The sequence below is a fragment of the Streptomyces sp. NPDC060232 genome (assembly GCF_042726555.1).
Taxonomy (GTDB): Bacteria; Actinomycetota; Actinomycetes; order Streptomycetales; family Streptomycetaceae; genus Streptomyces.
The window spans coordinates 130,343-216,746 of sequence record NZ_JBHXAG010000014.1; the positions used below are offsets into that span (position 1 = coordinate 130,343).

The 86,404-nt window shown below is 72.5% G+C and carries 71 protein-coding genes; 48 read left to right on the plus strand and 23 right to left on the minus strand.

Annotation, left to right across the window (positions count from 1 at the left end; genetic code table 11):
• Together ACFWFZ_RS21435 and ACFWFZ_RS21440 are read right to left on the minus strand one after the other, a co-directional pair.
• Positions 1–2,389, minus strand: a 2,389-nt coding sequence (locus ACFWFZ_RS21435; RefSeq protein WP_387124380.1) for a glycosyl hydrolase, incomplete at its 3' end; no start/stop codon positions are given.
• A 339-nt stretch (positions 2,390–2,728) separates the two neighbouring features.
• Positions 2,729–3,406 (minus strand): ArsR/SmtB family transcription factor, encoded by a 678-nt coding sequence (locus tag ACFWFZ_RS21440; protein ID WP_387124381.1) that lies wholly within the window; start codon positions 3,404–3,406, stop codon positions 2,729–2,731.
• 80 nt (positions 3,407–3,486) lie between these two features.
• Between ACFWFZ_RS21440 and ACFWFZ_RS21445 the strand changes: the two genes are divergently transcribed.
• The gene (locus tag ACFWFZ_RS21445; RefSeq protein ID WP_387124382.1) at positions 3,487–4,881 is read left to right on the plus strand and encodes a rhodanese-like domain-containing protein; all 1,395 of its coding nucleotides are present in this window, start codon (positions 3,487–3,489) and stop codon (positions 4,879–4,881) included.
• Positions 4,878–6,155 carry an MFS transporter gene (locus ACFWFZ_RS21450; RefSeq protein WP_387124384.1) on the plus strand — a complete coding sequence of 426 codons (1,278 nt, stop codon included), beginning with the start codon at positions 4,878–4,880 and terminating at the stop codon, positions 6,153–6,155. The genes ACFWFZ_RS21445 and ACFWFZ_RS21450 overlap by 4 nt, the downstream gene beginning before the upstream one ends.
• Before the next feature lie 221 nt (positions 6,156–6,376).
• Here the strand turns inward: ACFWFZ_RS21450 and ACFWFZ_RS21455 are convergent, their stop codons facing one another.
• Positions 6,377–6,781 carry a DUF302 domain-containing protein gene (locus ACFWFZ_RS21455; RefSeq protein ID WP_387124385.1) on the minus strand — a complete coding sequence of 135 codons (405 nt, stop codon included), beginning with the start codon at positions 6,779–6,781 and terminating at the stop codon, positions 6,377–6,379.
• Positions 6,782–7,163: 382 nt separating this feature from the next.
• Here ACFWFZ_RS21455 and ACFWFZ_RS21460 point away from each other — a divergent pair, with 382 nt between their 5' ends.
• From ACFWFZ_RS21460 to ACFWFZ_RS21480, 5 genes are all read left to right on the plus strand, one after another.
• Entirely contained in the window at positions 7,164–7,490 is a 327-nt protein-coding gene (locus tag ACFWFZ_RS21460) for a rhodanese-like domain-containing protein (protein ID WP_387124386.1), read from the plus strand.
• Positions 7,491–7,590: 100 nt separating this feature from the next.
• Positions 7,591–8,979: a rhodanese-like domain-containing protein gene (locus ACFWFZ_RS21465; RefSeq protein ID WP_387124387.1), complete on the plus strand. Its 1,389-nt coding sequence runs from the start codon at positions 7,591–7,593 to the stop codon at positions 8,977–8,979.
• A 145-nt stretch (positions 8,980–9,124) separates the two neighbouring features.
• Positions 9,125–9,709, plus strand: a complete 585-nt coding sequence (locus tag ACFWFZ_RS21470) for a rhodanese-like domain-containing protein (RefSeq protein WP_387124388.1) — start codon at positions 9,125–9,127, stop codon at positions 9,707–9,709.
• On the plus strand, positions 9,706–10,602 hold the full coding sequence (locus ACFWFZ_RS21475; protein WP_387124389.1) for a sulfite exporter TauE/SafE family protein: 897 nt from the start codon (positions 9,706–9,708) through the stop codon (positions 10,600–10,602). The genes ACFWFZ_RS21470 and ACFWFZ_RS21475 overlap by 4 nt, the downstream gene beginning before the upstream one ends.
• Before the next feature lie 55 nt (positions 10,603–10,657).
• Positions 10,658–10,924, plus strand: coding sequence for a metal-sensitive transcriptional regulator (locus ACFWFZ_RS21480; protein WP_031004254.1), 267 nt, complete (start codon positions 10,658–10,660; stop codon positions 10,922–10,924).
• A gap of 307 nt (positions 10,925–11,231) precedes the next feature.
• On the opposite strand, the gene ACFWFZ_RS21485 is transcribed toward ACFWFZ_RS21480, so the two are convergent.
• Complete coding sequence (locus ACFWFZ_RS21485) at positions 11,232–11,663, minus strand: hypothetical protein (RefSeq protein ID WP_387124390.1); 432 nt, start codon at positions 11,661–11,663, stop codon at positions 11,232–11,234.
• Between the two features lie 263 nt (positions 11,664–11,926).
• On the opposite strand from ACFWFZ_RS21485, the gene ACFWFZ_RS21490 reads away from it, so the two are divergent.
• The 5 genes from ACFWFZ_RS21490 (at position 11,927) to ACFWFZ_RS21510 (ending at position 17,151) form a co-directional block, all read left to right on the plus strand.
• Positions 11,927–13,150, plus strand: coding sequence for an arginine deiminase (locus ACFWFZ_RS21490; protein WP_387124391.1), 1,224 nt, complete (start codon positions 11,927–11,929; stop codon positions 13,148–13,150).
• 82 nt (positions 13,151–13,232) lie between these two features.
• The gene (gene argF, locus ACFWFZ_RS21495) at positions 13,233–14,234 is read left to right on the plus strand and encodes an ornithine carbamoyltransferase (RefSeq protein WP_387124392.1); all 1,002 of its coding nucleotides are present in this window, start codon (positions 13,233–13,235) and stop codon (positions 14,232–14,234) included.
• Positions 14,235–14,265: 31 nt separating this feature from the next.
• Positions 14,266–15,219, plus strand: a complete 954-nt coding sequence (locus ACFWFZ_RS21500; protein ID WP_387124393.1) for a carbamate kinase — start codon at positions 14,266–14,268, stop codon at positions 15,217–15,219.
• Positions 15,216–16,763: a YfcC family protein gene (locus ACFWFZ_RS21505; protein ID WP_387124394.1), complete on the plus strand. Its 1,548-nt coding sequence runs from the start codon at positions 15,216–15,218 to the stop codon at positions 16,761–16,763. The genes ACFWFZ_RS21500 and ACFWFZ_RS21505 overlap by 4 nt, the downstream gene beginning before the upstream one ends.
• Before the next feature lie 193 nt (positions 16,764–16,956).
• Positions 16,957–17,151, plus strand: coding sequence for a hypothetical protein (locus tag ACFWFZ_RS21510; protein ID WP_387124395.1), 195 nt, complete (start codon positions 16,957–16,959; stop codon positions 17,149–17,151).
• A 299-nt stretch (positions 17,152–17,450) separates the two neighbouring features.
• Here ACFWFZ_RS21510 and ACFWFZ_RS21515 read toward each other — a convergent pair whose 3' ends face one another.
• Together ACFWFZ_RS21515 and ACFWFZ_RS21520 are read right to left on the minus strand one after the other, a co-directional pair.
• Positions 17,451–18,377, minus strand: a complete 927-nt coding sequence (locus ACFWFZ_RS21515) for a universal stress protein (protein WP_387124396.1) — start codon at positions 18,375–18,377, stop codon at positions 17,451–17,453.
• Between the two features lie 379 nt (positions 18,378–18,756).
• Positions 18,757–19,461 (minus strand): CBS domain-containing protein, encoded by a 705-nt coding sequence (locus ACFWFZ_RS21520; protein WP_387124397.1) that lies wholly within the window; start codon positions 19,459–19,461, stop codon positions 18,757–18,759.
• A 744-nt stretch (positions 19,462–20,205) separates the two neighbouring features.
• Between ACFWFZ_RS21520 and adhE the strand changes: the two genes are divergently transcribed.
• Positions 20,206–22,866: a bifunctional acetaldehyde-CoA/alcohol dehydrogenase gene (gene adhE, locus ACFWFZ_RS21525; RefSeq protein WP_387124398.1), complete on the plus strand. Its 2,661-nt coding sequence runs from the start codon at positions 20,206–20,208 to the stop codon at positions 22,864–22,866.
• A 95-nt stretch (positions 22,867–22,961) separates the two neighbouring features.
• Positions 22,962–24,659, plus strand: a complete 1,698-nt coding sequence (locus tag ACFWFZ_RS21530) for a GAF domain-containing protein (protein WP_387124399.1) — start codon at positions 22,962–22,964, stop codon at positions 24,657–24,659.
• Positions 24,660–24,743: 84 nt separating this feature from the next.
• Here the strand turns inward: ACFWFZ_RS21530 and ACFWFZ_RS21535 are convergent, their stop codons facing one another.
• On the minus strand, positions 24,744–25,232 hold the full coding sequence (locus ACFWFZ_RS21535; protein ID WP_387124452.1) for a pyridoxamine 5'-phosphate oxidase family protein: 489 nt from the start codon (positions 25,230–25,232) through the stop codon (positions 24,744–24,746).
• A gap of 151 nt (positions 25,233–25,383) precedes the next feature.
• Positions 25,384–25,710, minus strand: a complete 327-nt coding sequence (locus ACFWFZ_RS21540; RefSeq protein ID WP_387124400.1) for an STAS domain-containing protein — start codon at positions 25,708–25,710, stop codon at positions 25,384–25,386.
• A 386-nt stretch (positions 25,711–26,096) separates the two neighbouring features.
• Here ACFWFZ_RS21540 and ACFWFZ_RS21545 point away from each other — a divergent pair, with 386 nt between their 5' ends.
• Entirely contained in the window at positions 26,097–26,822 is a 726-nt protein-coding gene (locus ACFWFZ_RS21545) for a response regulator (RefSeq protein WP_387124401.1), read from the plus strand.
• 298 nt (positions 26,823–27,120) lie between these two features.
• On the opposite strand, the gene ACFWFZ_RS21550 is transcribed toward ACFWFZ_RS21545, so the two are convergent.
• Positions 27,121–27,993: a universal stress protein gene (locus ACFWFZ_RS21550; RefSeq protein WP_387124402.1), complete on the minus strand. Its 873-nt coding sequence runs from the start codon at positions 27,991–27,993 to the stop codon at positions 27,121–27,123.
• Positions 27,994–28,337: 344 nt separating this feature from the next.
• On the opposite strand from ACFWFZ_RS21550, the gene ACFWFZ_RS21555 reads away from it, so the two are divergent.
• The 4 genes from ACFWFZ_RS21555 to ACFWFZ_RS21570 all read left to right on the plus strand — a co-directional run bounded on the left by ACFWFZ_RS21555 (position 28,338) and on the right by ACFWFZ_RS21570 (position 33,349).
• Positions 28,338–29,210: a universal stress protein gene (locus ACFWFZ_RS21555; RefSeq protein WP_387124403.1), complete on the plus strand. Its 873-nt coding sequence runs from the start codon at positions 28,338–28,340 to the stop codon at positions 29,208–29,210.
• A 96-nt stretch (positions 29,211–29,306) separates the two neighbouring features.
• The gene (pflB, locus tag ACFWFZ_RS21560) at positions 29,307–31,574 is read left to right on the plus strand and encodes a formate C-acetyltransferase (RefSeq protein WP_387124404.1); all 2,268 of its coding nucleotides are present in this window, start codon (positions 29,307–29,309) and stop codon (positions 31,572–31,574) included.
• Complete coding sequence (pflA, locus tag ACFWFZ_RS21565; protein ID WP_387124405.1) at positions 31,571–32,299, plus strand: pyruvate formate-lyase-activating protein; 729 nt, start codon at positions 31,571–31,573, stop codon at positions 32,297–32,299. Before pflB ends, pflA begins: the two co-directional genes overlap by 4 nt.
• Positions 32,300–32,449: 150 nt before the next feature.
• On the plus strand, positions 32,450–33,349 hold the full coding sequence (locus ACFWFZ_RS21570; protein WP_387124406.1) for a universal stress protein: 900 nt from the start codon (positions 32,450–32,452) through the stop codon (positions 33,347–33,349).
• 148 nt (positions 33,350–33,497) lie between these two features.
• On the opposite strand, the gene ACFWFZ_RS21575 is transcribed toward ACFWFZ_RS21570, so the two are convergent.
• Complete coding sequence (locus ACFWFZ_RS21575) at positions 33,498–34,742, minus strand: cation:proton antiporter (protein WP_387124407.1); 1,245 nt, start codon at positions 34,740–34,742, stop codon at positions 33,498–33,500.
• Between the two features lie 4 nt (positions 34,743–34,746).
• The gene (locus ACFWFZ_RS21580; protein ID WP_387124408.1) at positions 34,747–35,226 is read right to left on the minus strand and encodes a cation:proton antiporter regulatory subunit; all 480 of its coding nucleotides are present in this window, start codon (positions 35,224–35,226) and stop codon (positions 34,747–34,749) included.
• A gap of 354 nt (positions 35,227–35,580) precedes the next feature.
• On the opposite strand from ACFWFZ_RS21580, the gene ACFWFZ_RS21585 reads away from it, so the two are divergent.
• The 6 genes from ACFWFZ_RS21585 to ACFWFZ_RS21610 all read left to right on the plus strand — a co-directional run bounded on the left by ACFWFZ_RS21585 (position 35,581) and on the right by ACFWFZ_RS21610 (position 47,611).
• Complete coding sequence (locus tag ACFWFZ_RS21585) at positions 35,581–36,489, plus strand: universal stress protein (protein WP_387124409.1); 909 nt, start codon at positions 35,581–35,583, stop codon at positions 36,487–36,489.
• Entirely contained in the window at positions 36,486–39,224 is a 2,739-nt protein-coding gene (locus ACFWFZ_RS21590; protein WP_387124410.1) for a cation-translocating P-type ATPase, read from the plus strand. The genes ACFWFZ_RS21585 and ACFWFZ_RS21590 overlap by 4 nt, the downstream gene beginning before the upstream one ends.
• Before the next feature lie 146 nt (positions 39,225–39,370).
• Positions 39,371–40,933, plus strand: coding sequence for a TIGR02677 family protein (locus ACFWFZ_RS21595; RefSeq protein WP_387124411.1), 1,563 nt, complete (start codon positions 39,371–39,373; stop codon positions 40,931–40,933).
• Positions 40,930–42,180, plus strand: coding sequence for a TIGR02678 family protein (locus ACFWFZ_RS21600; RefSeq protein WP_387124412.1), 1,251 nt, complete (start codon positions 40,930–40,932; stop codon positions 42,178–42,180). The genes ACFWFZ_RS21595 and ACFWFZ_RS21600 overlap by 4 nt, the downstream gene beginning before the upstream one ends.
• Positions 42,177–46,340: a TIGR02680 family protein gene (locus tag ACFWFZ_RS21605; RefSeq protein ID WP_387124413.1), complete on the plus strand. Its 4,164-nt coding sequence runs from the start codon at positions 42,177–42,179 to the stop codon at positions 46,338–46,340. The genes ACFWFZ_RS21600 and ACFWFZ_RS21605 overlap by 4 nt, the downstream gene beginning before the upstream one ends.
• The gene (locus ACFWFZ_RS21610) at positions 46,337–47,611 is read left to right on the plus strand and encodes a TIGR02679 family protein (RefSeq protein WP_387124414.1); all 1,275 of its coding nucleotides are present in this window, start codon (positions 46,337–46,339) and stop codon (positions 47,609–47,611) included. The genes ACFWFZ_RS21605 and ACFWFZ_RS21610 overlap by 4 nt, the downstream gene beginning before the upstream one ends.
• Before the next feature lie 183 nt (positions 47,612–47,794).
• On the opposite strand, the gene ACFWFZ_RS21615 is transcribed toward ACFWFZ_RS21610, so the two are convergent.
• Positions 47,795–48,058 (minus strand): hypothetical protein, encoded by a 264-nt coding sequence (locus ACFWFZ_RS21615; RefSeq protein ID WP_387124415.1) that lies wholly within the window; start codon positions 48,056–48,058, stop codon positions 47,795–47,797.
• A gap of 209 nt (positions 48,059–48,267) precedes the next feature.
• On the opposite strand from ACFWFZ_RS21615, the gene ACFWFZ_RS21620 reads away from it, so the two are divergent.
• The 3 genes from ACFWFZ_RS21620 to ACFWFZ_RS21630 all read left to right on the plus strand — a co-directional run bounded on the left by ACFWFZ_RS21620 (position 48,268) and on the right by ACFWFZ_RS21630 (position 51,063).
• Positions 48,268–48,777: a hypothetical protein gene (locus tag ACFWFZ_RS21620; RefSeq protein ID WP_387124416.1), complete on the plus strand. Its 510-nt coding sequence runs from the start codon at positions 48,268–48,270 to the stop codon at positions 48,775–48,777.
• Positions 48,778–48,844: 67 nt separating this feature from the next.
• Entirely contained in the window at positions 48,845–50,416 is a 1,572-nt protein-coding gene (locus ACFWFZ_RS21625; RefSeq protein WP_387124417.1) for an SPFH domain-containing protein, read from the plus strand.
• A 146-nt stretch (positions 50,417–50,562) separates the two neighbouring features.
• On the plus strand, positions 50,563–51,063 hold the full coding sequence (locus ACFWFZ_RS21630; protein ID WP_387124418.1) for a hypothetical protein: 501 nt from the start codon (positions 50,563–50,565) through the stop codon (positions 51,061–51,063).
• 65 nt (positions 51,064–51,128) lie between these two features.
• Here ACFWFZ_RS21630 and ACFWFZ_RS21635 read toward each other — a convergent pair whose 3' ends face one another.
• Entirely contained in the window at positions 51,129–51,584 is a 456-nt protein-coding gene (locus ACFWFZ_RS21635) for an Lrp/AsnC family transcriptional regulator (protein WP_030028234.1), read from the minus strand.
• 133 nt (positions 51,585–51,717) lie between these two features.
• Here ACFWFZ_RS21635 and ACFWFZ_RS21640 point away from each other — a divergent pair, with 133 nt between their 5' ends.
• Complete coding sequence (locus tag ACFWFZ_RS21640) at positions 51,718–52,719, plus strand: asparaginase (protein WP_387124419.1); 1,002 nt, start codon at positions 51,718–51,720, stop codon at positions 52,717–52,719.
• A 219-nt stretch (positions 52,720–52,938) separates the two neighbouring features.
• Here ACFWFZ_RS21640 and meaB read toward each other — a convergent pair whose 3' ends face one another.
• From meaB to ACFWFZ_RS21665, 5 genes are all read right to left on the minus strand, one after another.
• Positions 52,939–53,928: a methylmalonyl Co-A mutase-associated GTPase MeaB gene (gene meaB, locus ACFWFZ_RS21645; protein WP_387124420.1), complete on the minus strand. Its 990-nt coding sequence runs from the start codon at positions 53,926–53,928 to the stop codon at positions 52,939–52,941.
• Positions 53,929–53,938: 10 nt separating this feature from the next.
• Complete coding sequence (gene scpA / locus ACFWFZ_RS21650; protein ID WP_387124421.1) at positions 53,939–56,125, minus strand: methylmalonyl-CoA mutase; 2,187 nt, start codon at positions 56,123–56,125, stop codon at positions 53,939–53,941.
• The gene (locus tag ACFWFZ_RS21655; protein WP_387124422.1) at positions 56,122–57,987 is read right to left on the minus strand and encodes a methylmalonyl-CoA mutase family protein; all 1,866 of its coding nucleotides are present in this window, start codon (positions 57,985–57,987) and stop codon (positions 56,122–56,124) included. The genes scpA and ACFWFZ_RS21655 overlap by 4 nt, the downstream gene beginning before the upstream one ends.
• Positions 57,988–58,519: 532 nt before the next feature.
• Positions 58,520–59,440, minus strand: a complete 921-nt coding sequence (locus tag ACFWFZ_RS21660) for an NADP-dependent oxidoreductase (RefSeq protein WP_387124424.1) — start codon at positions 59,438–59,440, stop codon at positions 58,520–58,522.
• Between the two features lie 85 nt (positions 59,441–59,525).
• On the minus strand, positions 59,526–60,245 hold the full coding sequence (locus tag ACFWFZ_RS21665; protein ID WP_387124425.1) for a DUF2470 domain-containing protein: 720 nt from the start codon (positions 60,243–60,245) through the stop codon (positions 59,526–59,528).
• Between the two features lie 157 nt (positions 60,246–60,402).
• Between ACFWFZ_RS21665 and ACFWFZ_RS21670 the strand changes: the two genes are divergently transcribed.
• The 4 genes from ACFWFZ_RS21670 to ACFWFZ_RS21685 all read left to right on the plus strand — a co-directional run bounded on the left by ACFWFZ_RS21670 (position 60,403) and on the right by ACFWFZ_RS21685 (position 63,363).
• The gene (locus tag ACFWFZ_RS21670) at positions 60,403–60,798 is read left to right on the plus strand and encodes a cell division protein SepF (protein ID WP_030651331.1); all 396 of its coding nucleotides are present in this window, start codon (positions 60,403–60,405) and stop codon (positions 60,796–60,798) included.
• Positions 60,799–60,865: 67 nt separating this feature from the next.
• Positions 60,866–62,359, plus strand: a complete 1,494-nt coding sequence (locus ACFWFZ_RS21675) for an AAA family ATPase (RefSeq protein WP_387124426.1) — start codon at positions 60,866–60,868, stop codon at positions 62,357–62,359.
• Positions 62,356–62,754 carry a nucleotide pyrophosphohydrolase gene (locus ACFWFZ_RS21680; RefSeq protein WP_387124427.1) on the plus strand — a complete coding sequence of 133 codons (399 nt, stop codon included), beginning with the start codon at positions 62,356–62,358 and terminating at the stop codon, positions 62,752–62,754. Before ACFWFZ_RS21675 ends, ACFWFZ_RS21680 begins: the two co-directional genes overlap by 4 nt.
• Before the next feature lie 123 nt (positions 62,755–62,877).
• The gene (locus ACFWFZ_RS21685) at positions 62,878–63,363 is read left to right on the plus strand and encodes a DUF6099 family protein (RefSeq protein WP_387124428.1); all 486 of its coding nucleotides are present in this window, start codon (positions 62,878–62,880) and stop codon (positions 63,361–63,363) included.
• A 95-nt stretch (positions 63,364–63,458) separates the two neighbouring features.
• Here ACFWFZ_RS21685 and ACFWFZ_RS21690 read toward each other — a convergent pair whose 3' ends face one another.
• Positions 63,459–63,707, minus strand: coding sequence for a hypothetical protein (locus ACFWFZ_RS21690; protein WP_387124429.1), 249 nt, complete (start codon positions 63,705–63,707; stop codon positions 63,459–63,461).
• A 202-nt stretch (positions 63,708–63,909) separates the two neighbouring features.
• On the opposite strand from ACFWFZ_RS21690, the gene ACFWFZ_RS21695 reads away from it, so the two are divergent.
• The 5 genes from ACFWFZ_RS21695 (at position 63,910) to ACFWFZ_RS21715 (ending at position 68,798) form a co-directional block, all read left to right on the plus strand.
• Entirely contained in the window at positions 63,910–64,833 is a 924-nt protein-coding gene (locus ACFWFZ_RS21695; protein WP_387124430.1) for an LLM class F420-dependent oxidoreductase, read from the plus strand.
• Between the two features lie 15 nt (positions 64,834–64,848).
• Complete coding sequence (gene mmuM, locus ACFWFZ_RS21700) at positions 64,849–65,772, plus strand: homocysteine S-methyltransferase (protein ID WP_387124431.1); 924 nt, start codon at positions 64,849–64,851, stop codon at positions 65,770–65,772.
• Positions 65,773–66,173: 401 nt separating this feature from the next.
• Entirely contained in the window at positions 66,174–66,647 is a 474-nt protein-coding gene (locus ACFWFZ_RS21705; protein WP_387124432.1) for a hypothetical protein, read from the plus strand.
• A 17-nt stretch (positions 66,648–66,664) separates the two neighbouring features.
• Positions 66,665–67,291 carry a hypothetical protein gene (locus ACFWFZ_RS21710; RefSeq protein ID WP_387124433.1) on the plus strand — a complete coding sequence of 209 codons (627 nt, stop codon included), beginning with the start codon at positions 66,665–66,667 and terminating at the stop codon, positions 67,289–67,291.
• Positions 67,284–68,798, plus strand: a complete 1,515-nt coding sequence (locus ACFWFZ_RS21715; protein WP_387124434.1) for a hypothetical protein — start codon at positions 67,284–67,286, stop codon at positions 68,796–68,798. Before ACFWFZ_RS21710 ends, ACFWFZ_RS21715 begins: the two co-directional genes overlap by 8 nt.
• Here the strand turns inward: ACFWFZ_RS21715 and ACFWFZ_RS21720 are convergent.
• The gene (locus ACFWFZ_RS21720) at positions 68,735–69,802 is read right to left on the minus strand and encodes a hypothetical protein (RefSeq protein ID WP_387124435.1); all 1,068 of its coding nucleotides are present in this window, start codon (positions 69,800–69,802) and stop codon (positions 68,735–68,737) included. The genes ACFWFZ_RS21715 and ACFWFZ_RS21720 overlap by 64 nt on opposite strands.
• Before the next feature lie 158 nt (positions 69,803–69,960).
• Between ACFWFZ_RS21720 and ACFWFZ_RS21725 the strand changes: the two genes are divergently transcribed.
• Positions 69,961–70,608 carry a hypothetical protein gene (locus ACFWFZ_RS21725; RefSeq protein ID WP_387124436.1) on the plus strand — a complete coding sequence of 216 codons (648 nt, stop codon included), beginning with the start codon at positions 69,961–69,963 and terminating at the stop codon, positions 70,606–70,608.
• Here the strand turns inward: ACFWFZ_RS21725 and ACFWFZ_RS21730 are convergent.
• Positions 70,605–71,393 (minus strand): excalibur calcium-binding domain-containing protein, encoded by a 789-nt coding sequence (locus ACFWFZ_RS21730; RefSeq protein ID WP_387124437.1) that lies wholly within the window; start codon positions 71,391–71,393, stop codon positions 70,605–70,607. The genes ACFWFZ_RS21725 and ACFWFZ_RS21730 overlap by 4 nt on opposite strands.
• A gap of 124 nt (positions 71,394–71,517) precedes the next feature.
• On the opposite strand from ACFWFZ_RS21730, the gene ACFWFZ_RS21735 reads away from it, so the two are divergent.
• The 7 genes from ACFWFZ_RS21735 (at position 71,518) to ACFWFZ_RS21765 (ending at position 81,981) form a co-directional block, all read left to right on the plus strand.
• Positions 71,518–73,029 carry a 3' terminal RNA ribose 2'-O-methyltransferase Hen1 gene (locus tag ACFWFZ_RS21735; RefSeq protein ID WP_387124453.1) on the plus strand — a complete coding sequence of 504 codons (1,512 nt, stop codon included), beginning with the start codon at positions 71,518–71,520 and terminating at the stop codon, positions 73,027–73,029.
• Positions 73,026–75,608, plus strand: a complete 2,583-nt coding sequence (locus tag ACFWFZ_RS21740) for a polynucleotide kinase-phosphatase (protein WP_387124438.1) — start codon at positions 73,026–73,028, stop codon at positions 75,606–75,608. The genes ACFWFZ_RS21735 and ACFWFZ_RS21740 overlap by 4 nt, the downstream gene beginning before the upstream one ends.
• A 193-nt stretch (positions 75,609–75,801) precedes the next feature.
• A complete protein-coding gene (locus tag ACFWFZ_RS21745) occupies positions 75,802–76,314 on the plus strand; it encodes a hypothetical protein (protein WP_387124439.1) in 513 nt (170 codons plus the stop codon).
• A 46-nt stretch (positions 76,315–76,360) separates the two neighbouring features.
• A complete protein-coding gene (locus tag ACFWFZ_RS21750; RefSeq protein WP_387124440.1) occupies positions 76,361–77,587 on the plus strand; it encodes an arginine deiminase in 1,227 nt (408 codons plus the stop codon).
• A gap of 126 nt (positions 77,588–77,713) precedes the next feature.
• Entirely contained in the window at positions 77,714–78,733 is a 1,020-nt protein-coding gene (argF, locus tag ACFWFZ_RS21755) for an ornithine carbamoyltransferase (protein WP_387124441.1), read from the plus strand.
• Positions 78,734–78,893: 160 nt separating this feature from the next.
• The gene (locus tag ACFWFZ_RS21760) at positions 78,894–79,721 is read left to right on the plus strand and encodes an enoyl-CoA hydratase family protein (protein ID WP_030026980.1); all 828 of its coding nucleotides are present in this window, start codon (positions 78,894–78,896) and stop codon (positions 79,719–79,721) included.
• Between the two features lie 4 nt (positions 79,722–79,725).
• A complete protein-coding gene (locus tag ACFWFZ_RS21765) occupies positions 79,726–81,981 on the plus strand; it encodes a bifunctional salicylyl-CoA 5-hydroxylase/oxidoreductase (protein ID WP_387124442.1) in 2,256 nt (751 codons plus the stop codon).
• Positions 81,982–82,001: 20 nt separating this feature from the next.
• On the opposite strand, the gene ACFWFZ_RS21770 is transcribed toward ACFWFZ_RS21765, so the two are convergent.
• A complete protein-coding gene (locus tag ACFWFZ_RS21770; protein WP_387124443.1) occupies positions 82,002–82,814 on the minus strand; it encodes a PaaX family transcriptional regulator C-terminal domain-containing protein in 813 nt (270 codons plus the stop codon).
• 4 nt (positions 82,815–82,818) lie between these two features.
• On the minus strand, positions 82,819–84,477 hold the full coding sequence (locus ACFWFZ_RS21775) for an AMP-binding protein (protein WP_387124444.1): 1,659 nt from the start codon (positions 84,475–84,477) through the stop codon (positions 82,819–82,821).
• Positions 84,478–84,625: 148 nt separating this feature from the next.
• On the opposite strand from ACFWFZ_RS21775, the gene ACFWFZ_RS21780 reads away from it, so the two are divergent.
• Positions 84,626–85,801, plus strand: a complete 1,176-nt coding sequence (locus ACFWFZ_RS21780) for an acyl-CoA dehydrogenase family protein (RefSeq protein WP_387124445.1) — start codon at positions 84,626–84,628, stop codon at positions 85,799–85,801.
• Positions 85,798–86,196, plus strand: coding sequence for a RidA family protein (locus ACFWFZ_RS21785; protein WP_387124446.1), 399 nt, complete (start codon positions 85,798–85,800; stop codon positions 86,194–86,196). Before ACFWFZ_RS21780 ends, ACFWFZ_RS21785 begins: the two co-directional genes overlap by 4 nt.
• The last annotated feature ends 208 nt before the right edge of the window (positions 86,197–86,404 follow it).

Below are 86,404 nucleotides of genomic sequence, written 5' to 3' on the forward strand. Positions count from 1 at the left end.
GGTCGTCGGTCGCCGCGCTCCAGGTCAGCTCGACGGAGTCGTCGGTGACGTCACCGGCGACCGGGGTGCCGGGCGCGCTGGGCGCCTCGTCGCCGGGGGCGCCGCACGGGATGCCGAGTTCGGTGTCGTCGCCCGCTCCGGACGCGGTCGACTTCGCCGGGACGTTCAGTACGCCGCCGTCGGAGAAGAGGACCGAACACGCCTCGCCGGTGTAGTTGTGCGCGGCGTACGTCTTGGTGCCGCTCTTGTCGAAGGCGACGGCCGTCGGCGAGTTGGCCGTGACGGTCATGTCCGGCGATCCGATGGAGTTCATCGTGGCGACCCAGTGGTAGGTGTGGGCCTTGGTCTCGCCGGCCTCGGGGACGTAGCCGCCGTTCCACTGGTTCCAGTAGCTCATGGCCTTGGCCGGGTCGTAGAGGGCCTGGACCTGCCAGAAGATGTCCTTCCACTCGACGGCCGGGCCGCCGTTCTCCCGCTCCATCTCGGCCACGCTGCGGTTCAGCATGGCCTTCTCGCGGGCCAGGTGGAGCGAGCCGCCGGTCATGGGCAGGAAGTTGATGCCGTGGATCTCCTCGGGGTTGGCGGTCCACCAGGTCGCGTAGGCGCCGCCGCTGCTCCAGACCATGCCCACGACGTCGTGGGCGAATTCCTCGGGGTAGACCTGCTGATCGGCGTCGAACCAGTACTGCGCGATCGACTCCGACTCGGTCATCATCATGTAGACGCCCTGGTCACGCAGTGCCTTGTCACCCATGGCCGAGCCCCACATGATCAGGCCGGCGCTGAGGTTGATCGACTCCGAGGACGACTCCTGGTTGTTGCCGGCGGCGAACGCCTCGTGGCCGGCGGCCCAGCTGTGGCCGGCGTAGACGTCGAAGCCGCGCAGGAACGGGTACTTGCTGTCGTTCCTCGCCGGGTTGGCGGCGTCCTTGACGAGCTCCTTGACCATGCCGCCCCACTCGGAGTCGGCGGCCCACCGGGGGTCGTACTGCGCCACGACGGCCGCGGCCATCACGTAGTACGAGTAGTGGAAGTGGTGGTCGTTGAGCTCCTGGTCGCTCCCGTACGAGGCGGGGTACCCGATGAGGGTGCGCCAGTCCTTGTCGTAGGAGAACTCGGAAGGACCGCCGACCGTGAACCACTCCTCCATCCGGCCCTTGATCAAGCTCAGCAGCTTGTCGCGGCCGGCGGTGTCTGCGACCTGGTCCGCGAGCGGGACGAGCATGGCGAGCTTGCCCAGGGCCTTGCCGGTCCAGTAGGTGTCGACCGCGCCGCTGAAGGGGTCGCCCTGGGTCAGCACGTCGTCGATGTAGCCCTTGAGCTTCGCCTTGTCGACGCCCGCCGCGCTCGGCAGGCCGGGCAGCACGCCGTTCACCTTCTGGGTGGTCGTGAAGGACGTGCCCTCGCGGACCTTCATCGCACCGCGCGAGGAGACGTAGCGGTAGGCGGTCAGCGGGTCGCTGCTGTGCAGCCACTGGTGGCGGTAGAGCGCCTGGAAGGTGCCGGTCTCAGTCCCCTCCTTCGGCTCGGTGGTCAGCGAGTAGGTGGCCGTGACCTCGCCGTCGCCCTCTCTGTACTCCCAGTCCACCTTCGATCCGGTCACGAAGCTGAAGGCGTACTTCTTGAAGTCGGCCAGCGCTGCCTTGTCCGGGAGGACCGCCAGGGAGAAGTACTCCTTGGAGCCCAGGTCGGCCCGGATCTCGTTGCCGGAGACGGTCCAGTCGCTGCCGCTCGGGGCGAACAGCGCGTAGTCATGACCCGAGATGGTGACGCCGAGGACGTTGCCCTGGTCGGCGAAGACGGTCGGCGGAGCCGCCGCGCTGATCTGCGCCGCCCCTCCGGTGCCCTCCGCGTACACGTACGGCAGGCCGTGGCCAATGGTCGTCCGCAGACTGCGCGCACCGTCGTTCCAGTACGGGCTGACGGTCCAGTCGCTCCACCCGTCCGCCTTCGCGTCGGGCGAGTTGAGACCCGTGAGCCCCAGGGTCAGGTCGGCCTTGTGCGGGAACTCGTACTGGCGGCCGCCGCCCACGATCTGGTGCGTGGTCGGGTAGCCGACCTCCAGGCCACCGGAGACCGCCTTGTAGGTGAGGGGATGGCCGTACATGTTCTCCGACCACGGATTGCCGGAGAAGCGCTGGAAGGCCAGCGACGACCACCAGTCGTTCGTCGGGACGGGCACGTCCGCCATGGCGGGAGTGACCTTCGGCTTGACCGCCTGGCCACCGCTGTTCGACGGCCCCTGGCGGCCGGCAGGGCGAACGTCGCTGTAACTTCCCTTCCCCACCTCGATGGTGGCGGCCGAGGCGGCGCCGCTGCCCAGCGTACCCAGGGCGGTGGCGGCAAGAGCCGCTGTTGTCAGCAACGACAGGTTCCTTCGGGATTTCATGCACAGCCCCTTTGAGAGCGCTCTCAAGTCGCCGACAACGTAGGGCGGCTCCGTAGGGCGGTCAACACTTCGAGCCGAAATCCGTACGGGCCGCCGCGCCCCTTCAAGGCTTGAACGCTCCGCAGCGCGCGCCGGGGCTGTACGTGGGACGAGGGCCGGCCGGGCGGTACTGGAGAGCTCTGGCCCACCACGTGGAGTGCGCGCCGCGATCCTGGAGCCCGTCGAGAAGGGCCGCTGGTCGGCGCTGCGGGACGGGCGCGATGAACTGGCTTCCACGCTGTTCGCCGCCCTCACCGATACCGGCACCGTGTCCTCGGTGAAGGCTGTCGGGGACGTCGTTCACGCCGTCGCCCCGGCGTGCACGGGGAGGTCGGCCAGGCGCCATTCGAGCATGCCGTCGTTGAGCCGGACCGCCCGTCGGCCGTGGTCGGTGAGGAGGCGTACGGCGTCGTAGGCGAGTGCGCAGTATTCGCCGCGGCAGTAGACGACCACTTCGGTCGCCTCGGGAAGCTCGCCGATCCGGTCGGCCAGCTCGGCGACGGGGATGCCGAGCGCCCCGGGGATGTGTCCCGCGAGGTACTCCTCCAGCGGCCGGACGTCGAGCACGACCACGCCGCCGGCCTCGACACGGGCCAGGAGCTCCTCGTGGGTGACCTCGGCGGCGCCGTCCTCACCGAGGTAGGCGTCCCGCGCGGCGGGAACGGCGGCCTGATGGCGGTCGGCGACTTTGCGCAGCAGTGCGAAGAGCTGGGCGACGTCGTCGCCGGCGAGCCGGTAGTGGATCCGCACACCTTCACGGCGGGTGGCGACGAACCCGGCCTGCTTGAGGGTCTGCAGATGCGCCGACGCGGTGGTCAGGTTCAGTCCGGCCGCCTTCGCCAGGGCGTCCACGGTGCGCTCGCCCTGGGCGAGCAGATCGAGCAGTTCAAGGCGCTTGCCGCTGGCCAGCGCCTTGCCGCTGGCGGCGAACGCATCGTAGAGGGCGGCCTTCGTGCCGCTTGTGGTGGCATCCCGCATTGCATCCTCCAAATATCTATGGATTACTGTAGCTGATGGCGGGCGGCGGTGCTTCCCCGCCCGCAGCCCTGCTTCTTCTCATGAAGGACAGCACGATGGGTCTCCCCGAAGATCATCTGATTCCGCTCGTCGACGAAGGACTCGGCAACAGCGCCTACCTCGTCGACCTGGGCGACGGCCGCGCCCTCGCCGTCGATGCGAGCCGTGACCTGCGTGCCCTGAATGCCGCCGCCGAGCGGCGCGGCCTGATCGTCGCGTACGCCGCCGACACGCACCTGCACGCCGACTTCCTCTCCGGCGCGGTGCAGCTCGGCCACGACCACGGAGCCACGATCCTGGCCTCCGCCGCCGGCCACCGAGCCTTCGCTCACCGGGGCCTGGCCGAGGGCGACGAGGTCGACCTCGGCGGGCTCACGCTGCGGGCGCTCGCCACCCCCGGCCACACCGACGAGCACCTTTCGTTCCTGCTGCTGGACGGCCGCGCCGAACTGGGCGTCTTCACCGGTGGGTCACTGATCGTGAACTCCGCCGCCCGCACCGACCTCCTCGGCCCCGAGCGGACCGAGGAACTCGCCCGGGCCCAGTACCGGTCTCTGCGCCGGCTCACCGAACTGCCCGACAGCACCGCGGTGTGGCCCACGCACGGGGCCGGCTCCTTCTGCTCGGCCCCTCCGGGCAGTGAGCGCACCACCACCATCGGCGCCCAGAAGCGGGCCAATCCGCTGCTTGCCGCGCCCGACGAGGACACCTTCGTGTCGCAGCTGACCGCGAGCCTGGGCAGCTACCCCGCGTACTTCGACCGGCTCGGCGAGGCCAACCGCCGCGGGCCCGCCCTGGTCACCGGCACCCCGCTGCTGACCGAGCTCTCCGCCGGAGGAGTCCGCGCCCTCGTCGCGGACGGCGGCCACGTCGTCGACGTACGACCGGCTGCCGACTACGCCGCCGGCCACATACCCGGATCGCTCTCCATCCCCCTCCGGGGCCAGTTCGCCACCTGGCTCGGCTGGCTCCTGCCCGACACCGCCCCCCTCGTCTTCGTCACCGCCGACGGCCAGGACCCGGGCGAGATCGTCCGGCAGGCGTACAAGATCGGCTACGAGCGTCTCGCCGGCCGCCTCGACGGCGGTCTGCCCGCTTGGACCGCTGCCGGCCACCCGCTGGCCTCCACTGCCTTCGTCACCGCCGACCGTACGGACAGCCGTCCCTATGTCGACGTACGGCAGGAGTCGGAGTTCGCCACCGGGCACGTCCCCGGCGCGGTCAACATCGAGCTCGGCGGCCTCGCCCGCGCAGCCGCGGACGCCCCCGAGGGCGCGATCGTGGCCTGCGGGCACGGCGAGCGCGCCATGACCGCCGCCAGCCTCCTCGAACGCGCCGGCCACACCGACGTCGCCGTCCTCGACGGCGGACCGGCCGACTACGCCGCCGCCCACGGCGAGCAGCTCGTTCGGAGCCCGGAGGGCATCCGCTCGTGAAGACCCCCCGCGTCCCGGCCGCACCGACGCACGCCTCCAGCCGTCCGGTACGCCTCGGCCTGCGCGAGAACCGGCTCCAGTTCACCCTGCTGGTCATCGTCAACATCTGCGTCGGCGGCCTGGTCGGCCTGGAACGCACCACCGTCCCGCTCATCGGCTCCGAGACGTTCGGCCTCACCAGTGACCTGGCCGTCTTCTCCTTCATCATCGCCTTCGGCCTCACCAAGGCGTTCACCAACCTCGCCGCCGGAGCCCTGACCTCCCGCTTCCGCCGCAAGCAACTCCTCGTGGCGGGCTGGCTGATCGGCGTGCCCGTACCCTTCGCGCTCGCGTACGCGCCCTCGTGGGGCTGGATCGTCGCCGCCAACGTCCTGCTCGGCCTGAATCAGGGCCTGACCTGGTCGATGACCGTCAACATGAAGATCGACCTCGTCGGCCCCAGACAACGCGGCCTCGCCACCGGGCTGAACGAGGCCGCCGGCTACACCGCCGTCGGCGTCACCGCCCTGGTCACCGGCTACCTCGCCACGAGCTACGGCCTGCGCCCGGTCCCCGAGCTCATCGGCGTCGTCTTCGTCGTCGCCGGCCTCGCGCTGTCCCTCGTCGTCCGCGACACGGCGGCCCACGTGGCCCTCGAACTCGCCCACCACGCCAAGCCGGTCCCCAGCGGCGAGGACACCGGCCTGAAGGCCACCTTCGCCCGCACGTCCTGGCGTGACCGCTCCCTGCGCGGCACCAGCCAGGCCGGGCTGGTCAACAACCTCAACGACGGTCTCACCTGGGGTGTTTTCCCGCTCCTCTTCACCGAGTACGGCCTCGGGCTCGCCGCTGTCGGTCTGATCAAGGGCCTCTACCCGATCCTGTGGGGCATCGGCCAGATTCCCGCCGGCCACCTCGCCGACCGCATCGGACGCAAGCCGCTGATCGTCTACGGGATGCTCGTCCAGTCCGGCGGCTTCGTCCTCGCCCTCGCTCTCCTCGACCGTCCGCTGCTCGCCGGAGTCCTGTCCGCCGTCGTACTCGGCCTGGGTACCGCCATGGTCTATCCGGCCCTCATCGCGTCCGTCTCCGACCACGCCCACCCGGCCTGGCGGGCCAACGCCCTCGGGACGTACCGGTTCTGGCGGGACATCGGCTACGCCGCCGGAGCTCTCGTCGCCGGCATCCTCGCCGACCTCCTCGGCCTGAACGCCACCGTCATCGCCGCCGCCGTCCTGACCGCCGCCTCCGGACTCCTCGCCGCCCGTTGGATCACCGAGCACACGAGGCCCTGACCCCCTGACCACCCCGCCGGGTGGACGACGGGCGAGCCCGGCCGCAGGGTACGCAGGGCGGTGGTCGCGGCCTGGGCGCTCCCCCCGGCGCCGCTGTCTGTGGACTCGCGCTCCGCTCTCACCGTGAACGGGGGCGGACGGGGTGAACGCAGCGCGGGCGATACGCCCGTGGACGCTTCGGCGTCGCGGGCGGCGGTGAGCCAGTCATGGGCGGCGCGCACTCACGTCGAGCCCTCGCCTCCTGCAACGGTGGCGAGTGCGGCGTCAAGGCGGCGCGCCGCCTCGTCCGCGACGGGGGCCATGGCGTCGACGCCGGTGAGGGTGACCATGGTGGCGGGGTCGAGCGCCTGCACGATCACCCGGTCGCCATCGGTGCGGACCACGACGTTGCAGGGCAGCAGCAGCCCGATCGAGCGGTCGGCGTCCAGTGCCTGACGTGCGAGTGGGGGGTTGCACGCCCCGAGGATCAGGTAGGGCTCCATGTCGTGGCCGAGTTTCGCCTTGAGCGTGGCCTGGACGTCGATCTCGGTCAGGATGCCGAAGCCCTGGTCGGCGAGGGCGCGCCGGACGGTCTCCACCGTCTCGTCGAAGGTTCCGGCGACCTCGATGGTGCGGTCGTAGGGCATGTCTTCACCTCACTCTTCGGATGGCGACGGCCTCGGCATGCGGCCGCCCCGGTCGTCGTACTGCCGGTGGCGGTCGGCCCAGGGTGGGGCCGCGAACAGCATGATGTCGTGACGCATCCGTCCGGAGGCGGACGACAGGCGCTGGGAGACCGTTCGGCCCTTCGGTCCGACCCCGTGGTGACGCTCCGGGCGTCGGTTCCCCTCTCCTCCCGTGTACCCGGTGGGGTATATGGAGCTTCAGCAGGCCAAGGGTGGGATTGTTCCGCGGTCCCGGGTTCCCTCGGCTCTCGAATACCTGGGGGGGTATTTGACAGCGCTGGCGGGAGGCGTTTACCGTCGAAGACGTAATACCCAGGGGGGTATCTGGAGGTGGATCTCGCTCATGGCTCGTGAAGTGGACCTGGAGACCTTCGCCGCTGCCTGGAGTGCCGGCGCAGTGGTTGTCGACGTGCGGGAGCCGGAGGAGTACCGGGCGGCGCACGTGCCGGGTGCGCAGCTCGCCCCGTTGTCGACGCTGGCCGCCGCACTGCCCCGCATACCCAAGGGGCGAACGGTGTATGTGATCTGCGCCAGCGGCAACCGCAGCCAGTGGGCCGCGGACCGCCTAGCCGCCGCCGGGATGGACGCCCTTTCCGTCGCCGGTGGGACCCGGGGCTGGGCCGGCACGGGCCGCCCGGTCGCGACGGGGACCGCCCCCGGGGTGGTCTGACCTTCCCTCGTTCACACGCCCGCCCCTTCCGGGGACGGGCCGCCTTTTGACCTTTCGGATACCCCCCAGGGTATCCGTGTCATCGCCTACGGAGGTTTCCGTGTTCTTCGCCCAGTACTACCTCGACTGCCTCTCCCAGGCGTCGTACATGATCGCCGACGAGACGACCGGCCAGGCGGTGGTCGTCGACCCCCGCCGGGACATCTCGGAGTACCTGGCGGACGCCCAGGCCCGCGGCTTCACCGTGGTCGGCGTCATCAACACCCATTTCCACGCGGACTTCGTCGCGGGGCACCTGGAGGTGGCGGCCGAGACGGGCGCCTGGATCGGTTACGGCCGGCGCGCCGAGACGGAGTACCCGATCCGCAAGCTGGCGGAGGGGGAGACCATCCGTCTCGGTGACGTCACGCTGGAGATCATGGAGACGCCCGGGCACACCCCGGAGTCCGTCAGCGTGCTGGTGTACGAGCGCGGCGAGGACACCGTGCCGTACGGGGTGCTCACCGGAGACGCCCTGTTCATCGGGGACGTCGGCCGCCCTGACCTGCTCGCCTCCGTCGGCGTGACCGCCGAGGAGCTCGGCGCCATGCTGTACGACAGCGTGCAGAACAAGCTGATGGGCCTGCCGGACGGGGTGAGGGTCTTTCCCGCGCACGGTGCCGGGTCCGCCTGCGGCAAGAACCTGTCGACGGAGAAGCAGTCGACCATCGGCGAGCAGCGCGCGACCAACTACGCGTGCGCGCCCATGTCGCAGGACGACTTCGTGGCACTCGTGACCGCCGGCCAGTCCGCCGCCCCCGGCTACTTCGTCTACGACGCGATCCTCAACCGCCAGGAGCGCCCGCTGTTCGACCCGGCCGCCGCGCCGAGGCCGCTGACCGTCGAGGACTTCACCCGCCTGCGTGCGGCCGGTGCCGTGGTCGTCGACGCCCGCGATCCGCAGGAGTTCGCCGCCGGCCATCTGCGCGGCTCGGTGAACGTGCCGGCCGACGGCCGCTTCGCCGAGCAGGCCGGCACCGTCCTGCCCGCCGACGCCGACCTGCTGGTCGTCGCCCCGCAGAACCGCGAGGAGGAGATCGTCACCCGCCTGGCCCGGATCGGCTTCGACCGTGTGGCCGGCTACCTGCGCTCCCCGGACGACGCTCTGACCGCGCTGGCCGAAGAGGTCACGGCGGCCAGTCGCCTGACCGCCGCGCAGGTCCGTGCCGCACTGTCGGGCGACAACCCGCCGGTCGTCATCGACGTCCGCAACTGCGGTGAGCGCGGCGAGCACGGCTTCATCGACGGCGCTCTGCACATCGCGCTGGGCGAGCTGCCCCGTCGGCTCGACGAGATCCCGCGCGACCGGCCCCTGGTCCTGCACTGTGCGGGCGGCCATCGCTCCTCGATCGCCGCGAGCCTGCTGCGCCACCACGGCTTCACCGACGTCTCCGACATCCTCGGCGGCTACGCCGCCTGGGCCCTGTCGCACACCCCCGCCGCCGTCTGATCCGGCGGACCGCAGCGGCCGACGCACCCCCGACGGGGCCTCCCGCGCCCTGACGGGCCCCGCCGGGGGCGCCGGCCCTCCCTACCCCCACCTATACCCCACCCCGTATCCCCCTCTCGGGGTCATTCACCACGACGGAGTTCTCATGACGACCGACGCCTCCCGCGCCGCCAGCCTCACCCCCGCCACCCTCCAGCAGCTGATCAAGGACGCCCACGGCCCCCGGGTGCTGGACGTGCGGACCCCGGGCGAGTTCCGGACGGTCCACATTCCCGGTTCCTACAACGTCCCGCTGGACACCCTGCGCGAGCACCGCGCCGAACTCCTGACCCACCTCGACGAGGACGTGGTCCTCGTCTGCCGCTCCGGCGCCCGCGCCGCACAGGCCGAGCAGGCCCTCGCCGAGGCCGGCCTGCCCAACCTGCGCGTCCTGGACGGCGGCATGATGGCCTGGGAGGCCGCCGGGGCCCCGGTCAACCGGGGCGAGGCGCGCTGGGACATGGAGCGCCAGGTCCGCCTGGTCGCCGGATCGGTCGTCCTGGCCACCGGCCTCGTCGGCATCCTGGTGCCCGGGGCGCACCTGATCGGTACGGCGATCGGCGCCGGCCTGACGTACGCGGCGCTCAGCAACTCCTGCATGATGGGCGTCCTGCTGTCCAAGCTGCCCTACAACCGCGGCCCGCGCACCGACATCCGTACCGTCGTCGCCTCCCTGCGGGACCGCTCGTGATCACGCTCGTCCTCGCGGCATCCGTACTGATCGGCGTCAGCCTGGGCGTCCTGGGCGGCGGCGGCTCCATCCTGACCGTGCCGATCCTGGTCTACCTGGCCGGTCAGGACACCAAGGAGGCCATCGCGACCTCCCTGTTCGTCGTCGGCGTGACCAGCCTCGTCGGACTCCTCCCGCACGCCCGCGCCGGCCGGGTGCGCTGGCGCACCGGCCTGATCTTCGGCGCGGTCAGCATGGTCGGCGCCTACGGCGGCGGACGCCTCGCCGAGTACATCCCCGGCACCGTCCTGCTCGTCGCCTTCGCGCTCATGATGCTCGCCACCGCCTTCGCCATGCTCCGCAAGTCCCGCAAGGCGAAGGCGGTCAAGCCCGCCCACACCGAACTCCCCGTCAAGCACGTGATCGTCGAGGGCCTCGTCGTCGGCGCGGTCACCGGCCTGGTCGGCTCCGGCGGCGGATTCCTCGTCGTCCCCGCCCTCGCCCTGCTCGGCGGACTGCCCATGAGCGTCGCCGTCGGCACCTCGCTCCTGGTCATCGCGATGAAGTCCTTCTCCGGACTCGCCGGCCACCTCAACGGAGTCCAGATCGACTGGAGCCTGGCGCTGATGGTGACCGCCGCGGCCATCGTCGGCAGCCTGATCGGCAGCCGCTTCGCCGGACGCATCCCCCAGGACACCCTCCGCAAGGCCTTCGGCTGGTTCGTCGTCGTCATGGGCGTCTTCGTCCTCAGCCGGCAACTGCCCCACGCGATCTGGGCCAGCCCGCTCACCTGGACCGGCATCGGCCTCGCGGCAGCGACCGCACTGACCTGGGGCGCAGCGCGCGCACGCCGCCCACGGCCCGCCGCGGAGGCGCCTCAGGTAGGCTCCCGGGAATCAGCCGCCCACCCCTAGCGTTATACCCGCAGGGGTATTCTTGAGTCGTTGGTCGGTGAGAAGGAGGAACCCGGTGAAGGTGGAAGAAGAGGCGGCGACCGCGGTCCTCAACCGGCTGCGGCGCGCTCAAGGGCAGCTCGCGGGCGTCATCGCCATGATCGAGGCCGGCCGCGACTGCAAGGACGTCGTCACACAGCTCGCCGCCGTCTCCCGCGCCCTCGACCGGGCGGGCTTCAAGATCGTCGCGAGCGGTATGCGCCAGTGCCTCGCCGAGAGCGAGGAAGGCGCACCCCCGATGAGCGAGCAGGAACTGGAGAAGCTCTTCCTCACGCTCGCGTGAGGAACGACGGCGGCCGGCGGACACCCGCCGGCCGCCGTCGTGTCACGCCGCGGGCGGACGCGTGGGCCCCACCGGCGGCGATGGGGCCCACGCTCACGTCAGGCGCCGGTCAGGGGCGGCGTACGGTGAAAGCGCACCAGGCGGTCCACTCGGACTCGGTGTTCCCGTCCTTGACCCGCAAGCGCCAGCGGTACTCGCCGTCGGTGAGCTTGCCCTCGGGCACCTGGTAGGCGGCGTCGTGGCTGGTGTAACTGGTCAGCCGCTTGCGCGACGCGCATTGCTGTGTCTCTCTTCCAGCAGCGGACCGCTACTTGACGTAGAGGGTGTGGCCGGGCTCGGGCGGGGCGATCTGGATGCACTGGTACGAGGTCCAGCGGTGCTCGGCGATCAGGCGCCTGCCCTGGGCCTCGCAGCCGCCGAGGTTGCTCAGGTCCTCGTACTCGACCCCGTCGGGGGCCGTGTCGGCCTTGAGCCTGTTCGCGGTGACGTATCCGGCGGCCTGGCCGCCGGCCGTGACACCGTCGGTGCCGTCCCACCGGTAAGGAACACCGAGCCAGACCCGCCCGACCGCGTTCTCCGTGGCAGCGGCCGAGAAACTGGTGAACGTACGGCACTTGACGGGTGTGTTGGGGTCCTCGGTGGTCGCGGTCCACGTCACCTGGTCGGTGGCGGAACCAGTGCGCCGCTTCAGCAGCCAGCCAGCCAGCAGGGCAAGCGCCGCCGCCGCAAGCGTCACCACGACAGCCCGGACCCGCCGCAGGCCGTGCACTCCGTGCGCGTGTCCTTCCGCCAGGCACCCAGAGCCGAAGGGCCCTGCGTCCCGGCCGAACGGGCCCTCACCGCCGGGTACCACATGACCTGCCGCCGAGGACTGTTGCCGCCCGGTTCCGACGGGCGCCGGTGACAGGGTTCAAGTGTTCCCCCAAGCGCCGCGCAGACGCCGGGGAGCACGTCATGTGCCCTGCTTTCGCGGCACTTCGAAACCGACCTCACGGGGGGCCCATGTCTTTCCACGTCGACTCCGAGACCGGCCGGCTGAAGCAGGTCATCCTGCACCGGCCGGACCTGGAACTGAAGCGGCTCACTCCCACGAACAAGGACGCGCTCCTCTTCGACGACGTGCTGTGGGTCAAACGTGCCCGCGAGGAGCACGACGCCTTCGCCGACACGCTGCGCGACCGTGGAGTGCGTGTCCATCTCTTCGCGGACCTGCTGACCGAGACGCTGGCACTGCCCGCCGCTCGGCAACTGGTCATGGACCGGGTCTTCGACGAGCGGGAGTTCGGGGCTGCGTCCACCGACCGATTCCGTGCGTACTTCGACTCCCTGGAGCCGGCAGCACTCACCGCCTGCCTCATCGGCGGTGTCACCAAGGGCGAACTGCGCCAGCGCCTCGGGACCGTACCGAGTGTCCGTCTGCATGCCATGGCGCCGGACGACTTCCTGCTCGCGCCGTTGCCCAACCACCTGTTCACGCGCGACACGTCGTGCTGGGCGTACGACGGGGTGAGCATCAACCCGATGAGCAAGCGAGCCCGCCGCCGGGAGACGGTCCACTTCGAGGCCATCTACCGCCACCACCCCCTCTTCGACAAGGGCGAGTTCCACCGGTGGACCGGCGGCGAAGGGGCCTACCCCGCCACCATCGAGGGCGGTGACGTCCTGGTCATCGGCAACGGCGCCGTACTCGTCGGCATGAGTGAACGCACCACCGCGCAGGCCGTGGAGAACCTGGCGCTGCGGATGTTCGCCGCGGGCTCCGCCCGGCGGGTGGTGGCGGTCAACATGCCCAAGCGCCGCAGCTTCATGCACCTGGACACCGTGATGACGATGGTCAGCGGTGACACCTTCACCCGTTACGCCGGCCTGGGGATGCTGTCGGCCTCCACGATCGAACCCGGGAGGGGCGGGCAAGGGCTGAAGATCACGGACCACGAGCCCGAGTACATGGACCAGGCCATCGCGGACGCCCTGGAGCTGCCGTCCATCAACGTACTCACACCCAGCCAGGACGTGCGTTCCGCCGAGCGGGAGCAGTGGGACGACGGCTGCAACGTGCTGGCCGTGGAGCCCGGGGTGGTCGTCGCCTACGAGCGCAACGTCACCACCAACACCCACCTGCGTAAGAACGGGATCGAGGTCATCACCGTGCGCGGCAGCGAGCTCGGCCGGGGCCGTGGCGGTCCGCGGTGCATGAGCTGCCCGATCGAGCGAGAAGCCGCCTGACGTCCCCCGGCGTCCTGCCACGCCACCACGCCACCACGCCGCCCCTTTCACACCCCTGACACACGCACCCAGGAGTTCGAGCATGACCGTCGACCTGAGCCACCGCACCTTCCTCAAGGAACTCGACTTCACCCCGGAGGAGTTGCGCCACCTGCTGGAACTGTCCGCACGGATCAAGGCAGCCCGCCGCAGTGGATCCGAGGAGCAGCGGCTGCGCGGCAAGAACATCGCCGTCATCTTCGAGAAGACCTCGACCCGCACCCGCTGCGCCTTCGAAGTGGCCGCCCATCAGCAGGGCGCACACGTGACCTACCTCGATCCCGCCGGCTCACAGCTCGGCCACAAGGAATCGATCAAGGACACCGCCCGGGTCCTGGGCCGCTACTACGACGGCATCGAGTACCGGGGCAGCGACCAGCGCCTGGTGGAGGAGCTGGCCCAGTACGCCGGTGTGCCGGTGTGGAACGGTCTGACCGACCAGTGGCATCCCACCCAGTCGCTCGCCGACGTGCTCACCATGTGGGAACACACCGACAAGCCGCTCGACCAGGTGTCCTTCGCCTACCTGGGGGACGCCCGGAACAACGTCGGCAACTCGCTGCTGATCACCGCGGCGATGCTCGGCATGGACGTGCGGATGATCGGCCCCAGCTCCCTGCGCAACGCCCCTGACGTCGTCGACGAGGCACACAAGGCGGCGGCCGGCAGCGGTGCGCGGATCACGCTCACCGAGGACGTGGCCGAAGGCGTGGCCGGAGTCGACTTCGTCTACACCGACGTCTGGCTGTCGATGGGGGAGCCGCCCGAGCTGTGGGACGAGCGCATCGCCTTGCTCAAGCCCTACCAGGTGACCTCCGCCGTCCTTCAGGCGACCGGGAACCCGCGGGTGAAGTTCATGCACTGTCTGCCGGCCTTCCACAACAGCGACACCACCGTCGGCGCGAAGATCGCGGACCGCACCGGCATGACCGCGCTGGAAGTCACCGACGAGGTCTTCGAGTCCTCCCACTCCATCGTGTTCGACCAGGCGGAGAACCGGCTCCACACCATCAAGGCGGTCCTGGTCGCCACCCTCGCCGGCTGAACCCCGCCCGCCCCCTCCCTGGAGAACACTCATGCGTGTCGTCGTCGCCCTGGGCGGTAACGCCCTGCTCCGCCGCGAGGAGCGGCCGGACGCCGCCGTGCAGCTCGCCAACATCCGCGCTGCCGTGCAGGCCCTCGCCCCGCTCGCCCACGAGCACGAGCTGGTCATCACCCACGGCAACGGTCCCCAGGTCGGCATTCTCGCCCTGGAGAGCGCCGCCGACCGCTCCCTGAGCAGCCCCTACCCCTTCGACGTCCTGGGCGCGGAGACCCAGGGCATGATCGGCTACTGGCTTCTGCAGTCCCTGCAGAACGCACTGCCCGGCCGCCAGGTGTGCGCTCTCGTGAACCAGACCCTGGTCTCCGCCGCCGACCCCGCCTTCGCCGACCCGGCCAAGTTCGTCGGCCCCGTCTACGACCAGGAGGAAGCCGAACGCCTGGCCGCCGAGCGGGGCTGGACGGTCAAACAGGACGGCGCCCGCTGGCGGCGCGTCGTACCCTCACCCCGCCCCCAGCGGGTCGTGGAGACCGGCCTGATCCGGCTGCTGCTCGAATCGGGAGCGGTGGCCGTGTGCGCTGGAGGCGGCGGCGTACCGGTCATCCGGGACGAAGAAGGACTGCTGAGCGGCGTCGAAGCGGTGGTGGACAAGGACCTCACCGCCGCCCTCCTGGCCGAGGCACTGGACGCGGACGCCCTGCTGCTGCTCACCGACGTCCCCCACGTGTTCCTCCACTACGGCACCGGCGACGCCGAACCCGTCGGACGGACCACCCCCGCGGCGCTGCGCGCCCAGAACTTCCCGCCGGGATCGATGGGACCCAAGGTCGACGCCGTCTGCCGGTTCGTGGAACTCACCGGCGGCACGGCCGCCATCGGCGCCCTCCACGACGCCCGCGCCCTCCTCGACGGGACCGCCGGCACCGTCGTCACACCCACCGGCCGCGGCCTCGACGGCCGCTCCGACGGACCTGAGGACCTGACATGAGCCTTGGCACCACCCCCGCCACCCCCACAGCCCCTGAGCCCGCCGCTGAGCCCGCCGCTGACAAGGCCGGTACCGGGCCCACGAAGCGGCGCCGCTTGCCCTTCCCCTCGGCGTTCACCGTCCTGATAGGGGTCACCGTCGCGGTCTGGGCCCTGACCTTCGTGCTCCCGGCCGGCCGCTACGAGACCAAGGACGGCAGCCCCCTCCCCGGCACCTACCACTCCGTGGAGGTGACCTCCGGCTTCTGGGAGCGGCTGGGGGACCTGTTCCTCTCACCGGTGAACGGCCTGTACGGCGTCACCGACACCCAGAGCGGTCTCACCACGCCCGGCGGCACCGGGACCTTCGCGGGCGCCGCCGGTGTGTTCCTCTTCATCCTGGCCGTGGGCGCCTTCATCACCGTCACCATGCGCACCGGCGCCCTCACTGCCGGAGTGGCACGCCTTGCCCAACGCCTGCGCCACCACCGAGGGGTGCTGCTCGTCGTTCTGCTGGCGGTGTTCTCCCTCGGCGGCACCACCTACGGCATGGCGGAGGAAACCCTCGGCTTCTACGGGCTGATGATCCCCCTCATGCTCGGCCTGGGCTACGACCGCATGGTCGCCGCGACCGTCATCATGGTCGGTGCCGGTGTCGGAACCCTCGCCTCCACCGTGAACCCGTTCGCCACCGGAGTGGCCTCCGACAGCGCCGGCATCGGCACCGGAGACGGCATCCTGCTCCGCCTGGCGATGTGGGTCTGCCTGACGGCGCTGGCAGCCGCGTACGTGCTGCGCTACGCCCGCCGCATCACCGCCGACCCCACCCGCTCCCTGACCCCGCCCACCGAGGACGACCGCGGTGTCAAGGCCGAGGCGTGCGGCGAGGTGACGCTGACCAGGCGTCAGCGCACCGTCCTGGGCCTCTTCGCGGCCACGTTCCTCTTCATGATCTTCGCTGTGGTCCCCTGGTCCGATCTGCACATCACCTTCCTGCCCACACTCGGCTGGTACTTCCCCGAGCTCGCCGCCCTGTTCATCGTGGCCGCCATTGTCGTCGGGCTGATCGGAGGACTGAGGGAGAAGGGCACGGCGGAGGCCATCACCGTCGGCGCGGGGGACTTCATCGGCGCGGCGATGATCGTCATGCTGGCGCGCGGCGTCACCGTCATCATGAACAACGCCAGCGTCACCGACACCGTTCTCAACACCCTGCACAGTGCCGTATCGGGCACGTCGTCCGGCGTGTTCGCCGTCCTGATGTTCGGAGTGAACCTCCCCCTGGCGTTCTTCGTCCCCTCCTCCTCCGGACACGCGGCACTGGCCATGCCGATCCTCGCGCCGCTGGCCGACTTCGCCGGAGTCAGCCGGGCCCTGGTGGTCACCGCCTACCAGTCCGCCTCGGGATGGGTGAACCTCATCACCCCCACCTCCGCCGTCGTCATGGGCGGCCTCGCCCTGGCCAGGGTCCGCTACGACCAGTACCTGCGCTTCATGGCACCCCTCATGGGCATGCTGCTGGTGGCGGTCGCCGGCTTCCTGGCGCTCGGGGCGGCCGTGAGCTGAGTCCGGTTCTGATGTCCCGGGTCGGCGGACCGATGCACTCGGCCCGCCGGCCCACCCCTGTGTCTGCCGCGGTACGGGCCCCATGGCTCTGCCGGACGGGCCCATCAGGCCCCTGTGCACCACCCCGCTGCTCGGCGACAGTGTGATCCGGCAGGGGCAGGGTGCCCATCAGCCGCTCAGGGAGGTGGGCCCCATGCCCGGACTGCTGGCCATCGGAGCCGTCACATCGATCGGGCTCGGCGCGATCCTCGTGTTCGCCGTCGACTGGCAATGGGAGGGCGCTGACCGGCCCGTGGTGGGACTGATCATGATGGCGGTCGGCATGCTCGCCCTGGTCGCCGCCACCCACATGTACGGCCACGACTCACATTCCGGAAGGACGTCGTGAGTGCGCGGGCGCACACCGGCACCGTCCGTCCCCCGCGGAGGGCCCAGGGCGTCTGGCGGTAGGGGCACTTGCTCCGACGCCCCACGGCAGGACCGCTGTGGTGACAGCCTCGGTGCGTCGAGCGTTGTCCGCACCCGGCGATCCCAGCGATCCCGGCGGTCCCGGCGGTCTGTCAGGTGATGATGGTGTCGGCAAGCGTCTTGACGAAGCCGTAGGCGCCGTGCCGCTTGTCGGCCTCGGCCGTGTCGACCGCGCCCTCGCACAGGCCCCGGCAGGCTCATGCCGACCGCGAGTGGCGGTCAGAGGTGTCGCACCACCGCCACGGGCGCCGCGGCATGGTGCAGCACCGCACGCGTGACCGGGCCGATGTGCGTGCCGATCGCCGAGCGGCGTACACGCCGTCCCACGACCAGCAGCGAGGCGTCCTTCGAGGCGTCCACCAGGTGATCGGCCGCCCGGCCCACCACACACTGCTCCTTGACCTCGACCTCCGGGAACTTGCCCCGCCACGACCGCAGCACGTCGGTGAGCACGCTCGCTTCCCGCAGTCCCAGCGCGACGCCGTGTCCGGGATCGACGCCTTCGGGGTCGTGTCCGAACACGACCGGTGCGTCCCACCCGTGGACGACCCTCAGGGCAGCTCCGCGTGCGGCGGCGGCGGAGAAGGCGAACTCGATCAGCTCGTCACACGGCCGGGCGAGATCGAGCCCCAGCACCACGTCGAGGTACCGCGCCCGGCCGATCGGGCCGTCCCCGGGCTGCTTCTCGTCCTCGGCCCGCTCGCCGGCCCGCACGACGACGACCGGGCGCTCGGCGTGCGCGATGACGGGCAACGACACCGATCCGGCCAGGAAGCCACCCAGGGAACCCAGTCCTCGTGAACCGAGCACCAGGACCTCGGCCTTGTCGGCTGCGGAGAGCAGCACATCGACAGGACGGCCGCAGACCTGCTCGACGTCGATGTGGAGACCGGGGTGTCCCTCTCGCAGCCGCTCGGCCACGTCCAGCGGGACACGCTCGGCCTGGTTCCGCGTGACGGCCGTTTCAGCGGGAGCGTTGTCCGCGCCCGTGAACGGGGCGTGGACGAAGCCCGGTGACCACTCCTGCCAGGCATGGACGATGTGCAGGGACAGACCGCGCAGCCGCGCCTCTCGGGCAGCCCACTCCGCAGCTGCCTGCGACTCGGCCGAGCCGTCGACGGCGGCGATGACGGTACGCAGTGACATGGGATCCTCCGGGTAAGGGGTCGTGTTCGTCGGGGAAGCGGCCGAAGACCGAGGCGAGGGCCGGGCCTTCTGCCGCCGTGCGGCGTTCGCCGGCCGTCGGCATCCCGCGGCGGCCGGCTGCGGCAAGCCGAAAGCGGAGCTTGACAGCCCTCAGCCTGTCCGGCGCCGAGCGCTCCCGGCAGAGCCGACCGGGCCACCGCCGCGGGGCCACCGGTCCCCCCGCATCGCGTATCCGTCCGGGACGTACGGGGCGCCCGCAGAAGGCCGTTCGGCCAGGCTCGGAGCCGGGGACTGAAGCCGGGGACAAGGACAGAGCAGGCACGCCGAGAGCACGCACCGGACGCCGCTCCTGACGGGCAAACGTTGCCTGGCGCGGCAACTAGATCCGCGGGACACGCGAGGCGTCTCGCCTGTCGGCCGTCAGCCGGTTGACCACGCCGACGACGCCGTCGACCCGCCAGACGGCCCGCACCAGCGCCGCGGTGTCGATCTCCGGTCCGGCGACACCCTCGACGGTGACGATTCCCTCCCGGACATCGATGTGGAGCCTGCCGGCGTCGTGCGCGGGACCGTGGGGGCACACGACGCCGGTCACGGCCTCGTGGATCTCCTCGTCGGTGCGCAGGAAGACGCGCAGGAGGTCGCGGCGTGTGGTGATGCCGATGAGACGGTCCTCCTCGTCCACCACGGGCAGCCGGTCGATGTGGCGGCGTTCCATGATGCGCGCTGCGTCGACCACGCGCTGTTCGGGATGCACGGTGACCGCGGGACTGGACATCAGCCCGCCGGCCGTCAGGGCTGGTCCCTGGGTGGGGCGCGCGTGAGCGATCCGTCTCAGGGCTCGCAGCACGCGTTCCCGGCCGGATCCGGTCCGGCCGCGCGCCGCCTGCCGCCGGGTCAGGTCGGTCTGGGAGACCACGCCCATGACCTTGTCGTCATCGTCCACCACGGGCAGACCACTGATGTGGTGGGAAGCAAGCAGGCGGGCCAGCTCCTTGAAGGGAGTGTCGGGGTGCGCCTGGACCACTTCGCCGGTCATCACGTCGCCTACAGTCCGGTGCTCCACCACGGTCGTCATCTCCATTCGCCTGAGTAGCTCCTGACCGCCGCCCACGCCGTCACGGCCTTCGTCCCAGCAGTGAGGAAACGGGTCTCGGGGGGCGGGGATGCCGATCGCGGCCACCGTCGCGCCGGGCCGTGTGGCACCGCCCGGACGCCTCGACGCGGATGCGGACCTGCTCGGGCCCGGGCACGGGATCGGGACGTTCCCAGTGCTGTGTGCACCGCGCCGAACACCGAGACCCGGCACACCTTTCCGGCCACAGCACCTCACCAGCGGATCTCGCAGGGTCTCCAACCACTGCTGCCCTCATGGCTCGCTCCTCTTGTTCGTCGCTGCCTCCAGAGTGGTGCGAGGCGCTCGGAAGGGGCAGAACCGGTCAGGACCCGTATCGCGGGCCGTTCGGCCCGTGATCTGCCGGGCCCCTCGGCGTGCGGGAGACGAGGGCCCAACGGCCCTGTGACACCCCTGTTCGACTCCTGCCGCGGGGCAGGTGGGAGCCCGACGCCGGCGGCACCTGCATCGGTACCCCTTGAGAGGGCGGCGGAGACGACCGTACGTACGGCGATCAACGGCTTCGGGCGCATCGGGCGCAGCTGTCTGCGCTGCGGCAGGGCGCCAGGAGGATCCGGAGACCATCGGGTCCCTCCCCGGGACCTTCGGGACCTTCGCCACGGGCCTCTCCGGCGCAAGGCTGTAGCTGACACGACGAGCGGCCACCCGCCACCCCCGTGACCGGCCCAGCCACCCGCATCCAAGGAGCCATCCATGACTCAGGTGACCAGTGACCGCCGCGACACCTCCGACGAGGATGTCCCCTCCGACGCGCGGATCGCCGTGAACGGACTCGTCGACAACGCTTCCAAGGCGCTTGCCGACTTCGAGTACCTCACCCAGGAGCAGGTCGACCACATCGTCGCCAAGGCGTCCGTCGCCGCTCTGGACCAGCACACCGCCCTGGCACGCCTGGCGGTGGAGGAGACCGGACGCGGGGTGTTCGAGGACAAGGCGGCGAAGAACATGTTCGCCTGCGAGCACGTCACCCACGGCATGGCCCGGACCAAGACGGTCGGCGTCATCGCGCGTGACGACATCGAGGGCATCATCGAGATCGCCGAACCGGTCGGCGTGCTCTGCGCGATCACCCCTGTCACCAATCCGACGTCCACCACCGTCTTCAAGGCGCTGCTCGCGCTGAAGACGCGTAATCCGGTCGTCTTCGCCTTCCACCCCTCCGCGCAGACGTGCAGCGCCGAGGCCGCCCGCATCGTGCGGGACGCGGCCGTCGCCGCCGGCGCCCCCGAGCACTGCGTGCAGTGGATCGAGGCGCCTTCGATCGAGGCCACCGGCCTCCTCATGCGCCACCCGGGCGTGGCCCTGATCCTCGCGACCGGCGGGAACAGCATGGTCAAGGCCGCCTACTCGGCCGGCAAGCCCGCCGTCGGCGTCGGCGCCGGCAACGTCCCTGCCTATGTGCACCACAGCGCGGATCTGCGCCGGGCGGTCAACGACCTCGTCCTGTCCAAGTCCTTCGACAACGGCATGATCTGCGCCTCGGAACAGGCGGTCATCCTCGACACCGGCATCTACGAGCAGGCTTTGGCCGAGTTCCGGCGCCTGCACGCGTACGTCGCGACGGCCGAGGAGAAGCTGAAGCTGGAGACCTACCTCTTCCCGCCGGACCCGGCCGGCCGGCAAGGCCGCGTCAATCCGGCGGCGGTGGGCCGGAGCCCGGCCTGGATCGCCGAGCGGGCAGGGTTCGCGGTACCCGCCGGGACGTCGCTCATCCTGGCCGAAGCAAGCCGCGTCGGGCCCGACGAGCCGCTCACCCGGGAGAAGCTCTGCCCGGTGCTCACCGTCCTGCGGGCCGGCTCGACCGACGAAGGCTTCGACCTCGCGGCCGACATGGTCGCCTTCCACGGGCAGGGGCACAGCGCCGTCATCCACACGGGCGACCCGGCCCTCGCCGAGCGCTACGGCCGCCGTATGAAGACCGTGCGGGTCATCGTCAACTCGCCGTCCTCGCAGGGCGCGATCGGCGGTATCTACAATCGTCTGCTTCCCTCCCTCACCCTGGGCTGCGGCTCCTGGGGCAGCACGTCGGTCTCCGACAACGTCTCCACCGCCCAGCTGCTGAACATCAAGCGCGTCACCACGCGACAGAACAACCTGCAGTGGTTCAAGGTGCCGCCGAAGATCTACTTCGAGCCGCAGGCCATCCGCTACCTGACCGCGATGCCCGGCGTGAACCGCGTCACGGTGGTCACCGACGCCACCATGACCCGGCTCGGCTACGTCGACCGCGTCAGCCGCGTCCTGCAGCAGCGTGAACACCCCGTGACCATCCAGGTGATCGACGACGTCGAAGCCGAGCCGAGCATCGACTCCGTACGGCGCGGCGCCGCCCTCATGCGCGACTTCCGCCCGGACACCATCGTCGCGCTGGGCGGCGGATCACCCATGGACGCGGCGAAGGTGATGTGGCTGCTGTACGAGCAGCCCGAGGTCGACTTCTCCGACATGCGGCAGAAGTTCTCCGACATCCGCAAGCGGGCCTTCCGCTTCCCCGTGCTCGGCGAGCGGGCCCGCCTGGTCTGCGTGCCCACCACCTCGGGCACCGGCGCCGAGGTCACCCCGTTCGCGGTGATCTCCGACCCGGCGACCGGCAAGAAGTACCCGCTCGCCGACTACGCCCTCACCCCGAGCGTCGCCATCGTCGATCCCGTCCTGACCGCCGACCTGCCTTCCTCGCTCGCCGCCGACAGCGGCTTCGACGCCCTCACCCATGCCACCGAGGCATACGTGTCGGTCTACGCCAACGACTTCACCGACGGCCTGGCGCTGCACGCCATCAAGCTGATCTTCGAGAACCTCAAGGCCGCGGTCACCGGCCAGGACGCACAGCGAACCCCGGCCCGGGAGAAGATGCACAACGCGGGCACCATCGCCGGCATGGCCTTCGGCAACGCCTTCCTCGGCATCGTCCACGCCATGTCGCACACCCTGGGCGCCACCTTCCACATCGCCCACGGCCGGACGAACGCGATCCTCCTGCCCCACGTGATCCGCTACAACGGCACCGTTCCCGCCAAACCGACGGGCTGGCCCAAGTACGAGAGCTACCGGGCACCCGAGCGCTTCCAGGACATCGCCCGCGCCTTGGGCCTGCCCGCCTCCAGCCCCGCCGAAGGCGTCGCCTCCTACGCCGCCGCCGTGGAGCGCCTGCGCGACGCGGTCGGTATCGAGCCGTCCTTCCGCGCCCTCGGCATCGACGAGACGGCCTTCATCACGGCTCTTCCCGCGCAGGCGCTGAACGCCTACGAGGACCAGTGCGCCCCGGCCAACCCGCGCATGCCGATGCTCGACGACATGGAGGACATCATGCGCGCCGCCTACTACGCCGGTCCTCGGCCGCTGCCCTTGATCTGATCCTCCGGTCACCCGCACGGCCGTTAGGCTGTCCACAGTACGGGCGGGTGATCGACGGAGGAGGCCCAGTGGGCGTGGAGGAGCCGCTGTCGCGGATGCCCCAGATGAGGCTCGACGAGCTGCTGGAGGAACTGCAGGCGCGCATCAATGCCGCGCGCGGCACCCGGGACCGGGTGCACAGCCTTCTGGAGGCTGTCGTCTCGGTCGGCCGCGAGCTGGACCTCTCCCAGGTGCTGCGACGGATCGTGGAAGCCGCCGCGCTGCTTGTCGACGCCCAGTACGGGGCGCTCGGGGTGATCGGCCCCGACGGCCGGACCCTGTCGCAGTTCCTCACCGTCGGACTGACCGAGGAGGACATCGCCAGGATCGGGCCCCTGCCGGCCGGGCACGGCATCCTCGGCGAGCTCATCCGCAACCCCGAACCGCTTCGCCTGGCCGACCTGGGAGCCCATGATGCGTCCTACGGCTTCCCCCCTCACCACCCGCCCATGCGGACCTTCCTGGGCGTGCCCATCCGCATCCGCGACGAGGTCTTCGGCAACCTCTACCTGACGGACAAGCACGGAGGGCAGGACTTCGACGCCGAGGACGAGTCGGTGATCGCCACCCTGTCCGTCGCGGCCGGCGTCGCCATCGACAACGCCCGGCTCTACGAAGCCTCGCAGCGTCAGCAGCGCTGGCTGCAGGCGAACGCGGAGATCACCAACAGCCTGCTCTCCGGCAGCCCGCGCCTGGAGGTCCTGGAGCTGATCGCCCGTCGCGCCCAGGAGATCACGGGAGCAGCGCTCGCCGACGTGTCCGTGCCCGTGGCCGGGACGGACGACCTCGTCGTCGAGCTGGCCATAGGGGCCGACGGCGACACCCGTCGCGGCCTGGTGGTTTCGGTCGAAGGCACTCTTTCCGGCGCTGCCTACAAGACCGGCACGCCCGTGACCACCACCGACCTCGCCGAGGACGACCGCTACAGCGCCGGGCCCCGCCGCTTCGACGGCCTGGGCCCGGCGGCCGCTGTCCCCCTGGGCACCGCGGTCAAGGACACCCGGGGCGTGCTGCTGCTGGCCCGCCGCCAGGGAGAGCCGGTCTTCACCGAAGCCGAACTGGAGCCGCTGCTGGCCTTCGCCGGGCAGGCTGCGCTCGCCCTGGAGCTGGCCGAACGCCGCAGCGACGCGGAAACCCTCGCGCTCCTGGAGGACCGGGACCGCATTGCCCGCGATCTTCACGACCTGGCCATCCAGCGCCTGTTCGCGACCGGTATGACCCTGCAGAGCGCCGCACGGCTCGTGCAGCACGAGGGCGCCGCCGAACGGGTCTCGCGCGCGGTCGGGGACCTCGACGAAACCATCAAGATCATCCGTTCTACGATCTTCGGCCTGCGCGCCCGCGAGGAGGACACCGGGCCGAGTCTGCGGGCACGGGTCGCCCGCGCGGTGGGCGAGACGGCGACCACACTCGGTTTCCCGCCCCGGCTGAGCATGGAGGGCCTGCTGGACACCGACGTCCCCCCGCAGGTGGCCGATCACGTCATGGCGGCCCTGAGCGAAATGCTCAGCAACGCCGCCCGCCACGCACATGCCACCCGGGTCGAGGTCGCCCTGCAGGCCACCTCCGCCGAAGTCGTCCTGACCGTGACGGACAACGGCCGGGGCATTCCCGCCGACGGCAGGCGCAGCGGCCTGAGCAACCTCGAAGAGCGGGCCCGCAGCGTGGGCGGCGTCCTGGAGATCGGGTGCCCGCAGGAGGGCGGCAGTCGGCTGGTGTGGCGCGCGCCCCTCACCTCCGGCCCCGGCAGGTGACCGTCGGCTTCCCGGCCGGCGCACATCCGGTCCGCCCGGTGCAGGCCAGTGGCGGTGAAGCGGCATCCGCCGTCGCGGGCCCGGTCATCCGGAGCGACTGGCCTGCCCGCACACGGTGAGCTGAAAGCCCGTCACCAGGTCCGGCCGGATACGCAGCGCGGAGTTCATGGCGAGGTGTCGCACCCACGGGCGCAGACGGCCGGCGAAGCGCGCGAGTTCACTCTCGTCGGTGACCCGGTGGGCGTATCCGGTGACCACCACGCTCCAGCCGATGTGCGTATGCGGGTCGATGACGTCCGCCTCGTAGGCCACCACGACACCTGTGGCCTGGGTGGGCGTCACGATGGAAGCGAGCGTGGCGCCGTCGTGCAGCTGGACGATGATGTCCTCGCCGTCCATGTGGTGGTTGACCGGGCGGATGGCCGGCAGGGCCTGATGCGTGAAGACGATGCGCCCGAGCGACACGCTGCCGAGCAGCCGCAGCGCCTCGGCGCGGTCGAGCTGTCGCATCCGCCGGGGCCCCACCGCCTCACGGTGGTCGCCCACCGTGGTGTGCGTGGCTTCGTCCTTCATCATGCCAACCTTCTGCTCCAGCTCGGTCCTGGACGACGTCGCCGCCCGCAGTCAGCGTCTCCCGGGACACCCTCCCGCCAGTAGGGCCGAACGGACCTTTCCGGCCGTGCCGGGTTCCCGACATCACCGTTGGCCGGACCTCGCCGGTCGGTCAGGCGAAGGAGCAGGGTACGGCGCGGTCCGCACCCAAGGCGCGGATGACGCGAGCGGGGAGCCGCTGGATGCGGCACAGGCGCAAGCGCACACCGGCCGCCACGCACCGGCGGTGCATGCGCAGGAACAGCGCGACACCGGAACTGTCACAGAAGGTGACGTCCGCCAGGTCGAATAACAGGTCGCGCCCGGTCGCCCGTGTGAGGTCGGTCAGCGCCGGCTCGATGTGGGCGACCGTATGCACATCGAGTTCCCCGGCCAGGACGACTGCCGTCGTGCTGTGGTCCAGCGGGGTCGTGGTCAGGCTGATCTGTGGCGTCGTCATGGCGGCAAGCCCTGCTTTCCGGATCCAGGCGGTGTCCGGGGCCCTGATCGCCCCGGCTGTGCCGGCGCTGGAAGTCCACCAGATCGTGCGTGAGGGCAGAAGGCGCGGCGGGTCCCTGCCCGCAGGGCCGAAGGTCCCTCGCCGGTGAAGCCTCCTCGCCGCCAGTCGAACGCGTGACCGGACGTGAAGGGGTGGACGCCCGTGCGCCCGTCCCGAGGCCGTCGGCCACCACCGGGAGCGCGTGGGCCCCGCGGCCCCGGGTACCTGAGTCGCCGGGATCTGACGGGAGGATGAGGGCCATCCGGCCCTGGTGGGAGAGCCGGTGAGACGGCACGATGCGCAGTGATCCGCCTACGGCGGAGAACTCGGCGAACACGGAGTGTGCGATGACGGACAGCAGCGGCGGCCTCACCGAGAAGGAGCCGGTCAGGGTTTTCCTCCTCGACGACCATGAGGTGGTGCGCCGCGGTGTGCACGATCTGCTGGACGCCGAACCGGACCTGACCGTGGTCGGGGAGGCCGGCACGGCCGAGCAGGCGCTGGTCCGGGTGCCCGCACTGCGCCCGCAGGTCGCCGTTCTCGACGTGCGTCTGCCGGACGGGGACGGTGTGAGCGTGTGCCGGGAGCTCCGCTCGCGCATGCCCGACCTGGCCTGTCTGATGCTGACGTCGTTCGATGACGAGGAGGCGCTGCTCGACGCGATCATGGCCGGTGCGTCCGGCTACGTCCTCAAGCAGATCACGGGCACCGACCTGGTCACCGCCGTGCGTACGGTCGCCTCCGGCCAGTCCATGCTGGACCCCGGCGCCACGGCCCGGGTCATGGCCCGGCTTCGTGGCGGATCCCCCCAGGAGGAGCAGCGGCCGGGCCTGCCCGGATTGACCGAGCGGGAGCGCGAGATCCTCGCCCTGGTGGGGGAGGGGCTGACCAACCGGGAGATCGGCAAGCGGCTGTACCTGGCGGAGAAGACCGTCAAGAACAACATCTCCCGGCTGCTCGCCAAGCTGGGTGTCGAACGCCGGGTGCAGGCCGCCGTCATCGCCACCCAGGCACTGGCGGCCCAGGAGGACCAGGTCGCTGCGGCCGGGCGGGAAGGCCGCCCGCGAGGCTGACGCCGCTCCCACCCGCGGACGAGAACCGGTGGAACGGCTCCTGGGGGCAGGGGACCGCGGTGTCCTGGCCCCCTGCTGAGCTGGTTTCGCAGGTGGTCTCCGCCCTGGTCCGGGTCGGCTTCGACATGCCGGTCGGCGATGACGCCGACATCCCGGGGGTGTGACCCGGATGACCGGGGGCGCTTCGGTCCGTCGGCGGCCTCGGACGGGTTCACCTCGCCGGCCCGTGAACAGGCAGGCGGTGTCGCTCTCGTGGCGGGGACCGGCCAGGTGGCAAGCCCCCGCCGCGAGGAGGCTGTCAGTCGTGCGGTACGACAGCGACGGGGCAGCGGGCATGGTGCAGGGCGGCGTGGGCGACCGACCCGATGCGGGTACCGACGGGCGCGCTGCGCGTCCGTCGGCCGACCACGAGCAACTGCGCGTGCGACAGGGTGGACAGCAGCACCTGTCCCGCGCTGCCGATCTCGACGTGCTCGATCACCGGGACGTCGGGGAACCGTGTCCGCCACGGGGCGAGCGCCTGCGCCAGGGCCTTCTTCTCGAACGGCTCCAGCCCTCCGGCCTCGTCCACGAGGCGCATCGAGCCGGGGCTGTAGGCGTAGACCGGCGGCAGGGCCCAGGCCCGTACCGCACGCAGGGCGACGCCCCGTGCGGCCGCCTCCTCGAAGGCGAAGCCGAGCACCGCGTCGCTGTCCTGCGGTGCGCCCTGCTGGCCCACCACGATCTCGCCGCTCTCCGCCGGCGGGGCCTGACGGTCGCGGGCACGCACGGACACCACGGGTCGTTTCGCCGCAGCGATCACCTGCTGACCGTAGGAGCCGAGGAGGAAGCCGACGAACGCCCCGTGCCCCCGCGAACCAAGCACCAGCATCTCGGACGCTTCGGCCTCCTTCAGCAGTGTGGCGACCGCGGTGTCCTCGACCACTTCGGCGGTGACCGTGAGAGCCGGGTGACGGCCGCCGACGTGTGTCGCGGCTTCGCGGAGCACCGCGTGGGCGGACTCGGCCTGCGCCTGCCTGTCCTGGACGACGGGGACGTCCAGGGGCTGCCAGAGCCAGGCGTGCACGATACGCAGCGGCACCCCGCGCAGTTCGGCTTCGCGCGCCGCCCAGTCCGCCGCTGCGAGGCTCTCCGCGGACCCGTCCACTCCTACGGTGATGGCGCTGGTCATGAGGGTGCCTCCATACGGTTCGACGGGCATGGCCGCTTCGGCCGTGCTTCCTGTCCTCAGCCTCCGTGAAGAGGCGGCGGTCCGCCGAGGGCCTATCGGCCCTGTCTCCCGGCCATTCGGTCACGGCGTCGCGGCTGACCGGCCGGTGATGCGCGCCCGCGGAGGCCTCCTGGCCCACGACAGGGACCTCCGGCCCCCTGCGCGCGCCGTCCCGGCCGATCACTGTGGAGGGGCAGGCCCGCCCGGCAGCGCCCCCGAGTGCCGGACGGCACTCTCGGGGCCCCTGAGGTCAGCCTGTCCGTGCCGCATCCGGCCCTCTCGGCCGCCAGACCAACGGAGTCCCCATGTCCCGCACCGTCACCGTCGGCCTCGACGGTTCCCAGGAAAGCCTCACCGCCACACAGTGGGCCGCCCAGGAGGCACTGCGCCGCGCGGTGCCGCTGCGGCTGGTCCGGGCAGGGAGCAGCGACGAGGACCCGCGGACGCGTCTGGTCGACCCGGCGACGGCACGCGGATGGGGCGAGCGCACTCTCGCCACCGCCGAAAGCCGGCTGCGGCGCCGCCACCCGGGTCTGGACGTCGAGACGCAGTGGGTGGCCGACGACCCGGTGGACGTACTGTGCGCCGCCGCCGAGGAAGCGGAACTGCTGGTGCTCGGCTCCCGCGGTCTGGGCGGGCTGGCCGGCTTCCTCGCAGGATCGGTCTCGTTGGCCGTCCTGGCCCGCACACGACGGCCTGTCGTCCTCGTCCGGCCGCACGACCCCCTGGAGCCCGAGGAGGACCGTGCGGGCGGGGACGTGGTGATCGGTCTGGACGTGTCCGCCCCCGGCGACGAGGTGCTCGCCTTCGGCTTCGCCGCGGCCGACCGGTACGGCTGCGGCCTGCGCGTGGTCCACAGCTGGGCGGTCCCGGCGCTCTACGGACTCGACACGGGCGGCGTACTGCCGCTGCTCATGACGGAGGTCGCCGAAGACGCGCGACGGGCGCTCGACGAGGCGCTGGCTCCCTGGACCGAGAAGTTCCCGGGCGTACCGGTGGTGCGCGACTGCCGCCAGGGCCGCCCGGCGCAGGACCTGACGGAGCTGTCGCACGAGGCCCGTCTCGTCGTCGTCGGCCGCAAGGTCCGGCGCGCACGGATCGGCACCCATATCGGGGCCGTCACCCACGCGGTCCTGCACCACAGCCTGGCCCCGGTCGCCGTCGTACCGCACGACTGAACCGGTTCGCCGGCTGAGCGACGCATGTCCGGCGAGCGACGACCACCCGAAGGTGAGCCGGGCACCCGCCCGCCGCCGTCCCTTGGAGATGACGACATGACCGTGACCGTCCAGCCCTCCGCCGCCACCCGCCTGAGCGGCTCCGCATGGCGCGGTTTCACCGGTGAGCCGTGGCAGCGGCGGATCGACGTGCGGGCTTTCATCCAGGCGAACTACACGCCGTACGAGGGTGACGCCGCGTTCCTGGCCGGTCCCACCGACCGCACCCTGGCCGTGTGGAACACCGTCGCCGCCCTCTTTCCCGAGGAGCGCCGCAAGGGCGTGCTCGACGTCGACACCGCGACGCCCTCCACCATCACCTCCCATGCGCCGGGCTACATCGACCGCGACCGGGAGCTGATCGTCGGATTGCAGACCGACGCACCGCTGAAGCGGGCGATCATGCCCAACGGCGGGCTGCGCATGGTCGAGAACGGGCTGCGTGCGTACGGCTTCGAACCGGACCCGTTCGTCAGCACGGTCTTCGGCATGTACCGCAAGACCCACAACGACGGCGTCTTCGACGCCTACACCCCCGAGATGCTGCGCGCCCGCAAGGCCGGCATCATCACCGGCCTGCCCGACGCCTACGGCCGCGGCCGGATCATCGGCGACTACCGCCGCGTCGCCCTGTACGGCACCACCCGCCTGATCGAGGCCAAGCGCGCCGAGCGGGCCCGCCTGGACGAGACCCCGTCCACGGCCGACGTCATCCGCGACCGCGAGGAACTCGCCGAGCAGATCAGGGCGCTGGGCGAACTGGAGCGCATGGCCGCCTCCTACGGCTGCGACGTGTCCCGGCCCGCCGCCACCGCGCACGAGGCCGTCCAGTGGCTCTACCTGGGTTTCCTCGCCGCCGTGAAGGAGCAGAACGGCGCGGCGATGTCCCTGGGCCGCACCTCCACCTTCCTGGACGTCTACCTCCAGCGCGATCTCGACGAGGGGCGCATCGACGAGAGCCGGGCCCAGGAGCTCGTCGACGACTTCGTGATCAAGCTGAGGATCGTTCGGTTCCTGCGCACACCGGAGTACGACGCGCTGTTCTCCGGAGACCCCACCTGGGTCACCGAGTCCATCGGCGGCGTCGGCGAGGACGGCCGCCCCCTGGTCACCCGCACCTCCTTCCGCTTCCTGCGGACCCTCTACAACCTCGGCCCCGCCCCCGAGCCCAATCTGACCGTGCTCTGGTCCCGCCGGCTGCCCGAGGGTTTCAAGCGGTTCTGCGCCCAGGTGTCCATCGACACCAGCTCCATCCAGTACGAGTCCGACGACCTGCTTCGCCCCCGCACCGGCGACGACACGGCCATCGCCTGCTGCGTCTCCGCGATGGCCCCGGGCATGCAGATGCAGTTCTTCGGCGCCCGCGTCAACCTCGCCAAGGCCCTGCTCTACGCGATCAACGGCGGCCGCGACGAGATGACCGGCGAGCAGGTGGCGCCCGCGGCGGCTCCACTGACCGGCGAGTACCTCGACTACGACGAGCTCGCGAAGGCGTACGACACCATGCTGGACTGGCTCGCCGCGACGTACGTCAACGCCCTCAACGTCATCCACTGCATGCACGACAAGTACGCCTACGAGCGCATCGAGATGGCCCTGCACGACCACCCGGTCCACCGCACCATGGCCTGCGGCATCGCAGGCCTGTCGGTTGCCGCGGACAGTCTCTCGGCCGTCAGGCATACACGCGTGAAAGTCATCCGGGACGCCACCGGTCTGGCCGTCGACTACCAGGTCGAGGGAGACTACCCGGCCTACGGGAACGACGACGACCGCGCCGACGGCATCGCAGTCGACCTGGTCCGCTCCTTCATGGCCAAGGTGCGCCGCCACCCCACCTACCGCAACGCCGAACACACCCAGTCGGTGCTCACCATCACGTCCAACGTGGTGTACGGCAGGCATACCGGCAACACGCCCGACGGCCGCCGCGCAGGTGCCCCCTTCGCCCCGGGCGCCAACCCGATGAACGGCCGTGACCGCCACGGCATGGTCGCGTCCGCTCTGTCGGTCGCCAAGATTCCGTACGACCAGGCACGTGACGGCATCTCGCTGACCTCGACCATCACACCCGAGGGCCTGGGCCACGATCCGACGGAACGGGCGGGTCACCTGGTCGGCATCCTCGACGCCTACACGGCGGCGGGCGGATTCCACATGAACGTCAACGTCCTCGACCGCGCCACGCTGGAGGACGCCATGGAACACCCCGAGAACTACCCGGAGCTGACCATCCGCGTCTCCGGGTACGCCGTCAACTTCGTCAGGCTCACGCGCGAACAGCAACTGGACGTCATCACCCGCACGTTCCACGGTGCCCGGTGACCACCGGCCGCATCCACTCCTGGGACCTCTCCACCGGCGTGGACGGACCCGGAACCCGGTTCGTCCTCTTCCTCAGCGGCTGTCCGCTGCGCTGCCTGTACTGCGCGAATCCCGACACCTGGCACCTGCGCGACGGGCAGCAGGTCACCGTGGACGAGGTGATGGCCCGCGTCGAGCGGTACCGCCGGTTCACCGATCTGGCCGGCGGAGGAGTGACCCTCACCGGAGGTGAGCCCCTCCTCCAGCCCGCCTTCACCGCCGAGGTGCTGCACCGGTGCAGGGAACTCGGCCTGCACACCGCCCTGGACACCTCCGGCGCGCTCGGCGCCCGCGCCGACGACGCGCTTCTGGCCGACACCGACCTGGTCCTGCTCGACGTCAAGTCCTTCGACACCGACGCCTACCGCCGCCTGACAGGTGGCCGTCTGGCCCCGACGCTCGACTTCGCCACCCGCTTGAACCGACTGGGCGTCCGGGCCTGGATCCGCTACGTCCTCGTGCCGGGCTGGACCGACGACCCGGTAGCCGTGGAGGGGCTCGCCCGCTTCCTGGCAGGGCTGGACACCATCGACAGGGTCGACGTCCTTCCCTTCCACAAGCTCGGCGCCCCCAAGTACGACAGGCTCGGCATCCCCTTTCCCCTCCGGGACAACCCGGTTCCCGACACTGCTCTGGTCGACCGCGTGCGCGACCAGTTCCGCGCCCACGGACTCCGAGCACGGTGAGGCACGTGGGAGGGCAGGAACGGATGGCTGCGCTGAACACCATCGGTCCCCCGCTGGGGCCGGTCGGCCCCAGCGGGGGACCGATGGCCCCTCTGCCGGGAAGCTGTCGAACGCGATGCTGGAGCCAGAACACCCGACCCAGGAGGAGACATGGCCCGCACGATCACCGTAGGAGTCGACGGATCTGCCGAGAGCGGGGCCGCCGCAGAGTGGGCGGCACGCGAGGCGAAACTGCGTGAACTGCCGGTTCGGCTGGTCCAGGTGTGGGTGCCGGTGCCCGAGCCGATGGCTGAGGCACCGCTCCTGGGAGAAGAGACCCACCGTCACTGGACCGAGCGGATCCCCCGCGAGTCCGTCGAGAGGCTGAAGCTGCGCCACCCGGGTGTCGAAGTGCGTACCGAGCAGCGTACCGGGACGGCGGCCGAGGTCCTCGTGGACGCCGCCCGTGACGCGGAGTTGCTGGTCCTGGGGTCCCGGTCGCTGAGCGGGTTCGGCGGATTCCTGGTGGGTTCCGTCGGACAGGCCGTGATCGCCCGCACGGAGGCGCCCGTGGTCCTGGTGCGTGCCGGGCAGGAGGCCGCCGACGAGCACGTCACGGACCCTGCCGGCGTTCCGTCCGCCGCCACCGCGTTCCGGCCCGTCGTCCTCGGCCTCGACCACCCCGACGACACCGTCATCGCCTTCGCCTTCGAGGAGGCGCAGCGCCGGAAGACCGCCTTGCACGCGATCCGGGCCTGGGACACCTGGCCCTACGCCGTCTACACCGTCGGTTCGGGTTTCGAGCACCACGAGGAGTTCTCCCGCCAGAGGGCCGACGCACTCGCCGAGACCCTGCGTCCCTGGCGGCAGAAGTACCCGGACGTCGAGGTCGTCGAGGCGTCCCGCCCGGGCAGCGCCGCCGCCCTTCTGATCGACGCCTCCCGCGACGCCTCCCTCGTCGTCGTGGGCCGGCGCGTACGCCGAAACCCCTTCGGCTCGCACATCGGCGCCGTCACCCACGCGGTGCTCCACCACGCCACCGCACCCGTCGCCGTCATCGCCCACGGCTGAAGCGCGCCGTGACGAGAGATCCCGGCCGGGTGAAGGCCCGCATCGTCCTCGACCCCGGCGCGCGGGGCCGGGTGGCCGGGCCTCGGCCGGGCCCCTCGCGCCCCTCGCGCCCCCCGCGCCACGCGCGGGCCCCGGCGTCGAAGCAGCCTCATCCCACTGGTCCGTCGCGGCGGCCGGGTCCCACCGCCGTGCTACCGCCGCGGCTCCGTCTACCGGATGAGGGCACGGGCGTGCTCGGGCCCGGTGAGCGCTGCGCATCGGAGGGACGCGGTCCGGTGAAGCGGGTGATGACGGGGCCGGCCACGGCGAGCAGGAGGACGTAGGCGGCCACGAGGGCGCCGAGCCGGTCGTGACCGGTGCCCATGAGGCCGATGATGACGAGGGAGAACTCGCCCCTGGCGATGAGCACGGTTCCCGCACGCAGCCGTCCCCGGCGTCCCGCGCCTTCGCGGCGTGCCGCGTACCAACCGGAGCCCACCTTCGTCACGGCGGTGACCACGGCCAGGAGCAGGGCGAGCGGAAGCACCGGAAGCAGCGAGCCCGGTGGGATGGACAGGCCGATGGCGAGAAAGAACACCGCGGCGAACAGGTCTCGCAGCGGGCTCAGTACCCTCCGTGCCCGGTCGGCCGCCTCGCCCGTGAGGGAGAGCCCGACCAGGAAGGCGCCGACTGCCGCCGAGACGTGGACGGCCTCCGCGAGGGCCGCGACGACCAGTGTCACACCCAGGACGCGCAGCAACAGCTGCTCCGCGTCCGGGTGCGACAGCAGTCTCCCCAGGTGATGCCCCCACCAGTAGGACAGGGTGAGCGCGGCCGCCACCGCACCCAGGGCCAACAGCACTCCCAGCAGGGCCTGCTGCCATGTGCCGCCGGCGGCCACGACGGCCAGCAGCGGAAGATACGCGGCCATCGCGAAATCCTCCAGCACCAGAACGGACAGCACTGCCGGGGTCTCCCGGTTGCTCATCCTTCGCAGGTCGCCCAGGAGCCGGGCGATGATGCCCGAGGAGGAGACGTAGGTCACCCCGGCGAGCGCGAGCATCCCTGCGGCGTCCAGCCCGAGCAGCCATCCCGCCACCGCACCGGGCGTCGCGTTCAGCACGAGATCGACCCACGCCGAGGACAGGTGGCGGCGCAGACTGACCGTGAACTCCGGCACCGTGAACTCAAGGCCGAGCACGAGCAGCAACAGCACGACACCGATGCCCGCACCGGTCTCCACGAACGAACCCGCCGCCGGGACCGGGGCGATCCCTCCCTCGCCCAGCGCCAGGCCCGCCAGGAGGTACAAAGGGACCGGAGACAGCGCGAAACGCCGCGTCAGCGCGCCGAGCAGACTCAGGCAGGTGAGGATGACGCCCAGCTCCAGCAGCAGGGCGACCGAGATACGCATCCGCTCAGCCCCGGACGAGCCGTTGCACCGCGGCGATCCCCTCTCGGGTCCCGATCACCACCAGTACGTCCCCGGCACTCAGGATCTTCTCCGGACCCGGGGAGGGAATGACCTCCTCACCACGGACGATCGCCACGATCGACGCGCCCGTCCGTGTCCGCGCCCTGGACTCTCCCAGCGGGCGGCCGACGAACGGGGTGCCGGCGGGGACCTCGACCTGTCCGGCGCTGAGGCCGGGCACCTCCCTGGTCAGATCCGCGAACCGCTCGGCGATGCGTGGTGCGCCGAGGATCTCGGCGAGGACGTCGGCCTCCTCGCCGGTGAGCCGGAAGACGGCCCGCGCCTGGTCCGGGTCCGCTTCTTCGTAGACCGCCAGTTCGAAGTCGCCCGAGCGCCGTGCGACCACACCGATCCTGTCGCCTTCCTGGTTGACGAACTGATAGAGCAGCCCCACACCCGGCAGGAGCACCTCGTTGACGTCCACCCGAACCCATCCCGTCCGTCTCGAAGTCGCGTCGTACGGCTCGGCGCCCGACTGCTGTGCACTGGTTATTCGGCATCCGCGGGCGGCAGCTCAAGCACCGGTCCCGGCCGCGGAGGCGCACGGGTGACTCTTCCTGTCGTCGCGCATGCGCCGACAGGGCCGAGCGGCCCCGCACGGAAGGCCGGACGGGCCTCCAGGTGACGGCTCGCTCCGGTCGGGGCACCGGCAGGGGCCGTGCCGGACGACCGCTTCGGGACGGTCGGCCCTCCAGGTGGCCCATACGCCCCATGGCCCGGGGGATGCGTCCGGGGTTGGCTGGGAGACGAGAGCCGGAGTCCGGACGTAGGAGGCGTTATGAGTGGTCTGGTGGTCGTGGGTGTGGACGGGTCGGAGTCGAGTTCCGCCGCGGTGGAGGCGGCCGCCCGGGAGGCAGGGGCGCGTGGGGCGGGGCTGCGGGTGGTGCACGCCTTCGTCCGGCCGGTGCCGTATGCGCTTCCGCGCCTTTCACCGGGCGCCGCTTCGCCGTTGGGGCCGCCGCCGCTCGATGTCTCGGAGGACGGGCTGCGGAAGCTGGCCGGAGGCCTGGTGGCCGAGGCGGTCGGACGGGCGCGGGCGACGGCACCCGATGTCGAGGTCAGCCATGCCGTGGTGACCGGTGACCCCGTGACGGTCCTGGAGGCACAGTCCCGCGCCGCCGAGCTGGTCGTGGTGGGGTCCCGGGGAACGGGCGGGTTCGTCGGGCTGCTGGCCGGGTCGACGGCGGTGCACCTGGTGGCGCACGGGCGGTGCCCGGTGCTGGTGGTCCGCGAGCAGCAACGCGCGGACGGCCCGGTCGTGCTGGGCGTCGACGGCTCGGCCGCGGGCGCACCGGCGGTCGACTTCGCCTTCGCCACGGCAGAGCGGCGGAAGGCACCCCTGGTGGCGCTCCACGCCTGGACGACGTGGAACGCGCCGATGCCCGCTCCGCAGCAGCCGTCGGCCCCGTACGCCAACCCGCCGGGCGCTCTCGCCGAGGAGGAGGAGGCTCTGCTGTCCGAGGCGCTCGCAGGCTACCGTGCGCGTTACCCGGGGGTGGTGGTGGAGCACAGGGTGGTGCACGGCCCGACGCGGGAGGCGTTGATCGACGCGAGCCGGTCCGCCCAGCTGATGGTGGTCGGCGCTCGGGGGCGCGGCGGTTTCGCCGGGCTGCTGCTCGGCTCGGCCAGCCAGGCCCTGCTGCACCATGCCCACTGCCCCGTCGCCGTGGTCCGCGGCGGGCGATGACCGTGCCTCAGCAGACCAGGGCCGAGAACAGCGCCCTGCCCGTACCGGCGTCCCCGCAGCCGGATGCCCACCGGCGCAGTGTCGCCGACGTGGCGGGCTCGCTCGCGGTGGTCCCGGACCGCGGCTTGACCACGGCGGACACCGAACGGCGGGCGGCCGCCTGGGGAGCCAACGAACTGGCCGCACCAGTCCGCCGGCCGCAGTGGCTGCGCCTGCTGGACCAGTTCCGCAGCTGGCTGATCGGCATCCTGCTGGCCGCCGCCGTCATCGCCGGAATCATCGGCGACGTCAAGGACGCCCTTGTCATCACCGCCGTTCTGCTCATCAACGCCACCATCGGCTACCTGCAGGAAAACCGTGCCGAGCGCAGCCTCGAAGCGCTGCGCCGGATGCTCGTCCCCACGGCCCGGGTGCGCCGCGACGGCCAGGTCCAGGTGATCCCGGCGCGCTCCCTGGTGCCCGGCGACATCGTCCTCCTGGAAGGCGGAGACCGCGTTCCGGCCGACGGGCGCCTGGTCGTCGCCGAGTCGGTCGAGGCCGCCGAGGCCGCGCTGACCGGCGAGTCCCGTCCCGTCGCCAAGACGACCGCGCCCACCGCGGCCGACGGCGAGGAACCCGTACCCGTCGCCGAGCGCACCGGCATGCTCTTCATGAACACCGCGCTGACCCGCGGTCGTGCCGAGATGATCGTCACGGCCACCGGTATGCGTACCGAGGTCGGCGCGATCGCGGAGGCGCTGCGCACCGACGCGGAACCGCCCAGCCCGCTCCAGATCCAGATGGACAGCCTGGGCCGACGCCTGGCAGTGGTCAGCGGCATCGCGGTGGCCGCCTACGCACTCGTGGCCTTCCTACGAGGCGAAGAGCCGGCCGATCTCGCCCTCCGGGCGGTGGCTCTGGCGGTCGCAGCGATCCCCGAGGGGCTGCCCGCCGTTCTCGCACTCACCCTGGCCCTGGGCGTCCACCGCATGGCCCACCGCGGTGCCATCATCAAGCGCCTGGCCTCCGTCGAAGCGCTCGGCTCCGCAACCGTCGTGTGCAGCGACAAGACCGGCACCCTGACCCTGAACGAGATGACCACCCGGGTCCTGTGGGCCGCTGGAAGCAGCTACGACGTGGCCGGCGAAGGCTACGACACCACGGGCACCGTGCTCCTGGCCGACGGTGAGGGCGGAGTGGACCTGCGCGACGCGCTGCTGCCGTTCGCGCTGTGCAACGACGCCCGCCTCACCCGGGACGGAATCATCGGGGACCCCACCGAAGCCGCCCTGCTGGTCCTCGCAGCCAAAGTCGGCCTTGACGCCGACCCGCGCACGCACATGGCGCGTACGGGCGAGGTGCCCTTCGACCCGGCTGCCAAGTACATGGCCACTTTCCACACCGACGCCGATGACCGCGTCTGCGTCCACGCCAAGGGAGCCGTCGACGTCCTGCTGGACCGCTGCACCCACGTGCTGACCGCGCAAGGGCCGGTGCCCCTCGATGCCGACCGCCGCCGGGAGGTCACCGATGCCGCCCGGCGGTTGGGCGGCCAGGGCCTGCGTGTCCTCGGTGCCGCCACCGCCACCGCCGGCCAGCCGCATCGGAAAGAGGTGACAGGACTGACCTTCACTGCCATCGCCGGGATCTCCGATCCGCCCCGGCCCCAGGCCCGTGACGCGGTCGCCCTGGCCCAGAAGGCCGGTGTGACCGTCAAGATGGTCACCGGGGACCACGCCGACACCGCAGCCGCCATCGCCCGCGAACTCGGCATCACGGGGGACATCGTCTCCGGGACCGAACTTGCCCGGATGAGCGACCAAGAGCTCACGGACCGCATCGAGGACGTCGGCGTGTTCGCCCGCGTCGCCCCCGAGCACAAGGTGGCGATCGTCCAAGCCCTGGCCCGGCGCGGTCACATCGTGGCCATGACCGGAGACGGCGTCAACGACGCAGCCGCCCTGCGCTGCGCCCACATCGGCGTCGCGATGGGCGTCACCGGTACGGACGTGGCCAAAGAGGCCGCGGACATGGTGCTCACCGACGACGACTTCTCCACCATCGTCCGCGCGGTCCGGGAAGGCCGGACCATCTACGACAACATCGTCACCTTCGTCCGCTTCCAGCTGTCCACCAACATCGGCGCCATCCTCACGTTGCTCGCCACCGTGCTGGCCGGGCTTCCCGCACCCCTGTCCGCGATCCAGCTGCTGTGGGTCAACATCATCATGGACGGGCCGCCGGCCATGGCCCTGGCCGTCGACCCCCCGCGGGACAACGCCATGCGGCGTCCGCCCCGGCCGCCCCGGGAGCGGATCCTGGATGCCCGCCGCCTGGCCGCCATCACCCGCTCCGGCACCGTCATGGCCGCCGGCACCCTGGCGGTCTTCGCCGCAGCCCGCCATCTCACCGACGCCGCGACCGCCGCCACCATGGCCTTCACCACGTTCGTCCTCTTCCAGCTCTGCAACGCCCTGGCCTCACGCAACGACGGGGGCCCCGTCCTGGCGCGCCACCAGCTGCACAACCGCACCCTGTGGACATGCCTGGCCGCCGTACTCACCCTCCAGGTCGCCGCCGTACAGCTGCCTGTCGCCCAAGAGGTCTTCGACACCGTCCCCCTCAGCCCGGTCCAGTGGGCGATCTGCCTCGCCACCGCCTCCACCGTGCTGCTGACCGAGCACGCCTGGCGCGCCGCGCAGGCACGGTCGGGCCGCCCCGCCGCTCGCAGACGCCGCCATCTCGCCGGCTCGTGAGGCTGAGGGGTCCTCCAGCGGGCGGGCGTTCTCCAGCGGTTCTGGTGACGCCGCCCGCGGTCCGGGCGCGCTCAGGACCGATGCGAATCGGCCAAGTACCGAAGTCCCTGCCGATCATGGACGCGGCTCCAGGAGGATGGCGGGCAATGGACACGACTTCTCCGCAGGCGGACGGGCAGCCCGACGGGTACGGGCCCTTCGCGCATCTCACCGCTCCGAACGTGCTGCTCTACCGGGCGGTGATGCGGGCCTTCCTCGTCGCCAAGGAGCGGTTCGCCGTGCACCTGCGGCCCGAGGACGTGTACGCGGGGCTGGCCCCCGCGGCACGTCCGACCGAGCTCGACGCCGTGGTCAAGGCGCTCGACAGCCTGGTGGGGTGGGGAAACCTGCGGGCCGATCCGGACACCGGGCGGGTCACCGCCGTCGAGGACTTCTACCGCAAGCGCTTCATCTACCAGCTCACGCGGGCGGGCGAGGCTGCGGAGGAGGCCCTGTCCGCCTACGACGAGGCGCTCGGGCGGCGGGGCGCGCTGCAGGCCGTCGCGCTGCACGACATCGTGACGCAGCTGCGGGCGCTGCTCGTGCTGGCCGCCGAGGAGGAGCCGGATCCGGCCAAGACGCATCTGGCGCCGGACGGGCTCGCGAGTCGTTTCGGTGCGCTCGCCGACAATGCGCGGGCCTTCATGGGCTCCCTCCAGCGGACCATCGACCTCCACGACGTGGGGGAGGAGGTCTTCCTCGCCTACAAGGACCAGCTCATCCAGTACCTGGAGCGGTTCATCCAGGACCTGATCACCCTGGGCGGGCGCATCGCCAGGCTGATCCTGGAGTTGGAGGAGGGCGGGAGCATCGAGCTCCTGTTGCGGGCCGCGGCCGCCCGTGAGGCGGCGGACGCCACCCCGCAGGAGGCGGCGTACGCGGGGCAGGCCGCGTACGAGCGGTGGGCCGGCCGCTGGGCGGGCCTCGCGGCCTGGTTCCTCAGCAGGGACGGCCGGGAGTCGCAGGCCAGGCTGCTACGCGGCCGGGCGCTGGGCGCGATCCCGCAACTGCTGGCCGTCGTACGGTCGCTGAACGAGCGGCGGGCCGGGCGTTCCGACCGCTCGGCCGACTTCCGCACCCTTGCCCGCTGGTTCGCCGAGGCGCCCGACGACGACGCCCGGCACCGGCTGTGGCGTACCGCCTTCGGCCTGTACCCGGCTCGGCACCTCACCGTCGACCCCGAGACACTGGCCGCCCGCCACGCCCGCCCCGAGCCCGCCGGCACGCCGTGGGCCGATGCCGCGCCGCTGCGGATCAGCCCGCAGCTGCGCCGCACGGGCAGCTACGAGCGGCGCGGCAAACCCCGGAAGGTCGAGGACCGGCAGGAAGCCCGCAGACTGCTCGCCGAGACGGCCGCCAAACAGGCCACCGAGACCGCCGCCGCCCGGGCCCGGCTCGTCACCCACGGCATCACGAGGCTGTCCGGGCTCGGAGAACTCGACCCCCTCAGCTTCCGCCTCTTCCTGCAGCTTCTCGGCGACGCGGTGGCCACGTGGCGGCCCGGGATGACGCACACCGTGGCCACCAGCGGCGACGGTTCCATGGAGATCCGGCTCACGGCACCGGCCGACGGGGCCACGGCCGAGGTCCGCACACCCCACGGGACCTTCCGCGGCCCCGACCACACCATCGAAATCGTCGACCTCACCGAAGGAGGGGGCGGAGCGTGATCACGACCCCGCTCGCCGAAGTACTCGACGGGCAGCACGCCGCCGAGCGGCGCAAGGCCGCCCGCGCCCTCCTGAAGCAGCCCCTGCTGCTCGCACACGGCGCGCACGCCGACGAGTTCCGCCTCGTCCGGCGCCACGCGCCTGAGCTGCGCGAATGGTTCGACCGCAACACCGGTTGGTCCCTCCAGGTGGACGCCGAGAGCGCCCGCCTGGGCAAGATCCCCGGTGCGTCGGCCGACGCCACCCATCCCGCGCGCGAAGTCACCCGCAGCGCCGCCCCCTTCAGCCGCCGCCGGTACGTCCTGCTCTGCCTCGCCCTCGCCGCTCTCGAACGCGGTGAGGCGCAGATCGCGCTGGGCCGCCTCGCCGACCAGATCGTCCTGGACGCCAAGGACCCCCAGCTGGCCGCGGCGGGGATCCAGTTCACGCTGGACCGCCGGGACGAGCGGCTCGACCTGGCCGCCGTCGTACGGCTCCTGCTCCACCTCGGAGTCGTGCGGCGCGTCGCCGGGGACGAGGAGGCGTACGTCAGTGGAGCGGGCGACGTCCTGTACGACGTCGAACGGCGGGTGCTCGCGGGCCTGCTCGCCACCCGGCGCGGCCCCTCCACCGTCCGCGCCGAGACGCTGGAGGCCCGGCTCACCGAGCTCGGCGCGGAAACGGCCCTCGACAGCGACGAACTGCGCTTCCGCGCCATGCGCCGCTCGCTGACCCGGCGGCTGCTCGACGACCCCGTCCTCTACTACGACGAGCTGACCGATGCCGAGCTCGGCTACCTCACGCGTCAGCGCGGCTTCCTCACCGCCCGCATCAACGAACTGACCGGGCTGGTCGCCGAGGTGCGGGCCGAAGGCATCGCGATGGTCGATCCCGACGACGACCTCACGGACGTTCGCATGCCGGAATCAGGGACCCGCGGCCACATCACCCTCCTGCTCGCCGAATACCTCACGGCCGTCGCAGGTGTGGTCGTCCCCCTGGCCGACCTTGAGCGCCGAGTGGCCGAACTGGCAGCCGAGCACGCCGGATTCTGGTCCAAATCGGCCCGTGAGCCGGGAGCCGAGGGCGAACTGGTCGAGCAGGCCGTCGCCCGGCTCACCGCTCTCGGCCTCGCCACACGCACCGCCGACGGCGTCATGCCGCGCCCCGCACTCGCCCGCTACGCGGTCGGCGAGACCGTCGTACTCGAACCCCGTACAGCCGGCGCCACGCAGGTGCCGGCGCAGCGAAAGGCGTACGTGTCGTGACCCCCCGTCCCGCACTCCCCGCCCCCGAGCGACCCCGCTGGCAGCCCCTGCGCATCGGCCTCGTCGACCTCTTCCACTACGACGTGGAGGAGTTCCACTTCCGCGACGGCAGACTGCTGCTCCGGGGGAACAACGGCACCGGCAAGTCCAAGGTGCTGGCCCTGACGCTGCCCTTCCTCCTCGACGGGGACCTCAGCGCCCGCCGAGTGGAGCCGGACGGGGACGCCGGCAAGCGGATGGAGTGGAACCTCCTGCTCGGCGGCGAACACCCGCACTCCGAACGCCTCGGCTACACCTGGGTGGAATTCGGCCGCCGCGACGAGGTGAGCGGTGAGGAGCAGTTCCGTACGCTCCTGTGCGGACTCAAGGCCGTCAGCGGGCGCGGCATCGCCCGGCACTGGTGGGCGGTGACCGGTCAGCGCATCGACCACCGGCCGGCCGACGCCCGCGCGGACGGGTCACTGAGCCTGCTCGATGCCACCGGCACCGTCCTGTCCCGGGACCGGCTCATCGAGGCGGTCGCCGGACGCGGAATGGTCCACGACCAGGCCAAGGCCTACCGCCGGGCCGTCGACGAGGCGCTGTTCGGCCTCGGGGAGCAGCGCTACGCGGCCCTCGTGGACCTGCTCATCCAGCTGCGCCAGCCCCAACTGTCCAAGCGCCCCAACGAGGCCGCCCTCTCCCGCGCCCTCACCGAGGCCCTTCCACCCATGGACCAGGCTGTCATCGCGGACGTGGCCGAGGCCTTCCGGTCCCTGGACGAGGAGAAGGAGGAGCTGCGGGCGGCCGCGGCCGCCGAACGGGCGGCCTCCACGTTCCTCGACCACTACCGGCGCTACGCCCGCACCGCCTCCCGCCGCCGCGCCCGCCTCCCGCGCAGCGAACACTCGAAGTACGAGCAGCTGCTGCGCGACCTCGCCGAGGCACAGGCCGAGAAGACCGCGGCGCAGGAGGACCGGGTGGCCGCGCAGGAGAGCGTCGCCGCGCTCACCGAGACCCGGGCGAGGCTGGAGGCGGCCGACGCGGCCTTGCGCGAGGGCCCGGAGATGCGCAGCGCCCGCGAACTGGAGCGGGCAGCACAGACATTGGAGCGCGCGGAGAGCGACAGTGCCCGCGCGCGCGACGACCGGGAGAGGGCGTCCCTGCAGCACACCAGGGCACTGGGCCGCCTCGGTGCCGCGGAGAACCGGCTCAGGGCCGCACGGGAGCTGGCCGCGGACACGCGCCGACGGGCCCGGGAGACGGCTGCGGCAGCCCGGCTGAACCTCCCCGAGGACGAGGGACAGGCGGTCGCTGACCTCCGGACCGCGGTGGCCGAAGCCACCGACCGCAGGCACCGCACCCTCACACACGTGGAGGCGCTCGCCGACCAGGCCGAGGCGGCGGCGGCCGCGCGCCGGGCCGCCGTACTGCGGCTCGACGAGACGGAGAGCGAGCTGGCGCAGGCCGCAGGGGCGCTGGACACGGCCAAGGACACCGCGCAGGCCGCCGGACGGGCTCTGGTCGACGCCGTACGCGAGCACGCGGCCCGGTGCGGGGAGCTGGCGTACGCCGACCCGTCCGGACTTCTGGACGAGCTCCAGGAGTGGACCCGGCACCAGGACGGCCCGTACCCGGCGCGCCGTCGCGCCTCGGAAGCACACAGCGCCACCGCGGCGGTCCTCGCCGACCAGGCGGCGCGATCAGCACAACACCGAGCCGGCCTGGCCGCCCGGATCCGCGATGGCGAACAGGAACTCTCCGGGCTGGAGTCCGGCGGCCGGCGCGGGCCGCAGGCCCCGTACACCCGGACCCCCGGCCTGCGGGACCAGGCGCCCGGTGCCCCTCTGTGGCGGCTGGTCGACTTCCGGGAAGAGGTCCCGGAGCACGACCGCGCCGGGCTGGAGGCGGCCCTGGAGGCGTCCGGGCTGCTGGACGCGTGGGTGCGCCCCGACGGAGCGGCCCTCGCCGCAGACGGCCATGACGTACTCCTCTCCCCGGACACCGGGCCCGTCGAGGGGGCATCGCTCGCCGGCGTACTGCGCCCGGCCGTGGACCACGGCGACGCGCAGGCCGCACAGGTCGGTGTGGAGACGGTGGGACGGGTGCTGGAGGCGATCGGCCTCGGCGGACTGTCCGGGAACGCGGCCGCGCCGACCGGCGGCGTACCGGGCGCCGACCCCGCGGGCACCGGGCCGACGGGCCGCACCTGGGTCGCGGCCGACGGACGCCACCGCGTCGGCGTGCTCACCGGCCGATGGGCCAAACCGGCCGCCGAGTACATCGGAGAGGGCGCCCGGGAAGCCGCGAGGCGGTCGCGGATCGCAACCCTGCGGGCGGAACTGTCGATCCTCCAGCAGCAGTCGGCCGACGCCGACGCGCAGGCGCGGGCGCTGGCCAACCGCCGCCGTACGCTCGACACCGAGCTGGCCGCCGTGCCCGACGACGCGCCCCTGATCCGGGCGCACGCCGACACCGCGGCTGCCGCCGACACCGTGCGCCGCACCAGGACCCGGCGCGACGAACGGGCCGCCGAGGTGACGGCCGCGACCGAGCGGGCCGAGTCGGCCACCGCCGAACTCCAGCAGACCGCAGCGGATCTGGGGCTGCCACCGGACCGGCCGGCGCTGGCCGCGGTACGGCGGGCCCTCGCCGAACTCGAAGTCGTCCTCGCGGGCCTCTGGCCCGCGCTGCGTGAGCGGAGCGAGGCGTCCCGGCAGGCGGACGACGAACGCGAAGAGGCGCTCCGGGCACAGGAGCGGACCGCCGAACTCGCCGTACGTGCGGAGGAGGCCGTGCGGGAGGCGGCAGCCGCCGACGAGCGGCTGTCCACGCTGCGCTCGACAGTCGGCGCCGCCGTGGCAGAGCTGGAGCGGCTGCTCGCGGAGACCGCAGAGGCCCTGCGCCGCTGCGCTGCCGACCAGCAGCGCTCCCGGAAGCAGCATACGGAGGCGGACCGGCGGGTCAGCCGGGCCGAGGGCCGCATCGAAGAACTGGAGAAGGCCGTCGCCGAAGCCGCCGCGGCCCGCTCCGACGCCATCGCCGCCCTCCAGCGCTTCACCGCCACCGGCCTGATCGCCGTCGCACTTCCCGACCTCGCCGTACCGGCGGCGGCCGACGCCCCGTGGGCGGCCACCCCGGCGATCGCGCTGGCCCGGGCCCTCGAATCGGAGCTGTCGACGACCGACGACTCGGACGGAGCCTGGGAACGCGTACAGCGGCGTGTGAGCGAGGAGTTCAAGACCCTCCAGGACGCACTGTCGCGGCACGGAAACACCGCCTCGGCGCGCATGGTCGAGGACGGGATGATCGTCGATGTCGTCTACCAGGGGCGCGAGCGATCCGTGCCCGACCTCGCCGAGGCTCTCGCGGTCGAGGTCGGAGAACTGACCCGCATCCTCTCCGCGCACGAGCGTGAGATCCTCGAAACCCACCTCATCACCGAGGTGGCCGGCACCCTGCAGGAGCTGATCGCAGCCGCCGAACGGCAGGTGCTCGCCATGAACGTCGAGCTGGATGAACGGCCCACTTCCACCGGCATGAGGCTGCGCCTGGTGTGGCGGCCCTCCCACAAGGCCCCTGTCGGGCTTGCCCAGGCCCGTGGCCGTCTGCTCCAGACCGCTGATGCCTGGACTGCCGAGGACCGGGCCGCTGTCGGCGAGTTCCTGCAGACGCAGATCGCCCGCCAGCAGACCGAGGACGCGGCGGGCAGCTGGCTGGAGCACCTCTCCGCCGCCCTCGACTACCGTTCCTGGCACGAGTTCGCCGTGGAGCGCCAGCAGCACGGGCGGTGGGTGCCCGCCACGGGGCCCGCGTCCGGAGGAGAACGTGTCCTGGCCGTGTCGGTTCCCCTGTTCGCCGCCGCCTCCTCGCACTACGCGAGTGCGAGCAGCCCGTACGCACCACGCCTGGTGACCCTGGACGAGGCCTTCGCGGGCGTCGACGACGACTCGCGTGCCAAGTGCCTCGGACTCCTGCACGCGTTCGACCTGGATGTGGTCATGACCAGCGAGCGGGAGTGGGCCTGCTATCCGCAGGTACCGGGCATCGCCATCGCCCAGCTCGCCCGGATCGACGAGGTGGCCGCTGTCCTGGTCACCCGCTGGGAATGGGACGGCACGGCCCGCGAGCGCCGCGAGGACCCGGTGCGCCCGGCCCAGCCGGAGCCCCTGTGGGTGTGACCGGTCCGCCGGTGGACGAGGCGCGCCTGCGCCGCCTGCTCGGCGGCGCCGACCTGGCCTGGCTGCTGGAGCGGGTACGCCGACGGATGGAGCGCGGGCAGCCGCTCACCGGGGCCGTCTCGCTGGCAGCGCCGAGCCCGGCCGAGCGGGCAGCGGCCGAGAGACTGCTGGGCCGGACACCGGGCGCCGGCAGGGCGTTGACGGTTCGGCTCGATGCCGTGGACGCCGTGCTGGTCAGATCGGGCATCAGCCCGGACGGCCTGGAGGCGGCCGTGACGGTGCTCACCGGGCCGGTCGTGCCTGCCGACGAGGTCCGCCGGAGCGAGGACCAGGCCTGGAGGGAGGCGTACGAGCCCCTCATCCTGCTGGCCGAAGACCGTCCCGCGTACGCCGCCTGGACGGTGCGGGTTCGTGAGGACGGCCTCGCGCGCCGCCTCGCCCGTACTCCTGCCGCCGCCCGTGGGCTGTTGGAACAGACCGTCCGCGTACTGCGGGAGCTGCCTGTCGAACCGTCGCGGTCGCTTGCGGTGTTCGCCGCAGACGTTCTGGGCAGTGCCCACGCGCTCGACGACGGCACCCCGGTCGCCACCCTCGCTCTCTCCGGCGCCCGCGCCCTGACCGGTCACCCCGAGGGAGCGGGAGCGGCCTGGCGGCGGGCTGCATGGGCTTCTGCGGGCCTGCTCCGGGACGACGTCTCCTCGACGGTGCTCACCCTGAACCTCCGTGGGACGCCGGCCCAGGACTGGATGGCCGACGCGGGTGAGCCGTGCGTTCTCACCCTCCGGCAGCTCGCGCACCGTCCGCCGGATGCGGCACCGGCTGTCGTCCACATCTGTGAGAATCCCGCAGTCCTGTCGGCCGCGGCCGACCGGCACGGTCCGGATGCCCGACCGCTGATCTGTGTCCAGGGCCAGCCGTCGGCAGCCGCTCTGGCCCTCCTCGCCCGTCTGCACGGACTCGGTGCGGCCTTCCGCTACCACGGAGACTTCGACTGGGGCGGTCTGCGCATCGCCACGACGCTGTCGGGGCACGTGCCCTGGCGGCCCTGGCGCTACACCGCCGACGACTACCGTGCGGCGGTAGCGGGCGCAGGCCCCGGCCTGCGCCCGCTGGACGGGAAACCGGCGCCGTCGCCATGGGATCCGGACCTGGCACTCGCTCTGGGCGAGCACGCCCTGCGCGTCGAGGAGGAGGCGGTGTTGGATGTGCTGCTGACGGACCTCCACCGGGGAGCGGATGGCCAGGTTCGATGCCCCGGGACGAGGCCATGACCGGTCGGTGACGGGGCTGTTCCTGCGGCGTTCCGGCCCGAGCACGCCCCGTGGTTCCCGACGCCGGCTCCTTCCGGAGGCATGCGTCGCCGCAGCGGTCGAGGTCGAGGACCGCAGTGTGGAGAAGGGGTGACTGAGGCCGAGCGGCACATCCGGCCAGATCGGGCGGCGGCGTCCCCCCCGCTACCTGTCGCGCCCGTGCGAGTTCGTGGCGTACGCCGCCAGGAGGGCGGCCAGGCATGCCCAGACCAGGCCCTGGCCGCCGGCGAGCAGCCAGCCCAGGGTGCCGAGCGCGAGCATGACGACCGCGCCGGCCGCCAGGGCTCGCCGGTCCTTGAGGAACGCCCACCGGGCCCGGCCCCGGCCGGGTTCCCGCAGCTCCTCGACCGCCGCCCGGATCACCAGGGCCGCCAGCACGATGGCGGCGAGGAGCAGTGTCGCTTCCACCGGGTCCTCCTGTCGGTGTCCGGCCGTGCGGCGCCCGCGCGCCGGTGGCTGACGGGGGTACCGCCCGCGTCGGCCGGAACAAGCTGTACAAGCAGTGTGCGTCAAAGAGGCGTAAAGATTGCCGACGGCAGGCAATGTGCGCCAGGGCGCTTCGCGGGCAGTCTGTCGGTGTCCGGCGGAAAGCGGCGGCCAGACGGGGGAGGTGTCCGATGGGCTGGTTTCTGGGGCTCGGCATCGGGGGGATCGTGGTGCTGGCCGCCGCGCTGGTGTTCGACGGGGTGCTGGAGGGGGTTTTCGACGGCGCCCTGGACGGACTGTTCGACGGGTGGCTGTCGCTTCCGGTGGTCGCGGGCTTCGTCTCGATGCTCGGTTTCACGGGGGCGATCGTGCTCGGGTCCACGGGACTCGGGCCGGGAGCGGCGGCCGCCGCCGGGACCGTGGCCGGAGCGGCAGCGGGCTGGGCGACGTACCGCCTGAGCCGGGCCCTGCTCCGTGACGGCAGCGGACGCGCCCCGCAGCGGGCGGACCTGGTCGGCGTCGCCGGACGCGTGGTGACCGCCATACCGCACGGCGGCTACGGCGAGGTGCTGCTGTCGCTGGCGGGGCAGCCGGTGAAGTACGCCGCGACCGCCGATGCCCCGCTGGAGCGCGGGGCCGAGATCTGGGTGACGGCGACCCCGTCGGACACCTCGGTCGCAGTCCGCGCCATCGAGCGCTGACGAACCGATTCTTCCGCTTCGTTTCCATCACCGATCTGCCCCCTCGGGGAGGCAGAGGGGAACCATCATGAGTCCAGTTGCCGCCGCAGCCATCGGGGTCGTCGTACTCCTGGTCCTGCTGGCCCTCGTCGTCGTCACCCGGTACAAGGTGGCCGGCCCCAGCGAGGCGTTCATCATCACGGGCCGCCGCGGGAAGGAGTCCACCGACCCGGCCACCGGGCAGGTCTTCACCGACAACAGCGGCCAGAAGGTCGTGGTCGGCGGCGGCGTGTTCGTCGTCCCGTTCGTCCAGCAGCGCTACAGCCTGGACCTGTCCAGCCGGCACATCCCCGTCGCGGTGCGGGGCGCGGTCACCCTGCGCGGCATCAAGGCCAACCTCGAAGGCGTGGCCATCGTCAAGGTCGGCGGGACCGAGGACGCCATCAGGGCCGCCGCCCAGCGCTTCCTGCAGCAGCAGGACGGGATCGTCGGCTTCACCCAGGAGGTGCTCTCCGGCGCGCTGCGGGCGATCGTCGGCCGGATGTCGGTGGAGGACGTCATCCGCGACCGGGCCGCCTTCGCCGGGCAGGTCGCGGAGGAGGCGGAGGCCAGCCTCTCCGGGCAGGGCCTGGTCCTGGACGCCTTCCAGATCCAGGACATCACCACCGAGGGCTCGTACCTGGAGGACCTGGGCCGCCCCGAGGCCGCCCGCGCCCGGCAGGAGGCCGACATCGCGGAGGCCAACGCCCGGCGGGCCGCGGAGCAGGCACGGCTCAAGGCGGAGGAGGAGATCGCGCTCGCGCAGCGCACGCTCTACCTGCGCCAGGCGGAGATCAAGGCCGAGACCGACGCGGCCGCCGCCCGGGCGAGCGCGGCCGGTCCGCTCGCCGACGCCGACCGGCAGCAGCAGATCCTCACAGAGCAGGAGAAGGTGGCCGAACGCCAGGCCGCGCTGACGGACCGGCAGCTCGACACGCAGGTACGCAAGCCCGCCGACGCCAGGCGGTACGAGGCCGAGCAGCAGGCGGAGGCCCAGCGCATCGCCCGGGTCAAGCAGGCGGAGGGCGAGCGCCTGGCCGCCATCGCCGCCGCCGAGGCGGAGGCCGAGCGGGCGCGCCTGACCGGTGAGGGCGAGAAGCAGCGCCGCCAGGCGCTGGCGGAGGCGGAGGCCATCGAGGGCGCCAAGCGCGGCGAGGCCGAGCGGGCACGCCGCGCCGCCATCGCCGAGGCCGTTCGCCTGGAAGGCGACGCCGAGGCCGCGGCCATCGCCGCCAAGGGCGCGGCGGAGGCCGACGCCATGCACAAGCGGGCCGACGCCTTCGAGAAGTACGGGGACGCGGCCGTGATCCAGATGATGGTGGAGGCCCTGCCCCAGGTCGTCGCCAAGGCGGCCGAGCCACTGGGTGCCATCGACCGGATGACCGTCATCTCCACCGACGGCGCTTCCAAGCTCTCCCGCACGGTCACCGACAACGTGGCCCAGGGCATGGAGCTACTGGGCTCCGCCACCGGGATCGACCTCGGCGCGATGCTCCGCGGCCTGGCCGTGGACCGGGCCGGGAAGACGGGCGAGATGACGGGCGAGAAGGCGGGCGAGATGGCGGGCGACACGGGAGCGGCCCCCGTCCCCGTGAACGGCTCGATCCCCATCACTGACTGACCGCCGGGGCCGTACCGGAGGTCCGGTCCGGTACGGCCGTCCGACGGCGGCGGCAGCGGTCGCCCGACGCCGACCGGCGGCCGGCATCCGTTCAACCGCCGACAATGGGGGGATCTCCCACGTACGGACAAAGCTAGGAACGGTTGATGGAAGCGTACGCGTACCCGCCCGCCGAGGACCCGCTGTTCGGGACGGTCACCGTCGAACTCGACCACGGGGCGGGGACACTCGTCGTGGACGGCGACGGGGTGCCCAGGGTCGAGGTGCGGCGGGTCGGCGATGCGGCGGCGGAGAGCCATGTGCCGATCGGGACGCGGGACCCCGAACGGCTGGTGATGGAAATCGCCGGAACAGGGGTGGAGTTGAGGCCCGCCAAGGGCTTCCTGACGCGCCGGTCCTACCGGGTCGGCGTCGGCGAGCACCGGTTCGTTCCCGTCTCGCTCGACGGAAGCCGGCTGTCGCGGGGCGGTGTGGCTCTGGCGGTCTTCGTGTCGACCGGCGACGGGCGGGTGACCGCGCAGTGGCAGGACGGGCGGCCGGAGGCCTACGACGCGGCCGTCGGGTACGCGCTCGCCGCGGCGTTCGGCACCGGCGCCGAGCCCATGTGGAAGCTCACCCTGGACGCGGTACTGGAGTTGTGGCCCTGAAGACCGAAAGGTCCCGACGGGACGACCGTGGTGGACGGGCGGATACGGGGCTGCTCGCCGCCCGGTCAGCGGTCCACCGGCAGGCCCGTCGGCTCCTTGATGCGCTTCATGATGATCTGCGAGTTGACCTCGGTGATGCCGGTGAGGGCGGTCAGCTTCTCGATCCACAGCCGCTCGTACGCGCGCAGGTCCGCGACCGCGATCCGCAGCAGGCAGCCGGGACTGCCGAAGAGGCGATAGGCCTCGATCACGTCGGGGATGTCCTGCAGGGCGGCCTCGAAGGCCTCGACCGCCTCGCGGTCACGGCGCACCTCGACCGAGACGAGCACCTCGAAGCCCCGCTCGACCGCCTCGGGGTCGATCACCGCCCGGTAGCCCTGGATCACCCCGTCCTGCTCCAGCTGGCGCACGCGGCGCATGCACGGGGAGGGGGTCAGCCCCACGCGCTGGGCGAGCTCCTGGTTGCTCAGCCGCCCGTCGGCCTGGAGCTCGCGCAAGATATCGCGGTCAATGGCATCCATGGCGCAATTATCGCCCACGACGTCTCGGACACCCCGGCGGAAGACGCAACCATATTGCGCACAGATCGCTCTACCATTGCTGCTTTGAGTCAAATGTACGAGTGAGCGCGAGTGAGAAGGGCGGCCACGCAGCATGGGACGGATCGTCGTCATCAGCACCGGCGGCACGATAGCCAGCCGCTGGCAGGGTTCCGGCTTCGCCGCGGACGCCGACGGGAGCGAGGTCATCGCCACGGCGCCGCTGCCCGAGGGCATGACCGTCGACGTCGTCGACCTGTTCAGCGTGAACAGCCCCCGCCTCACCACGGCCCATCAGCTCACCCTCCTGCGCACCGTGCACGAGGTGCTCGCCGACCCCGGCGTCGACGGCATCGTCGTCACCCACGGAACCGACACCCTGGAGGAGTCGGCGTTCCTCGTCGACCTCCACCACCACGACCCGCGCCCCGTGGTCTTCACCGGCTCGCAGCGCCCCATGGGCACCGCCGACGGCGACGGCCCCGGCAACCTGTACGACGCGCTGCTCACCGCCGCCACCACCCGCGACCTCGGCGTCCTGATCGCCTTCGCCGGCCGCGTGCACGCCGCACGCGGCACCGTGAAGACGCAGGCCGTGGACCTGGACGCGTTCGCGGACCCCTCCATGGACCTGCTCGGGAAGGTCGGCTTCGGCAAGGCCACCATCCTGCGCACCCCCGCCCGCCCGGCCGCGCTCCCGCTGCCCGCGATGCCCGAACTCCCGCCGCGCGTCGACGTCGTGATGCACCACGCCGACGCCGACCCGGTACTCCTGAACGCCGCCGTCGAGGCCGGCGCCCGCGGCATCGTCCTCATCGGAACCGGCGCGGGCAACGCCACCCCGGAGATCGTCGAAGCGGTCCGCGCCGCCGTCGCGCGCGGGGTGCTGGTCGCCCTGACCACCCGTGTCATGGCCGGACCGGTCACCGAGATCTACACCCACGGCGGCGCCGTCGACCTGGTCGCGGCCGGCGCCGTCCCGACGGGCACCCTGCGCGCCGGCCAGGCCCGCATCGCGGTCCTGGCCGCGCTCCTCGCCACCGACGACACCGCCGAACAGGCCCGCATCCTCCGCGAGTCCCTGACCCCGGCCGCCCCGGTACTGGTCGGGGCCTAGGTCCTGTCTGGAGTTCCGGCGCGGGAGAAGGAGCGGCGTCCGGTGCCGTCGGATCCAAGGCGGAGGAGGGAGTCGACGCGGAGCGTCGGCGACTGACGACAACGCCGGAAGCGGCGGTGCCGGACGCCGCAACGCCGCGGGGGAACTCCAGACAGGACCTAACCGCCACGGCGACCGGGCGGCACCCGCGACCCGCGGGTACCTCCCGGTCGCACGCCGTCAGTTCCCCGGGTTCCCGAAGGCCGCCAGGATGCGGTCCGCCGCCGACGTCGGGGTGACCGAGCCCGCCCGGACCGCGGCCTCCAGCTCCGGCGCGAGGTCGCGTACCGCCGGGTCCGCCCGCAGGCGCTCCAGCAGTTCGTCGCGGACCATCGACCAGGTCCACTCCACCTGCTGGGCCGCCCGCTTCGCCGCCAGCCGGCCCCCCGCCTCCAGCAGGGTGCGGTGCTGCTCCAGGCGGTTCCACACCTCGTCCAGCCCCGTCGACTCCCGCGCACTGCACGTCAGCACCGGCGGCGTCCACGCCGCGTCCACCGGGTGCATCAGCCTCAGCGCGCCCGACAGTTCACGGGCCGCGGCCTTCGCGTCGCGCTCGTGCGGGCCGTCCGCCTTGTTCACCGCCAGGACGTCGGCCAGCTCCAGGACACCCTTCTTGATGCCCTGCAACTGGTCGCCCGTACGGGCCAGGGACAGCAGGAGGAAGGAGTCGACCATCCCCGCCACCGTGGTCTCCGACTGGCCCACGCCGACCGTCTCGACGAGGACCACGTCGTAGCCCGCCGCCTCCATCACGATCATCGACTCGCGGGTGGCCTTGGCGACCCCGCCCAGCGTGCCCGCCGACGGCGACGGCCGCACGAACGCCGCCGGGTCCACCGACAGCCGCTCCATCCGGGTCTTGTCACCCAGGATGGAGCCGCCCGTACGCGTCGACGACGGGTCCACCGCGAGCACCGCCACCCGGTGGCCGAGCCCCGTCAGCATCGTGCCGAACGCGTCGATGAAGGTGGACTTGCCCACCCCCGGCACCCCGCTGATGCCGATCCGGCGCGCCCGGCCCGAGTGCGGCAGCAGCTCCGTCAACAGGCCCTGCGCCAGCGCCCGGTGAGCAGGCAGGGTGGACTCGACGAGAGTGATCGCGCGCGCGATGAACGCGCGCTTCCCGTCGAGCACCCCCTTCGCGTAGGCCTCGATGTCGATCTTCGGCACCGGCGCCCGCCTACAGCTCGTGGCCCAGGTCCGCGGCCAGCCGCGTCACCAGGTCGTGGGCCGCGTCCGGGATGACCGTTCCGGGCGGGAACACCGCCGTCGCGCCCATCTCCAGCAGCGTCGGGACATCGGCGGGCGGGATCACCCCACCCACGACGATCATGATGTCCTCGCGGCCCTCCTCCGCCAGCTGCTCGCGCAGCGCCGGTACGAGGGTCAGGTGGCCGGCCGCCAGCGACGAGACGCCCACCACGTGGACGTCCGCCTCGACGGCCTGGCGGGCCACCTCCGCCGGGGTCTGGAACAGCGGGCCGACGTCCACGTCGAAGCCCAGGTCGGCGAACGCGGTCGCGATCACCTTCTGGCCGCGGTCGTGCCCGTCCTGGCCCATCTTGGCCACCAGGATGCGCGGACGGCGTCCCTCCGCCTCCTCGAACCGGTCCACCAGCGCACGGGTGCGCTCCACCGACGGGGACTCGCCTGCTTCGCTGCGGTACACGCCCGCGATCGTACGGATCTGGCTCGCGTGCCGTCCGTACACCTTCTCCAGTGCGTCCGAGATCTCACCCACGGTCGCCTTGGCGCGCGCCGCGTCCACCGCCAGGGCCAGCAGATTGCCGTCGCCGCGCTCGGCGGCGTTCGTCAGCGCCCGCAGGGTGTCCTGCGTGACCGCCTCGTCGCGCTCCTCGCGCAGCCGCCGCAGCTTGGCGATCTGCTGGGCGCGCACCGAGGAGTTGTCGACCTTGAGGACGTCGATCGCCTCGTCGCTGTCCACACGGTACTTGTTGACGCCGATCACCGGCTGCCGGCCCGAGTCGATCCGCGCCTGGGTACGCGCCGCGGCCTCCTCCACGCGCAGCTTCGGGATGCCCGCGTCGATGGCCTGCGCCATGCCGCCGGCCGCCTCGACCTCCTCGATGTGCTGCCAGGCCCGCCGCGCCAGGTCGTAGGTCAGCTTCTCGACGTACGAGCTGCCGCCCCACGGGTCGATCGACCGGCAGGTCCCCGACTCCTGCTGGAGCAGCAGCTGGGTGTTGCGGGCGATGCGCGCCGAGAAGTCCGTCGGCAGCGCGAGCGCCTCGTCGAGGGCGTTGGTGTGCAGCGACTGGGTGTGCCCCTGCGTCGCCGCCATCGCCTCGATGCAGGTGCGCGTCACGTTGTTGAAGACGTCCTGAGCGGTCAGCGACCAGCCGGAGGTCTGCGAATGCGTGCGCAGCGACAGCGACTTGGCGTTCTTCGGGTCGAACTGCTTGACCAGGCGCGCCCACAGCAGGCGGGCCGCGCGCAGCTTCGCGACCTCCATGAAGAAGTTCATGCCGATCGCCCAGAAGAACGACAGGCGCGGCGCGAACGCGTCCACGTCCAGTCCGACGGCCTGCCCGGCCCGCAGGTACTCCACGCCGTCCGCGAGGGTGTACGCCAGCTCCAGGTCGGCCGTGGCCCCGGCCTCCTGGATGTGGTAGCCGGAGATGGAGATCGAGTTGTACCGCGGCATCTTCTGCGAGGTGAACGCGAAGATGTCGGAGATGATCCGCATCGAGGGCCCCGGCGGATAGATGTAGGTGTTGCGGACCATGAACTCCTTGAGGATGTCGTTCTGGATGGTCCCGGCGAGCTTGTCGGGGGAGACGCCCTGCTCCTCCGCCGCCACGATGTACAGCGCGAGGACCGGCAGCACCGCGCCGTTCATCGTCATCGACACCGACATCCTGTCCAGCGGGATCCCGTCGAACAGCTGCCGCATGTCGTAGATCGAGTCGATCGCCACGCCCGCCATGCCGACATCGCCGGTGACGCGCGGGTGGTCGCTGTCGTAGCCGCGGTGCGTCGGCAGGTCGAAGGCCACCGACAGGCCCTTCTGGCCGGACGCCAGGTTGCGCCGGTAGAAGGCGTTCGACTCCTCGGCCGTGGAGAAGCCGGCGTACTGCCGGATCGTCCAGGGCTGGTTCACGTACATCGTCGGGTACGGGCCGCGCAGGTACGGGGCCACACCCGGGTACGTCCGCAGGAAGTCCAGGCCCTCCACGTCCCGCCCGGTGTAGAGCGGCTTGACGCCGATGCCCTCGGGCGTCTCCCACAGCAGGTCGGCTGCCGCGGTGCCGGCGGACTCCTTCACCGAGGAGCGCCACTGCTCCTCGGTCACCTTGCAGACCGCGGTCGGGTCGAGCGCCAGCTCGGAGAAATCGGGGATGCTCACGCGGGCACTCCCATCCGGTCGAGTACGGAGGACAGCACGGCGACGGCGTCACAGCCGGCGAAGACGTACTCGTCCACGGAAGCCTCTGCGGTGCCCGGCCGGCCGGCGAGGAAGACGGTCGTGGCGCCCGCGGCGCGCACCGCCGCGGCCACCGCCGCGGCCTGCTCCTCGTACAGCGCGTCGCTGGAGCAGAGCACGGCCATGCCGTCGGCGCCGCTCGCGGCGTACGCCTCGGCCGCCGTCGCCGGGTCCACCGACACCGGGTCGTGCACGGGCTCGACACCGCCCGCCTGGAACAGGTTCGAGGCGAAGGTGGCGCGCGCGGTGTGCGCGGCCGCCGGGCCCAGCGCGGCGAGGAAGATCCTCGGCCGGGCGCCGGTCGCCGCCAGGTGCGCGTCGCTGCGGGAACGCAGGGCCTCGTACGCCTCGTCGCGCCGTACGCGCGGCAGTCCGCCGGAGGGGGCGGCGGGCGCGGCCTCGCGCACGACCGGCTTCTCCGACAGCAGCGGGAACTCGCTGACACCGGTGATCGGTTCGCGGCGCTTGGCCAGCTTCTTGGAACGCTCCGCCCAGGTGGCGGCGAGGCGTTCGGCGACCAGCCCGGAGCGCAGGGCGGCGGCCAGGCCGCCGGCCTTCTCCAGGGTCTGGAAGAACTCCCAGGCGGCGTGGGCGAGTTCGTCGGTGAGGCGCTCGACGTAGTACGAGCCGCCGGCCGGGTCGATCACCCGGGCCAGGTGTGACTCCTCCAGCAGGATGGTGGAGGTGTTGCGGGCGATGCGGCGCGCGAAGGCGTCCGGCAGGCCCAGCTCGCTGTCGAAGGGGAGCACGGTGACCGAGTCGGCGCCGCCGACGCCCGCGGCCATGCAGGCCACGGTGGTGCGCAGCATGTTCACCCACGGGTCGCGGCGGGTCATCATCACCGGCGAGGTCACGGCGTGCTGGAGCTGGGCACCGGCCTCCAGGGCCCCCGAGGCCTCGGCGATCCGCGCCCACAGCCGGCGCGCCGCGCGGAACTTGGCGATGGTGAGGAACTGGTCCGCCGTGGCGGCGTAGCGGAACTCCAGCTGCCCGAGCGCGGCTTCGACGCCCAGCCCACCTGCGGAGAGGGCGCGCAGGTAGGCGACGCCGGCGGCCAGCGACAGCCCCAGCTCCTCGGCGGCGCTGCCGCCGGCCTCGTGGTACGGCAGGGCGTCCACGGTCAGGGCGCGCACCCCCGGCAGGCCGGTGGCGGCCTCCCGGGCCAGCTCCACGGCGGCGGCCGGGTCCAGCGCTTCGCCGGTGCGGGCCTCGTGGCCCAGCGGGTCGGCGCCCAGGGAGGCCCGCACGGCCTCCGGAGCCACCGAACGCCCGGCGTACAGGTCCAGCAGGGCGCGGGCGGCCTCGGCGTAGTCGGCGCCGGCGTCCAGGGCGATCGGGGCGAGGTCCAGGTAGACGCCGTCCAGGGCGCGGGCGAGACCGTCGGCCGGGATGCCGCCGCGGCCCACGGTGAGCCAGAGGGAGGTGGCCCCGTTCTCCAGGTCGGCGAGGGCCGCCTCGTTCAGGCGCTGCGGATCGGTGCCCGCGAGGCGCTGGCGCACGTCCCAGCCGTTCGCGGTGGTGCCTTCCGGCCTGCCTCCGCGGACGAAGGGGGCGAAGCCGGGAAAACCGGTGTCGGGCACCGTCCCGTCGGGCGGCGCGGTGTACAGCGGGCGGGTGGTGAGCCCGTCCTCGAGTGGGGTGGACAGTGCATCTTCTGCGGCCTCGCCGGATGCTTCCTTGCCCGACTTGCGCAGTACGCCTTCTACAAGGCGCTGCCACTGCTCATGCGTCGCGTCAGGGAACTCGGCGGCCAGGGAGAGCCCGTCGTCAGGCAGGACCGTCATGGCTCGAATGTAGGGGAGCGCGCTCAGGTGGCACCATACCGGCGGGTGTGATCTCCCCCTCTCGGAGCGTACCGGGCGGGTCCCGGACCACCCGGCTGAGCAGCACGGTTGCGGCGGCCTCCGGGAGCCCGACCGGACCGGCGCGCGGGACCACGGTCCGGTCGGGGCCGTCGCGGAGGTGCGGGAGCGCCGGCCCGGCGCCCTGGCGCTCCCGCGGGTGTCCCCTGGTCCAGGACGCTCGCCGGCCCGGTCACGACCACGGCCGCCGGATTGCAGACATCCGACAGAAGGGACACCGCACGGCTCACGCACGGCCCACCGCGCCGACCGCGCGCGCGGCAGCAGGTCGGCGCGCGGGTCCCCGGCGGCCGCCGCGTCGGGGGACCTGAGGACCGGCGAGTTCCTGGACCTCGTCGGCCGTCGGCCTCGGGGACCGGCACCCGCACCAGCTCTCCGGCGGCATGCGCCGACGCGTCGCCGTCGCCCGCCCGCTCGCGTACGACCCGGAGGCCGCGGCCCGCGGCCCGTGGCGTCAGACCGTCAGGACGATCTTGCCGCGGGTGCGGCCCGCCGCGCTCAGTTCCCAGGCCTTGGCCGCATCGGCGAGCGGCAGGGCGTGTTCCACGTTCACCGTGAGCCTGCCCGCGTCCGCCAGCTGCGCGAGGAACGCCAGGTCTGCGGTGTCCGGGCGCACCCACAGCTGGTGGGCGCCCTTGGCGGCGGCCTCCTGGTCGGCGATGGACACCACCCGGTCGCGCCGCTTCACCAGCGACTGCAGCGTCCCGACGACGCCGTCGCCGTAGAAGTCCAAGGCCGCGTCCACGCCGTCGGGCGCGAGTTCGCGGACCCGGTCCGCCAGCCCCTCCCCGTACAGCACGGGCTCCGCGCCGAGCGAGCGCAGGTAGTCGTGGTTGTGCGCGCCGGCCGTGCCGATGACCCGCAGGCCGAGGGCGACCGCGATCTGCACGCCGAAGGAGCCCGTGCCGCCGGCCGCGGAGTGGATGAGGACGGTCTCGCCGGCCTCGACGCCGACGCGGGTCAGCGACTGGTATGCGGTGAGGCCGGCCAGCGGGAGGCCGGCCGCCTGCTCGAAGGTCAGCTCGCGCGGCTTGCGGGCGAGGGTGCGCACGGGGGCGGAGACCAGTTCGGCGTAGGTGCCGAGCTCCACCCACTCCTTGCGGACGTAGCCGTAGACCTCGTCGCCCACGGCGTAGTCGAAGGTGTCCTGGCCGACCGCCTCGACGACACCGGACACGTCCCAGCCGGGTATGACCGGGTGGCGGACTTCGAGGATCGGGTCGAGGTAGCCGGCGGCGAGCTTCCAGTCCACCGGGTTGACCCCGGCGGCCTTCACGCGGACGAGCACCTCGCCCGGACCCACCTTGGGCTGCGGGGCGTCAACGAGGTTCAGGGAAGCGGGAGTTCCGTATGTGCTGTAGGTAATGGCCTTCATGATCACGCCCAACGCCGCTCCCGCACCGGCTATTCCGCAGGGGCCGTTCGGTACCGGCCCTGCCCGCGGGCTGTGTGCGGACCGCTCAGGCCGGCAGCGTGTTGCGGTGCGAGCGCCTGCGCGCCGCCGCGAACAGCGCCTGGATCTGCGCGCCCGACTGCTCGACGTCGTCGAGGGGCGAGGGGAAGGCCAGCCGTACGTCGCGGTGGCCGCGCCGCTCCTCCAGCCGCAGGGTGATCCCGTAGCGGTCCATGGCGAGCGGCAGGGCGCGTACCACCCCGGCCGCGGGTTGCGGGTGGACCAGGCGCAGCAGCAGTGTGACGAGGTCGTGGTGGTCGTCGAGGAGGTGGGTGAGCATGCCCGCCTCGTAGGGTGCGAGCGCGTCGGGCCGGGCCGCGTCGAGCTCCTCCAGGCCTACGTGGGCGACGCCCTGCGCGGTCTCCAGCTCGGCCCGGTCGAACTCCATGCAGGTGGAGTCGGCGCCGGACGCGACGGACAGGTCGGAGTAGGGGGTGAGCAGCCGCCCCAGGACGGTGACGCGGGCGCGCACCCGGTCCCGTACGGGAGTGGGCGCGACGTCGGTGAACTCCAGCCGGATCGCGGGCCGGTGCTCGGCGCGGCCGCCGGGCTCGGCGGGGTGCAGGTGCAGTCGGCCCATGGGGTCGCCGCCGTCGAGGTGGCGGACCTCGCTGCGCAGGCCGTCGGTGATCACCGTCATGGAGTGGGCGGCGGCCAGGACCGACCGGATCCGCTCGGCGGCGGTGGGCAGGGCGGCCGATGCTGCGGGGTCACCGAACAGGCGCATGCGGATCTCTCCATCGTCCGTGTAGGTTAGGTATGCCTAACCTAACTCATTCTGGTCTCTGAGAGTACCCGGCCCGGTTCGTGTCGTTGTTGGGCTGAACGGGTGAAACACGAGAGGATGGGGGGATGCACATGAAGCGCGCGGCCGAGGCGGCCCGGTGAGCAGGTACGACGTCACCGACGAACAGTGGGAGGGGCTCGCGCAGGTGGTACCCCTGCGCAGTCGCAACGAATGGCCCTCCCGGGTGGACCACCGCACGATTCCCAAGTCGCCCGGGGCGACGGCGGCGGAGCAGCGGCGCTTCGTGGTGATCAGAGTCCAGATCTTCGCGGACGCCAGGGAGGTGGCCGAGTACCTGATCGCGCAGATCCCGGTACTGCTGGACCTCACCGGAGCCGACAGCGAAGTGGCCAAGCGGATCCTCGACTTCAGCAGCGGGGTGGTCTTCGGGCTGGGCAGCGGGATGCACCGGGTGGACCGGAATGTCTTCCTGCTGGCGCCCGTGGGGACCGAGGTCGAGGGGATCGCGGCCGCGGCCGTCCCCCGATCGTAGGAAGGTCCGTACGAAGGAACGGTTCGCCGGGGCCGCGGGGGGCCCGGCGGCCCGTACCGTCCGGCGCATGGACGCCACCGCCGTCGCGTTAGGCGACGCCACCCGCACCCGTATGGATTCCCCCGAGACCGGACCGGCCGACGAGCCCGCGGCGGTGGACCCGCCGGGCCCGACCCCGGCCGTCCCTCCCGGGGCATCGATCGTGTCCGGGGCTGCCTGGGCTGCCGGGGATTCCGCGGCCTCCGAGGCTGCCGGGGCTTCCGCGGCTGCCGGGGCCTCCGACGCCTCCGCGGCGACGCGGCCCGCCCCTCCTGCGGCCCCGGCCCCGGCCCTGGCTCAGGCCCCGGCCCTGGCCCCGGCCGGGACGGCCGGCGACCCTGTCGTGCCCGCGCAGGCGACCCCACGTGGCGCCGTTCGTCCTGCCCAGCCCGCGCCACGGCACGCGCGGCCCGTGATCACCGAGTTGAGGCTGTCCGCCTTCGGGCGGCACCGGTCCGCGGCCTTCCCGCTCGGGCCCGTCACCCTCTTCGCCGGGCCGAGCGGCAGCGGCAAGTCCCAGGCCCTGGCCGCCTATGAGGCCTTGGCCGGGCTGGGCGCCGGCGCCACCCTCGACGAGGCCTTCCCCGACGCGGGCGCCCGCATCCCCGACCGGGCGCTCCCCGACGCGCAGCGGCGACGCGGCTTCCGCCTCGGCTGCACGGTCGACGGCCCCGTCGGACCGGTCCGGCTCGACCTCGCCGTCCAGGCCGAGCCCTCGCTGCGGATCGTCGGCGAACGGCTCTCGCAGGACGGGCGGATCCTGTTCGCCACCGCCCTGCGCGACCCCGGCCGGCGCTCGGTACAGGCCGCCTGGCTGACCGGTGGCGCGGTCGGCGTCACCCGGGCCCCGCTGCCCGAAGACCGGCTCGGCACCGCGCTGCTCCCGCTGCGGGTCGCAGGGTCCACGGCCGGCCAGCGGCAGGTGCTGGCCGCCGCCGAGCAGGTGGTCGTGGCCCTGCGCTCGGTGTTCGCCTGCGACCCACGCCCGGACCGGATGCGCGCGCCCGTGCCTCGGGGTGAGGGCCGGCTGCTGGGCGACTGCGCCAACCTGGCGGACGTACTGCGCCGGACCCGCCACGAGTGCGGGACCCGCCACGCGCTGCTGGCCGAGGCCGCCCGGACCGGCTGCGCGGGGCCCGTGAGCGGGCTGGACGTACGCGCTCCGCAGGACGGCGCCGTCACCGCGGTCCTGGACCGCGGACCCGGTCGCCCACCCACGGAACTGGCCCGACTCGGCTCCGGCGAGCTCCGCTTCCTCGCGCTCGCGCTGGTCCTGCTCACCGGGCCGGGAGTGCTGGACATGGACCCCGCCGCCGAACTGCTCTCCGCACGGCAGGCGCTGACCGTGCTCGCCGACGGCTTCGACCGCGGTCTGGACGCGAGCCAGGGCGCCGAACTGCTGCGGCTGGCGCTGCTGTCCTGCGGCCGCGGGCACGTCAGGCTGGTGGCGGCCGTGGGGGAGGGGACCGCGGCCGCCGCCCGCCGCCTGCCGGGCGTGTCGGTGGTAGACCTGTCGGCATGAACGAGACGGAGACGCAGGAGCCCCGGCCGCCCGAGCGGCGGCCCGAGGAACGGCTGGACCTGCTGCAGCGCAGGCTCGCGGCGTTCGCGGCGGCGCGCGGCTGGGAGCCGTACCACACGCCCAAGAACCTGGCGGTGGCGCTGAGCGTGGAGGCGGCCGAACTGGTCGAGATCTTCCAGTGGCTGACACCGGAACAGTCGGCGAAGGTCATGGAGAAGCCGGAGTCCGCCCACCGCGTGGCCGATGAGGTGGCCGACGTACTCGCGTATCTGCTGCAGTTCTGTGAGGTTCTCGGGGTGGATGTGCTGGATGCGCTCGCCGCGAAGATCGAGAGGAATGAACTCCGCTTCCCCGTAACGGGTGATCCGACACCGAATCGTCACTCTTCGGAGTGATGGACTCTTCCACAATCACGTTTCTGTCCACATTTCCCGAATACCCCTGGCTTTACCGGCCCGTTGCCCTCACTCTGGGTAGTGGTGAGGACGGTGGGATGTCGTGCGGACGGGGGACGGCATATGGATGCGGTACGGCTCATCGCGGCCGGCCGGCACGCGCTGGCACAGAGCGGGGCTGCGTGGGACATAGTGGGCGAGGCCTGGCAGGCCCAGGCACTCGCGCAGGGAATCGGGAGCTGGCTGGCGGTCACCGGACCGCCGGAGCTGAGATCGGAGGCACAGGGACTGGGGGAAGCGGGAGGCAGAGGATGCGGGATCCTGGACCGGGCGGCCCTGCGCGGCGAGGGCAGCGCGCCCGAGTATCCGCCGCGGGCCGCACAGCTGGGCGGTGTGTCGGACGTCCGACAGGCGCTGCTCGGACTCCAGACACTGCTGGGCGAGGTGGGGATAGCCCTGGTCGGGGTGGCCTGCGCCACGGACGACGAGGCCCTGTACTGGCAGTGCATAGAGTCGATCGACGCGGCTGACGAGTCGAGCGACCGGGTACGGGCGATCCTGCGCCGCATGGTGGTCCGTGAGCGGGGGTCCGCCTCGGGCGTGGCCTGAGCCGCGCACGGCCTGGTACGGGTGGCACGGGTCCTGCGGGCGGCGCGGCAGATGGCACGGGCCGGGTCCCGCCGTGCGCGACGGGACCCGCGCGGTCAGGAGGACCGCTGGGACGGGCGCTCGCCCTCGGCGGTGCGGTCCGCGGGTGGGGAGGACTGGAGATCGGCGTCGAGCTGCGAAAGATCGGCGTTCGGCGCCGCCATCAGCTCCTCCATCTGCTGCAGCAGGCCCTTCGGCGCGCCGTCGTTCCGGGCGGGCGCGGTGGACTCCGGCGGTGCCTCGTGTGCTGCCTGTCCGGTCCAGCCGGTCTGTCGGGGGGTCTCCGGCACGGCCTCGTGGGACATGGCGGCCTCCTCGGCCCTGGCCCTTCCGCGGGAAGGGGGCGGTGGACGCACCGGCGAGAAAGCCGCCGGCACGCGGGCCGGGCGGTCCGGCTCCGACCGGGCAAACGATCCCCGTCCGGGCTGGTCACTGGCGGCCCCGGGCCCCGACACGTCAGGTTGACGAAGATTCACCCCGGCGGGGCGGGACGGGCAGGATGGGGCCATGGATCTTCGCATTTTCACCGAGCCCCAGCAGGGTGCGACATACGACACCCTCCTGACCGTCGCCAAGGCCACCGAGGACCTGGGCTTCGATGCGTTCTTCCGCTCCGACCACTATGTGCGGATGGGCACCGCCGACGGTCTGCCCGGCCCGACCGACGCCTGGATCACCCTCGCGGGCCTGGCCCGCGAGACCAGGCGGATCCGCCTCGGCACCCTGATGACGGCCGGCACCTTCCGGCTGCCCGGCGTCCTCGCCATCCAGGTGGCGCAGGTCGACCAGATGTCCGGCGGCCGTATCGAAATGGGCCTGGGCGCGGGCTGGTTCGAGGAGGAGCACAAGGCCTACGGGATCCCCTTCCCGCCGGACCGGATGTCCCGGCTGGAGGAGCAGCTGGCCATCGTCACCGGCCTGTGGGCCACCGCGCCCGGCGCCACCTTCGACTACGCGGGGGACCACTACCGAGTCGAGAAATCGCCCGCGCTGCCCAAGCCCCTCCAGGCCCGGATCCCCGTCCTCGTCGGCGGCCACGGCGCCAAGCGCACCCCGCGGCTCGCCGCGCGGTACGCGGACGAGTTCAACATGCCCTTCGCCTCGATCGCGGACAGCGCACGGCAGTTCGACCGGGTCCGGGAAGCGGCCGAACAGGCCGGCCGGAGGCCCGACGACCTCGTCTACTCCAACGCCCTCGTGGTGTGCGTGGGCAAGGACGACGCCGAGGTGGCGCGCCGGGCCGCCGCCATCGGCCGGGACGTCGACGAGCTCAAGGCCAACGGACTGGCCGGCTCCCCGGCCGAGGTCGTGGAGAAGATCGGCGCCTACAGCGCCATCGGCTGCTCCCGCGTCTACCTCCAGCTCCTCGACCTCGACGACCTCGACCACCTGGAGCTCATCTCCGCCCAGGTGCTCTCGCAGCTGAGCTAGGGCCCGGGAACACCGATGCCGCGCGCGACCGGCCCGCTCGCCGAAGCCCTGGCCCACCGGACCGTCGTCCTGGACGGCGGACTCAGCAACCAGCTCGCCGCCCAGGGCTGCGACCTCACCGGGGGCCTGTGGACCGCCCGCGTCCTCGACGAGCGTCCGGTCCAGATCGAGGCCGCCCACACGGCGTACGCGCGGGCCGGCGCCGAGGTGCTGATCACCGCCAGCTACCAGGTCGGCTACGACGCCTTCGCCGCCCGCGGCCGCGACCGCGACGCGACCACCGCCCTGCTGCACCGCAGCGTCGCGCTCGCCGCCAGGGCGGCCGAGGCCGCCGACCACGACGTGTGGGTGGCCGCCTCGGTCGGCCCGTACGGAGCGGTGCTCGCGGACGGCTCCGAGTACCGCGGCCGGTACGGACTGAGCGTGCGCGAACTCGCCGCCTTCCACCGCCCCCGCATCGAGGCCCTGCTCGCCGCGGGCCCCGACGTCCTGGCCGTGGAAACCCTCCCCGACCCCGACGAGGCCGAGGCCGTGCTCACCGTCCTCGCGGAGACGGGCGCCCCGGCCTGGCTGAGCTACACCGTGGCCGGGGGCCGCACCCGGTCGGGACACCCGCTGCCCGAAGCCTTCGCGCTCGCCGCGCAGGCCCCGCAGGTCATCGCGCTCGGCGTCAACTGCTGCGACCCCGCCGAGGTCCTCCCGGCCCTCCGGGCGGCGGCCGCCGCCACCGCCAAACCCCTGCTGGCCTACCCCAACGACGGCTCCGTCTGGGAGGCGGCCACCGGCACCTGGCGGGCCCCCGCGGCCATGCCCCCCTGGCCCACCACCGCCTGGCGCCGCACCGGAGCCCGCCTCCTCGGCGGCTGCTGCCGCATCGGCCCCGACCACATCGCGCACCTGGCCCGCGAGACCGGCCCGCCTGGCGAATCGATCACGTGATGAAGCGTCAACTCGCTTTTGCGTACAGTTCTGGCCAACGCGGCTTCTAGCCAGGCGCTCGGGCTGACAGGTGCCACCAAGGCGGGCACGATGCTCCGACATTGAACGGGGGGTCGTGATGAGCGCTGCCGAAAACACAACCGAGCTCGAAGGCCGGGACGCCGACCCGAGCGGCCCCCCCCGGCCAGGACGCCCAGGGCGCTCTCGGCAAGCCGGGGCAGCCCCAGGACCCCGAAGAGCGGGCCGGCGCCGAACTGGCCCTGCGCGTCTTCAGCGGCGACGAACGCTGGGGCTGGGAGTTCGTCCAGCCCCCCGAGCCCCCCGCGCACCGAGACGCCCAGAACCCGCCCGTCTACACCGAACCCTCCGACGCCGAGGTCCGCGCCGCGCAGGAGCGGGCCATGGGCGGCCGCAACACCTCGGGCTTCGGATGCCTGACCCTGCTCGTGGGTGGCGCGGCGTTCGCGGCCGGCGGTGTCGGTGCCGCGGCCGTCGTCGTGATCCTCATCCTCACCCTGATCATCGCGACCTCCCCCAAGGCCGGACTGCGGGCCGCCCAGCGCCGTCTGCAATCCGCACGCGAACGCGCCCAGACCGACTACCACGCACGCAGGCGGGTCTGGCAGGACCGGCTCGACACCCACCGCGCCGAACACCTGCGCCACAACGGGACGCTGGACACCTGGTACCCGATCTCCCTCGACTCCGGCCCCAGCCGGATCGACGTCTTCGGCGGCACCGGCAACGGCTGGGCGAGCCTCCTCGCCACCCTCGGCGGACCGATCCTCGGCAGCGGCGCCCGGTCGTCGTCCTGGACCTCACCCAGCAGGCCGTCGCCCTGGAACTGGCCGGCCTCGCCGCCCGCCGCGGAGTGACCGTCACCCACGTACCCATGCCCGGCGCCCTGCTCGGCATGGACCTGCGCGAGGAGTTCACCTCCGAGGAACTGGCGGAGACGCTCGCCGAAGCCCTCGCGAGCATGCGCCCACCCGGCGGGGACCTCGACCTCCACACCATCGACGCCGACGTGGTCCAGACCGTCACCGACCTGCTCGAAGGGCCGGTGACCCTGGCCCGCCTCGCCGCCGGACTGCGCGTCCTGCTGCGCGTCTACGACGCCGACCCGTCGTCGCCGGGCCTGCTCAGCCCCTCCGAGATCGAGTCGATCACCCGGGCCATCGACCTCGTCGGCCAGGGCGAACGCGTCCAGAACGAGCTGCGCTACGTACGGGCCCAGACGGAACTGCTGGCGAAGGCGGAAGCAGCCGACGCCCCCGACACCCCCGCGTCTGCCTGGTGGAAGCCCGGCAGCCTGACCGTCGTCACCACCGAGGACCGCGTCCACCGGCGCAAGGACCTCACCGACCGCTTCGTCTTCTTCCGTCTGCTCCACACCCTGCGGGGGTGCGCCGTCGCCGCAGGCTCGGGCACGCTCGTCGTCGCCATGAACGGTGGGGACGTGCGGTCCAGGCGGCGTGGGCATGCGCCCGGCGGAGGGGGAGGCGGCGTTCATGAGTGAGGTCGGCAACATCTCCGACGCGCCACCGTCGCCTCCGCCCCCGGCGCCTCCGGTCGACGCGCGGGCAGCCGGTGACGGCGACGTGCCGAACGACGGCCACGGGGACGCCGGCGCGCGGAGCACCGGCGACCAGGGGCGCGACGAGATGAGCGACGGGGACCTCCCGAAGCTCGGACACACCGCAGAGGAACGGCCCGACACCCCCACCGAAGACCTGGCGGACGGCGACGTCGGCAAGCAGGAGACAACGGTGGACCAGCCCGCGGCGGAACCGCTGCCGGCCGGACAGGCGCCTCCGGGCGGCAACGAACCACCAAGGGGCCCGGTGCCCCCCACGGTCCCGCCGGACCTGCCTCCCCCGGACCCGTCGAACAGAGCGGGCTCTGACGACCGCGCGGTCTCGGTGGTGATCGAAGAGCAGCGGAGTGAGCGCAAGCCCTCGAATTCCGCAGACCCGGAGGCTCCAGCGGTGGCTGCGGACGCACCGACCCCAGTGGACCATCCGAATCCGAGTCTGAAGTCGGACCCGAACCCGACTCAGGAGGGCGATCCGGTCGACCCGGCAGACCTGTCCCAGGGGCCGGAGACAGCTCAGCACCCAGAACAGGGCGAGGTCGTGGGCTGGGCCCAGGGGGGTCCGGAATCCGAAGTCGCAAAGGTTGCCCACCCCGAGCCGGCGGGCGTGACCGGCGGAGAAGCGAAGCCCTTTGAGCAGGACGACATGGAGCGCCGATCCGCTGGGGACTCGGCAGCGGAACCGGACACGGTGCCTGATCCGGACAGTCCGAAGCCCGGTAATACGGTCGAGGACACGACGGAGCGGTCGGAAGACGGTCCCGCCGAAGGTGTCGACCAGCCTGCCGAAGAATCCACGGACGACGAGTCCAACGAGGCGACGGACGAGCCGGAATCCGATGCCCAGCTTCAGGAATCCGAAGGCGGCGCTTCCGATAGCAGCAGCGAGGAGGAGAAGCAGGAGCGAACAGACAGCCGACCGGACGGCGAAACCCGTGACCGCGCAGAGACGCCGCCGAAGGGAGATGCCGGGCCGTCACCTCTGAGCATCCAAGAACGAATGCGCCAGGCGGTCGGAGCTGCGAGAAACTGGGCCAACGATACCTATATCGGGCGCCGATTGGCGGGCAGGCCGATGGAGCCGTGGAAGAGCAACCGTGCCTTGCACCGAAGTCTGGACGGAGAACGTCCTGCGGCGAACGCAGTGGTCGGCAACCTGCGTGAGCTGAAGCTCGGCAACCCCTCCATCGGGTACAAGGATGCCAACGCCAAACGCCGATCGGACGAGGACCTGGTCAACTCCGTCTTCGCCCCTCGCGATGGCCAGTACATATCGACGCACACCGACAGGCCGGGCGTCATAGGGCAGGGAAATCACAGAGCCATGGAGCTTCTGAGCCGAGCCGAGGACCCGGACAACGATGAAATTCAGCTGACCACACCGATATTCATCCACAGGGTTGGCGAGCCGGAAAAGGCAGAGGAGGAGTAGGTGTGACCGCAGGGGGGCGCCACGGAAGTGGTGAGGTGGCGGACAGGGTCTTCGGGGGAGGGGAGCGGTGGGGGTGGGAGTTCGTCGTGCCGCCGGGGCCCGTTGCGCATCCCGCCGCCGGGAGGCCGCCGGTGTGGGTCGAGCCGTACTTTCCGGAGCTGGCCGAGCTGGACAACCGGCGTGCGCTGCGGTTGACCGGGCCGCAGAGCGTCGGGGTGGTGCTCCTGATCCTCTTCTGCGGGTTGCTGACGGTTGGCCTGATCGGTGCGGCCGTCCTGGCCGTCGTGTTCGTCGCCGTGTCGGTGGCGACGAATCCCGCGCGCCGGTACGACCGGGCGCGTCAGCGGGCGGTCGAGGAACGGCAACGGCACTGGGCCGCACACCAGCACCGGGTGGCCGACTGGCAGCGGCTGCTGCACGAGCACTGGCAGGCGGAGATGCGGCGGCGGGCGGCGGCCGATACCTGGTTCCCGTTGGTGCTCGGCTCCCGGCCGGCCCGGATCGATGTCGTCGGCGGGACCGGTGACGGCTGGGCCGGTCTGCTCGCCACCTTCGGCGGGCCGGCGCTCGCCGGCGGTCAGGCGCTGCTCGTCGTCGACATGACCGAGCAGGCCGTGGCCGTCGAGCTGGCGCAGCTCGCCGGGCTCCGCGGCGTCCCCGTCGAGCACGTGCCGTTCCCGGGTGCGGTGTTGCGGACGGATCTGGGTGACGAGTACGCGCCCGAGGACCTCGCCGACTCGCTCGCCGCGGCGCTCGCCACGATGAGGCCGCCGGGCACCGACACCGACCTCGTCACCATCGACGCCACGGTGATCCGTACCGTCGCCCGCCGCCTCGACGCCCCGCTCACCTACTTCCGGCTCGCCGCGGGCCTCGCCGTCCTGCTCCGTCAGGACGAACGGCACGCACAGGACGCGGAGCTGGCGCCCCACGAGGTCGCCCGGCTCACGGAGGCCATCGACTCGGTGGGCCGGGGCGAACGCCGCCAGAACCAGCTGCACCACGTGAAGGACCAGCTCGACTCACTCTCCGAGGGCGAGGGCGCACACGTACGGGACCGGCTGGCCGCCGAGTGGTGGCGGCCAGGGCCGCTCACTGTGCTCTCCACCGACGGCCTCGGCCCCGGCGCAAGGACCTTGCGGACCGGGTCCTGTTCTTCCGGGTGCTCCATGCCCTGCGCACCCGTGCCTTCCCGTCCGGCACGGGCACGCTCGTCGTCGCCGGCGCCGATCGCCTCGGGCGCGAAGCCCTGGAGGCCCTGGCCCGTCAGGCGCGCGCCGCGGGGGTACGCCTCGTGCTGCTGCTGGAGCACCTGCGCGAGGCGACCCTGCAGGTGGCGGGCGGATCGGGCAGCGCGATCGTGTTCATGCGCATGGGCAACGGCGAGGAGGCGAAGGCCGCCGCGGAGTTCATCGGGCACCAGCACACCTTCGTGGTCAGTCAGCTGACCCGGCAGGTCGGCGAGACCCTGACGACGGGACGCGGCAGCAGCTACGGGGAGCAGATCGGCGACTCGCGGACCCACACCTCGAACTCCGGCCCGCACCCGGGCTCCTCGACATCCACCGGCACCTCCTTCTCGCGCAGCTGGCAGGAGAGCGTCAACGCCTCGCGCGCGACGTCGACCTCGGACGGTGAGACCACCGCCCGCGTCTATGAGTTCACGGTGAAGCCGACGCAACTGCAGGCGCTGCCCCCGACCGGGATCGTGCTGATCGAGTCCGCGGCCGGGGGCGGCGCGTGGCCTTCGGGGACTGCAACCCGGCCATCGTCGCCATGCCCCGCGTATCCTCCCGGCCCCGCTGACTAGCGTTCGCAGCCGACGCCGTCACCGTCGCGGTCGAGGTGTCGGCCGTACCCAGGGTCCCCGCGGCGGATCGGGGCCGTGCCCGCCGCCCGGACGGCGGCGCAGTTCGCGTACGAGACGTTCCCGCTCCCGCCCGTCCCGTCGTCGTCGGGTGCCGGGGCGGTCGTGCGGGCGGTCGTGGGCGGCGCGGGCGCCGGGGCGGGCGGCTTCGGGCGCAGGTCGGTGCCGGGCGTCGCGGGGCAGGCGGTGCCCGGCGCCACCAGGTGCACGACCGGAGCGGCGCTCTGCGGCACGAGTCCGGTGCCGGCCGCGACGTCCTGGAAGCAGACGAGCCACGTCCCGTGGTCGGCGGGGAGGGGGACGTCGGCGTAGGCGCTCGACGCACTGAGTTCGCCGTCGATCAGTTCCTCCACCGCCTTCTCCGCCTGCACGTAGGGCCACCCGACGGCCGACGGCATCTGCGGTGCGGCGCTCGGCGTGGGCGCCGCCGGCGGGGTCGGAGTCGGGCTCGGGGTGGGGGAGGCGGAGGGCGCCGCGGCTGCCTGGGGCTTGGCCTCGGCCCCGGCCTCCTTCGGCGGGTCGGACAGCAGCGGTATCAGGAACCAGATGCCGGACAGGACAGTGGCGAGGACCTTCCGTGTCCGTTCCCACTGGCTCGTCCAGGCGAGCGCGATTCCGGCGGGCGGAAGGAGGACGAGGGCCGCGATGATCAGGGCGGGGTGCTGCCACCAGCGGCGCGGCGGCCTGGGCGCGGCTGAGGGTGCGTAGGCGTGCGGGGGCGGGTACATGGAGCGCTCCTGGAGGCCGAACACGGTGCGGAGCGCGCGAGCCTATCCAGAAGGTTGAAGATCATACTTGTTTTCGCTCGAAACCCATTGGCCCGAGGAGGATCCGGCAGTCATGCTGAACCGCATGTTCCTCACGATCACCACCACCGGGACCGCCGAGAATCCGGCGACTGACCTGGGCTTTCTCCTGCACAAGCACCCGGACCGGGTCCGCGTGGAGAACCAGTCCCACGGCATCGCCCACGTGTTCTATCCCGAGGCCGCGGCCGAGCGGTGCACGGCGGCCCTGCTGCTGGAGGTGGACCCCGTCGCGCTCGTCCGCCGCGGGAAGGGCAAGGGCCGCGGCGGAGCACCCGACGCCGCGCTCGCGCAGTACGTCAACGACCGGCCGTACGCCGCGTCCTCGCTGCTCGCCGTCGCGCTCAGCGGGGTGTTCCGCACCGCCCTGAAGGGGCAGTGCGTCCTGCGCCCCGAACTCCCGGACCAGGCACGCCCGCTGCGCGTCGAGATCCCCGTGCTCCCCGCGCGCGGCGGCGCCGCGATGGTGCACCGGCTGTTCGACCCGCTCGGCTGGGACGTCGTACAGGCCGAGGCAGTACCGCTCGACGAGCAGTTCCCCGAGTGGGGGGACTCCCGCTACGTACGCCTCGTGCTGGAGGGCGAGCTGCGCCTCGCCGACGCCCTGCGGCAGCTCTACGTGCTCCTGCCGGTCCTCGACGACGCCAAGCACTACTGGATCGCCCCCGACGAGGTCGACAAGCTGCTGCGCGCCGGAGACGGCTGGCTCGCCGCGCACCCCGAGCACGCGCTGATCAGCTCCCGCTACCTGGCCCGCCACAAGCGGCTGACCCAGGAAGCCGTCGAACGGCTGGAGCTGGTGCGCCTCGCCGAGTCCGACGGCAGCGAGGTCGAGGAGCTCGACAACGCCGTCGACGAGACCCGCGACACCCAGGAGCGGCCCGTACCGCTCGCCGTGCAGCGACGCGACGCGATCCTCGCCGCCCTGCGCGCCGCCGGCGCCCAGCGGGTGCTGGACCTCGGCTGCGGACAGGGGCAGTTGGTGCAGGCGCTGCTGGGGGACCCCGCGTACACGGAGATCGTCGGCATGGACGTCTCCGTGCGGGCCCTGACCATCGCCGCCCGGCGGCTGCGGCTGGAGCGGATGGGCGAGCGGCAGCGCTCGCGCGTCACTCTGTTCCAGGGCTCGCTCGCCTACACCGACAAGCGGCTGGCCGGCTACGACGCGGCCGTGCTCAGCGAGGTCGTCGAGCACCTGGACCTGGAGCGGCTGCCCGCCCTGGAGTACGCGGTGTTCGGCTCCGCCCGTCCCCGCACGGTCCTCGTCACCACCCCGAACGTCGAGTACAACGTCCGCTGGGAGACCCTCCCGGCCGGGCACGTCCGGCACGGCGACCACCGCTTCGAGTGGACCCGCGAGGAGTTCCGCGCCTGGGCCGGCCAGGTCGCCGCGCGCTTCGGCTACGCCGTCGCCTTCGTCCCCGTGGGCGACGACGACCCCGAGGTCGGGCCGCCGACCCAGATGGCCGTCTTCACCCAGGACACCACCACCGAGACCAACGGCACCACCAGCCACAGCACCGGCACCGACACCCCGAAGGAGGGCGAGGCGGCATGACCGACACCGAGATCACCGAGAGCACGAGGGCCCCCCGTCCCCGGACCCTGCCCGTCACCGACCTGTCCCTCGTCGTCCTGATCGGGGCCACCGGCTCGGGCAAGTCCACCTTCGCCCGCAAGCACTTCAAGCCCACCGAGGTCATCTCCTCCGACTACTGCCGCGGCCTGGTCTGCGACGACGAGAACGACCAGGGCGCGAGCCGGGACGCCTTCGACGTCCTGCACTACATCGCCGGCAAGCGCCTCGCCGCCGGCCGCCTGACCGTCGTCGACGCCACCAGCGTCCAGGCCGACGCCCGCCGGCAGTTGGTCCAGCTCGCCCGCGAGCACGACGTCCTGCCCATCGCCATCGTCCTGGACATGCCCGAGCAGGTCTGCGCCGAGCGCAACGCGGCCCGCCCCGACCGGGCCGGCCTGCCCCGCGCGGTCATCCAGCGGCACCGCCGCGACCTGCGGCGCTCCCTGCGGGGCCTGGAGCGCGAGGGCTTCCGCAAGGTGCACGTGCTGCGTTCCGTCGAGGAGGCCGAGACCGCCGAGGTCGTCCTGGAGAAGCGGTTCAACGACCTCACCCACCTCACCGGCCCCTTCGACATCGTCGGTGACATCCACGGCTGTTCCTCCGAGCTGGAGACCCTGCTCGCCAAGCTCGGCTACGAGGACGGCGTCCACCCCGAGGGCCGCACGGCCGTCTTCGTCGGCGACCTCGTCGACCGCGGACCCGACAGCCCGGGCGTCCTGCGCCGCGTGATGGGCATGGTCAAGTCCGGCAACGCCCTGTGCGTGCCCGGGAACCACGAGAACAAGCTCGGCCGTTACCTCAAGGGAGCCAAGGTCCAGCAGACCCACGGACTCGCCGAGACCGTCGAGCAGCTCTCCCACGAGCCGCAGGAGTTCGTGGAGGAGGTGCGGGAGTTCATCCGCGGCCTCGTCAGCCACTACGTCCTCGACGGCGGGAAGCTGGTGGTCTGCCACGCCGGGCTGCCCGAGAAGTACCACGGTCGCACCTCCGGCCGGGTCCGCTCGCACGCCCTGTACGGGGAGACCACCGGCGAGACCGACGAGTTCGGCCTGCCCGTGCGCTACCCGTGGGCCGAGGACTACCGCGGCAAAGCCGTCGTGGTCTACGGCCACACGCCCGTCCCGGACACCGCCTGGATCAACAACACCATCTGCCTCGACACCGGCGCCGTCTTCGGCGGCCGGATGACCGCCCTGCGCTGGCCCGAGCGCGAACTGGTCGACGTACCGGCCGAGAAGGTCTGGTACGAGCCGGTCAAGCCGCTCGTCACCGAGGTGCCGGGCGGGCATGACGGCCGTCCGCTGGACCTGGCGGACGTGTACGGGCGCCGGGTCGTCGAGACCCGGCACCTGGGCAACGTGGGCGTCCGTGAGGAGAACGCGGCCGCGGCCCTGGAGGTCATGAGCCGCTTCGCCGTCGACCCGCGGCTGGTCCCGTACCTGCCGCCGACCATGGCGCCGACCGCGACATCCCGTGAGCACGGCTTCCTGGAGCACCCGGCCGAGGCCTTCGCCCAGTACCGCGAGGACGGCGTCACGCAGGTGGTGTGCGAGGAGAAGCACATGGGCTCCCGCGCCACCGTCCTGCTCTGCAGGGACGCCGGCACCGCCCGCGAGCGGTTCGGGGTCGACGGTCCGACCGGTTCGGCCTACACGCGCACCGGACGGCCCTTCTTCCACGACCCCGAGGTCACCGAGGAGGTCCTGGCACGGCTGCGCGCGGCCGTCACCCGTGCCGGGCTGTGGGAGGAGCTGGGCACCGCCTGGCTGCTGTTCGACGGGGAGCTCCTGCCCTGGTCGCTGAAGTCGGGCGGCCTGCTGCGCAACCAGTACGCCGCGGTGGGCGCCGCCTCGCGCGCCGTGTTCCCCGGCGCCCTCGCAGCCCTGGAGGCGGCGGCCGCCCGCGGCGCCGACACCGGCGCCCTGCTGGAGCGCCAGCGCGGCCGGGCCGCCGACGCGGCGGCCTTCACGGAGGCCTACCGCCGCTACTGCTGGACCACGGACGGGCTGGACGGCGTACGGTTCGCGCCGTTCCAGCTGCTGGCGGCGGCCGGGCGGTCGCTGGCCGCCGTACCCCACGACCGGCAACTGGACTGGCTGGACCGGCTGGTCGCGGCCGACGATCCGGCCACCCCGGGCGGCACCGGCCTGCTGCGCGGCACCGGCCGGATCCTGGTCGACACCGGGGACGAGGAGTCCATACGGGCCGGCACCGACTGGTGGCTGGAGCTGACGGCCGCCGGCGGTGAGGGCATGGTCGTCAAGCCGCTCCAGGCATACGCCCGTGACGGCAGGGGCCGGCTGGTCCAGCCGGGGATCAAGGTGCGCGGCCGGGAGTACCTGCGGATCATCTACGGCCCGGAGTACACGCGTCCGGACCAGTTGGAGCGGCTGCGGGGGCGGTTCCTCGGACACAAGCGCTCGCTCGCCCTGCGGGAGTACGCGCTCGGGCTGGAGGCGCTGGACCGGCTGGCGGCCGGGGAGCCGCTGTGGCGGGTACACGAGCCGGTCTTCGCGGTGCTGGCGCTGGAGTCGGAGCCGGTCGACCCGCGGCTGTGACCGCGGCGACGCCGGCCCACCGCGTCGGGGGCGGCGCGAAGGTGAGGGGGAGGCGTAAAGGCGGAGCCCCCGTACGGCCCCGAATTAGGTCGTATGGGGGAACTTTCGCCGAGAACGCCGGGGAAACCGCCCGCGGGATCGTTCATCCAGGGCAGCGGAATGACCGCCACCCTGGAAGGACGGAACACCACCTATGAAGATGACCGCGCGCGGAAGCATTGCGGCGCTCCTGACCTGTATGGCCGCGGCCGGTGTGGCCACCCCGGCCGTCGCCGACGGGGTGCCGGTGGGTGTCCCGCTGGAGGGTGTGGAGACCACGACGGGCCTGGCCGTGCCGCGGATCGCCACCGCGGTGCCGCTGCCGGTCGTCGGAGCGCCCGAGGCTCCCCGCATGCACACGGGCGAGATGCTCCCCACGCCGCTGCTGCCGGCGGTCCCGATCGCCACCGAACTCGGCGAGACCCTGGTCACCTCACCGCTGCCGAACCTGGCGGGCCGCCCGGAGACGGACGGTGAGGGTTCCCTGGAGTCGCCCGCCACCACCGTCCGCACCCGTACCCCGGGTGCGGTCGTCGGTTCCCCGCTCACGATGCCGGACGGGTCCAACTTCGGGCTGCCGAACCTGACCGCGCCCAAGCTGGGCCTTCTCGCCCCGGAGGTCGCGGGGGCGCCGGAGGCGCTCCTCGGTGTCGCCCTGCCCCGCTGAGCCGACGCCTCCTCAAAAGGCCGCCCGGTCTGCGAACGTGTACGGCATGGGATTCCATGTCGACTCCGAGACCGGGCGGCTTCGCCGCGTCATCCTCCACCGGCCCGACCTGGAGCTGAAGCGGCTCACACCCGGCAACAAGGACGCGCTCCTCTTCGACGACGTGCTGTGGGTGCGCAGGGCCCGCCAGGAGCACGACGGCTTCGCGGACGTGCTGCGCGACCGGGGCGTGGAGGTCCACCTCTTCGGGGACCTGCTGCGCGAGGTCCTGGACGTCCCCGAGGCCAGACGCCTCGTACTGGACCGGGTGTTCGACGAGAAGGAGTACGGGCCGCTCGCCACCGACCCCCTGCGGTCGGCCTTCGACGGGCTGGCCTCGGCGGACCTGGCGCAGGCGCTGGTCGGTGGGATGACCAAGCGGGAGTTCCTGGAACGGCACGCCGAGCCGGTGTCCGTGCGCTTCCACGCCCTGGACATGGACGACTTCCTGCTGGGGCCGCTGCCCAACCACCTCTTCACCCGCGACACCTCCGCCTGGATCTACGACGGGGTGTCCATCAACGCGATGCGCTGGCCCGCCCGGCAGCGCGAGACCGTCCACTTCGAGGCGATCTACCGGCACCACCCGCTCTTCACCGCCTCCGGCGCCTTCCACTACTGGTCGCAGGGGCAGGCGGACTACCCCTCGACGATCGAGGGCGGGGACGTCCTCGTCATCGGCAACGGCGCGGTGCTGATCGGGATGAGCGAGCGGACCACGCCGCAGGCGGTGGAGATGCTGGCGCGGGGCCTGTTCGCCGCCGGTTCCGCGACCTCCATCGTGGCCCTCGACATGCCGAAGCGCCGGGCCTTCATGCACCTGGACACCGTGATGACGATGGTCGACGGAGATACGTTCACTCAGTACGCGGGCCTCGGCATGCTCCCCTCCTACACGATCGAGCCGGGCGACGGGGGCAACGAGCTGAAGGTGACCGACCACCCGGCGGAGCACATGCACCGGGCCATCGCCGCGGCGCTCTCGCTCGACTCGATCCGGGTGCTGACCGCGACCCAGGACGTGCACTCGGCACAGCGCGAGCAGTGGGACGACGGGTGCAATGTGCTCGCCGTCGAGCCGGGCGTGGTGGTCGCCTACGAGCGGAACGTGACCACCAACACGCACCTGCGCAAGCAGGGCATCGAGGTGATCGAGATTCCGGGCAGCGAGCTGGGGCGGGGCCGGGGCGGGCCGCGCTGCATGAGCTGTCCGGTGGAGCGGGACCCCGTCTGAGCAGGCTGATACGGGGGCCGGCGGGGGGAAGGTCACACCCGCGGTAGGCCCACTGGTCTGTATATCAATACAGGACGTCGTATAGACTTCCAGCATCCCCTGTCACCGTGACGCTGGAGCGACCCCATGGCCCCCGACCTCAAAGGCCGCAGTTTTCTCAAGGAGCTCGACTTCTCGGCCGCCGAGTTCCGCGGCCTGGTCGAACTGGCCGCCGACCTGAAGGCGGCCAAGAGGGCCGGGGTCGAGCAGCGCCTGCTCCGGGGCAGGAACATTGCGCTGATCTTCGAGAAGACCTCGACGCGCACCCGCTGCGCCTTCGAGGTCGCCGCCGCGGACCAGGGCGCCCACACCGTCTACCTCGACCCGGCCGGCTCCCAGATGGGGCACAAGGAGTCGGTCCGGGACACCGCCCGGGTGCTGGGCCGGATGTTCGACGGGATCGAGTACCGGGGTGACAGCCAGGAGGCCGTCGAGGAGCTCGCCGCACACTCCGGCGTCCCCGTCTTCAACGGCCTGACCGACGACTGGCACCCCACCCAGATGCTGGCCGACGTCCTCACGATGACCGAGCACAGCACGAAGCCGCTGCACCGGATCTCCTTCGCGTACCTCGGCGACGCCCGCTTCAACATGGGCAACTCCTACCTCGTGACCGGCGCGCTGCTGGGCATGGACGTACGGATCGTCGCGCCCCGGAGCTACTGGCCCGCCGAGCACGTGGTGGCCGAGGCGCGCAGGCTCGCGGCGGACAGCGGTGCCCGGATCACCCTGACCGAGGACGTCGGTGCGGGCGTCGCCCAGGCGGACTTCGTGGTGACCGACGTCTGGGTGTCCATGGGGGAGCCCAAGGAGGTCTGGGACGAGCGGATCGCGGCCCTGGCGCCGTACGCCGTCACCATGGACGTGCTGCGGGCCACGGACAACCCGGACGTGAAGTTCATGCACTGCCTGCCGGCCTTCCACGACCTGGGCACCAAGGTGGCCCGGGAGATCCACGAGCGGCACGGGCTCGACTCGTTGGAGGTGACGGACGAGGTGTTCGAGTCGGAGCACTCGGTCGTCTTCGACGAGGCCGAGAACCGGCTGCACACCATCAAGGCCGTTCTCGTCGCCACCCTCGGCCGTCCCGGCCCGGGTGACGCATAGCCATACGAGGGGGGCGCCCCGGCGTCGGCGCAAGGGGCCGGGGTCCCGCGCAGGCGGGGGCATCCGGCCGGTGTCCGGTGGGCGACCGCGGCCGGCAGGGCGTCCCCCATTTGTAGCGTTTCTCTGACGGTAGTCACGATCTGGTGATAGCGTCGCTCGTGTGAGCCCCTTCACCGGTTCCACACCAGCGACCGAACGGTGGCACCACCTCCGCCTCACCCGGCAGGACGGCGTCGCCACCGTCACCTTCGACCGCCCCGAGAAGATCAACGCACTCACCTTCGGCGCCTACGCCGACCTGCGCGATCTGCTCGCCGAACTGTCCCGCGAGCGCTCCGTGCGCGCCCTCGTACTGGGCGGCGAGGGCCGCGGCTTCTGCTCCGGCGGAGACGTCGACGAGATCATCGGCGCCACCCTCGCCATGGACACCGCCCAGCTCCTCGACTTCAACCGGATGACCGGCCAGGTGGTCCGCGCGATCCGCGAATGCCCCTTCCCGGTGATCGCCGCCGTGCACGGCGTGGCCGCCGGCGCCGGCGCCGTTCTCGCGCTCGCCGCCGACTTCCGGATCGCCGACCCCACCGCCCGCTTCGCATTCCTCTTCACCCGCGTCGGCCTCTCCGGCGGCGACATGGGCGCCGCCTACCTGCTGCCCCGCGTCGTCGGCCTCGGCCACGCCACCCGCCTGCTGATGCTCGGCGAGCCCGTCCACGCCGCCGAAGCCGAGCGGATCGGCCTGCTCAGCGAACTCACCGACGAGGGCAAGGCCCACGTACGGGCCGCCGAACTCGCCGCCCGCCTGGCCGCCGGCCCCTCCCTCGCCCACGCGCAGACCAAGGCGCTGCTCACCGCCGAACTCGACATGCCGCTGGCCGCGTCGGTCGAGCTCGACGCCGCCACGCAGGCCCTGCTCATGAACGGCCAGGACTACGCGGAGTTCCACGCGGCCTTCACCGGGAAGCGGCCGCCGGAGTGGAAGGGCAGGTAACGCCATGCCGCACGGCAGCGCACTGCGGGTCGCCGTCGTCGGCGGCGGACCGGGAGGACTGTACGCCGCCGCGCTGCTGGCCCGCCGGGGCCACACCGTGGAGGTGTGGGAACGCAACGCCCCGGACGACACCTTCGGCTTCGGCGTCGTGCTCTCCGACGAGACCCTCGGCGGCGTCGAACGCGCCGACAGCGTCGTCCACGCCGCCCTGAGCAGGGAGTTCGTGCGCTGGGACGACGTCGACGTGGTGCACCGCGGACGGCTGCTGACCTCCGGCGGCCACGGCTTCGCCGCCATCGGGCGGCGCCGGCTGCTGGAGATCCTGCACGAGCGCTGCGCCGGACTCGGCGTCCGGCTCCGCTTCCGCGCCGAAGCCCCGGACGTCGCCGAGCTGCGCGCCTCCCACGACCTGGTGGTCGCGGCGGACGGCGTGCACAGCGCGATCCGCGAGGCCGACGCCGCCCACTACCGGCCGACGCTGACCGCAGGCCGCTGCCGCTACATCTGGCTCGCCGCCGACTTCGCCTTCGAAGCCTTCCGCTTCGAGATCGCGGAGACCGAGCACGGGGTCATGCAGCTGCACGCCTACCCGTACGCCGCGGACGCCTCCACCGTCATCGTCGAGATGCGCGAGGAGGTCTGGCGGGCGGCGGGACTCGACCTCTGCGACGAGGAGGAGTCGGCGGCCCGCTGCGCCAAGACCTTCAGCGAGGCCCTGCGCGGACGCCCGCTGCACGGCAACCGCTCCGCCTGGACGCAGTTCCGCACCGTCGTCAACGAACACTGGTCCCACGGCAACGTGGCGCTCGTCGGCGACGCCGCGCACACCGCCCACTTCTCCATCGGCTCCGGCACCAAACTCGCCGTGGAGGACGCGCTCGCCCTCGCCGAAGCCGTCGACGCGGCCGAAGGGGACGTACCGGCCGCCCTCGCCGCCTACGAGACGGCCCGCCGCCCGGCGGTCGCCAGTACCCAGCGGGCCGCGGCCGCCAGCAGCCGCTGGTTCGAGGAGCTCGCCGGCTACGTCGACCAGCCCGCCCGGCAGTTCGCCTTCAACCTCCTCACCCGCAGCCGCCGCGTCACGCACGACAACCTGCGGCTGCGCGACGAGCGCTTCACCCGCGCCGTCGAACGGGACTTCGGCTGTCCCGACGAGGCCACCCCGCCCATGTTCACCCCGCTCACCCTGCGCGGCCTGACCCTGCGCAACCGGGTCGTCGTCTCCCCGATGGACATGTACTCCGCCCAGGACGGCGTCCCCGGCGACTTCCACCTCGTCCACCTCGGCGCACGGGCCCTCGGCGGAGCCGGCCTGGTGATGACCGAGATGGTCTGTGTCAGCGAGGACGGCCGCATCACCCCCGGCTGCGCCGGCCTCTACACCCCGGAACAGGCCGCCGCCTGGCAGCGGATCACCGACTTCGTCCACACCTCGGCGCCCGGCGCCGCACTCGGCGTCCAACTCGGCCACGCCGGCCGCAAGGGCTCCACCAAGGTGATGTGGGAGGGCATGGACGACCCCCTCCCGGACGGCAACTGGCCGCTGGTGGCCGCCTCCGCCCTGCCCTACCGGCCGGGCGTCTCGGCGCTCCCGCGTGCGCTGGAACAGGCGGACCTGGCCGCACTGCGCTCCGACTTCGCGGCGGCCGCCGTCCGCGCCGCGGACTGCGGCTTCGACCTGCTCGAACTGCACTGCGCCCACGGCTACCTGCTCTCCGGCTTCCTCTCGCCGCTGACCAACCACCGCGACGACGCCTACGGCGGCTCCCTGGAGAACCGCCTGCGCTTCCCGCTGGAGGTCTTCGACGCCGTCCGCTCCGTCTGGCCCGAGGACCGGCCCATGACCGTGCGGCTGTCGGCCACCGACTGGGCGCCGGGCGGCACCTCACCCGAGGAGGCCGTGGAGATCGCCGCCGCGTTCGCCGCCCGCGGCGCCGACGCCATCGACGTCTCCACCGGCCAGGTCGTCGCGGACGAGGCCCCCGAGTACGGGCGCTCGTACCAGACCCCGTACGCCGACCGGATCCGCAACGCGCTCGGCGTCCCCGTCATCGCCGTCGGGGCCATCTCCTCCTGGGACGACGTCAACTCCCTGCTCCTGGCGGGCCGCGCCGACCTGTGCGCCCTCGGCCGCCCCCACCTCTACGACCCGCACTGGACCCTGCACGCGGCCGCCGACCAGTCCTACGAAGGCCCGGCCGCCCCCTGGCCGAAGCCGTACCGCGCGGGCAGCCGCAAACCCCCGACGGGCCGAGGCTGACCCCGGTCAGGCCGCCTGATTCACGCAGGCGCCTGCAGTTCCACGAACCGGGCCCCGATGTCCCGCAGGCGGGTGTGGAGTTCGGCGAAGACGGCCGCCGCCCGGTCGCCCGGCCAGCCCGCCGGGAGCAGCTCGCGTGGCAGACCCGGGTCGGCGTACGGCAGGCGGCGCCAGCTGTCCAGTGCGAGGAGGTAGCCGCGGTAGGCCTCCTCCGGCGTCGGCCGGGGCCCCGACTGGAGGGCGCGCAGGGCCGGTTCGTGCAGGTCGAGGAACTGCTCGTGCTGTTTGGCCAGCGCCGCCAGGTCCCACCACCGGGCCACCGCCTCGGCGGCCGGGGCGAAGCCCAGGTGGCCGCCTCGGAACAGCTCCACATACGGCGTCAGGCGCAGCCGCTCCAACGTGTGCACGGTCTCCTCCGCCAGCCGGGACGGCGCGATCCACACACCCGGCGCGACCGCCCCGAAGCCGAGCCCGGCCAGCCGGGAACGCAGCAGGTGCCGCTTGCTCCGCTCCTGCTCGGGTACGGAGAACACCGCCACCAGCCACTCGTCCGACGACTGCGGGCCGCCGTAGATCCGGCGGTCGCCGTCGTCCAGCAGCCGGCGCGCCTCGCCGGACAGCTCGTACGCCGCCGCGCCGTCCGCCGCGCGCGCGGGCAGCAGGAAGCCGCGCCGCTTCAGCCGGGACACCGACGAGCGGACCGACGGGGCGTCCACGCCGGCCGCGCCCAGCAGGCGGACCAGCGCGGACACCGGGACCGGGCCTTCGAAGGCCCGCCCGTAGGCTCCGTAGAACGTGACGATCAGGGATCGCGGAGTGTGCTGCTCGACCACGGCTTCACTCTAGGGCGTCGCGCCGATCGGGACGTGCTCCTTGATCGCGCAGCCGGAAGCGCTGGAGCTTGCCCGTGGCGGTCCGGGGGAGCGCGGGCAGGAAGACGAAGGAGCGCGGACACTTGTGCGGGGCCAGTTCCGCCCGCATGAAGGTGCGCAGGGCGTCCTCCGTCAGCACCACCCCGTCACGGACGACGGTGTACGCCACGACGACCTGCCCGCGTCGCTCGTCCGGGCGGCCCACGACCGCGGCCTCCACCACGTCCGGGTGGCGCAGCAGGGCCTCCTCCACCTCCGGGCCCGCGATGTTGTAGCCCGCAGAGACGATCATGTCGTCGGCCCGGGCGACGTAGCGGAAGTAGCCCTCGGCGTCGCGTACGTAGGTGTCGCCGGTCAGGTTCCAGCCGTTCTGTACGTACTCCGCCTGCCGGGGATCGGCCAGATAGCGGCAGCCCACCGGGCCGCGTACGGCCAGCAGCCCCGGCTCGCCGTCCGGGACCGGCCGCCCGGCCCGGTCCACGACGCGGGCCTCCCAGCCGGGTACCACCCGGCCGGTCGTGCCGGGCCGGATGTCCCCGTCGGCGGCGGAGATGAAGATGTGCAGCAGCTCGGTCGCCCCGATGCCGTTGACGATGCGCAGGCCGGTGCGTTCGCACCAGGCCCGCCAGGTGGCGGCGGGCAGGTTCTCCCCGGCCGAGACGCAGCGGCGCAGCGCCGACAGGTCGTACATGCCCACGTCGTACGGGCCGAGGGCGTCCAGCATCGTCCGGTAGGCGGTGGGCGCGGTGAACAGCACCGTCACCCGGTGCTCGGCGAGCGCGGGCAGCAGCCGGCGCGGCACCGCGTCCTCCAGCAGCAGCGCGGACGCGCCGGCGCGCAGCGGGAAGACGACGAGCCCGCCGAGGCCGAAGGTGAAGCCGAGCGGCGGACTGCCCGCGAACACGTCGTCGGGGCGGGGCCGCAGCACGTGCCGGGAGAAGGTGTCGGCGACGGCGAGCAGGTCGCGGTGGAAGTGCATGCAGCCCTTGGGCCGCCCGGTGGTCCCGGAGGTGAAGGCGATCAGGGCGACGTCGTCGGCGGAGGTCGCCGCGGCGGGGAAGGGCGCGTCGTGGCGCTCGGCCCGTCTCAGCAGGTCGTCCGGGGCGCCGCCGCCGTAGGCGGTGATCCGCAGCCCGGGCACCTCGGCCTTCACCAGGTCGTCCAGTACGTCCGCGTGGCACAGGGCGTGCCGGACCTGCGCCATCGCGCACACCGTCGCCAGCTCCTGCGCGCGCTGCTGGGGCAGTACGGTGACGGCCACCGCGCCCGCCTTCATGACCGCGAGCCAGCAGGCGGCCAGCCAGGGGTTGGTGGGCCCGCGCAGGAGCACCCGGTTTCCGGGTACGACGCCGAGGTCGGCGGTGAGGACGTGGGCGAGGCGGTCCACACGGTCGCGGAGCCCGCCGTACGTCCACACCTCGCCGGCGCCGTCGCGGAAGGCCGGGCGGTGGGCGCCCTCGGGTCCGAACCGGGCGATGGTGGCGTCGAGCAGCTCGGCACCGCAGTTCAGCCGGTCCGGATAGGCCAGTTCGGGCAGATCGAAGAGCAGCTCCGGCCAGGCGTCCGCGGGTGGCAGATGGTCGCGGGCGAAGGTGTCGACGTGAGCGGAAGGCTTGAGGTCCAAGGCGGGTTCGCCCCCCTTGCAGCGGTCCGGAGTGGGGTGGAGCCGGCCGTGCGGTCGTTTCTCCCGGCGACCGCCGGGAGGTACTCCCTGGAGCGTATCGTGATGGTGACGGCAGTCAACAGGACGCGATAGATGCGGGGATGTTCGGATGACCGGATTCGCGCTCGGGGTGGACCAGGAGGAGTGGTGCGGGCGGTTGCGCGCACTGTCGGCGCAGCGGCTGAGGCCGCTCGCGGAGAAGGGGGAGCCGGGCCGGGTCAACCGGCCGCTGCTGGCGGCGCTGGGCGAGCTCGGCCTGCTGGAGCGGGTGTTCGCCTCGGGCGCGCTGGAACTGTGCCTGCTGCGGGAGTCCCTCGCCTACGGTTGCACGGAGGCCGAGACCGCGCTGGCCCTGCAGGGGCTGGGCGCGTACCCGGTCCTGCGGGCGGGGAGCGAGGCGCAGCGGGAGCGGTGGCTGCCGGGGGTGCGGGCAGGGCGTGCCGTGGCCGCGTTCGCGCTGAGCGAGCCGGGGGCGGGCTCGGACGCGGCGGCGCTGGCGCTGGCCGCGGAGCGCGATCCGGCGGGCGGGGGCGGGTCCAAGGGCGGGGGCGGGTGGCGGCTCAGCGGCGAGAAGTGCTGGATCTCCAACGCCCCCGAGGCGGATTTCTACACCGTGTTCGCCCGGACGGGTGAAGGGCCGGGCGCGAAAGGGGTGTCGGCCTTCCTGGTCCCCGCGGACCGCGAGGGCCTCAGCGGCGAGCCGCTGGACATGCTGTCCCCGCACCCCATCGGATCCCTCCGCTTCGACGGGGTCCCGGTCGGCCCCGAGGACCTGCTCGGCGAGCCCGGGCAGGGCTTCCGCGTCGCCATGGACACCCTGAACCTCTTCCGGCCCAGCGTCGGCGCGTTCGCGGTGGGCATGGCCCGGGCCGCGCTGGACGCGACGCTCGCCCACACGGCCGGGCGGACCGCGTTCGGCGGAACGCTGAGCGACCTCCAGGCGGTGGCGCACCGGGTGGCCGAGATGGCCACCCGCACGGAGGCGGCCCGGCTGCTGGTGTACGCGGCGGCGGGGGCGTACGACCGGGGCACGGCCGACGTGCCCAGGCGGGCGGCGATGGCGAAGCTGCTGGCCACGGAGACGGCCCAGTACGTGGTGGACCACGCCGTCCAACTGCACGGGGCGGTCGCCCTGCGGCGGGGACACCTGCTGGAACACCTCTACCGGGAGGTGCGGGCGCCGCGGATCTACGAGGGGGCGAGCGAGGTGCAGCGCACGATCATCGCCAAGGAGCTGTACGGGGCGTTGGGCGGGCCGGTGGTGGGGAAGGTGGCCGGGCAGTGAGCCTTGAGCGGATCAACCCGGCGGAGTTGTCCCCGGCGACGGGCTTCTCGCACGCGGTGGTGGCCACGGGGTCCCGGCTGGTGTTCCTGGCGGGCCAGACCGCGCTGGACGGCGCCGGCAAGGTGGTGGGGGAGACCCTGCCGGAACAGTTCGAGACGGCCCTGGCCAACCTCCTGTCGGCCCTGGCCGCGGCGGGCGGCGCCCCGGCGGACCTGGCACGGGTGACGGTGTACGCGGTCGACGTGGCCGCCTACCGGGTGCACGCGGCCGAACTGGGCCGGATCTGGCGGAGGCTGGCGGGCCGCGACTACCCGGCGATGGCGGTCATCGGCGTGGCCCGCCTCTGGGACGACCAGGCCCTGGTGGAACTGGACGGCACGGCGGTCCTCCCGTAGGGGGCCCGGCCCCTGCGGTTCGGCTGCCGCCGGTGGTGCGGCTGCGGCCGGGTGGCTGCTGGGGCTGCGCCCCGGGCTGTGCGGTTCGGCTGCCGTCGGTGTTTCGGCTGCCCGCCGGTGGGTGGTGCTGGGGCTCTGCCCCAGGCCCCGCGCCTCAATCGCCGGCGGGGCTGGGTGGTGTGGGGTGGTGCCCCGCCGGAGTGTCTCC

Coding starts and splice junctions, on each gene's coding strand:
- ACFWFZ_RS21735 (WP_387124453.1), top strand. CDS start 71,518: ATGTTCCTCACGATCACCACCACCGGGACCGCCGAGAATCCGGCGACT.
- ACFWFZ_RS21635 (WP_030028234.1), bottom strand. CDS start 51,584: ATGGATGCCATTGACCGCGATATCTTGCGCGAGCTCCAGGCCGACGGG.
- argF (WP_387124392.1), top strand. CDS start 13,233: ATGACCGTCGACCTGAGCCACCGCACCTTCCTCAAGGAACTCGACTTC.
- ACFWFZ_RS21630 (WP_387124418.1), top strand. CDS start 50,563: ATGGAAGCGTACGCGTACCCGCCCGCCGAGGACCCGCTGTTCGGGACG.
- ACFWFZ_RS21510 (WP_387124395.1), top strand. CDS start 16,957: ATGCCCGGACTGCTGGCCATCGGAGCCGTCACATCGATCGGGCTCGGC.
- ACFWFZ_RS21530 (WP_387124399.1), top strand. CDS start 22,962: ATGCCCCAGATGAGGCTCGACGAGCTGCTGGAGGAACTGCAGGCGCGC.
- ACFWFZ_RS21750 (WP_387124440.1), top strand. CDS start 76,361: ATGGGATTCCATGTCGACTCCGAGACCGGGCGGCTTCGCCGCGTCATC.
- ACFWFZ_RS21780 (WP_387124445.1), top strand. CDS start 84,626: ATGACCGGATTCGCGCTCGGGGTGGACCAGGAGGAGTGGTGCGGGCGG.
- ACFWFZ_RS21715 (WP_387124434.1), top strand. CDS start 67,284: ATGAGTGAGGTCGGCAACATCTCCGACGCGCCACCGTCGCCTCCGCCC.
- ACFWFZ_RS21540 (WP_387124400.1), bottom strand. CDS start 25,710: ATGACGACGCCACAGATCAGCCTGACCACGACCCCGCTGGACCACAGC.
- ACFWFZ_RS21680 (WP_387124427.1), top strand. CDS start 62,356: ATGAACGAGACGGAGACGCAGGAGCCCCGGCCGCCCGAGCGGCGGCCC.
- ACFWFZ_RS21460 (WP_387124386.1), top strand. CDS start 7,164: ATGGCTCGTGAAGTGGACCTGGAGACCTTCGCCGCTGCCTGGAGTGCC.
- ACFWFZ_RS21740 (WP_387124438.1), top strand. CDS start 73,026: ATGACCGACACCGAGATCACCGAGAGCACGAGGGCCCCCCGTCCCCGG.
- ACFWFZ_RS21470 (WP_387124388.1), top strand. CDS start 9,125: ATGACGACCGACGCCTCCCGCGCCGCCAGCCTCACCCCCGCCACCCTC.
- ACFWFZ_RS21685 (WP_387124428.1), top strand. CDS start 62,878: ATGGATGCGGTACGGCTCATCGCGGCCGGCCGGCACGCGCTGGCACAG.
- ACFWFZ_RS21575 (WP_387124407.1), bottom strand. CDS start 34,742: ATGCGTATCTCGGTCGCCCTGCTGCTGGAGCTGGGCGTCATCCTCACC.
- ACFWFZ_RS21520 (WP_387124397.1), bottom strand. CDS start 19,461: ATGGAGATGACGACCGTGGTGGAGCACCGGACTGTAGGCGACGTGATG.
- ACFWFZ_RS21555 (WP_387124403.1), top strand. CDS start 28,338: ATGTCCCGCACCGTCACCGTCGGCCTCGACGGTTCCCAGGAAAGCCTC.
- ACFWFZ_RS21765 (WP_387124442.1), top strand. CDS start 79,726: ATGCCGCACGGCAGCGCACTGCGGGTCGCCGTCGTCGGCGGCGGACCG.
- ACFWFZ_RS21505 (WP_387124394.1), top strand. CDS start 15,216: ATGAGCCTTGGCACCACCCCCGCCACCCCCACAGCCCCTGAGCCCGCC.
- ACFWFZ_RS21585 (WP_387124409.1), top strand. CDS start 35,581: ATGAGTGGTCTGGTGGTCGTGGGTGTGGACGGGTCGGAGTCGAGTTCC.
- ACFWFZ_RS21625 (WP_387124417.1), top strand. CDS start 48,845: ATGAGTCCAGTTGCCGCCGCAGCCATCGGGGTCGTCGTACTCCTGGTC.
- ACFWFZ_RS21640 (WP_387124419.1), top strand. CDS start 51,718: ATGGGACGGATCGTCGTCATCAGCACCGGCGGCACGATAGCCAGCCGC.
- ACFWFZ_RS21595 (WP_387124411.1), top strand. CDS start 39,371: ATGGACACGACTTCTCCGCAGGCGGACGGGCAGCCCGACGGGTACGGG.
- ACFWFZ_RS21675 (WP_387124426.1), top strand. CDS start 60,866: ATGGACGCCACCGCCGTCGCGTTAGGCGACGCCACCCGCACCCGTATG.
- ACFWFZ_RS21455 (WP_387124385.1), bottom strand. CDS start 6,781: ATGCCCTACGACCGCACCATCGAGGTCGCCGGAACCTTCGACGAGACG.
- ACFWFZ_RS21695 (WP_387124430.1), top strand. CDS start 63,910: ATGGATCTTCGCATTTTCACCGAGCCCCAGCAGGGTGCGACATACGAC.
- ACFWFZ_RS21690 (WP_387124429.1), bottom strand. CDS start 63,707: ATGTCCCACGAGGCCGTGCCGGAGACCCCCCGACAGACCGGCTGGACC.
- ACFWFZ_RS21655 (WP_387124422.1), bottom strand. CDS start 57,987: ATGACGGTCCTGCCTGACGACGGGCTCTCCCTGGCCGCCGAGTTCCCT.
- ACFWFZ_RS21545 (WP_387124401.1), top strand. CDS start 26,097: ATGACGGACAGCAGCGGCGGCCTCACCGAGAAGGAGCCGGTCAGGGTT.
- ACFWFZ_RS21570 (WP_387124406.1), top strand. CDS start 32,450: ATGGCCCGCACGATCACCGTAGGAGTCGACGGATCTGCCGAGAGCGGG.
- pflB (WP_387124404.1), top strand. CDS start 29,307: ATGACCGTGACCGTCCAGCCCTCCGCCGCCACCCGCCTGAGCGGCTCC.
- ACFWFZ_RS21515 (WP_387124396.1), bottom strand. CDS start 18,377: ATGTCACTGCGTACCGTCATCGCCGCCGTCGACGGCTCGGCCGAGTCG.
- argF (WP_387124441.1), top strand. CDS start 77,714: ATGGCCCCCGACCTCAAAGGCCGCAGTTTTCTCAAGGAGCTCGACTTC.
- ACFWFZ_RS21500 (WP_387124393.1), top strand. CDS start 14,266: ATGCGTGTCGTCGTCGCCCTGGGCGGTAACGCCCTGCTCCGCCGCGAG.
- ACFWFZ_RS21590 (WP_387124410.1), top strand. CDS start 36,486: ATGACCGTGCCTCAGCAGACCAGGGCCGAGAACAGCGCCCTGCCCGTA.
- ACFWFZ_RS21535 (WP_387124452.1), bottom strand. CDS start 25,232: ATGAAGGACGAAGCCACGCACACCACGGTGGGCGACCACCGTGAGGCG.
- ACFWFZ_RS21445 (WP_387124382.1), top strand. CDS start 3,487: ATGAAGGACAGCACGATGGGTCTCCCCGAAGATCATCTGATTCCGCTC.
- ACFWFZ_RS21550 (WP_387124402.1), bottom strand. CDS start 27,993: ATGACCAGCGCCATCACCGTAGGAGTGGACGGGTCCGCGGAGAGCCTC.
- ACFWFZ_RS21620 (WP_387124416.1), top strand. CDS start 48,268: ATGGGCTGGTTTCTGGGGCTCGGCATCGGGGGGATCGTGGTGCTGGCC.
- ACFWFZ_RS21730 (WP_387124437.1), bottom strand. CDS start 71,393: ATGTACCCGCCCCCGCACGCCTACGCACCCTCAGCCGCGCCCAGGCCG.
- ACFWFZ_RS21490 (WP_387124391.1), top strand. CDS start 11,927: ATGTCTTTCCACGTCGACTCCGAGACCGGCCGGCTGAAGCAGGTCATC.
- mmuM (WP_387124431.1), top strand. CDS start 64,849: ATGCCGCGCGCGACCGGCCCGCTCGCCGAAGCCCTGGCCCACCGGACC.
- ACFWFZ_RS21745 (WP_387124439.1), top strand. CDS start 75,802: ATGAAGATGACCGCGCGCGGAAGCATTGCGGCGCTCCTGACCTGTATG.
- ACFWFZ_RS21705 (WP_387124432.1), top strand. CDS start 66,174: ATGGGCGGCCGCAACACCTCGGGCTTCGGATGCCTGACCCTGCTCGTG.
- ACFWFZ_RS21660 (WP_387124424.1), bottom strand. CDS start 59,440: ATGAAGGCCATTACCTACAGCACATACGGAACTCCCGCTTCCCTGAAC.
- ACFWFZ_RS21710 (WP_387124433.1), top strand. CDS start 66,665: ATGCCCGGCGCCCTGCTCGGCATGGACCTGCGCGAGGAGTTCACCTCC.
- adhE (WP_387124398.1), top strand. CDS start 20,206: ATGACTCAGGTGACCAGTGACCGCCGCGACACCTCCGACGAGGATGTC.
- ACFWFZ_RS21440 (WP_387124381.1), bottom strand. CDS start 3,406: ATGCGGGATGCCACCACAAGCGGCACGAAGGCCGCCCTCTACGATGCG.
- ACFWFZ_RS21665 (WP_387124425.1), bottom strand. CDS start 60,245: ATGCGCCTGTTCGGTGACCCCGCAGCATCGGCCGCCCTGCCCACCGCC.